Here is a 115,343-nt window from a genome sequence, read left to right on the forward strand (position 1 = left end):
CCCGATCCCGGCGTGCAGCGACCACCTCGGCATTCGGGTTAGAGGAGACATCGCTTTGCAGCTTCAAAATGGCTTGGTCTTGCTGTGCGTTTTTTTGCTCGACTTGCGAAAGACGGAGATCTTGCGTCTGATTTTTCGCTTCTACCGCACCGACCGTTGACGATAACGTATTCAGCCCCGTTTGAAAGGTAGAAACAGCACCTTTCACGGCATCAAGCTGACGATCCTGTTCATCGTCTTTATCTTTTAGCTCACGGAATTTATCCTGTAAGCTCGGTTTATTCTCTCTGGCATCATCCAGCTCCTGGAGGTAGGAGTCGATTTCGGCGTGGGTACGTTTTCCCTTGTTGGCCAACTGATTATGATCGAGGACGACTTCGGTGCCTGTTCGGGTGATTCTGACCGACATACGTTCAGCTCCTTTTCGATTTATTTGGTATAAACGGCGGACAAATTGAGCCCAAAATGGACATGCGTCGTTTTATCAACGAGTGCTGGATCGGTCTCACGGGAAATCCGCGTCCAGAAAACTTGTTCATTTCCTGCCGCAGTATCCGGCAGGGTGAAAGAATCGCCCCACGTACCAGGCACGCCGTTTTTGTCTGTAGCGACATCTACTAGCCGCTTGTACTGATCGGTACCTGCATAGGAGGTGAGGACCCCTTCGATACCCGTAAAAGTCCCATGATGCATCGTATTTCGGGCTATCATTTTCACTTCCCTATACTGGTCTTGGAGCATATGACCGAGAAACTCCTCCGTGTTGTCTTGCAGGTGGACCTCATTTCCTTCGCCATCGATAAAAAAGAGGGTGAGAGAGGGGGAAAAGTCGTATTCGTCTCCGCCCCACATTTCCATCTGGTCGCTGGAGCTAATCGTTGTTTTTCCGTCTGCTTCCGCAAAACGGAGGGAGCCAATGAATGGAATAGGATGCTGAGTCATATCAAATTGAATAGATGTTTGGCTTGTCCGACACGTTTTGGAGTCGACAACGGCTCCTGTGGAATCGAGCAGCTCTACACGGGTGCCGGGGGAGAGGTTTGAGACAGTGAGAGTGGGGAGGGAGAAAACGCGGACGTGTTCCATGTCCAGATAGTCGTCTGTAGCGCTGCTGTTGAGAAAGATACCGATTTTGGGAGCAAGGCGGTTGAATTCCTCCGAACCGATGATGTGCCAGATGGCTCCGTCCTCGGACCAATAAGCGGTGTAGGTATTGTAGTCGCGTATTAATCGAAGCCAGGGGAAGGTTTTCACAGTGCCTTGCGATGCATCGTAATATTCTTCGACGTGGAAAAAGTCATTGTGGTTAATGAAGACAGTCAATCCGCCTGTGCTTCCGGAAGCTTTCGGATTGTATGAATTTTTCATATCGAGGACGAATTGTTTCACGGGGGTAAGTGTGTCTAAAAAGAGTTGAAGCGGCTCGGCTCCGCCTTTTAAACGGAGCGAGCCTGGTGCGTCTGATAGCGACCACCTTGAAGAGTCATTTGGTGTCATGTTCCACTTGGAATCGAGGGTAAGAGAATCGAAAGAATCCTCGAAGAGAAACCCCGATTTACGCCGAGAAACTACACTCATAGAAGTACCTCCTTACGTAAATAGCCATATTCGTTTGCCAATCACACATGCCTCAGGGCGTTGTTTCCAGATGGCGAGCAAGCATTTGATCAGTGCTTCGACGCATTTGTCTCCGCTGCCGGGATCGCAGTAGGGGGTGACGAGGACCTTGTCGCAGATCCAGTTGGTTAGTTTGATGTAGTCGATATTGCAGTAATCCCAGACCTCTGTTGTACCTTTTGCTGTAAATACCCAGGTGAAAGTATGCCTTCCTCTATCTACTTGAAACACAGGGGCACCACCAGCATTTGTATAGCTACCTCGAAGAACGCCATCAATGAAAAAGTCCAATTGGCTATTAAAAGGAGAGGGGACAATTGTCCAGTTTTCCGTTGCTTTGAAATTTCGGAGCTTGAACGTAGTCAAATAGCTTTTGCCAGTCCACTCGCTTATTTCGCCTTTTTGTTCTGTAGTAATTTCGACACGTACTTTAGATACGGAAGGTTTGGATAGGTTTTCGAGGGTAAAGTCGTAGTTTCCGGAGAGATTAACGGTAGTGTTTTGAAGCTTGTTGCCTGTTTGATCATAGATGTTTACCTGAATATTGCTACCGTTACAACCGCCCATCCATATGGGGACGTTGGCAGTCGTTTTGAAGTTGTATACAAACGCTGATGATTTAGGGAGCGGGAGCTTGTCATGGAATGTATACTCTCCATTACTTAATCTCGCTTCGGCATCACAATCTGTATAGAACTTGATTCGGATAGAATAATTTTTACCTTCATCAGAATCATTGGTAATAGCAGCTTTGATTGTTTGTACATCATCAAAATCCGAGTATTTCTCTTCTGATATGATGGTCCCGTTGTCTTCGTCGTAAACTCTTACGCGGACATAGGCATCGCGGCATGGTTTTGATTTTTTACTTTGTCTGATTTCGATTGTATCGATCCAACACCAGGAGTCATCGGGTATGATTACTTGAGTGGGAGGGGGGAGATTGGGTTCATATGGCGAGTTGTCTTTTGGATAAATAGAGCCTAGTTTATCAATGCAATATCTTCCCCATTTTTCTTCAGCTTTTCCCTGGCTGAGAGTAAAGACTCCTCCATTGTCATCTAATCCCCCCCTATGACTTATTCCCTTTAGCAGTTTGTAATCAATACGATAATGTCTACCTTGAGGGACATCATACTTTATGAAATGTTCAGCCTGGCCTGTAGGACCTGCTGATAAGGGGTAAGAATCGATAATTGTTCGATTGGTTATATCCGTTACGGTAACTTCTACTTTTGTGTCGTCATAGTTATTGCTGAATTCACGGTGTTTATTGGATGTTAATTTAAGATTACGGATCGCGATGTAATAGGGGACTTCATCTTTTCCAAGCGTTGAGTCTTTAAAAAAAGTTCGTTTGACGTCAAAGACAATGCAATAGGGACCTGGCTTATTACAATAAAATTTTGGGGCGGCGTGGTGTTTAGCGGCGCTCCAATCTCTTATTTTATAGGGATTCTGCTTGTTTCCTACATTCATCCTCTTATTACCTGTGGTTGTGATTGTTGGGGTGTTCCAGCCAATACTTTTACGTGTTACAAGAAGATGAGAATTCGTTTTAGGATCGTATTCCGTCGCTATTGCGTAGCTATATAATCTTTTCGTAGAGACTTGTCGCCCATTTTTATTACCTTGTTGACTATCTAGTTCGTAACAATAGTACTGATAGTCAAACTCAACTTCTAAATGTTCATTCCCCACACTGTCAAAGATAACGTACCAAAAGGTGGAAGAATTATTTTTATTTGCAACCTGTTCAGACGTAATCACATAGGTGTTGTCATAGTGTATCGGTGTCTTTTTAGCAGCGTCAGGATGAGGGCGGAAAACCCATTTGACAGGGACATCGAATGCATTTGGAACATCATAGCCTTTACCAGCATAGATTTTTAATCGCTCGGAATATTTGGCTGATGTGACAGAAGAGTTATTAATAAATCGCCTGAGTGTGTAACCATCTCTTTCAGTTCCTTGCGCAATAGGTACGTTCCCATCGTAGTAAATCTTTACAGGACCTTGGGTATATTGCATCCATCGCACTCTAAATTTCCTTTTAGATTCATATACTTGTTGGTGATCAATAAAAGGGCTATAATCACCCAAATGAGTCTCTGATCCCGCCGGATAGCACTTCTCACCACCTGTAGAAGGATCGGGTTTCGTCGGCGGCTTATAATCGGGATCGGGGTCCTCAACCTCAATTTCATCACAATCTTCAAATACCCATTTTAACGTTTGCTTACCACGCCCCAGTGGAACCAATACGGTACGGCCAAGCGGATCACTTGTGCTTTTGTTTTCAGACCATATTAACCGATTGTTACTATATAAACTGAGATACTCGTAGTCTGAAAAGGAACCACCGTATTCAAACTTTACGAACCCCGGTTCATTCAAATCTATATTCTCGACATACAGGCGGTTCAGGGTACCGTCTTTATTCTCGACCTTAAGTACACCGTCTCCTCCGTGACCTTCCCCATGATAACGAGTAACGATATCTTCCCATTCCCAGTTGTCATCGACACGAATTTCACGTGCATAGTTATCCCGATCATTGAAGTCCTCAGAGAAAATTACTTCATAGTCATCTTCCTCTGAATCATCAACGAGACTTTTCAACTCCAGTTCTTCCGAAAAGTCAAAGGAGGAACCAGGATTCAGGAAGATGTTGTAAACATTTTCTGCACGATCCTTTTCTGTGTAACTGGAGTTTTTGTCTGTTCTCCATTCCCGGTCTACATCAATATAGCTGCCCATCGGTGTTTTATGTTTGCCACTTGAAGACCGATAAGAGAATTCACCAGGATAAGTTTCCTCAAGGGGCTCTTCTGTCAGGTCATCTTGAATCCGAAAAATAACGGTATTACGGCCTTTTACTAATGGGAGCTGTACATTTTTCTCCCATTCATCTCCCGTCGCTTCTAGTTGTTGTACGTCATTGATAATGACAAGGAGTCTTTCTGTATCACGTAAACCAGTAGTAAAACTGAACTCAATCCACCCATCGGCCTCAAGCTCAAGAGTATAGGTGGCATCTCCATTTCCGGAAACAATGGGGTCCTGCATATAAATTCCGCTACCAAGTCCAGGAATCGACTTCCATTCCCAGTGACTCACCCCGGTGAAGGAGAAGTTTAAAGGGTCAGAAACATTGGTGGTTCGTTCCTCGTAGTGATCAATCTCTAGTGGTGGACAAATCAGTTGGACATCTCCTGTTAAATCAACGGTACAGTTGTCACCAATTTCAATATCATAAGAAATGATAGCTGAATCTTCTTGAGTGGAGGAGGAACGTCCATCTAATGACCACTGCCACCCATGTTGTGAGACCGCGGTACTTCCTCGTACTCCTTCGCCGATTTGGGTACGGGAAGCAAATTCTTCATCGAAAAATAGAACAGATTCATTCGTATAGGGAGGGTTATCCACCCCCATTTCGTATTGAAAACTAAAATCTCCAGCGCACTCTGCATCGATGACTCTTTGAACTTTCCTTGAAAGCGTATCGTTAATTCCTGAAAAATAGGTGGTCATAATACTCTTATCTGAAAACGTAATCCATTCCCACCCAGGAATGTTATAAGCCGCATCCCCCAACGTATCCACATCCGGCGGTGTCTGCTCATCCAAGCTCTGCACCACCTCAACGCACTCCACATCTTTAACATAAACCGCATTTTTCCCAAACCGCCGATCACTCATCCGACGCACAAACCAATCAAACTTGTACGTCTGCCCTGGCTTGACGTGAAACTTCGCTTCCTGCCAGCTGTTGTTTTGATTCCATTCCCCGCCAACCTGATTGTTGTTAATAAAAAACAGCAACCCATCGCCAGGAGCAGTGCTAACCATGTACTTAAAACGAATAAAGCCTTGCTTTTTAAAGCGCCACTGAAAAGTCACTTTGCTGGAATTACCGTGCTTGAGAGTGGTCACATCCAGCTTCATGATGTTTTCACTTCCCGCCATCTCATTGGAGCCGACGGAGTGAACCATTTTCCATTCCTGATCTTCCGTCGAGGAGACGTAGCGGAACAAGCCGTGAAATTTATCCGACAACGGGAGAGTCCGCATATCAAAGGTCGGGACTTCTTTATCGATGGCATCGTAATGATTGAGATAGTAACCGCTAAAGTGATGATAGTAAGGAGCCGGACAAACTGGCAGCGAAACATTTTGATGGGTTCCATCCGGCTGCTCGGCGTTTTTCAGGATTTTGTAAATGCAATCGCGTACCATGAGCAAGGCTCGCTGGTAGTCGTTTTTTTGCGGATCGATTTGCTGGTTGACCCACCATTCCAGGCGACGGTACATGTTCCAAAGCGCTTCGCGGCAACGAACCTTGGCATACCAATTTTTGTCCCGGACAAATTGTTCAATCATCTGATCGATCATGCTTTCGAGAGAGTCGAGATTAACCGTCTGCCAACGACCAATCTGACCCTTGCCGGGATCGCCCAAAAGTGGATTCTGATACCCAGCGTAACGATCCTCTGCGCGAGGGCGATTGGGGCTGTCCGGATTGTCCGGATGATTCGGGTGGAATGCGCCCTCTACCAGCGAGGAGCGCATTTTTCCGAATGTGACGTTGCCCACTGATTTAGAAAAAATGCCAAACGTATGACCCAAAATGATCACCTCTAATCGGTAAAATCGTATTGCAGGTTATGATCTACCCAGACGCGGATGCGGTTTCCCGTAACCCAAACACGCAGCGTGTACCATTTCTCTTTTTCCCAGGCAAACGGGTTCATCGGGGTAGAGTACATGGTTGATCTGCCATTCTCTACCTTAAAAAGCTGCATGGGCCGCGGCATACCACTGGCGCTTCCGCCACTGACGACGAACATCCAGTAGTTCTGGTCGTTGTGATATTTGAACACGATGCCAGCGCTGTCTCCATCTGCGGGCTCATCTACTTTGAAATCGACCTCAAACTGATAGTCTGAATAAGTAAAGTCATTTCGAATGTAGCCGCTCATGCTACTGGAGCCTTTTGGATGGGTAAAAGTGCCTTGGTCGCGATTATGCTCCCAAGTGCCCGAGCCAAAACGGGTCCAGTTGTCTTGCCCCATCGCGAGTGCATTCATATCCGTCGTCCATGGATAGTACGCATTGAATGGATCGTGGGGATCGTATGCTTCTGGAACAGAAAAACCACCTGACCAATGCTCGGGATCATGTTCAGCTTCGAGAACATCGTTGGAGTAGTCGTAGACCAAACCTTGTCCTATTTCTTCTATACGATCTGCCCATGCTTTCTTGTAGTCGCGAACAGAAAGTAATGGTTTCTCGATATGACCTTTTCTATGATCCAATTGGCCAGCCAAGTATTCCAGGATGACGGCGTCTGCGAGTTCTTTTTTACCCATGATTTGGGTGAGGAGCGAGGTAGCACGCTCTTGGTTGGAGGCGACCCAATCTGCGTTGATAACAGCTTGATCTGGTTGTTTGTAACTGAGGATGGATTCGATCAGATGAGCTGCTGCTTCCGGCTGATAGGCAATCAGTTGCTCATGCAATACCGTTTGTTCCAGTGCGAGCTTGGCATACTTTCGCCATTCGTCGTCTTGCAGTTCTCCATCACGCGCGCCTTTTTCTGCCACATCGTATAAATCGACGAGGTAACTGGCTCGTTCATGCGGGGAGGTAGCGAAGAGATAGCCGCTGCACAATTCCGTGATTCTGCTGCGTAGTATTGCGGTGACCGGCAACTCGTCAAGGTCGCTGGCGTGAGCGGATTTGCGGGCTGTATGCTCGTCGAACAAAAAGGACCGATCGGGTTCCATGTAACCAAATGGATTCTCAATTTGCAGCTCGGCTGGACGGAATACATCTTCGCCGACCAGTGCTTCTGTAATGGTTGAAGGGGCTGCCTCCATTTGACTGGTGATTTCCACCTCCTCAACCGTGGAAGAGAGCAATACTTCCCGTTTTCCTGTAACCCCGTCCTCCTCCAGATACGAGAGAATCTCATTCTGGCGGGTGGACTCCCATGTCTCAAAGGAAAGAATGCCGGCTCTGTCTTGCAACGCTTTACTGAAAATGACTTCAGATTCGATCAATGCCTGAACCCGTGTCCGCACACCCTCTAAAAATTCTTCATCTACGTAAGCATCGAAAGTTTTGTTGGTCAGCGCCCATTCCATGAGTGCTTCTAAAATACTCTGACCGTCTGTAAGGCGCGAGGCAAAAATCATGTCGTCCATCAGGTGGGAAGGGAATTCTTTGGAAGCAAGGATGTCTTCCAAAAGATGAGCGGGCAGTAAGCGCAAGATGGTTGCGAAGATCATATCTTCTGCCAGGAGACTTGGGCGTACATTTTCCAGATTGGCGAAAATGTCATCCTCATCCTGGTAAAAGGATGGCTTAGGTGCTTTGCCCCCACTAAGATCGATGGCGCGTTCCTTTTCCCAAAGATGAGCAGCATGTACGAGCTGGCGATCTGCGCGAAGGTCATCTTTGATAATCGAAGTGGGACGAGAAAGATCTTTCTTTCCGAGTTCGAAGTGCTGGGGAATCCAGAGCGGATTGGTTTTCTCTCGAAGAGAATCATTGATGGGGTTGGGAACAAACAAGAGGTGACTGTTGTGTCGGGAGCTTTGTTCCAGATAGGTTATGAGCGAAGCATCTGTTTGAATTGTTCGGGTTCCCGTAATCTGTGATAGGAAAATAGCGAGCTCCGAAACTACGTCTCGATTACCAATAGCATATTCCGTGATGAGTGTACCTAGTGATTGATAGGGACGAGCAGCATGGAGTCGAGAGCGATTGATGAACAAGTCATTTCGGTATGGTCGGAAAGCTGTTGGTGAAAAGGAATCGAGGGAGAGAAGACGCGTGAAATCTCGATAGCCCCAGTAGCGATTCTGCAAAAGGGAACCACCTTGGAGCATGGTTCGAAAACCTGTAGAAGCCCGATGGATCGTTAAATCTTGCGTAGCGATCCTGCTTGCATGGTGAAGGAAGTGCAGCAAGGCGTCATACTGACGGGCTTTGAGGTAAGCCCAGTCCATGTCGCGAAGCACCTTCGTCGGTTTTGTTTTCATCCGGTGGAAGGTTTGCACGAAGTGACGGGTCATTTCAAAGACAAAATGACGCTCGCCAATGAAACGGGACCAATCCGTATACATGGCATGTCTGTTATCCCGGCTGGAAAGAGGCAGGTTGTTCTCAATAGATAGATTGTGAGTGATTGATCTGGTTGCGTATTCTCTTTCCATCTGCACAAAAAGAGAAGCCCAAAACTTTCGCCCAGCCAAGCTTCTATCGGTATTTACGAATAAATCGAAGGTAGAGAAACGCTCGCCCGTGAACCATTCATTCATCTTTTTTCCAGCGAAACGCTTAGTCCTTGTTGCGACAGGTTGTTCTTTCCCAATGATAGCTTCGGCAAAAATGGAACGACTCGCCGATCCTGGTGGCAAATCTATATGCAGCTCATCCTTATTCACGCGTACGGACATTTGGGCAGGGTTGAGCTTTGCCATTCCTGCTGCTTTAATCCGATCTGATAAATGTACACGACGAATAACTTGTAATGGCTGCTTGATAATTCGGTCAGCATCCAGGGCATCGTCCTGAAGCAAGCTCTCTTTAAGCGGCGAGCGATCGGATACCACGACCAGTTCCATGGGATTGGCCATGCTGGTATCATTCCGAATCATATCCTGCAAAGAGTCTTGTAGATCAGCAGCAAATGATTTCCGGTTCGCGAGCAAATAATCCAGCATGACCATACTGGCACTTTGTCCGTAGGGAATATAGACGAAGGAATACTTGCGGGAGGGCGAGGTCGTGAAAGTTACTTTTCCGATATAGTTGCGCATAGAAGCGTAGTGGTCTGCAAGTCTGAATTGATAGGCTGCTAGAGAAGAAATCCCGGTCAAATGGTTCACCTCCCAAAAAGAAGGGGGAACACCAGAGATGCGTTCTAGTTTTCCCCCTTTTGCTAGCTATACGGTTTTAGAGGGACTTCTTTTAGTAGCGAACTTCCTTCAGGAAAGCGACCCCCATTTTTACGTTGGCGGAGTAGTTCATGAAATTCTGTTCGGTATTATGGTCGAAATAGCGGTACACTTCCTGCTTGTGTTTCTTGGTCGTGTCGCTCGGATCGACATCAATGATCAATTCATCCAAGTGGAGAATGTTGTTTTTCGAAACGGCAATGCAGGCATCCAAGCTACCGCGGTATCCATCGTAGCCATGTACGACATAAATCGGGCTCAAATGGTAACGGCGTGTCCAAGCAGATGCGTTAAAGCCTTGTGGTTCCAGAAGAAGACCCGTGTCCCCGAGCTTGCTATCGGAATACGCCTTGCCCGGCTGTGGAGCTTGGGTAATGAAGGCAGGATAGTGCTTTTGGAAGCGAATGCCCGATTTTGTCGCAAGCATTTGCAAGGTGTTGTTGCCAAAAGAGGTGTATTGACCATAATCGTGTGGGGCGATCGGAGCAGCAGGCTCAGTAGCGACAGCTCCAGCCGTCAGCATGATGTTTCCAACCACATCATCCATGTTGTATTTGAACGGCTTGAGTGCGCCGACATAGAGGAAGCTCTTGCGATAATCTTCAAAGTGAACAGCAGGATCGCCAACGGCAACCAGAGAAAGGCGATTGTTCATCACATTCATGTACAGGTAGACTGGTTTATCAATCGTACGATCTGTCGGTTTGCCATTCACGACGAATTTCTCGTCGGCCCATTCGAAATTGACTGGATGACCTTCTGTTGCGAAGGTTTTGGCTGTGGCATTGTAGTCTGTCAATACTTGAACCGTCAAAGAGCTGTGTTCTTTCGGGTTGGTGAAGCCTGGATTGACGAATTTCACATAAAACTCTTTGGTCTCGGTGTTAATTTTGGAGATGCCCTTTAGGACAAGCTCGGAGGTTTTGCCAGAAGCGGAATCTTTTTTGGTGAGATCGGTCATGACCGTCCAGGTCGATTTCTCCTGCGTCTCTCCAGCGGTTGCGTTATGGGGATAGTTAGTAAGTTGTTCGATTTGAGATTTAATCGTATCTAGGAGCTCTTTAGAAGTGGTGATTTTTTCAATGTATTTAAAATTGGCCATGTGAAAATCCTCCTTTAATATACTTCTTTTAAAATGGCGATGGTGCAATCGGTAGGGTTGGGGGAGTACTTGAAGAAGTTTACAGGGGTATTGATTCGGAAGAACTTGTATACCTCTGTCCAAGTTCCGGCAGCAGGGTCCTTCGGATCTTTTGGTTCCTCTGTATCTACGACGAGCTCGTCCTTGTTGATCAGATTATGGTCCTCAATTGCTACGACACTGTCGAGGTAGCCACGATAGCCTTCGAACTGGTGTACCAGATAGATCGGCGATGCATGATATTTCTTCGTCCATTTCGAGCTTTGGAAGCCGTTTGCTTCGAGTACCATTTTGGACAGCTCAGGAGGGATTGTGCCCACTCCATCGTATTTGGGGAGCTGGGTAATAAAGGCAGGGTAGTACGCTTGGAAGTAAACGGAGCTACGGGTTTGCAGCATGGAGAAGGAGTACATGCCGTTGGAGGTATAGCGTCCCCAGCCCGAATAGTTAGGATTGGTGTCCTGCTTGATGTCGGCTGGAAGGAATCCTGATTTTTCCTTGGTTAAATCACCCATGCCGACTGTGATGCCAAAATTGCCTTTGTGATCATAGTCAGCAAAAGGAATCGTTTTTCCGATATAAGCAAAGCTGCTGTAGTAAGCATCCATATCAGGCGAAGGGTCGCCTTCAATTACGATTGCTACACGATCATTACTTACAGAGAGGTTGTATTCCACCCAATAGTCTGGGCGACGCTTCTTGTTTGGTACCCAAGAGACGACAGAGTCGGCGCCGTAGAAAAAGTGGGAGGAAGGGCTTTTAATTTCGACCTTGTCGTCGTAATCGAGTGCCCATGCTTCGTGAGGTGGGATGTATTTGTCGGTATCATCAGGATTGTTCCATTTGTTGTATTGAAGTTCAGCTTGTTTTTGATCGAGGACGAGCGGGACTTTGCCGGGAATAACTGTGCTAGTATCGCAGGCAAGCTGGTACGTATCGGCAGAGTTTCCAACGGGATTTTTGCCTGTGAAGCCTTTGCCGTAGGACACATCCAGGTAGTTGTACTGCTGGATGGGATGCTTCAACATGACGAAGTAGTCGTTAGGCGTTTGGCCTGAAGGTACGTCAGGAACGGATTTTAGGACGACAGTGTGGTCGTAGTGATGGACGGGGTTGGCAATGTATTTGACCATTCCGAATTTGTAGAGGGTAGGACGAACATAAGTCCATTCCCAAGAGTAGTAAAATACCGACCATTGACCTTTTGAAAGAAGATCGTTCCAATCAGAGGGCATTTGTGTAATGAGTTTATACTCATCCCACTCTTTTCCAGGGGTAAATGTTACCCCATCCAACTCATACTTGCCCTGTTGTACCACATAGCATTTCTTCTTGACAGTGTTGGCAGGGTCGGTATCATCGACATTCACCACCAGTAGACCAGGAACAGGAAGGGTGATGTCGTTTCCTTCAACATTTTTATAGACAAACTCTTTCACTTGGATTTTTTTGTTTGATTTAATATTTTCTGTATTGATCGTTTCGAAGATATAGCCATCTGCATCAACGAGAACAGTCCCTCCATTACCTCGTAACTCCCTCAAATCCGGCAAAACATAAACCGGATAAGTCTTCCCATCCGTATGCTTGTACGTCCCTTGCGTATTCGCAACAGTCGTCTTCTGATACGTAACCCACTTATCTTCATTAACCTCAAACACCTTTTCCCAGCGGTTCTTAGTATCCGGGATTTTGGCATTGACGATTTCATCAGCCAGCTTGTTGATGAGCAAATCGGCTGTGACCTCGCCCTCGATCCAAGCTACTTGTTTACTAGGCATCCATACGCCTCCTTTACAGTTTCTTGCGTAAAAATTTCACATTGTACCAAACTTTCTTTTCCGTACCTGAAATGTTGTGGAAGTCAAAGCGGACTTGCGCATTTGGCTTCAACGGATAGACGATCCCAAAGCTGTTTCCCATCGAGACGGACTCCGGGAGCTCTTTGGTATAAATCGTTTCACAGACCTTCACGCCGTCCAAACTCAGCTCCCAGTAATCGCCGACGCAGTAATTATTGGTAGCAAACGCCACGGATAAAAATTCTGTCGGGTAGGGAAGGGCATAGGTATCGGAAAAGACTTGCTTGGACGCAGTCACATCAATCATGCGTCCACGAATGAAGGGCTCGGTAAATTTGGAAAAGTGCGGGTAGGGGAGCTCACGTACTTTGTCGATCACGCCCCCGCCCGAATAAACAACGGAGAAGCCCACTTGTACTCACCTCTCTTTCTCTATACGAAGGACATCGGTGCCAGTTAAGAGGCCCCTCGTATCATAGAGTAGACGGATCAGATAAGATCCTACCGTTTTTCCGTCAGGTGCGAAGCCCGCAGCGGTAACCGAGGTCAAGCGCCAAAGAGAATAGTACTCCCAGTCTGGATGGAGCTGATCGACTTCAAGCGGGAAGGTGGTCGTGTCTGTAGAGCCAAACGTGAGGGAAATATCCAGCATGTAGCCAGACTCATAGAATAGCTTTGCACCCGTGACCTTTTCCGGATCGAGGGGATGCTCTCGGATTAGACGTACAGAGGGTTCCTCGACGAACGGGTCTGCTGTGACTGTCGTGGTACGGTGGACTTCATCACGGATCAGATCGAGGATCGGATAAATCAAATAATCATTCGCAATCCCAGCCATTACACAATCGCCCCCTCGTTGTTGCTCCAAAATAAATCGAGGATTTGCATATAGCCGTTCTGCGCATCGAACATCGATCGGATTCCTTTGATGGTATACGCTTCTCGGGTGGTTGTATTAGAGTCGATAATGTAAATACGATCGAGGACATCCAAGGCAGGGTTGCCAGGGATGGAAATTTGCAGCGTACGGCACAAGCGTTTTATATCAAAAAATGTTCGTCGCGCGGCCTGTCGCTTCAATTCGTCTGTCTTGGCAGAGGGAACGTGCCTCACGCCTGTGCGGACCTCGCCTTTTAACTCCATCAAAATCTCGGTATCTACGAAATGACCAGCCTTATTTTCTTCGTCCAAAATGACAAGATGGCTCCTGCCACGGGAAAAATCGATCGTCTTATGAATCGTGATCAAATTATCGTGCTCCGTAAAAGTAGCCACAATCGGCCGATTCATATCAATCTCTTCCAAGCGATACGTGCCATAACGGTCACAATAGGAACGGAATTCTGTATCTTTCATGATTTCCGCGATGGCTTCTCCGACTTTGTATTGATACGATTCGAATTTGCGTCCGGGTGGCTCAATAAAAGGATTTTTCCAACCCTTTGGGGTCAAAATGGATTCGGCATCGACTTCCACAAATTCGCCCTCTTTATCGGGCACAGCCTTGAAAACCTTGCCTGTTGCCTGCGTCACGTGGGTATAGCTTGTCTCTTGTACAATGGCATAGGGGTAGTAAATGTCTTGCGGATTGCTACGCCAGCCGTACATTCCTGCATGGGCAATCAAGTCTTGTACAATGGCGGATTTGAGGTAGGCGGCTTTGGCAGTTGGTTCAGTTGGGACAGGTGCGGTACCCTCCCATTCAGGGATCGAATCAAACTCCGTGCTGGAACGGAACTTTTGATAGATTTGCCACACGCTGTTATACCAATTCGTATCACTCGCCCATTGGTAAGCCCCCTTGTCTCCTCCTTGCCAAAAATATTTGACGTCGTCGACTGATTGGAAGCGCCAGCCTTTGCTTGCCATGGCCTCCCGATAGCGAACGGCTCCGCGGTAGAGCTGTCGCTCGATCCCTTGGTATTGCGGATCGCATTTTTCACCGGTATAGCATCCATACCCGAGAATGAAGTCTCCTGGAGGCAGACCTTTCCCCAGCGTCCCCATTTTGGTTTCGTGCTCCGCAATGGCTAACAGAAATTTATAATCGAGCTCTGGACCCTGCTGCTTGGCCTGCTTTTTGGCCATCGAGATAATTTTGTCCCGACGAGACATCGAGGAAAAAACATTGGTATCATGTGCGGCAGAATGTCCGATGTCTGGGGGATATTGCTTGTCCTCAGTAATTACCTTGTTCAAAATCTTCTTGTACATATCGCGGCAGTAAATGGTCATGGTCGATTCCTCGCCATTTAAATCGAGCTTGTCGATCAGCCCAGTAAACACGCGCATTAAATTCAGGCCATAGCCCATGTAGATCCGAACAGGAGTATTTTCGGAGAGGACACCGACATGGAATCCATTCACAAAATAAGACCAGGGGGTTTCCTTGTAGGTTTCGGGAAAGTAAAACGGATTATAGTCCGGGCTGTAGTAGCCGTTCGGGTTTGAAATCGTGATTCGTGCCTCACAGGAATCCATTTCAAACTGGTCGTCCATTTCGATGTGGGTAATATTGTCCAGAGTTAGGGTGTCAATATAGACGAACTTTCCGACCTGGAGCGATACTTTTCGCGGCTGTCCAGGCATGAAGGTGCTCGTAATTTCCCGTTCCTCAAAAAACTCCTGCTGCACCGTCGGATCGACTTTGTCTTTGTTCCCGTACAGGTCGGGGCGCCCTTGCAATTCCTTGATCTGAATGTACTGGAGGGAAAAACGATTGACTTGTTTTCCATTCCAAAACAGCTCGATACGAATTTCCATTTCGCCATTGGGAAAGGGGATATCACGAATCTCTACGTTTTCTGTCCCGGAGAATTTGTTGACCTTGATTTGCATTTTTCCATTGAAAAAAACGCGCAGCTCGCCGGCACCTTCACCGAAGTTGGTGGAGAACCCCATGCTAAAAATGCCGGGGTGAACAGAGGTCAGCTTGAGATTCATGCCAGTCGTTACGGTTGGGGAGGGGAAGACGGTCTTGTACCCTTTGGGATCAAAGGTAAAGGTGAGATTGCTATGCTCCGTCGAGCTTCTCTCGATCATGGATAGCTTTTTGGTTAGCTCGTCTACTTTGTAGACAGATTTTGAGTGCCACGTATTATTGGTAAACCGTTCCTCAAAAAGAGTTGCTCCTGGCGTTCCAACATAGGTGGCATCGGTTGTGACTCCTGCACCGTTATTGGAAGAGGCAGCAAACAGATACTTCGAACCATTCATATAAGGAAACGGATCGATAACGGCTTTTCCATTCCAGACCTCAAAGTGCAGATGAGCTCCTCTTCCTTTGGAGCGGGGGGAATTGGGATCGTCATAGGTGCCCATGTCCGTAACGCCGGCAGAGCGGACGTCTCCTGTATTGCCGCTTTTCCCGATAATAGTGCCTTGCGTGACATAATCCCCTGTTTTGACGTGGATTTCGCTCATATGGGCGTAACGGGTCCATATGCCATCCGCATGCTGAATTTCTACGCGAAAGCCAAAGCTCGTATATTTTTCAGACACAGTCACTTTTGTTACTTTGCCAGCCCAGGCAGCTTTGATAGGTGTACCGACTGGACAAGCGATATCAATCCCTTTGTGGTTGCGGTTGTCGCCCATATAGGCTGTAATATCTCGGATGCTTTTGCCCTCAACAGGAAAGACAAAGGGGATCTTGGAGAGAGCAGTTCCCCCGTCTCCTGAACCATCTTGAATGATGGTGCGGGTCAATGTTTTCTCTTCCCGCGGATCACTCATAATGAAATCGAGTTCTTCGGTACGGCCTGGCACGAAGACGAGTCGATCTACCTCGACGCGGCACGAGGGCTTCGATAATTCTCCGAGTTTGAGTCTCTCGGAGAGAATTCTACGCAGCTCATTGGACATCGTTTGCATGAAAGCACCTCCTATTTAAACCGTTCCAGGGACCATTTTCGAAAGCGATTCAAAAAAGAGACGGCCTGTGCCCGGGTAAGTAGCGAGTAAGGCATAAACCATTTTTCTTTGTCTTCCGCGTTCGATGACGATACCTCGTACATATGGTTGACGACAGCCGCTCCATCGACGAAATTGTTGATCGCAATGCCTTCGATCAAGTAATCTCCGTTGCCAAACCGCTCGTCTTCCATAGAAAGGACGGATGGTGCCCACCAAGAAGGCTTGCTGCCAGTCATCCCACCGTTTAGCGCAATTTTTTCCCCGGTGTTGCTGTTGTACATATACTTTTCGCGCCCGACATCTTCAAAGCGGGTACTCGTCTCTTTGACGTAAAAGAAATGAACGTTTTTACCTGCCTCAAGCGGCATGTTGAACAGTACCGTATGATCATCAAATTCTTGATAATCGGAACTGCTCACCACTTTTCCATCCACTTTGATGGCAAGTTGCTTCTTACCTGCAGGATAAGTACCGTTCAGGCGAAAAACACGTTGCCCCTCGTATGCCGTATAGGATTCATCCAACCGCTGTGTGGGAGGCTGTGAATCCGTAAAGCGTTGGTAAAAAGAACGCCGAAGCCGGTCAATGAGCAGAAAAGCCTCTGCCCGATTGATGTAGGCATTGGGAAAGAAGCGGTCGTTTCTCCATACGCCAGGACTTTTCACCGAAAAATATCCGCCTCGCATAAACAGAGCGCCGTTTTCGTAGCTGTTGTAGATGAAGCGCACCTGTACGCCGTTTAAATTGTAAGGAAGATAAATCGTTGCACCCGGAGCGGGACTGACCATGTAGACATCTTGCTTGAGTCCGATATATTTTTTGGCGAGTTCTTGGGCAGGCGTCGATTTCCATTCCTCTTCTGGCACATCCATTCGCTTCAAGGAGCGACCATATGCGTACAAATACTCGTTGAATTGACGACTGAACGGATTGTAGAAATACGTGTCTCCGTTATCGAGGCGTTTGTTCGGGTAAGCAAAGGAAGAGGAGTTGGGGGGGATCGGTTTGCCAAAACGGTCCAAGGCAGGCTTGCCGAAGCTGGAAAAGGCGACAACCGAGTTGGCAGATGGTGCGTAATACAGCTCGACGTCCGTTTTGTTCGGGTCAGTTTGATTTGGCCGAATTTCTTTGAAAAGGGTTTGCGTGCCGTCAATATAGACAAAGAGGGGGTTATCTGCACCCGGTGTCAATTTGGCTGCGAGCGTAAAAACTTTTTGTCCGGTGGAGCCCTTTTGCTCCTCATACAGGTAAGGAGCATTGCTTTCAAAGGAGCCATAAGCAATTCCTTGAATGAACGGTTCTCCGTCAGCCATCAAGTAATTGCTGGCCTCCATTACTTCATTAAAAAACCAGTCTTTTTCATTCACATCAGCCCAGCTGATCATTTTCATCACCTCCTATATAGAGTAGACAGAAACCCGGAACAGCCTCAGCTATTCCCGAATCATCCGCTCTACCAGCCGCCTTGTCCGATTCAAAAAAGCAATAAACTCGGCACGCGTCACGAAATCATTGGGGCGGAAATAAATGACGGGCTTCCCATCTCGGGTAATGACCGTGATTAGCCCGAGATCGGCCATTTCCTCGATGTTTTTTTGCGCCCAATGTCCTTCAATATCTTGAAATTGAAAACGTGATTCGCGTTCGATGGAGTCTTTTTTGATGAGGATCAGATCGACGGTGGCGCTGTAGCGGCGTCCCGCCTCAAGTACATGGGGGGTGATGGATTCCGCGCTTCCAAGGAAAATACTTCCCTTTTCATCGTAAAACTTGTGGGTCCAGCCTGCGTAGCTCAAGTAATCGTTATACGATTCCTTGTCTGGAAAAAGCAAGGTCAATGAACACTGGTAGCTGCTAAAACCGGAGTGGTGGATGTGAGAGGGAGCGTTGATGATTTTGATTTCGCGCAAGGAAGGCTGGGGACTTGGCGGAGAATACGGCTCGATAAGTCGGGCGTTTACTTCTATGAACTCGAACCCTGTATCGACGAACAGCTTTTTTTTGTAGCGCTGATTGGCGGTGCCAAAGGCGTATTGTTGGGTCATCATTGTACCTCCTTACAATCTTGTGTAGCTCGAGGCGATGCCAGAGCGGACTTGTTGGCTTAATTCGGTAGAAAGGCTTGCTTGTGTATTGCGAACGGCTTCGCTGACGGTTGAGCCGAGGCGTTGAAGGTCAGCTTCCGTCCCGCTCATATTGGCGATGGTAATGTTCACATTGCTGTCGCCGCCATAGGTAAGGTCGTAGGTGCTATGTGTTGCATTTGCGGTTTGCATGCCCCAGTAGGTCAGCGGCTGCAAGCCGTCGGGCATGTTGAAGGTTCCTTTGGTGGGCCGCTTGGACATGTGCAGAGATACGAGATTGTCGTATTTGGCTTTTTCGAGGCCTTTTTTTAAGTTCTCGATGTCTTTCTTGAATGTCTCATTCATTTGGTTCCCAGACAAAAGGCGATCCAATTCAGAACTCGTCGCATCGAAAGTCTCATTGATACTGCGTAAATATTCTTCATCAAGCTTCTTTACTACTTCAGAATTTGCGCTGTGACCTGCCAAGATTGCTTTGTTTCTGTCGATCGAGTATTGAAGTTCTTTACTTTCCAGCTCAGAGCTCAGCTTGTCCTTCACGGAATTAATTTTTGTGCCGGAGGTATGGTTGTTTTTATCGAGGTTATTTTGGGCGATAGAAGCCTTTATATCAGCGATTACTGAGTCTACTACGTCAGAGGCATCTGAACCCTTAGGAATTTTAGCGAATACCTCTTCGAAAAAGGCTAAGTGTTCATTCCGTTTCGTATTAATACCACTGTAGTAATCATCATAAGCTTTCAGCATTTCTGGAGAATCTTCGGATTTACCTTGATTTCTTAGAGTAGCCTGCGTTCTCTCTAATTCGGATCTTAATTTGCCTTCCTCTAGAGAGAGGCTTTCCAGATGATGACCAACCACTTCTTTGCCAAGGTCGAGTGTTTTGACCTCTTCCCATGAAGTAATTGGGGTATTGTCGAGCTTGGAGCCGCTGTCATCGATATCGATAAGCAATGAGTTCTTGTTTTTTTCTTCTTTGTTTTTGTACGCAGCGCTGTATTTATCGAATTCGAGTTGAGCTTCCTTCTCGTCCAGCTGGAGGGTATTACCTAACTCATTTTTGAGGTCTTTGCCATCATATTTGTAAGCAGCTTCGAAAGCGTTATAGTAATCGCTAAATGAAGGAGTAGTGCCACCCAGTAAGTTGATCAAACCATCTCCAAGACCTGTAAGAAATGTCGTTGCAAAAAAAGCATGTTTTAAACCAGGAGGCATTTTGTCAATACTCACGAAGTCATCCACGAGGCCTTTTTGATTTTCCAACACTCTGCTTTGTCTCTGGGAATCGGACATAAACATAGGTTGCAACCAATCTTTGTTAAGACTATCCACAAAATTTAGCGCCGTGATCCCAACGCCTACGAGACCTGCACCTTTTAACAATTTTCCGGCGTTTTTTAATCCTTTTCGCCATAGTGGTACTCTCTCGGGTGTATTATCGGGAGGCGTTGAATCTCGGTTTGCTCTCTCTCGCGTTTGGATTTCCCGTGTGGAGCCCGACTCATCCGTACCTTCCGCCGTTTCGTCTGATTCTTTCTTGTCGGCATTCTTTTTTCCTTTCAAGAACTTTTCTCGTATCTTCGTCTTGAAATCCCCCGAGAACTCCTCAAAAGCGAGAGCAGCAACAGGAGCGAGTCTGCTAGCAGTAGAGGATGAACTGCTTGCGGCTGGAGCTGAGGAAGCAGCCTGAGGACCTGCTGCGGCAGTCGGAGGTTTGGGTACAGCCGTCGACAGTGCTTCTGTCAAATCCTTCAAGGCTTCTCGTGTTTTCTGGAGCTGTTTTTCCTGCTGTTTTAAGTCACTGGTCATTTTCTTGATTTGCTCATCAGTAGCAACGGACGTATCAGAGAGGGCACGCAGTCTCTCATCCAGCGAAGAGACGGCAGGAATCAAGGTGGTAATCGTGTTCTGCAAACCACCAAGTGCGCGCTGGACCAAAAGGATTCGACTTGTGAGCAAATGTGCCTGACGTTCTACATCGCGCATCTTCAGCCAGAGCAGATGCAACTGTTTCAGCAGCTTTTTCTCTTCTGCAATCAGTGCTTTTAACAATCTGTCATTGTACGGATACAAATCTTGTACCTTTTTCTGTTCCAACCTGTTGCGAATCAATCGAGTGCGGGCTGCCTGATAAGAAGACAGATTTTGCAATTGCCAAGACTGGATTTCCATTGCTTCTTGTGTAAAGGGAGAAGAGGATTGACCAAACAGTGCGGTAACGCGTTCTTGTCTTCGCTGCTCACTTCCTTCATGAAGATTGCGCCGGGCTTTGACGTAGGCGGCTTTTCCGCCGTATTGATCCGCATCCGCAGCATTTTTCAACAGTCGTACAGCGAGCGATAATTGGCTCTGGCTTTCTCTCATGCGCTGAAGGAGGTGGACCAAAAGAGTGGGAAAGCTACCGGGCTGATTTTTAAACATATCGAATGCTTCAAGGGAGGTTGCCTGCCAGATGGTTTGCATCCGGGTTTGGGGAGCAAGAGGGTCATCTGGTAACAGAGCTGCTTTCTCCCGAATATCGGCTACCGTTGCATGCGGATCATTTGATTGGCGAGAGGACGTATAGTAGGCTCTGGTTACTTCTTCAAGGCTGACGGCATGTGTTAGTGCAATATCCCGCAGGTCTTGTTTGACTCCTGATCGCAAGTATTCGCGCAAAGCAAGTGCTACTTCTTCCACTTGTTTTTGATCCGTCGTTCGTCCTGAAACGCGTGCATGCGCCAAATCCATCATATTTGTATCTTTGAATAAAAAATTGCGCTCTGCCTTTTTTAACAGGCGGTTCAAAGATTTCGCTGACTCCCAATTTTCGATATCCATAGAGGTGATAAGCGTGTGAAGGCCGCTGCTCATCATGTTTTGCAACACATCTACGGCAGCCTCTTCCCATGCTTGTGGATGGAGGGTGCTTCTCGTGCCGTATGCTTTTTCCGTTCTTTTAACGGGAGCATCAGGAACAGTAGCAAAGCGGAACGGGGAAATGGCTCCTGTGCTTACGGACAGCCGGGAAGCAGAAGCAGCATGGAAAACTGGCTGAGACTCGTACTTACGGGAAAAGCTGAGCGGCTTCGACTCAATGTCGCGTATCATCTGGCGTAATTCATACAGTTGCTGATTGATTGCTTGAAAAAAGGGGGTTGCTTGCTCCGCTCGAAATGCGGATGCCGACGGCCCTACAGAACTCCGTGCAGCACTCGTTATGGAGCGGAGGGCATCGGTCAATCGTTGGGTTTCCATGAATATCACCTTCCTCAAAAGAAAAATCCCGTTCTGGTCTTAGAATAGACAGAAACGGGTTATAGACCACCTAACACTTTGCCAAGTACGGCAATATCGTCTTCGGAAATTTCCTGATAGTCTTGCGAACTAGATGCATGGGGAGAACTGGAAGTAGAATTCGTACCCTTTCTTCGCAAGAAAGGAAAACCCATGCGTGTTTCTACCTCAAATTGAATGTATTTGTTCACTCTCTTCATTAATTCTGCTACTTGGGGAAGGGTGTACTCCCAAATATCCCATTTCTTCAAACCACAGTCCTTATGGAGATGAAAAAATAGGTCGCCCCAATCAAGTGGCTCACCAGATTCCGTATCGCGAATGGTGGAACTGTCACCCTCGCCACTCTCTACTTTTTTAAGCCGTTTAGACCAATGAGAATGTTAATAAGCTTTTTGGCCGTCTCCAAATCACAATGTTCATCCAAGTACTCACGAGTAACCGTAGGGTAGTTGCGAAAGCCCAGAAGCAGGATATCGAATAAGTCTTCTTCCTTGTTTTCATACGGGAGAAAATTAAGGATAATCGCGTCGATATGAATGGTTCCTAGCTTTTTCATCAGGAGGCGGGCGTCTTTTAAGGTCACAGGCGGAATCCGGTAGGTTTTGCCGTCACGCAGCATGATTTCACTATCATCTTCAAAGAAAATAGCCTCTACCAGATCAGCCTCCTGCTGTTTTTTGATCCGCTCTACAGCTTCCTGGTTCATCATCTCTGCGTGTTTTTTTTCCAGATCTTCTTGGTGGTTTAGCACGGAAGAATCCCTCCTTGAACAATAGTAGATTGTATTTGTTAAATATATCTACTTGCTAAAATGCGTTGTCGTTCGCTATGATTCGTTGTAAGTTATTCCCTTTAAAAAAAGGAAGGCAAGAGCGAAGAGCCCGGAGCTCTCCACTCAGCCTGATTACCCTCGAAAGAGTTACACTTTTTTGGTCGATACGAAGCGTTTCACACTGCCTAGCTTGCCATCTGCTCGCTCTGGATCAATAACGGACAAGGAAATAGCGGAAGTACTGGCTGTGGAGCGGGCCGCATCGATCGAGAAGCTGCCTTTTGCCATGCAGGAGAACAGCTCTGTCTCAATGCCTGCATAGGTTCCATCCTTTTGCAGGAAGGAGCCGTGATGGACGACATGAACCGGGAATGGCACTTCATCCATCAAAATGTCGACGACGTCTACGGTTTCGGTTCGCTGATAGTTGAATACCACATCTTCATTGAGCAGGGCTGGGGAGAAGATAAGACGCGTTTTATTTTCACTGCCATCCTGGAATGTATCCACCATGAATTCGTCAGCTTTTGGAGCAGCAGACGTGCTCAAGTTTACTTGCTTCAACAGGCGATTGCTATTTTTCAGACGAACAGCAAATCCGCCACCGTTGAAGAGCTTGCCGCCAAACTCGACTTCACAAACACCAGCGTCACTACCAGCGGAAGTTGTACGATCCAGGCTGCCAGCAGTAACTGCTTTTTGCTCACCCAGTACATACACATAGTCGCTCTTTTGCTCTTGCAGCTTGGAGCCCATCATCAGTTCGAGAGCCGCCAGATCAAATTTGGCATCCGTTGCGGTAATCTCAATGCTTTTGGATTTGACGAGAGTGTCAATGGCGAATAGCCCATCGCCGCCAAAGATATCCTCCATTTCAACATTCATGTCAATTTTCAGGTCCTGCATATTACCAAGTGTAATGACTTCGACGCCATTTCCATCCTTGGAAGCGCGTTTGGCAAGAAATTGACCGACACCTTTGATAATCATTTTTTTAGACAATGAAAGTCACTCCTTCTAAATAGGGGATTTGGTTGCTGTTGCTGTATCGTGTGAAAAGGGAACCGCGATCAGCTTGTCATAGGATAGACGGGGTTTTGAAATGTCTAACAAACTTGCAAAGTAAACTTCGTGATCAGTGTGAAACAGTACGCAGAGGAATGATCCGTATCGGATTCCTGCTGGGAGACAACATAGGTGTCCAAACCTTCTATTCCATTCATCGATAAGCTTTTGCCGTCTAAGAGATGGAAAAGATGGTTCGCGATTTGATGCGCCAGCTCGATATCGCCAGCCGTGATCACATCTAATCGGAAAAAGCTGGTGAGAAGGAGGGGATTATCGGTGTCGCGCTTTCCAGAGGTTGCGTAGAAGGAAAGGAGAGGCTTCGCAACATCAGATAGCGGAGCGAGTTTTCTTCGCTTGATAATCTGCTTGGACAGGGAGTCCTTGTCTTCGGAAGCAATTCCGAGTAATGCGAGCAACTGGCTATCCGTAGAAAGTAATTCATAGAGATGATGATAGAGGTCGACAACCATGAATGATTCACCCCCTTTTGATGGGAATTTTTTGGAACAAAATGTGCTCCTTCTACGTTCATAGGTTAGACAGATGGGGAAGATGTCTCCCTTGGAATACATATTCGGTCGTAAATAGCCAGGAGGTCATAACATTGAGAAGTGATAGGATACAAATCGTCATTCAACAAACGAAGGAAAAACTTTCTGCGAAGGCACTGGAAGATCATGAAGCCGTTGTCGGGATTATGGCGATGGCCAAAAACTTCATGATAAATGAAGAAAGTGTGCGTCACATTATTCACGAGGTTTTTGATGGAGATAAGGAACGGATGGCAAAGGCATTGACAGTAGCCAGCCATTTGATAGATGAAAGTTTGATACAAAAAATCATCTCAGATGTAAAGTAAGCCCGTCCACAGCGGGCTTTTTCTTTTTATAGGGAGATAACTCATTCGAAACTGTCTATTCTATTTCAAACAAATAAGAATCGAGGGATAAGAATGAGAGATTCCAAAAAAGCCGTATTGTATGTCGTAATTATTGCTGCATTAGCTGAGTTTCTACTAGGAGAGGATATCGATCGCGAAGGCTGGGAGGAGCTCAGTGACGCACTTGGCATGTTGGGAATGGATCTGAATGAGGTTTTCTCAGAAAATGATTCCTTGCTGCTTGGACTTCAAAAAGTTTGTCAGGAATTTGGGAAGATGAATATCACAGAGGAAATGATAGAGGAATTATACGTAGAGGACCAGCTGGAATAAACGGCTGGTTTTTTTATTTCAAAATCCGCTTAATACATCGCTAATCGCTTCGTATAGATTCGACAACAGGCAAAAGGAGGGGAGAAACCATGTACTATCAGATTAGTTTTTCGGCAGATGGAGAGCAGGTGCAGGTCATGAAATATATGTCGACCCAAGACACACCTATAGCCGTTTTGGAAGAGTTCTTTCGCGAGCATGTTCAAATGAATCCTGAGTCCTTAAAAGGAATTGGGATCGTCAGGATCGGTGGGTAGTATGGCCTGCCAGGGATGTGATTATGAAAAAGCCTGCCAAAAGAAAATGACAGTCAATGACATCGTGTTGTCAGCAAAGGAACAGGATGTCGTGCCCATGACTTGTCGTTGTGTGGTTCATGACATTTGCCGCGATTGCCAATGGTACATCAAGCGCCAGTGTGCTTCATGGAAGATTTTGAATGGAAAAGTATTCACGGCTGGTACCTTGCAAACTTGTCCGAAAAAAGTTTTAAAAACGGGTTGCTAAAACCTTCCTCCCATTACCTAGTGTGATAGAGCAACTGTGAATAGGAGCATGAGGAGGGAAGTACATGACAGATCAACTTCACCAGATGGACGAGTTATTTTTTGCAGGGAAAGTCGATGATTTTTTACAGAAGGCAAAGGAAAACTGTGAAGCCAAACTGACCGGAATGACGTTTGCTGGAATGACCCACGATGATGTCGTTCAGGAGGTTCTCTTAAAGGTGTATCGCACGATGAAGGATTACGACCAGGAAAAAGCCAGAGTGACTACCTTTGTCGATCACGTGATTACGAATAAAATTCGCGACTGCTTGCGAAAAGCCGGCACGCAAAAAAACCTGACAAACAGTAATGCAGTTCTTGTTTCGGATGGAGATGAGAATGAAGAGGAAACGATGATCAGCCGTATTGCTGCTCCGATTGAGGAGTTTCGATATGAGGAAGTTGAGATGATGATCGACATCATGGAGTATATGAAGCTGTCCACGCGAGACAAGCTGATTCTCCAGATGAGAAGCGAAGGCTATTACCATGAGGAAATTGGCCAAAGATTCAATATCAGCAAGGAAAGAGTGTGTCAAATCATCAAGGCGATTTTAAAGCAGTACGGTGAGCTGTGAACATACACAAATAATCGATGAAAAGGAATGATCCAGCATGGCAGTTTTGTTGAAAAAGATGAATGAGGAATTGACCGAGGAGCTCTCCCATCAGGTCATTGGAAAATACGTACACGTTCCGACCAATATGCATACAACGCCTACAGTCGAAGGTGGAGAGGACGAGGTAAATATTTGGTTCGGCGGTTGCGTAGCGGGCATTGAAAAAGCAGTCATTGCCTTCGATTACGAAAAGCAGGAGTTTCGTGAGGAGCCGTTGACCTACACTAACTTTTTGCTGACAGACGGTATGGGATACACGGTGAATCGACTCCATTCCGAGATTTATGAGATTACAAAGGAAGAATTCGAGCAAATGCTAGCGGATCATCTGGCTACTCAGGCTGCTGAGCTTGAAGCAGAGAAAAAGCTTCGTGAAGCAGCAGAGGAAATCACGACAAATGAGGAGACGATGTAGTGCCATGAGACAACCCACGATTGTCGCTTTCGAAGGAATTGACGCCAACGCGAAGGAAGCCCAAGCGGCGTTACTGGAAGAAAATTTGAGATGCCTCGGATATAAGGTGAAAAGAGTATCGTTTCCGCGTTTAGATACCCCAATCGGAGCAGTCATTGGCATGTGGCTTCGCTGCGAAATTGAGCTGGATGAGAAAGCAGTAGGAAAGCTTTTTGAAGCGGATTTTTTGGACTATCAGCGAGAAATGGCGAGGATTTCGAAGGAAAACGTTGATTTTATCATCATTGATCATTACGAACTGTCCAATTATTACTACTTCTATATAAAGGATACTCCCCTTTCCTGGTACGCCACGATGAGTGATTTGACAAAGCGACCTGATGCAACCTTTTTTCTGCGAACCGAAGTAGATGCGAATCATGCCACGCTGCTAAAGGTGCAGGAAGCCTATCTTTCCCTGGCCCATGCTTCGCGCCGATCGGTTTATACGCTGGATACGGAATCGGAGTGGAGAGAATGCAGAAAAACATTCTCCAAGCAGTCCATCAGGTACATCTGAAAAAGCGAGTTACGTGCTAACAAAGTTATTCGGCATTGTTGCCGCAGTGTTCATTCCCGTCAATGCTGTACTGCCAGCCGTAGAAAAAGGACTGTCGGAAGTTCATCCTGTGATGAAACTGGCCATGGACACAAATAGGCAGTTGCATAGAAAAAAGGAGCTTTCAACCATAATCACACAGGTTGCACCGAGACTTGATAAAGCAACAGTCGAGCTTTATACAGAAACGATTTTGGGATTATCCAATCAATACGAAATAGATCCGGTTTTGATCATGGCGATGATCTGGCAGGAAAGCCGTTTTCAGTACGACGCGATCTCCAGCAAGGGAGCAAGAGGATTATTACAAGTCATGCCACGCACTGGAAGCTCGCTGGGAGTTCACCCTGATGACCTGTTTGATCCCGTGATCAATCTACAAACAGGTATCAAATATTTAGATCTCTTGCAAAAGAAATATGGAAATCTTCGTTTAAGTATCATCGCCTATAACCAAGGCCAGGGAAATGTCGACCGAAATCGTTATCACGACGGCTACTATACAAAAGTCATGACCCATTACAAAAAAATGAACGGCTTATTAAGAGAATCATAGCAGGTAGGCTGGGAGGAGGTATTATGAGTGAGCATGCTGTGTTCGTAAAACAGAGATTGGGCAAGAAAAAAGAACAATACTCCTTGTATAACATGGAGAATATTCGCCGCTGCAAGGAAGACAGTGAGTTTCTTGGTGACGTTATACTCGCAAATGAAGAGCTCATTTGGCATTCTGTGCACAAATATATCGGAAAGCCTGAGACATTAGTGAAGCAATATTGCTTGGAAAAAGCGGATATCTTGCAATTGGGGAGAATGGGAATTATCAAGGCAATCAAAGCCTTTGATATCGCAAGAGGCGTGAAGTTTTCGTCCTTTGCAGTCATAACGATTGTGAGGGAGATCAACTGCTTTTTGCGAGATAGCGGAAATATTGTACGGCCGACTAGAACGGCAACAACGATTCTCCAGCACATCAGTAAAATAGAAGCAGACCTGGGATATCTCCCTACCATAGAGGAATTGTCCGTACTGTTGGGTGAAAATGTGGAGCAGATCAAAAAAGCGCTGGATGTCGGGAGACCTGTCAAGTATTTACAAGAGCCATACTTGAAGTCATCCGCTTCGAGCCATGAAGCTGCCACCGCTATGGACGTCTTGAAGGACGAAGGAAGAGACGTGGAAGAGTACGTGCTGGACAAGCTATTTGTTACCGCTTTGCTTGCGCAACTGCAAAATCAAATCTCATCAAAAGAGTGGCAAGTCCTGCAACTAAGGATGGCAGGCTACAATCAGACGCAAACAGCAGATTTTTTAAATGTATCCCAAATGTGTGTATCAAGAACTATGAAAAAAATACAGAATATTTCGAAAAATAAACTTTCCTAATCTTATTTTTCAATCCCCACCCAAATAGGAGATAATGAAAGAGCACTCCTATTATGAAAAGAGGTCGATCACAATATGAAATACTACCGACTCGGTGACAGTGGATTGAAGGTATCGGCATTGGGATTAGGTACGAACTCATTCGGAGGGCGTGCGGATGAGCAAACGTCTGTAAGCATCATTCATACCGCAATCGAAAACGGGATTACCTTTATTGATACGGCAAATATTTACACACAAACAGAATCGGAGCGAGTCATCGGGCTTGCGTTAGAAGGGAAGCGGCACGAGGTCGTTTTGGCGACGAAGGCTGGTTTGGTAAAAGGCGAAGGACCGAATCAGAGAGGTTCATCACGCTATCACCTAATGCTGGAACTGGAGAACAGCTTGAAGCGTTTGCGCACCGATTATGTGGACTTATATCAAATTCATACGTTTGATCCAGAGACACCTTTGGAAGAAACACTCCGCGCACTAGATGACATGGTTCGATCAGGGAAAGTGCGTTACATCGGGGCCTCCAACTATGCAGCATGGGAATTGATGAAGGCAATTGGCATCAGTCAGCGGGAAGGGCTGAATCGATACGTATCAACGCAGGTCAGCTACTCGTTGGCAGATCGGACACCGGAGCGTGAACTCGTACCGCTTTGTCTTGACCAGGGGGTGGGGATCATTCCGTACTTCCCGCTTGCTGGCGGAATTTTGACAGGCAAATATACCTCGGCAGAACAGGCCCCCGCTGGTTCGCGGGCGGACAAGGAGCCGCGCTTCGTCCGGTTGTTAAGTGAGGACAAGCTGGAGTTTGGACGCAAAATCAGTCAGGTCGCGGCGGAGCTCGGTGTATCCTCCAGTGTGCTGTCTTTGGCTTGGCTCATGCACAAGCCGGCTGTCTCTTCGGTGATCGTGGGGGCGACCAATGCAGGGCAGCTTTCGGATAATTTGCAAAGTGCAGCGTTGACACTGGATGAAGCGACCTTGGCAGAGCTGGACCGATTGAGTGACACGTATCGATACGGGGAACCATTTGCCGTATATCGTTTGCCGTAACAATGGTGACAGTTAACGACTAACATGCCCAGTCCCAAAGCCTCCTTAAAATAGGGGGCTTTTTTGCGTTTCAGCATAGACCCCGGAGCCATGAGGGATAGTAAACATATCCCGAACTGGAAAAAGAGTGATTCGAAATGATTGATACAGAAAAAAATTCTGCGCTTTTTCATTGCTCGTTGGACGAAAATCTGGAAAAGGTGAAGAAAGAGCTGGGCAACAGCACGGATCTTGTGACGCGGCAAGTGCGTCTGAAAGCAATCGATCAGGTTGTGGTAGGGATTTTGTACACCGAGGGTCTGGTCGATAAAAATATGATTAGCAGCTTCATGGAATCTCTTATGCTCCATGCAAAAAAGATGGACATCCCTGCGGAAACCGAGTGCAAAGAAAGATCATTAATACTAATGAAGGATTTCCTGCTGACGATCGGTGGAGTGGAAGAGGTCTATGACTTTGACCACTTGTATGATGCGATATTGACGGGGGATACCGTTATTTTGGTAGATGGATATTCCTACGGCTTTATCGCAAATACGAAGCAGTGGGAAGACCGTGGTGTTCAGGAGACTTCCGTGCAAACGGTGGTTCGGGGTTCCAGAGAAGCGTTTTCGGAAAACCTCCGAACCAATACAGCTTTGGTGCGCAGGCGGATCAATAATCGCAATCTTTGGTTGGAGACCATGCAGATTGGGGACATGACACAGACCAAAGTCGCCATGATGTATATAAAAGGAGTCGTGCAGGACAGCGTAGTGGCAGAAGTGAAAGAGCGGTTGGGGAAGATCGAGATCGACGGTATTTTGGAGAGCGGGAACATTGAAGAAATGATTCAGGATCATACCTTTACTCCGTTCCCGACCATCTACAATACAGAGCGTCCAGACTCGGTGGCAGCCGGGCTGCTGGAAGGCCGCGTTGCCATTTTGGTGGACGGTACACCGATGGTTTTGTTGGTACCAGCTGTCTTTGTCCAATTCTTCCAGTCTCCAGAGGACTATTACATGCGTGCAGATTTTGGGATCCTGCGCATTTTGCGGTTTATTTCTTTCTTTATCGCTTTGCTTGGTCCATCCATTTATGTTGCGATTACCACCTTTCATCAGGAAATGCTGCAAACCAACCTGCTCATGAGTATAGCAGCCCAGCGTGAAGGCGTACCATTCCCTGCTGCAGTCGAGGCGCTGTTGATGGAGTTTACCTTTGAAATGTTGCGAGAGGCAGGAGTGCGCATGCCGAGGGCGGTTGGATCAGCAATATCCATCGTGGGAGCACTGGTGCTGGGGGAAGCGGCTGTGCAGGCAGGACTGGTTTCACCCGCTACGGTCATCGTCGTTTCCATTACGGCAATCACCAGCTTTGTCTTCCCTTCCTTTTCCATGTCCATTCCGATTCGACTGTTGCGGTTTGGTTTGATAGCACTTGCCGCCAGCTTTGGTTTTATCGGCATATTTGTGGGGATGATCGCCTTGTGCATTCACCTAAGCACTTTGCGCTCGTTTGGTGTCCCGTATATGGCTCCGCTGGCCCCCGTGAATCTGGCCGATCAAAAGGATACGCTGCTTCGGATTCCGATCTGGATGATGCATACGCGTCCTCATTTTTTGCGCCAGAAAAACAGCGTCAGAGAACGAAAAAGTAAAATATAGACGAGGGGGAGACGGCATGAAACGAAAAGGGGTGTTCCTCCTGGCTCTGACTCTTCTCGTTTTATTGACAGGCTGCTGGAACCGCAGAGAATTAAATGATTTGGCAATCGTCATGGGAACTGGTATCGACAAGATTGACGGAGAGTACGTGATTTCCGCTCAAATCGTCAATCCGGGAGGGGTAGCGTCAAAGGAGGGCGGGGGGATGAACCAATCATCTGTTGCGACTTACAGCATGCGGGCATCTAGCATTTTTGAGGGAATCCGGAAAATGACAACGGTAACCCCGAGAAGGCTTTACTTTTCCCATATCCAAGTGCTGGTTTTGGGGGAGCAGATAGCAAAAGAAGGGGCAAAGGAAGTGCTGGATTTGTTGTTTCGCGATCATGAGGTCCGGCCTGATTTTTATGTCATTTTGGCCAAGGACGCGACAGCCCTGCAAATTCTCAGCATGATCGATCCACTGGAAAAAATCCCGGCGACGAAGCTCTATAAAAGCTTGGAAACAGCAGAGAGTGCCTGGGGATCGATTGTCTCCATTCAATTGGATGAATTTATTGCGGATTTGCTACGGGACGGGATCGAGCCAGTGTTGGTAGGCGTTAATTTGAAAGGGAAGGTACATATGGGGACTTCTGGGGCCAATTCCCAAAAGGAAAGCCAGTCATCGCTGTTGAGGTATCACGAAATCGGTGTCTTCAAAGGAGACAAGCTGCGGGGTTGGTTTAACGAAGAGGAAAGCATCGGATTCAGCTACATCACAGACAGAGTGGACAGTACCGTAGAAGAAATTCCTTGTGATAAAAACAATAAAATTGTCATTGAGATCATCCGAAGCAAAACAACTGTCAGCGGCAAGGTGGAAAAAGGCAAACCACAGGTGGAAGTGAGTATTTCCGCAGAAGGCAATGTGGGCGAGGTAGCATGCAGCAACGATTTGTCCGATCCCAAAACCATCTACAAATTGGAAGCTGACGTAGAAAAGCAGATCAGAGACAAAACATTGCGCGCCATCCATAAAGCGCAAAAGCAATACAGATCAGATGTTTTTGGATTTGGGCAGTCGATCTACCAAAATGACCCCAAAGGGTGGGAAAAGGTGAAAGAGGATTGGGATTCTCAATTCGCCAACCTGAAAGTGAAGATCAAAACAGATGTGAAGATCAGGCGGTCAGGAAAAGTGGGCAATTCGTTTATTCCTTTCATGAAAAAGGAGTAGAGCATAACTTTTTCCATCCATGGAAATGGTAAAGGTAATCCTGCGAAAAAGTAGGTGCACGGCATAGCATGTGGACCGTTATATTGATTTTGCTGATCAGCCTGCTCATTGCCCTCTTTGAGGTGCCTTATTTGAGAAGGAACGCGATGAAAAAGGAAATGCTGGTTTTCTTCATTTTGCTTGTAATTGGAACGGGACTTGGGATAGCCGAATCGCTTAAGGCGAATATTCCGAACCCGTTGGACTGGATCACATTTGTCTATAAACCATTCAGCGACTTCATTTTGGGAACTGTCGAATGAAGCAGTAGCCAGCAGCGAGGCGGGGAGCGAGAGGAATTGATAGACAACGGTCATATTAGCGCAAGGCAATTCATGATACTCGTGGCGCTTTTCGGGATTGGTGATGCGATTTTGTACGTACCATCCCTTACTGCTACCGCTGCCAAACAAGATGCCTGGATCTCCGCCCTCATCGGGTGGGGGGAAGGCTTTCTTTTAACCTACTTGTATGTTTCGCTGAGTATGCGGTATCCGAACAAGTCGATCTATCAGTACAGCGAGGAAATATTGGGGAAGTGGATGGGGAAAGCGGTGGCTGTTTTGTTCATCACCTACTTCTTCATCGACGCTTCGCTCATGCTGATGGAGATTGGCGATTTTGTCACAACGCAGATTATGCAGGAGACCCCGATTGAAATTATTCTTGTCCTTTTTTTGGGGATCATCGTAATGGGAGTCCGCAGTGGGCCAGAAGCCTTTTCTAGGGTGGGTGAGCTGTTGTTTCCGTATTTTCTGTTGCTTTTTTTTGTCTTGATTGCATTTATCTCCCCCCAGATCAAAATTGAAAATGTGAAGCCTGTGCTTGCGCATGGAATCGCTCCTGTTATCGGGGGGAACTTCCGATACATGGGTTATTTGCTGGAAACGGTCATTCTGATTGTGATGTTTCCCTTGGTAAAACGGCCAGCGCGAGCGGCCAAAGCCTATATCTTAGGCATCCTTTTCGCAAATTTCTGCCTGACGATGATTACTTCTGTGGCAATCTTGGTTTTAGGCGCCGATATTACTGTGCTGCTCGCCTACCCAAGCTACACACTTGCGCAAAAAATCAGTATCGGTAATTTTTTGGAGCGAATAGAAGTGTTGATGGCCGTCATCTGGTTTATCACGCTCTTTGTCAAAATTACCGTTTGCTATTATGCGACAAGCTGTGGAATCGCGTATACAGTTGGGTTGCGAGATTACCGCCAATTGACACTGCCACTGGGGATGATCATGATTGTGGTAGCATTGGCGACGATGCCTAACCGCGCTTATTTTGATACTTTCGTTTCAGAAATTTGGATGCCGTATTCCTTGACGTACGGTTTGTTCTTGCCCGTTCTCTTGCTGAGTGTGGGGGCCCTAAGGAAAAAACCAGCCTGCTAGCACTGTGAGCTGCAGACTGGTTTTTGTGATTATGCGTCGATTATCTTACTCTGCAGCCATGCTGCTTTCTTTCAAGATTACGTCATGTGCGCCGCCTTCTACCAAGCTTGTAGCAGAGATGACGGTGATCCGAGCTTTTTGCTGAAGCTCTGAGATGGAGAGCGACCCGCAATTGCACATGGTCGATTTGATTTTGCTCAAGGTACGGTCCATGTTCTCGCGCAGGCTTCCCGCGTATGGCACGTAAGAGTCTACGCCTTCTTCAAAGACGAGACTGCTTTTGCCACCAGTGTCGTAGCGTTGCCAGTTGCGAGCGCGGTTGGAGCCTTCTCCCCAGTATTCTTTCACGAAGTTGTTGCCGATCTTCACTTTTTTGGTCGGGCTTTCGTCGAAGCGGGCGAAGTAACGGCCCAGCATGACAAAGTCTGCACCCATAGCCAAAGCCAGTGTCACGTGGTAGTCGTGTACGATTCCGCCATCGGAACAGAGTGGAACGTAAATGCCTGTTTCCTTGAAGTATTCGTCGCGAGCTGCTGCCACTTCAATCAGGGAAGAGGCTTGGCCACGTCCGATTCCCTTTTGTTCGCGGGTAATGCAGATGGAGCCGCCGCCAATCCCTACTTTAATGAAATCTGCGCCAGATTCCACGAGGTAGCGGAAGCCTTCCTTATCGACGACGTTCCCTGCACCGATCGGAACATTGAAGTTTTCTTTTACATATTGAACCGTCTCACGCTGCCATTCGCTGAAGCCGTCGGAGGAGTCGATGACCAGAATATCAACGCCTGCTTCCACCAACGCAGGGACGCGCTCTTTGTAGTCCTTTGTATTGATACCGGCACCTACGATATAGCTCTTGTTCGCGTCCAAGAGGGACAGTGGATTGTTTTTGCGGGAATCGTAGTCCTTGCGGAAAACAAGGAAGTCGAGATTTTGATTTTCGTCGACGATTGGCAAGCAGTTGAGCTTGTGCTCCCAGATCAGGTCGTTGGCTTCGGAAAGCGTGATGCCGGATTTGCCATAGATCAGCTTCGAGAATGGTGTCATGATGTCGCTGACGAGTTTGTCCTGAGAGTCACGGCTGATGCGATAGTCGCGACCCGTTACGATTCCGAGCAGCTTGCCTTTTGCCGTACCGTCTTCCGTAATGGCAACGGTGGAGTGGCCTGTCGCCTCTTTCAATTCCAAAATGTCTTTCAGCGTATGGCTTGGTGTCAGGTTGGAGCGGCTAACGACGAAACCAGCCTTGTAGCCCTTTGCTTTGCGAACCATGGTCGCTTGGCTCTCGATGGATTGGGAGCCAAAAATAAACGAAATACCGCCACATCTAGCCAATGCGACCGCCATATGATGGTCGGAAACTGCTTGCATGACTGCGGATGAGAACGGTATGTTTAGTGAGATGGCAGGCTTTTCACCTTTTTTATACTTAGTAATCGGAGTGGATAAGTCTACATTATTCGGTGTGCATTCTTTTGTGGTGAGATTTGGCAACAGCAAAAACTCATTAAACGTCCGAGATGGTTCTGTGTAATAAAAAGCCACGATTCTCTCCTCCTAGGTGAAGTTAGTCTCCATTTTTTGAACTGCCTCTTTATTAGAGAAATTTTTACCATGGTAACCGCGAAGTTCGACAACGTCAATAGGGAATCGTTAGCAGGAGTAATTTCTTTACTAAAATTGTGAACACAGGCTTTCATGTCTTTGACGAAGCCTATGTAGAAATCGGGAACGATGAGATGCTCAGATTTGTCACGGTATCTTCCTGCGCTTTTATCGAATGTCTCCTTTAGAATAGAAAAGAGAGGACAAAGCCCCCTCTTATCAATTCAATCTGCCTTTAAACTCAACAGGTACGATCATCGTAAAGCAAGGCCCATCTGGATCGTTGCGGGCATCAATCGTCCCTTTATGTGCTTCCAATACCGCACGGGCAATCGCGAGTCCAAGCCCATGCTTGCCCGACTTTCCTTTGCGGAAACGCTGGAACAAATTCGGCAGCAGCGCCTCCTCAATGGGGGGGCCATCATTGGAAATCGTGACGACGACGCTTTTTCCTGCATGTCTCCCTGTGATGGTTAGTCGACTTTTGGCGTAGCGCAGTTGATTTTCCATGATATTGACTAACGCAGTGCTCAATTGCTCGCCGTCTCCCTCCACGATCAAGTCGTCTGCCAGATTTAACTCCCACTCGATTTGTGGATTGAGCACAGAGAGCCGTTGCTTCAACAGGTGCATCATCTCTGACAGGTCGACCCGGTCGACTTGCATCATTTGAGAGACAGACTCGATCTTCGTGATATACAAGAGCTGACCGACAACCTTTTCGAGGCGCTTGCTCTCCTCCATGATGATGGAAAGCCCTTTTTCAGCCTGCGGGCCTTGAAAGACGCCTTCGATGAGTCCTTGCGTGTATCCTTGAATCGCCATGATCGGTGTTTTGAGCTCATGGGAAATATTTTGGACAAAATGCTGCTGCGACTCGTCGTATTCCTTCAGTTGGTTTTTCATCATATCGAATGAGCGGGCGAGCTGTCCGATCTCGTCCCCGCGATCCATCGCAAGCGGGATATCAAACTGCCGACGAGCAATCTTTTTGCACAGCTCCTCCAGTGTGCGGAGCGGTCTGCTCAAATACCCGCTAAACCACACGGCCAAAAGCCAGCTTACGAGCAGCAGCAGACCAAACACCAGCAAAAACTGACGAGTCAAAATCGAATTTATCTGGTTGAGCTCCTGCTCCTTGGAGAAGAGCACCATGTAGTAGGGGAAGCCGTGGTAATCCATTTTTTTGCTGACAAACAAATAGTTCTCGGCTCCACGGTCCAGCGAACCATGCTGGAGCTTGTTGCTTGGGTACGAGGCGGCTTGCTGGAACAACTCCCTAGCATCCTCATACGGAATGCGGCCATTGCTTCGGCTGCCCAGCTCTCGTCCGTTCTCAGCATAGACGATCATATCAAAGGAGTACTCATAGCGCTGGAGCAAGAGCTGTAAAAAGTAAGGGGCCGCAGCCGGAACAGGCAGCAGCTCATTATGTTCATTGAAGGAGATATGCTGCGATAAGGTGTAAAACTCTTCTTCCAGGAGCGAGTAAGTGTTGGACACCAGATACTGTTTGACAGCCATCGGATACCCGATGCCAAGGCCAACCCCGAGGACGCTTGTCAGGATCATGAACAAAATAAGGATTTGCCTGGAAATCGGCAGGTTTTTTAGCCGGAATTTGCTCATATACGCGTCATTCGGTAGCCGAAGCCATAGACCGTCTCCAATGGAAACTTGGGCATTTTCTTGCGGATGCGCTTCACCAAGTCATCGACAGCCCTGTCTGAGCCGATGTAGTCTTCCCCCCAGATGGAGGTTAGAATCTGCTCACGATTCAAGGCCAGACCTTGATTGTGCAATAGGTAGATGATGAGCTCGAATTCTTTGGTGGTTAAATCAATGAGCTCGTCGCCTTCTTTTACTTGTCTGCCTTTTTCTGAGATGATATAAGGATCGACGGTTACCCAATCTTGGAAAGTTTGGGTAGAGGAAGCAGCGGCACCAGGCTTCTCATAGGTACGCTGGAGCAGCTTTTTCGCGCGGATGACCAGTTCGCGAGGGAGAAATGGCTTCGCCAAGTAGTCGTCGCTGCCTAGTTCCAGTCCGATGATTTTATCGACATCCTGATCGCGAGCGGAGATGAAGATGATGGGTACATTCGACTTTTCGCGGATAAGACGCAAGAGCTCATAGCCGTCGATGTCGGGCATCATGATGTCCAATATCCACAAATGTGGCTGTGTTTCTTGATCAAGTAACGGCAAGACGTCCTTGCCGCTAGAAAACGCTTTCACCTGCAATCCGGCACTTTGCAAATACGACTGCAAGAGCTCCAACAGGTTCGTTTCATCGTCCACCAGATAGACGAGGTAGGGGGTATTCATAGCTTTCGGCCTCGCTTTGCATCTGTTTTATATCAGTATTGTAGCATAGCCCGAAAAGAGATGTGTGGCATGGACGTATGAGAATCGTGGAAAACGTGTGGAAGCAGGATTCCCCTGTATCCTTCTGGAAAAAGAAACAGGGAAAAAAAGACAACGAGAGATGGAAAGGAGCGATTCATATGAAACGAACAGTCAAATCGTCTCTCATGGTACTAGCCTTCATGCTCTTAACGACGGCTTGCGGTCAAAAGCCAGTGGACACCCAGCCTAGTCCACAGATACCTGATCCGATTGTGCAAACGCCACCGGAAACGAATCAGCCCATCGAATATGCGTATAAGGCACCGATGACAGGACTTGGCAGTCACGAAAACCTGGGGAGCAAACGCCCGATCATGGTGATGATCAACAACGCTCCACCCGCACGTCCACAAACAGGCATCAACAAAGCAGACATGATTTATGAGGTATTGTCAGAAGGGGAAATGACCCGCTTTCTTGCGATATTCCAAAGCCAAAAACCGGAAATAATCGGACCTGTCCGTAGTATCCGCCCTTATTTTATCCAGATCGGGACTGGTTTTGATGCGGTCCTCGTTCACGCGGGAGGCAGTCCGGATGCGCTGGAAACCTTGGCGCGAAAAGACCTCAGTCATCTGGATGAAATCCCGAACGGTCAATACTTTTGGCGAGAAAAATTCCGGAAAGCGCCACATAACCTGTACACCAAGCCAGAGCTCCTGGAAAAAGCGATGCAGGATAAAGGGATGCGTCAAACGGCAGAGGTACCTCACTTCACGTTCTTGCCGGAGAATGCCGAGATCAAGGAAGGCGAGCCTGCTACACAGGTGGATCTGACCTTCCACTCATTGAATAAAGCTGCTTTTACATATGATGCCGAGCAAAAGAAATACATGCGCTTCACGGCAGGCAAGCCGCATTTGGACTTGAGCGACAAGAAACAGTTGTCCACGACCAATCTGTTGGTCATCTCAGCCAACCACCGCGTGCTGGATAAAGAAGGGCGTCTTTCAGTCGATGTAATCGGTCCGGGGGACGGTTATTTGTTCCAGCAAGGAAAAGCGCGCAAGATCAAATGGAAGCGAAGCAATGGAGTCATCCGTGCCTATGAGGATGCGGCTTTGACGCAAGAAGTACCGCTTTTGCCCGGGAATACTTGGGTGTCCATATTGTCGAACTCACCGGGTCTGTCGAAGTCCCTCAAGTTCCAGTAAGGATTAGGGGTTGCGGATGAAGGCGGTTTCTTCTAAGATAATTGTTGAAGCTTTAGTGCTTAAAAATTGTACAGTGAGAAACCGCTCGAAAAGACGGACTATATAACAGAGGTGACAGACATGCAATTGGAAAAATTAAAAGGAAAAGGGCTCGAGCAATTGTTTGAAGCTGTTCTTTCCCTGGAAACAATGGAAGAGTGCTATCAATTTTTTGACGATCTGTGCACAGTGAACGAAATGCAGTCGCTCGCACAGCGCCTGGAAGTGGCGAGAATGCTCCGTAAAGGCTTTACTTACAATCAAATTGAAGCAGAGACCGGCGCAAGTACGGCGACTATTTCCCGCGTCAAACGCTGTTTGAACTATGGAAATGACGGATACCAGATGGCGCTTGAGCGGATCGGAAAATAGCTAGGAGGCAGGCAACGTTGATTGACTATCGTGGCTGGCGCCATACATTTAAACTAGACCCGGATAAAACAATCGATGACGAGGCCTTGGAGGCAATATGCGAGTCCGGAACAGATGCGATCATTGTGGGCGGCACGTACGGTGTGACCTATGACAATACGCTCGAATTGATGTCACGATTGCGTCGTTACGCAGTACCGGCTGTCCTGGAGATTTCCTCGCTGGATGCAGTTGTGCCGGGATTTGATTCGTACTTGATCCCGCTCGTATTGAACGCTGGCGATCCAGACTGGATTTTTGCTCCACATGTATCGGGGCTTCAAGCGTTTGGCGCTTATATTCATTGGGATGAGATCATTACAGAAGGATATATCATTGCTAATCCAGACGCGGGCGTAGCACAGCTGACGAAAGCACGTCCGATTGTGGATGCCTCGCAGGCCAAAGCGTACGCGCAGGTAGCGACGAACATTTGTCGTTTGCCGATTGTCTACATGGAGTACAGCGGTACATACGGCGATCCGGCAATCGTAAAGGCAGCCAAGGCAGGCGCGGGCGAAGCCCACCTCTTTTATGGCGGCGGGATTCGTAACCCGGAGCAAGCGGCTGAAATGGCTGCGATTGCTAATACGGTTGTTGTAGGGAATGTCGTTTATGATGATCTCGCTGCTGCGCTTTCTACTGTGAAGGCTGTAAAAGGAACCCAAAACTAAAAAAGACCACCACTCCCATGAGCTGTTACAGTTTCATTGGGAGTGGTGGTCTTATTTTTGCGTTAGTTCTTCAGTGGAAGTGCTACGCTCCAATCCATATCTTTTGCTCCGTTCACTTGTTCCTCAATCGTAAGCGTCAGCTCTTTTGGGATGACGTCCATCTCATCTACGAGTGTACCTTTCATGATAAAATTCCCTTTTTTGTCTTTTGTTGTAGAGCCTATGAAATTAAAATCGTATTCTTTGCCCTTGTCATCAGCACCCTCCCAGGAGTCTAAAAAGATCACACCCGGTGCCAAAGTTGCCTCTAGCTGTATGGTACTACGCAGCTTTTTGTGTTTTTCAGAAGTGATTGGGTTTGTTTTCGTTATCTCTTCTGAAGCAAAGTTTGAGAAGGTTAGTGTGCTTCCTTCATGCTTTATCGTTACAGGAGTGGTTTTTAGTGTCTCAATGGACAGCTTTTGCTTAAAATTCGAAGGCAGCTGATCGTAATTATCACCGACTCTAAAGGTTAGATTTTTATCCGTTGGCAAGGAATGAAAGGTGATGAAGTAAATATTTTTGTCATCGGTTGCACGAACGAAATATTCCCTGCTTACATTTTTGAAAAATGGATTCGGCTCTTCCCCAAATTCACTCACTAGGTCCAGAGTGCTCCAAGATGCGAGTACAGCCCCCTTATCGTCCACCACTTCATAAGTTAAGGATGGGGAACTACCGCTTCCTTCCATATTCTCGATAACGAATTCAGTTTGGCCAGGTGTCACCATCACTTGCTTCAGATTAATCACATCGCCATTGGGAGCGGTAAAATGCTCGTTAATCGTAACAATTCTCGTTTCCTTTTTAGCTTTGGAAATATCAACAGGGATGGTCACGCTCCAATTTCCGTCAACTTTGTCCAGCTTCTTGATGCGAAGCTCGATGTTTAGTTTGTCAGGAATCTTGCTGACATCTGTAAAGTATCGGCTAATCGGTCGGCTGACCATCAAGTACTCATCTTTTTCCCCGATGCTTTCCTTCTTGTTATATTTAAGATGGTACTTATCAATTGTCTCAAGAACGTTTCCCTCTTCGTCTGTGATTTTTATTTCATAGGTTTCGTTCAGTTTATCTTCATCCCCCACTGGCAAATTCCGGAACAACTTTTCAAGCTGCTTGCCATTCTTATCCTTGAAGCCGAAAATAATTCGGACATCCCTCGTATCTGCCATAACTTCTTTTACTTCCAGCGTCATTCCGTTGTCGACGGCTTTCAAATCAAGCTTCTTGTTATATCCTCTTTCAAGTCCACGCTGGATGAGGGCGTCCTCGGACGCTTCTGCTGAAAACAAGCTACTCTCTGTCTGCTGCGGATCTGATTTTATGGTAGAGGCATACAAGTTATTTACATAAGTCGCAAAGGATGGTGAAGTCAGTGTTCCAAAATAGACGACTGCTGCCATTCCTGCGACGGCGATGGTTGCTTTTTTCACGATATCCAGACTCCTTTTCTTCCAATCAATTTTCTTCTGTATGTTTTGTCTCTCTGAGCGTTTCAGAACGTGTATAGGGTAAGGGGGCAGATTCGCCATAATGGCATGGATGACAGCATGGGATGGCTCATCTGTTGCTAGCGATTCCTCTGGATCTTCCAGCTCGTTCAGCTCATACTTCAACTTCAATTGACAATGAGGGCACTCTTCCAAATGGGCTGCTATGACCTCGGTTTCCTCTGGTTCAAGAAGATCGTATAGATACAAAGCAATTTGTCCTTTATCTAAGCATTTCATAGATGAAAGTCCCCCCCTTGCCCTGCATGCCCGATAGCTTCCCTTAGCTTGTCCTTTCCACGAGACAGGCGCGTCCGCACAGTACTCGACGGAATCGACAGTCGATGACTGATTTCTTCACAACTCAATGATTCGAAGTAGCGCATTTCGAGGACGATCCGATACTTTTCTTCGACGGACATCATCCTTTGACGCAACAAGCGCTGCCCCTCCTTATTCAAAAAGGCAACCTCCGGCGTGTGGCTATCCACTGGCTCTATCTCTTCATTCGAGCTGAGTGTAAGCTTGCGTTTACGTTTACGCAGCTCGTCCAGACAGTGGTTGGCCGCAATCCGGTACAACCATGCAGAAAAATCGTAGTTTGTCCTATATTCTGGTAAATGGTAGTACGTCTTGATGAAAATTTCCTGCACGATATCTTGTGCATCTGGTGTATGGCCCAACATCTTGCGAAGAATGGAACTTACTTTTCCGTGGTATCTGGAAATGATCTCGGAGTAGGCGTCTTTATTGCCTTGCAAGACCCGCCCGATGATCACTCGATCTTCCTCCATTTGTGCTCCCCCTAAGCAAAAAAGGCTCGCTGCGCAGCTTTTCCTTTTTTGATCAAACAAAAGTGATCTTGGTTAAATTTTCTTATTACATCCTAGTACTACGAATCCCAAAATGAAAGTGTCCCAAAATAAGGGGTATTTTCCAAAAAAGAATAGAGAATTCTTTCCTGAAAGAAGGAATTTTAGGATTTTTAATAGAAAATGGAAGGAAAATACTATTGCTTACGAAATAAATAGTCGAATATTACCAAAATATATAATTTTTTGCTAATATTTGTAGATTTCTGTAAATTCATGAAATATAATGAAGTTGTCTTAATTTTCAATCATAGAGAGGAGGAACTATCCATGAAAATCCAAGCGAAAAAAGTTGAAAGCGTTCGCACTACTGCAGTAGCAGCTTAATTCTCTTAAGAAGAGGGGGAATAGCACACGAGCTATTCCCTTTTTTCATCTAAAATGAGCCGGGTTAGCGAACCCCACTATTATGAGGTGTTTTGTATGGAACGTCGTCCTTTATTTAAACCAGTGCATCCCGTTTATGAAGTAACAGAGCAGATGATCCGCTTGGGAGAGGCTCCTGGCTATACATTCGAATTGGAAGACGAGAATGGGTCCATCCGCAAGATGATCAAACTGATGGATGGCACTCGTACTATCGGTGAAATACATACATTATTGGTTGTGGATTACCCCGAAATTACGTATGAAGAAATAGTGGAAGCAGTGGAATCACTGAGTGGTTTGGGTTTCATAATGGATCAGGCGAAGGAAGAGGCTTCTGTTTTGACTTCGGAACAAAAGGAAAGATATAAAGCGAATATCCGTTATTTCTCCTTGTTTACCGATCTCAATCAAAGTCCAAGTGAGCTACAGGAACAGGTAAGTAGAAAAAAAGTGACGATCTTAGGGATGGGTGCCTTTGGCTCTACGCTACTGGTCAATCTGGTAGGCGCGGGAATCCAGCATATCAAGCTCGTGGATTTTGATAGAGTAGAGCTTAGCAATTTGAACAGGCAGATGGTCTTTAACGAAAATGATCTTGGTCGCTTGAAGGTAGAAGCGGCACGTGATTTCATCGGAAGGCTTCATTCTGAGGTAACGATTGAAACGGAGACGATGCAAATCACGTCCAGCGAAGACGTAGAGCGGGTTATTGCCTGTAGTGACCTCGTGATGCTCGCAGCCGATCAGCCCTTTTTCTTTTTGCAGAGATGGGTGAATCATGCCTGCACCAAGCTGCAAATCCCGTTTATTGCCGGGGGATTCAACCTCATCGAAGGTCAGTTCTTCATGGTAGAACCGGGCAAGACAGGCTGTATCGACTGCATGCATTTGCATCGTTCTGCGCAGATCGAGGACTATCCGCAGTTGATTCAAAGGCTGCTCGATACCAACTTTATTTTGCCTACCGCTACCATTGCACCCAACACCATGATGATTACAGGAATGATGGCTTCCGATGCAATCAGGTATTTGACAGGAATCGCTCCGGTACAATCAGCGGGCAAATTTATCATTTTCGACTTCAACACGTTGGAGAAGAGCGTGTTTTTTGAGTGGGAGCGAAATGAAGCCGATTGTCCGACTTGTGGAAGCGGCAGCGGAATGGAGCCGATTTTTCACATCAAGAGAAATGAAGTGCTCGCAAAGTAAGGAATCGTTCCTGTAAGAGAGGAAGGTGTCTGTCAATTGAATATCTCCGGAGATAGCATTCTCAAGATGCACCCGCTTGCGCGTCGGGCGGAAAACGAGGAAGAGATCCTCATTGGACGAACGGATATCAGCAATTTTATTGTGCTTCCGGCCATTGGTGTCGAGATTATCGATATGCTGGATGAAGGGAAGAGCATCAATGAAGTCGCGACGATCATGGAAGAACAGTTGGGCGAACCGGTGGATGTGCTTGACTTTGCGCAGGATTTAATCGCTTCCTATCAATTTGTCTACATGGCAGATGGAGAGGTTGTCAACGAGCCAGTACCGGTAGTGGATCATTTCTCCTGGATCAAGCAAGGGACGGGTCAGTTTTTCTTTAATCGTGTTGCCTTTGGATTATACGGTATCTTATTTTTCACGGGTCTTTTCATTTGTTTGTTTACGGGCAAGTATATCCCCGTCTATTCCGATATTTTTGTTTCTTCTTCCGTGACGGTTTCGGTAGTGGTTTCTTTCGTGGCCACATGGGTTTTTCTGTTTTTCCATGAGATGGCCCACTTGATGGCGGCCCGATCATTGGGGATCGGCAGTCGTATCGGTCTGGGGCATCGACTTGTTTTTGCTGTAGCAGAGACGAATATGTCCAATATTGTTCTCGTTGAGCCACAGCGCAGATACAGGGCGTTTTTGGCGGGGATGTCCTGGGATGCGATGTTTATGGGTATCGGTGTGATTTTGTTGTTTGCCAATGATCAAGGCTGGCTGACGCTTGTGCCCTTCATGGAAGCATTCATTCGCATGCTGAATGTCATTCTTCTCATGGCTTTGGCCTTTCAGTTTATGGTTTTCATGCAGACCGACTTGTACTACGTGTTGGCAACCAAGTTCCAATGCTCCAATTTGATGGTGAATACACGTATGTTTTTGAAAGGGAAATTCCGTTCCTTGACGCAGGATGAGCAGGAGGAATGGGAGTACGTAGCTGACCATGAGAAAAGGGTCATCCGTTGGTATAGCTGGGTCTACTTGATTGGATCGGTGTGGGGCATCTGGTTTTTTGTCCAGTATCAGCTGCGCATGGCGGTTGATTTCATTTGGATCATCGCCGACGACATGAAAAACGCTCCGCTTCACTCGTGGGAGTTTTGGGACGGCATCCTGTTGATCCTGTTGGTTCTGGTTCCGTTTCTCATTTTGGTCTGGTCATGGATGAGAGCGTACCGACAACGGAGAAGCGAAAGAGAGCGGACAAAATCCTTGCAGGGCGCATAACTAATTTGTGTCTTCACCTTGCCAAGCTGCCCTGTTACGCTAAGGGGGAAGAGAGATACCCAGGCAAAGGAAGTGCTCACATGAACCCGATGATCCAAACTATCATTCATCTGCGAAAGGAAGGGCATCTGGACGAAGCGATCCAGCTTGTCCTTCAGCTCGTTAGTCAATCCCCGACTGATCCTGTCGCTCATTATCAGTGTGCGTGGTGCCACGATGCAGCCGGATTGGAGAAGGAAGCCGTTCCCTTTTACGAAAAAGCGATTGAGCTCGGACTGTCTGTCGAAGACGACCTGCAAGGGGCATTACTGGGTCTGGGCAGTACGTATCGCACACTGGGACAATACGAGCAGGCAGCAGCTACGCTTGAAAAGGGGATGCAACAGTTCCCCTGCGACCGTTCCTTTCCGATTTTTCTTTCCATGGCGTATTACAATCTCGGGAAGCATCACGAAGCCATAAATCTCCTCCTGAAAAACCTCGCAGAAACCTCAAGCGATCCTACGATTTTGGCCTATCAAAAAGCGATTCTGTTCTATGCAGATGATCTGAATAAGACGTGGTAGAACCACACCATTCCCATTGGCAGGAAAACAATCGCCTCCCGTTGTACAAGTACAACAGCGGGAGGTGCCTATGTATAAGCTGATATTGGTAGATGACGAAGAAGATGTAAGGGAAGGGGTTAGCCAAGAAATTGACTGGCATAGCCACGGATACGAGGTGGTTGCCAAAGCAGAAAACGGCAGAGAGGCATTGGAACTGGTAGAGAGGCTGCGACCGGACGTCGTCGTAACCGACATCAAGATGCCCTTTATGAACGGACTTCAGCTGGCGGAGTCCATCGGGCGCGATTACCCTGCCATTCGCATCATTATCTTGACTGGGTTTGATGAGTTCGAGTACGCGCAAAAGGCCGTGAAGCTGCAAATTGATGAATATGTGCTCAAGCCGTTTTCAGCGAGCGAGCTGATGGAAGCGCTGGACAAGGTCAAGCGACGGATGGACGAAGAGGCGGCCCATCGGGAAAACGTTCAGTTGCTGCGCGATAGCTATCGAAAAAGCTTGCCGGTGTTGCGGGAAGTTTTTTTATCATCTTTGCTGAGTCGTCAACTCGTACAGCACGATGTTTTTTCAAAAGCATGCGAATACGGGATAGAGCTCAGGAGTCCCGAATACCTCGTGACGGTCATTTGTATAGACCAGCCCAAGCGGGAGGAGCAGCAGCTGTTTCTTCTCGCTGTGAAAAATATTGCGGAAGAGCAGCTGAACGCAGGCAAACAGGCGGGCATCGTTTTTCTCCATGAAGATCAGGTAGTGCTGCTCATGCGAACAAAAGCAGACGACACGCAGCGAATGGAAGTGCGAACACAAAATATCGCAGAAGAAATCAGGCGAACGATTGAAAAATATATGAGCATCACGGTAACAATCGGAATCGGCAACGTCGTGACTGATGCAGCGGCACTCCCTTACTCGTATGAGAACGCTATGCAGGCACTCGATTACAAAAGCATCCTCGGCTGCAACAGGATGATAGTGATCAATGACGTGGAAAAGCAAGCGAGTGAGCAGATACGCCTCGATGAGAGAAGGGAGCATGAATTGGTTCGGTGCATCAAAATGGGGACGAGTACGGAGCTTCGGACCGTGATTGATGAATTGTTTGCTCAAGTGGCGGGTGTACCCGTATCCATTGAGGACTACCGAATTTATTTGTTGGAGATTATGACGACCATTTTGAAGACTGCCCATCGTGCCGAAGTCGACATGGATCAACTGTTTGGAGGCCAACGTTATCTGTTGCAGGTTATGACGACCTTTACCGGTATGGAGGATGCCCGAGAACAGATCACAGATATTTGTGAGCGCCTCATGGCGAATATCGCAAGCGGACGGCAAACGACATACAGGCGATTGATCACGCAGGCATTGGATTACACCCACGCACATTACCATTCTCCCGACATATCCATCCATAAGGTGTGCGAGCATCTGCACATTAGCCTCGGTTATTTTAGCGGTATTTTCAAGAAAGAGACGAAAACCACCTTTGTGTCCTATCTCTTGTCGTTGCGCATGGAAAAGGCCAAGGAGCTTTTGCGGACGACCGATTTGAAGTCCTTTGAAATCGCGGAGAAAGTAGGATATACCGATCCCAATTATTTTAGTTTCAGTTTTCGCAAGTATACAGGTATGTCTGCTAAAGAGTACCGAAGTCAGAGCGAGCAGGAAGGTTAACCCATGAAAAGATTGCTCGCGGTGATCAAGGTCAAAGGCATTCAATTTATCATTACCACTTCCTTTACACTCGTGACGGTACTCGTCATGCTGTTTGTCGGGGTGATGCTGTACGGAAAATTTGCGCAGACGGCAGAACAAAACGCCTATTTGCACACGCAGCAAATCCTGGAGCAGGTGAAATACAATCTGGACAGCTATTTGAACGGGATGACGCAAATTTTCGAACTCGTCGATGACAAGATCAGAAGAAGCAAGGGGCTCACGGCATACAAGCTGAGCGAACAGCTTGAGACCATAGTAGAAACGAGAAAGGACATCGTCTCTATCGCGGTTTTTACACGAGACGGAACGCTATTGGCCACAACTCCTTCCAAGGTACTGAGGAAAAACACGCGTTTGACCGAACAAAGCTGGTTCCAGAAGGCGATCGAGGACCCGACGAACCTGAACTTTTCGCTCCCGCATATCCAGAACTTGTTTAAAGGGGAGTATACCTGGGTTGTCTCAATGAGTCGGGAAATTCTTCTCCACGGACCTGATGGAGAAATACCTGCCGTACTTTTGGTCGATGTGAATTTCAAGGAGATCGATGACCTGTGCCAGAGGGTGGGCTTGGGGAAAAAGGGGTATGCCTACATCATCGATTTGGTCGGGAACATCGTCTACCATCCGCAGCAGCAGTTGATTTACGCCGGATTGAAAAATGAAAACCGTTCCTTGCCGCTGAAGCATTCCTACGGCAGCTATGTAGAAGAGACACCGGACGAAACGCGCTTGATCACCATCAAGACGATCGATCAGCTAGGCTGGAAAATCATTGGGGTCTCCTACATGGACGAGATTGTCACGACCAAAAAAGAAATCAGCCGCTTCATTTTTTGGCTGCTCATCTTTGTGATTGTCATTGTGTTGCTCGTGCTGCACTATCTCTCTGCGAAAATATCACGACCGATCAAGCTGCTGGAGCAATCCATGGAAAAGGTGGAGCAGGGAGACTTTTCAGAGAGTGAACCGATCCGGGGAAGCCATGAGGTCGAACAGCTTTCCTTGCGTTTTCATCTGATGGTCGCGAAGGTCAGGGAATTGATGCACCAGATCATTCGGGAACAGGAAGCCAAACGAAAAAGCGAGCTGGAGGTGCTACAGGCACAGATCAATCCGCATTTTCTGTACAACACGTTGAACTCTGTGGTCAGAATGGTCGGCAACGGAAAAAACGAGGATGTCATCACCACGATCACTTCGTTGTCAAAGCTGTTTCGGATTAGCCTGAGCAGAGGCAAGAACATTATCACGGTGCGCGAAGAGCTTGAGCATGTGCGTCATTATCTCATTATTCAAAAAATGAGGTACAAGCAAAAGTTTGAGTACGAGATCGTGGTCGAGGATGAGGATGAGGTACTCAACTGTCTGACCCTGAAATTACTGCTCCAGCCGATTGTGGAAAACGCTATCTACCACGGGATTGAGCATTTGGCTGATCCGGGCCGGATTCGCATATTTGCAGCTCTCATCGACGGTAAGGTGTTACTTCAGGTAAGCGACGATGGTTTGGGTATGTCCCCTGATGTCCTTGCCCAAGTAAAAGCTGGCTTTTACAAAAGCGAAGAAGGCTCGGGGGTTGGAATTCAAAACGTGCAAGAGCGCATACGCTTGACCTTCGGTGAACAGTACGGTTTGGAAATCGAGAGCGAACAGGAAGAGGGGACCGTTGTGTCTGTATGGATTCCGCGTCAGGTTGCAGAGGGGCGAGATCGTTTATGAGGACAGCAGTGGTGAAACGATTGAGCGTATACGGACTGGTCGTTTTGGCAGCGGTGACGCTTTTTTACTCGTGTAGTGCCCCGCTAACGAATGGGGAAGTAGACAAGAAAAAGACAGTGGCGTTGATCGTCCGTATGAAGCATGGCGATTATTGGCGAACGGTCAAGCTCGGGGCGGAGATGGCTGCCAAGGAATATGAGCGCAACCTGAATTTCTACGCGCCGGACTACGAGGAGGATGCCCAGAGGCAATTGGAGCTGGTGCAGCAGGCAATCGCAGATGGCTCCGAGACAATCGTGGTGGCACCTAGCGACGAGCAAGTTTTGCGTAAAGCCATCAAGCTGACAAGGGAGCGGGCCATCCCGATCCTTGTGCTCGACACAGTTGGAAAAGATTCAGCAGTGAAAAGCTACATTGGGACGGATAATTACGACATGGGCATGAAGGCATTCGAAAAAATGGTGTTCTTGATTGAAAAGAAAGGACAAATCGCATTGCTCGGCACAGATAGATCAAAGGCAAATGCCAAGCAAAGAGAACAGGGCGTCCTCGACTTGCTCCCACGGGAAATAGAGATTGAATTGGTTGCCAACGAAACTGTTCCCTCGGATAAAAAGCAGATTGGTGAGTGGACGCGCGAACTGTTCCGCAAACATCCGCAGTTGAAAGGAGTGATTGCACTCGATTCCAGTACAGCGATCGGTGTGGCCGAGGAAATGGAAAGCAGTGGACTAGGGGACAAAGTCAAAATAGTCGCTATCGACAGTCCGCCGGAAGTGCTGGAGTATTTGCAGGAAGGAATCATTTCCGCGACAATCATCCAGAAGCCGCTATCGATGGGATATCTCGGGGTCAAGTACGCGGTCGAAGCGAGCAACGGAGAAGCAGTACCCAGTCTGGTCGACACCGGAACAAAAGTAATCGATCGGGAGAATATGTTCTGGTCGGAGAATCAAAAGCTCCTCTTCCCCTTCGTTAAATAGACCACCGAAAAACAGATGAGAATTTTGATAAAAATGCGCAGGATTTTCGATGGAACACATTCAGGAAAACGCTTACATTTGGTATATATCAGATGTAAACATAGGGGATAAAGGGGGATTATCGAATGAGAAAGCTGATTGCCACTACAATGGTAGCCGTTGTTACACTTTCAGTGGTTGGATGCTCACAATCGGGCGGTTCGCAGCCGGCAGCGTCGGGGGGAGGGACGGCTCCTGCGGGGAATCCCAAAGTCGGAGTCGCGATCTATAAGTTCGATGATACGTTCATGACAGGAGTGCGCAATGCGATTTCGAAAGCCGCAGAGGGCAAAGCGGAAGTAGACATTGTAGACAGCCAAAATGCCCAGCCTACGCAAAATGACAAAGTGGATTTGTTCATTAACAAAAAGGTAAATGCCCTCGCCATCAATCCGGTGGATCGCACAGCTGCTGGCGTCCTTATCGACAAAGCGAAGCAAGCCAATATTCCTGTCGTCTTCTTCAACCGTGAGCCGATGCCAGAGGATATGCAGAAGTGGGATAAGGTCTACTACGTGGGAGCGAAAGCGGAGGAATCCGGCACGATCTCTGGGCAGCTGATCGTCGATTACTGGAAGGCCAATCCTGAAGCAGATAAAAACAAGGATGGTGTCCTCCAATACGTCATGTTAAAAGGCGAGCCGGGGCATCAGGATGCTGAGCTGCGGACGAAGTTTTCGGTGAAGGCAATTGAAGATGCAGGGATTAAAGTAGAGAAGGTCGCGGAAGATACGGCCATGTGGGATCGTGTAAAAGGACAGGAAAAGATGGCAGCCTTCCTCGCAGCTTCCGGTGACAAGATCGAAGCTGTTCTTGCCAACAACGACGATATGGCACTGGGGGCAATCGAAGCGCTGAAGGCATCCGGCTATTTTGCGAATGGCAAGTACATGCCCGTTGTTGGCGTGGATGCCACAGCGCCCGCTCTAAAGGAGCTCGAGGCGGGTACCTTGCTCGGAACGGTCCTCAACGATGCGAATAACCAAGGAAGAGCCACTCTTAGCATCGCAGCGTCTTTGGCGAAGGGTGAAACGCCTACGAAAGACTCCACAGGCTTCGACATTACGGACGGCAAGTACGTGTGGGTGCCCTACAAAAAAATCACCAAGGAGAACATGAACGAGGCGAAATAAAAAGCAGGAGAGTCGGTGAAGAGACGAATCCGACTCTCCTGTTTCGGTGATGGGGATGATTTTGCAAGAAGGAGGGCATTCACATGGGCCAGCAGGGGTTTTTGTTGGAAATGAACCACATTCATAAAGAATTTCCAGGGGTCAAGGCACTCGATGATGTCACGCTAAAAGTCCGTCCCGGAACAGTCCATGCACTGATGGGAGAGAATGGAGCGGGCAAATCGACCCTGATGAAGTGTCTCTTCGGAATTTATCGGCCAGATGCGGGAGAAATCGTCTTAAACCAGGAGCAGGTGACGATGAGCAGCTCAAAGGACGCGCTGGCACATGGCATCTCCATGATTCATCAAGAGCTGCATCCGGTGCCCTTTCGCAATGTCATGGAAAACATATGGCTGGGACGTTTTCCGGTCAAAAGAATCGGTCCTTTTCCGTTCGTGGATGAGAAAAAAATGCTTTCAGATACGGAGAAGCTGTTTGCTGATTTGGGAATGGACCTAAATCCGCACGCTGTTGTCCGTGACTTGTCTGTATCCAAGGTACAGTCGCTTGAAATTGCCAAAGCTGTCTCCTACCAATCCAAAGTGATTATTATGGACGAGCCGACGTCTTCACTGACAGGAAACGAGGTGGAGCAGCTATTTGCGATCATCCGCGAACTGAAGAGCAGAGGCGTCGCCATCATCTATATTTCACACAAGATGGAAGAAATTTTACGGATCGCGGATGACGTGACGATTATGCGTGATGGCAAGCTCATTGGAACATGGCGGGCAGTTGAGCTGACGACAGACCTGATCATCTCCAAGATGGTCGGACGGGACCTGACTCAGCGTTTCCCAAGTCGATCCAATACACCAGGGGAACCCATTTTGAAGGTAGAGGGACTGACCTCCCCATTTTCGCAGTCCTTTCAGCATGTGTCGTTTGAATTGCGCAAAGGCGAAATTTTGGGCATAGGCGGACTCGTGGGTGCACAACGAACAGAGCTGATTGAGGCATTGTTTGGACTGCGGGCAGTGTCAGCAGGAAAAGTGTCGATCAACGATCAGGAGGTACGGATCAAATCACCGATGGATGCGAAAAAGTACAAAATGGCGCTCTTGACGGAGGAGCGGAGAGTCACCGGCATCATTCCTGTCTTATCGATTCTGGAAAATACGGTCATTGCGAATTTGGCCAGTTATCAAACACCTTTTCTGCTCCTCAATGAGCGCAAGCGAAGAGCAGATGTCAGCCGAAGCATCGAGATGCTCCGCGTCAAGACTCCTTCGATGAAAGCACTGATCAAAAACCTGTCAGGAGGCAATCAGCAAAAGGTTCTCTTGGCGCGGTGGCTTTTGACTGATCCGGATATTTTATTGCTGGACGAACCTACGCGTGGGGTCGATGTCGGCGCCAAATACGAAATCTACACCATCATCGCGGAGCTGGCGAGCCAGGGAAAAGGCATCATCATGATTTCCTCGGAAATGCCGGAGTTGCTTGGCATGTCAGATCGGATCATGGTTATGTGCGAGGGTAAGCTCTCCGGTTTTTTGTCAGGTACAGCGGCAACGGAAGAAGAAATCATGCGGCTGGCTACCAAGCATCTTGCATGAGAAAGGAGGGGAACGAATATGTCTCAGTTGTCTGCTAAACAGGTGCATGGCTTTGTTACGCAAAACGCCATCTATATCGTTCTGGTTTTGTTAATAGCGGGAATAGCGATTTACGATCCCAATTTTCTTTCCATTACAACGCTTCGGGATATTTTGATCCAATCCTCAACTCGCGCCATTATTGCTTTGGGTGCTGCGTTTGTTCTTATTACGGGCGGAACGGATCTTTCCGCGGGGCGAGTGGTCGGATTGACGGCTGTCATCTCCGCCTCGATGCTGCAAACTCAAGACTATCCGCGGAGATTTTTCCCCGATTTACCCGATTTGCCGTTGCTTATCCCTATTATCATTGCAATTGCTTCGGGTTTGCTGGTTGGCCTGATCAACGGCATCATTGTGTCCCGCTTTAGTGTGCCCCCTTTTATCGCCACGCTGGGCATGATGGTCATTGTATACGGGTTCAACTCTATCTATTTTGATATGGAGCCCAATCAATCGCAGCCAATAGCCGGACTGCGGAGTGACTTCAATCAGCTTGGGACAGGGTACATCGGCCCGAGTGGCCCGTATTCGATTCCGTATATCGTCATCATTGCGATCATGGTTGCGTTCATCGTCTGGGTGATCTTCAACAAAACACGGCTTGGTAAAAACATGTACGCCATCGGGGGCAACATGCAGGCCGCAACTGTTTCCGGGATCAACGTTGCTTTCAACCTCATGATCATTTATGCCATTGCTGGTGCCCTGTATGGACTCGGTGGTGTTCTGGAGGCAGCCCGGACAGGTGGCGCGACGAACAATTACGGCAACATGTATGAGCTGGATGCTATTGCAGCCTGTGTGGTAGGGGGAGTATCGACGTCTGGCGGAATTGGTACCGTTCCAGGTGTGCTTGCGGGTGTCCTTATTTTTGGTGTCATCAACTATGGTCTTACGTTTATCGGAGTCAGCCCGTATTGGCAGCTCATCATCAAAGGACTCATCATTGTGGCAGCCGTTGCTTTTGACATTCGTAAATACTTGGCGAAAAAATAATAGAGACCCCAGTCGGCTGTCAACCAAGGCAGCTTTTCTGGGGTCTTTGCTTGTTTATTTTCGCAACGGTGTGATTTTCATATACGTAAATAATCGCCATACCCACTCCAGTGGCCCCATGCGGAAGGCAGATAGCCAGAGTACGCTTGATACCATTTGCACCACGTAGATACCAAGGCAGATCAATGTCGTTTGCAGGTAGCCGAGATTGCCAAACCAATCGAACAAATAGCCTCCCACAAGGATCAATACGGTTTGTCCGACGTAGTTTGTCAAAGCCATGCGACCGTAGCTGGTCAACGGAGAGAGGACGGTCTGGACGGTTTTATTTTGCAGCAGCCGAATCAAGGTCGTCGTGTAAAAGGCAGCCATGACAAGACCAGTAGAGGTCAAGGCAATCGTGTAGTTCATCAACTGCTGGAGGGCTTCTTCTGACACGGTATCGTCTACAACCAGATTAGCCCCACTCATTGCTAGATCAGTCGGAGTCAGTCGGTATTGGATAAACAAGCCGATTAACGAAAGGACGAGGGTCACGCCCTGCACTTTTTTAATCACAGGCATAAATCTCGGAATGTCCTGAAAGACTCCGTACTGCCCGACAGCAAGTCCCAAAATAAACAAGGGAAGCACCAAAAGCGCTTTGAAGCCAATAGCGCAGACAGCGATAGACAGAATAAGGCTGATGATCAGATTGGTTCGCGCCTTCAATCGATAAAAGGGCAGTAAGATGAAGCCGAAGATAGCGTAGATGAAAAGTGCTTCACCAGGGTGAAACATTTTATGCACAAAGCCAAGAGCGAGGAGCGCAATCAGACGCCGAATGAACAAAACAGTGCTATTGGCCCCTTTTTCTTTTGCCCGACTGATGAAAATATAGAAGCCTACGCCAAACAAGAAGGAAAAGATCACGAAGAAGCGAGATTCCACAAAGAAATTGAAAAACTGGAACAGCCAGTGGTCCACACTTCCGATCTCAGGTGTTTGCGCATACAGCAATGCCACAATGTTGACGAGGAGAATGCCCATTAAGGCAAAGCCCCGTACGGTATCTAATGTATCAATTCGTTGGTTCATGGTAGGTGCGTTTTCGCTCAATCCCATCACTTCCTTCTCTCGTTGTTCGCCGTCCGATCGCGCACTTTTCCTATCCTAGCTCATCCGGGGATGGAGGAGAAATGGCATTTGCTTACGTCTCGCTTACAAAAGTGTAAGAAGTGAGCGGATCTCCCGTATTCGACCGCAACTTCATCCTGAATTCCTGCGTCTATTGTAATAATCAGGAAGTCGGGGTGCACAATGAAACCGATCGCACGGGGGAAGTGGCGTCTGGCAGCAGGCATGACCTTTTTTCGTTGGAAAAGATATGTACAATGGACATTTGGTCGAACGAGGTTCGCTCATGAGAAAAGAAGCGAATGGTTCCGTTATGTCCATTATTCTCATCAAACGATTTTGTTACGCCCATTGCAGAACGTGGAAATGTGGATGCAGCACAACAAAGTGATCAATTTGCGGCTGGCAATTGAACGATTGAACGGATTGATCATCCATCCCGGGGAAACCTTTTCGTATTGGAAGCAGATTGGCAAGCCGACCCGTAGCAAAGGCTATGTAGAGGGTATGCTGCTATCGCAGGGACGAGTCACGGCCGGAGTTGGCGGAGGGCTTTGTCAGATCTCGAATCTACTGTACTGGATGGCCTTGCATACGCCCTTGACAGTCACGGAACGGCATCGTCATAGCTACGATGTTTTTCCCGATTCGAATCGGACACAGCCTTTTGGAAGTGGAGCCACTTGTTTCTATAATTATCTGGATTTGCAAATCGCCAACCGGACGCAACAGCCCTTTCAACTGCATGTCTACCTGACCGATACACATTTGGCAGGCGAATGGCGTTCAGACATGCCACCGACACGGACGTATGTCATTTTCGAGAAAGAACATGAGATCTATCCTTCGATTTGGGGAGGGTATGAACGGAAAAATGAATTGTATCGGGATGTTTACACGCTGGAAGGAGAATGGTTGGAACAGGAATGGCTGACGGAGAATCGGGCTTATTTGATGTATGAGCCATTGCTGCCCAAAGGATGATGTTTCCTGTTCGGGATACGAACTGGAACTCCACTGCGATCTGTGCGAAAATAGGAACATATGCTTTCGTCTAGGGAACGTGGAAAGGTGGATTTATACATATGTCTTATGCAGATCGTATCACAGCAGGCCTGAACCCTGAGCAGCGGGAAGCAGTCCTTACAACAGAAGGCCCCGTCTTGATTTTGGCCGGTGCGGGTAGTGGCAAGACCAAGGTATTGACTCAGCGTATTGCATACCTGATCAGTGCCAAACAGGTAGCGCCTTGGAGCATTTTGGCGATCACCTTCACCAACAAAGCAGCGCGGGAGATGCAAAACCGTGTGGCGGCAATTATTGGCGGAGCGGCAGCGCAGGATGCATGGCTGTCAACGTTTCACTCCTTGTGTGTGCGGATTTTGCGCAGGGATATCGACCGACTGGGGATCAATCGCAGCTTTTCCATTTTAGATGCGGGTGACCAGTTGTCTGTCGTCAAGCAATGTTTAAAAGAATTGAACATCGATCCGAAGCAGTATGAGCCGCGTTCGATTTTAGCTGCGATCAGCGGAGCGAAAAACGAACTGACCGATCCAGAAACCTATACGCGTCTAGCGGGCGATCCATTTGCACAAGTGGCAGCAAAGGTTTACACGGCTTATCAGAAAAAGCTGAGAAATAACCAGTCGCTGGACTTCGATGATCTGATCATGACGACAGTTCGTCTGTTTAAAGAAGTGCCGGAAGTATTGGAGTTTTATCAAAAGAAATTCCGTTATATACACGTTGACGAGTATCAGGATACAAACCGCGCGCAATACCTTTTGATTTCCATGCTGGCTGACAAGTATCGAAATGTATGCTGCGTGGGGGATGCTGACCAAAGTATTTATAAATGGCGCGGTGCAGATATCTCGATCATTTTAAACTTTGAAAAAGACTATCCCGAAGCCAAGCTCATCAAGCTCGAGCAAAACTATCGCTCCACCAAAACGATTTTGCAGGCGGCAAACCAGGTCATTGCCAACAACAAGCTGCGCAAGGAGAAGAAGCTCTGGACAGAGAATCCAGGCGGCGACAAGATCATGTGCTTCCAGGGTGATTCCGAGCACGACGAGGCGTATTTTATTGTCGATACGATTCGCAAGCAGATGGCACAGTATAAGCGCTACGACAAGTTCGCAGTCTTGTATCGGACGAATGCACAGTCTCGTGTGGTCGAGGAAGTTTTCATCAAGTCGAATATGCCGTACACCATCGTCGGCGGAACCAAGTTCTACGATCGCAAAGAGATCAAGGACATCTTGGCTTATTTGCGTCTCATCTCCAATCCGGATGACGATATCAGCTTGCAGCGCATTATCAACGTACCGAAGCGTAATATCGGGGATACGACGGTAGACAAGCTACAAGCGTATGCGAACGCAAATGGTCAGTCCCTTTTCCAAGCGATTCAGGAGACGGCTTACATGGGGCTGCCTTCACGCACCACGAATGCAATTCTTTCCTTTAATGATCTCATCTCGAATCTGATGCAAATGACCGATTACTTGAGTGTGACTGAGCTGGTGGAAGAAGTGCTGAAGCGCTCTGGATACCGCGATTCATTAAAAGAAGAAAAGACGCTGGAAGCACAGGCTCGTCTGGAGAATATCGAGGAGTTCCTGTCTGTAACCCAGGAGTTCGAGCGCAAAAATGAAGACAAGAGCTTGCTTGCGTTCCTGACCGACCTCGCGCTGGTAGCAGACATCGATTCCTTGGGAGATGATGGTGCCCAGGAGGAAGTATCGGCAGAGGGACAGGTTGTATTAATGACCTTGCACAGCGCCAAAGGGCTGGAGTTCCCTGTGGTGTTCCTGGTAGGTTGCGAGGAAGGTGTCTTCCCGCATAGCCGCTCTTTGTTTGACGATGCCGAAATGGAGGAAGAGCGCCGTCTGGCTTACGTGGGAATTACACGGGCGGAGGAACGCCTGTACATGACATGTGCCCGTATGCGGACGCTGTTTGGACGGACCAATGTGAATGCGCCGTCTCGCTTCCTGCAAGAAATTCCGGCTGAGCTGTTGGAAGGAAATCCAGCGACAGCGGACAGAGGCTTCGGTGGTGGACGCAGCAGTGCATTTGGACAGCGTGATGGCAGTGCATTCGGACGTGATGCGGGAGCGAGACCGTTTGGAGCGTCCTCCTCACAAGCAGGCTCTGCTCCGAAATTTGGCATGGGTCAGCGAACCGCAAGCAGTACACCTGCTACATTTACTCGTCCGGCGGGTGAAAAACTGCCTGGACACGGTCAAGGAGCAGGCGTTGATTGGAAGGTTGGCGACAGAGTGGCGCATGGCAAATGGGGCAACGGTACGGTCGTCAAAGTAAAAGGAACGGGCGACGACATGGAGCTCGACATTGCTTTCCCAAGCCCGACTGGCATTAAAAAGCTGTTAGCGAAGTTCGCTCCTATTCAAAAAGGATAATATGCAAATGCAAATACAGGCCAATCGCAAAAGTAAAGGATGAACGAAATGGATCGATTGACGGCGGAAACAAAAATTAAAGAATTAGCGAAACGAATTGAGCGGCATAATCGTCTTTACCATGAAGAGGATCGACCTGAGATTTCTGACCAGGAATACGATCAATTGATGCGGGAGCTAAAGGAGCTTGAAACCAGCTTCCCTGATTTGCAGTCACCTGATTCCCCTTCCTTGCGTGTAGGGGGAGAGCCGCTGCCCTTCTTTGAAAAGGTCGTTCATAAGACACCAATGCTCAGTCTCGGCAACGCCTTTAATGAGGAGGACATCAGGGACTTTGACCGCCGGGTTCGTCAGGCCGTTGGCAGTCAGGCTGTCCGATATGTAGCTGAACTGAAAATTGATGGTCTGGCCGTGTCGCTTCATTATGAAAATGGGCTGTTCGTCCGCGGGGCTACACGTGGAGACGGAACAACAGGCGAAGACATCACACAAAACCTGAAAACGATTCGTTCCATTCCTTTGCGATTGACGAAGCCGTTAACCCTTGAGGTTCGCGGTGAGGCTTACATGTCCAAGGGAGCATTTGAAAAGCTGAATAAAGAGCGCGAGGAGCGAGGAGAAGCGTTATTTGCCAATCCGCGCAATTCCGCAGCAGGCTCGCTCCGACAGCTCGATCCGAAAATTGCCGCATCCCGTCAACTGGATACGTTTATTTACGGCATTGGCGATTTGCAAGGGGAGACAGTGGAATCGCACAGTGAAGGGCTTGATTTGCTGGAGACGCTAGGTTTCATGGTGAATCAGGAGCGACGTGTATTTGACGACGTCGATGAACTGCTCGCTTTTATTGCCAGTTGGACAGAGAAGCGTCCTCATTTGCCTTATGAAATCGACGGCATGGTGATCAAGGTCGACAGTTACGCTCAGCAGGAGGAGCTTGGTTTTACTGCGAAAAGTCCACGTTGGGCCATCGCATACAAGTTCCCTGCCGAAGAAGCGGTTACGATTCTCGAAGGTATTGAAGTATCTGTGGGGCGTACAGGGAATGTCACCCCGACTGCTTTATTGAAGCCAGTCAGTTTGGCAGGTACAACCGTGAAGCGCGCTTCCTTGCACAACGAAGACATCATTCGGGAAAAAGGCCTCCTTATCGGCGATCATGTTGTCGTCAAAAAAGCGGGGGACATTATCCCGGAGATTATCGCAGTCTTGCCAGAGCGTCGTACTGGAAATGAAGTACCGTTTGCCATGCCAACGCATTGTCCAGAATGCGGGAGCGAGCTGGTACGCTTGGAGGAAGAAGTGGCTCTGCGCTGCATCAATCCAATGTGTCCGGCACTGATCCGTGAAGGCATGATTCATTTCGTGTCCCGGACGGCCATGAACATTGACGGCTTGGGAGAAAAGGTCGTGGCCCAGCTGTATCGCGACGGTATTATCCACAGTGTCGCTGACCTGTATTATTTGCATCAGCAGCGCGATGCTTTGCTGGGCATGGAGCGCATGGGTGAAAAGTCCGTAGATAATTTGCTTGCGGCGATTGAAGCAAGCAAGGAGAACTCGCTGGAGCGCGTATTGTTCGGTCTGGGCATTCGCTTGGTTGGAGCCAAGGCGGCACGTGTTCTCGCGGAGCATTTTGGCAATATCGATGCCATTATGCAGGCATCCGAAGAAGAGATTACGCAAATCGATGAGATCGGGCCGAAAATGGCTGCGAGTCTCGTGAACTACTTCGCACAGCCGCAGGCGCAGGCAGTTATTGAGAGACTGCGAGCGGCCGGAGTAAACATGGAGTACAAAGGAATCCGCATTGAGAGTGGCGAAGACCTCCCATTCTCAGGCAAAACAATCGTTTTGACCGGCACCTTGACGCAAATGTCGCGGCAGGAGGCAGAGGAAGCGATTGCGCGCTTGGGTGGCAAGGTAACAGGCAGCGTCAGCAAAAAGACAGACCTGGTGATTGCAGGTGAAAAAGCCGGCTCCAAGCTGGAGAAGGCAGAAAAACTAGGCGTGGCTGTAATGGACGAAGCAGGCTTCCTGCAAGTATTGGAGAGCAACGCCTAAAAAAACGGTGGCGACAACGGATGAGTAAGGGAAGGGACGTGAAGAGCATGAATAGCTTCCTGAAATGGGGAATCGGTGTAATAGCCATGCTGCAATTGGTTGGCTGTGGAAGTAACAGCAGTACTGGCAGTGGTAAACAAATCAATACGACTCCTCCAACAGTCACAGCTGCTGCTCTACAAGGGAACTTGACCTATCAGGACGTATTGGAATTGGGAGCAACCATTCACAATCTGATGATGACCGATGATGCTCGTCAAATATGGGTTGGTACGAATGCTGGGTTGTATAGCTCAGCTGGCGGTGGAACGTGGGGATCTCTCTCGACAGATTTAGAGCAGTATGCGATCGAAGGTTGGTTTGTGGACCCGGATGATCCGAAGCAAATATTTGTCGGCGGGATTGATGGGGTTCTTCATTCAACAGATGGTGGTAAAAAGTGGACTTCTGTCAACAAGGGGTTGCCAGAGCCAGCGAATATCAGCAGCTTTGTAGGGAATCGCCAAGGAGACGAAGTGCGTCTGTTTGCCTTTGTCTCGGGTGAAGGCATCTATCAGTCGAGGGACGGGGCCCAATCATGGAGTTTGTGGCAGCCGATGGATCAGGAAGTATTTGCCATGGACTTTGATCCCGAACAAGACCGACTCTATGTAGCGGCCCAATTCAGCTTGCTCTATAATGAAGAGGGGCAGTGGAAGACAGAGGAGATTCCCGGAGCACAGCAGATCTATTCGCTAGCCATTAACAGACGAACTGGCACTCTGGCTGTCGCAACCGAAAAAGGTATCTACGAGAAAATCAAGGGCGAATGGCGTTTGCTTGATGCTCGCTCACCGGAAAAGCTGATTGTCATTGCTTCAGGTGGCGAGGATACAAAATGGGTGGGAATTGGCGAATCGGCATTGATCTACAAGCTCGAAGACAATCGATGGGTCAAGTGGAACGAATGATTTGTACATCGCCCACCTTTGGATACGAAAAGGAGTAATCTATGAAAGTGAAGTTTTTGACAGGATGCAGGTTCTTGACAGCTGTACTTCTTGTGATGGCATTGACTGGCTGCTCGTTGATACCTGGGGGCAAGGACAAAGCTCCTGAGCCTACTACACCGTCCTTGTCGGAGGTAGTGGAAGTATCCGAGGATTACTACGGCAGCATTACCCCGTACCAGCCAAACCAGACACGAGGAATGCTTGCTGATACGAAATATCGCGTCGATTTCAGTCACCTTGAATTAGGCTTGATGGAGTTTGCTCGGGAGACATACCCGACGTCCGATTATTATTTCCAAGAAGGTCAAGTGGTCAAAAAAGAGCAAGTTACCCAGTGGATCGCACAGGAAAAGACGGCTGGGGCCAACGGGAAAAAGAAAAACGGAATTCTCGTGCACGTATTGGAGCATGATTACCTGAGCAAGAAGGATAAGAGCCTGGCTGGCATGGTGTTAGGCTTGTCGCTTTCGCCAAACTATCAGGATGCAACCGGTCAGGACAAGGTGTACACGACACAAGAACTGCAAGCAAAAGGTCAACAGCTTGCAGCTCGTATCGTGCAGTCTGTACGTGCAACTAGTCCGGAAGTTCCGATCCTGGTTTTGATGTATCAAGTACCGGAGGCGAATTCTACTCTGGTGCCGGGGCACTTCATCATGTCAGGAACAGTAGGGGCGAATGAAGCAACGATATCCAAGTGGCTGCCGATCGATGAGGAATATTTCCTGTTCCCGAGTCCAGAGGTCGAGCAGAAATACCCAGAGCAGTCGTTGCAGTACGACAAGCTGATGCGCCAATCCAAGGGTTATTTCCCTGAATATATCGGGATGACTGGTCTGGGACGTTTCATGGACGGCAAGCTCACGGAAATTACGATTACAGCCACGGCAGAGTATGACTCCAGAACAGAGGTTTTGCAGTTTACGCAATTTGCAGCAGGAAGCATTAATCAGCTCTTCGACAAAAGCGTTCACGTCAACCTGTACGTCCAGTCGATGAATAAACCATTGTCGCTCTACATTCGGCCGACAAGTGGAGAGCCGTATATGCATATTTACAGACAATAAGGAAAAGCATAAAACACCCGAATGATCACCTAAGAAGGTGAGGAGATCGGGTGTTTTTTTGTACACAAAAGAAAGTGAATTGAACAAATGTGTGAAATGTTGAACGGTGTGTGTACAAAAGTGTTCGGGATACTTCTTGAATCTTGTCGGTGATTTTTCTGCAAAAATGCAAACACTAATAGAGTCGAGCCTTTAATGGTTTTGTTGGTATGATCCTTGCATATGTTTTATGAGTGATCCGAACATGGAAGATATCGATAAGGAGGCGTCACAGATGCAAGTGGAATTCAAAAACGAGGCGTTTACCAATTTTAGTCTGCCAGAAAATAAAAAGGCATTTGAAGAAGCGCTCGCTAAGGTAGAAAGTGAGCTTGGCCGTGAGTATCCGCTTATCATCGGCGGAGAACGCATCACAACTGAGAAGAAATCCAACTCCTTCAACCCTTCTAATAAAGAACAAGTAGTGGGCGTTGTTTCCCAGGCTGACCAAGCACTGGCTGAAAAAGCGATCCAAACAGCTGCTAGCACATTCGAAACATGGAAAAAGGTTCCTGCACAAGCACGTTCCCGCTATCTGTATAAAGCAGCAGCAATCCTGCGTCGCCGTAAGCATGAGTTCTCTGCTTGGCTTGTAAAAGAAGCAGGAAAAAGCTGGGCAGAAGCTGACGCTGACACAGCAGAAGCAATCGACTTCATGGAATACTATGGCCGTCAAATGGATAAGCTGTCCCAGCGCCATGATCTGCCTCGTATCCCTGATGAGGACAACGAATTGTACTACGTTCCACTTGGTGTAGGTATCGTTATCCCACCTTGGAACTTCCCTCTTGCGATCATGGTTGGTATGACGACAGCAGCTCTTGTAGCGGGTAACACCGTTGTGTTGAAGCCTGCTTCTACCACTCCAGTAATCGCTGCGAAATTCATGGAGATTCTCGAAGACGCTGGCGTACCAGCTGGTGTTGTAAACTTCGTACCAGGTTCCGGTAGCCAAATCGGGGATTACCTCGTAGAGCACAACCTGACTCGTTTCATCAGCTTCACAGGTTCCCGTGACGTAGGTCTGCGCATCAACGAACTGGCTGCGAAACATCGTCCAGGTCAAAAATGGATGAAGCGTCTGGTTGCTGAAATGGGCGGTAAAGACTCCATCGTTGTAGACAACGACTGCGATATCGAGTTGGCTGCACAGTCCATCGTGGCTTCTGCTTTTGGCTTCTCCGGTCAAAAATGTTCTGCTTGCTCCCGTGCAATCGTTCACCAAGACGTGTACGACCAAGTACTGGGCCGCGTAGTAGAACTGACAAAACAACTGACTGTGGGCGACATCAGAACCAACGATTTCTACACAGGTCCTGTGGTTGACGAGAAAGCATACAACAAAATCCTCGAGTACATCGAGATTGGTAAAACAGAAGGCAAACTGGTTGCAGGTGGCGAAAAAGGTCCAGAATCCGGCTACTTCATCATGCCAACTGTATTTGCAGATGTAGATCCACAAGCTCGCATCATGCAAGAAGAGATCTTTGGCCCAGTGGTAGCGTTCTGCAAAGCCAACGATTTTGATCATGCAATGGAAATCGCGAACAACACTGAGTACGGCTTGACTGGCGCTGTCATCAGCCGCAACCGTGAGAACCTGGAGCGCGCTCGCGAAGAGTTCCACGTAGGTAACCTGTACTTCAACCGCAAGTGCACAGGCGCTTTGGTGGGTGTACATCCATTCGGAGGCTTCAACATGTCCGGTACAGACTCCAAAGCGGGTGGACCAGACTACCTCCTGCTCTTCACACAAGCAAAAATGGTATCCGAAAAACTGTAAGCTACGCAATAAAAAAGGCTGCCTCTTTTACAGAGGCGGCTTTTTTGTTTCTATTTTGTCCACACTAAAGACAAAATGAAGGGCAAAGCAGGTGAGGGTAGCTGTTTACTTATATCGTGTCAGGACTCTCCTCGTTTTTTGTTGTGTATTTGTTGATGCCAGTAGCAAATTGGCTGGCTTGGAAAACAAAGCTGCTGGATATGCCAAAGGGGAGAAAGGGACATAGCAGGCCGATCCCATTATCTGGTGGTTTGGCGATGTTCGTCGGTCTCTTGTTAGTGTCAACTTTTTTTGCAGGGGCGCAAAAATCCGTTGCAGTTTTGGCAGTTGGAGGGGCCGTGTTAGTGGCCATTGGATGGGTAGACGATACGTTTAAGTCGCAAAAAAAAGAATTTCCGGCACTGCCGAAGCTGATGGTGCAGTTACTGGTCGCGATGATGACCTTTCTCATGGATATTCGCTTTCGGGGAATCAATTTGATGTGGCTGGGGGGAGAGGATGGGACGTATATGTCATTTCCAATCCTTGTTTCCCTGCTGATGACCGTGCTGTGGATCGTCGGTTTGATCAATATGGTGAATTTTTTGGATGGAGTCGACGGGCTTGCTGCCGGTGCTACCGCAATCTCAGCAGTGACCTTGTTCTTTTTGTCGATGCTCAAAGGTCAAGAATTAACGGCATTATTGGCAGTTGCACTGGCAGGTGCTGCACTCGCTTTTCTACGCTTTAATTTTTATCCGGCGAAAATTTTTATGGGTGATGCAGGTTCGATGTTTTTGGGATTCGCTCTCGGCGTGATCTCATTGGAAGGAACGATGAAAGGGGCTACAATCATTTCATTAGTCGTGACGGTACTGGCAGTAGGCTTGCCCGTCATAGACACTGTACAGGTCATCATCAGTCGGCTTTTGGCGGGTTCCCCCATGTACCAAGCGGATCGCCGACATGTTCATCATCGGCTCATGTCCCGGGGGTTGTCTACGAAGCAGACGGTTATCATTCTGTATGTGGTGAGCTTGCTGTTTTCCGTCTTGGCCGTGTTTTTGTTTTACAGCCAATAATCAAATAGGGTTAAAGAAAGAGAAACGATTCCGCCCTGTCTTTTTGGCCTGATAAAGTGCTTTGTCTGCATTGCTCAGCAGTTGTTCGGCTTCGCTTGCAGATGCCGGATAGAGGGCAATGCCTATGCTTGTCGAAAACGGTATGGTCCGGTCCTCGATCATCCATGGCTCTTGCGTTGCAAGCAGGATACGGCTCGCAATTTTTTCAACCTGACGTTCGGAGTGAATGCCGGTCAGGACGATGACAAACTCATCTCCACCCAGACGTGCGACGATATCTCCATCCCGAACAGATGACTTGAGGCGAGTAGCCAGCATTTGCAAAAACAGATCGCCTGTGTCATGACCCCATGTGTCGTTGATTTCTTTAAAGCGGTCACAGTCCAGATAGAGGGCAGCGACTATTTCCTCTTTTGATTGGGCAGCACGTAGAGCTTGCTGGAGTTTTTCGGAGAGGAGCCGCCTGTTTGGCAATCCCGTGAGCACATCATGATACGCCATGTAGGCTAGCTGTGACTCCAGGTTTGTTCGTTCGGTAACATCGCGGGTAATGGAAAAGACATGCGTGCATACGCCATGGCTATCGTAGACAGGAGATAGAATGGATTCGCCAATGATGTCACCATTCGCAGTAAAATGGATCGGACTCCCGCTTTTTACTGCTTGTGTGTACATGTGCTGTAATAAGCTGGCTTTTTCATGAGGATAGACGTCCTCAAACTTTTTTCCGTATGCTTCCTCGCTCAATTGGGCGACGTGCATCGCCGATGGATTCATCAATACATAGCGAAACTGATACTCCCCGTCCACATCTTGTTCGACAGCCATGAGAAAGAACATGTCCGACATATGATCGAATAGACTGGTTAGGATATCACCATGCTGACTGATAAGTGTAGTAATATCGAGTTTCTTCACCATAACCGATATCTCCTGATAAGTGGCTTCTTAGAATGATTATAGTATAGCAAGACTGTCGAAGAAAATGATGAACCTCTGGTAATAGTGCGGGGTTTACTGGCTGTTAGCAGAAGTGGTAAAGTAAGGGTATTGTTGTTTTACGAAGGAGCATTTCTTATGGGCAAAAAGCTGCTCCCAGGTCTCATCCATCGCTTGCCACAAAACGCGATGTCCCGGACTATGGGCAAAATTACCGCTACTCCCTTTAGTCGATTAGCCATTCAACGATACATAAAGCACTATCAAATTGATACGTCGATCATAGAAAAGCCAGCGTCAGAATACCGCACGCTGAAGGAGTTCTTTTCCCGACGCCTGAAGCCCGCAGCGAGACCGATTGCACCTGGGCCAGACACTATCGTGAGCCCGGTGGATGGAACTGTTTCGCAGTTGGGTGATATTTGCGAGGGCACCTTGATTCAAGCAAAGGGAAAAGATTTCAGTGTAAGTGAGTTGTTGGGCGGTTCGGAGGAAGAGGCCAAGCGTTATTATGGTGGTAAATTTATCACCATTTATTTGAGTCCAAGGGACTACCACCGGATTCATATGCCAGTAACAGGCGATTTGAGCAGTTACTGCTATATGCCAGGCAGACTCTATCCCGTCAACAAGCTCGGGATTGAAAATGTAGACCGTTTGTTTGCTCGGAATGAACGCTTGGTAACTCACATCAAAACAGATAGCCTGGGCGATATGGCTTTGGTTAAAGTAGGAGCCTTGTTTGTAGGCAGCGTGAAGGTCTGCTACAACACAGCGACGACGAATATCAAGCACGGTCGACAAACCCACGAGAAGATTGCTGGGACACCTCGTTATGAAAAAGGCTCGGAGCTGGGCTGGTTCGAATTTGGTTCGACCGTCATTTTGCTGTTGGAGTCCAACGAGCTCGAATGGGCAACAGGCGTTGAAAAAGGGAAGTCTCTCTTGATGGGGCAGGCGCTCGCGACAAAGAAGGCGGAATAACGAACGACTGAAGAGATCACGGTCCAGGGCAAATGCCTTGGACTTGTTTTTTCTTAGTCTTCTAATGGATGTGGTTGCGGTGGGGAGAAGAATATTTCCAGTCTAGGCTCCAGGCTCCGTCCCGTTGAGGGTTGAGACTGTCCGCTCCGAAGGGCTTAGCGGGGAAACGCAAAAGTGGTAGCCGCTTCGTAGCTCGGGCACGTTGCGTTTCTACTTCCCGCTAATCCCTTCTGCGCTGGGTAGGACTCCACAAGTCGCTACGTCTGGAAATATTCTTCTCTGTCGTAACTGATTACTTTCTTCCATCTATTACGGCATTAAAAAGTCGAATCAAACTGATAGCTCGTAGAGGAAACAGGAGAAATAAGCGAAGATCTTAGGGACACCGACCGAGGCGCAATGAAAAAAAGAGAAACAAGCCCTTAGCGTCCACCCCTGAGACACCCCCTGAAAGGACGACTTTGGACGCGGGTTTCGCTTTTTTTCATGGAGCCGGGCAGTCAATCTCACAGCGGGTGGACCTAGAAGCTGAGCGTATTCTCCTGTTTCCTCCCCACCACAACAGCCGGACAGAGTGTTTTTACTGGTTAATAATCGATCAATATTTTTTTACCGAAAACATTATTTGTTTTCCCCGTCGAAATCCTTGTGAAAATTGACTGAACCTGCTCTTTTCAAGTAAGATCAAAGTTATGTGATACGATTCGGAGGTGGAAAGAATGAGTGCCATTACTCGCAAAGAAGTGGAACATGTAGCTAATTTGGCCCGTTTGCAGCTCACTGAGGAAGAAGCGGAGCGGTACACAAAAGACCTGAATGCGATTCTTGATTTTGCAGCCAAACTCAATGAGCTCGATACATCCAATATTGAGCCAACCAGTCATGCTACAGACGTGAAAAACGTCATGCGCGAAGACGTAAACAGACCGTCCCTGCCACGTGAAGACGTGCTGAAAAACGCACCAGATCACGAAGACGGGCAGTTTAAAGTACCGGCTGTATTCGAATAACCTATTGGATAACGAGAAGGGAGGAACCCACTGTGTCGCTGTTTGACAAGCGATTGTCTGAGATACATAGCGCGCTGCGCGCAAAAGAGATTTCGGTAACGGATCTGGTGCAGGCTTCCATCGCTAGCATCAAGGAGCATGACGAAGAAATCAAATCCGTCCTGCATGTAGATGAAGAGGGAGCCTTGGCTCATGCCCGCCAATTGGACGAGCGTCTGGTCAAGGGAAATGAGGAGCTGGGTCTTCTCTACGGCTTGCCTGCCGGATTAAAGGACAACCTGGTTACAAAAGACGTTCGCACGACTTGCGCGAGCAAATTTTTGGCGAACTACGATCCTGTCCATGACGGGACTGTTTCCAAAAAGGTGAAGGAAGCCGATGCAGTCATCGTCGCGAAGCTGAACATGGACGAGTTTGCGATGGGCGGCTCCAACGAAAATTCCGGCTTTTTCCCAGCGAAAAACCCATGGAACACCGACTACGTTCCGGGCGGCTCCTCCGGTGGCTCAGCGGCGGCAATGGCTGCGCGTCATTTTTATTTCACCCTTGGTTCTGATACAGGCGGTTCCATCCGTCAGCCTGCTGCTTTTTGTGGCGTTGTTGGCTTGAAGCCTACGTATGGACGCGTATCCCGTTTCGGGCTGGTTGCCTTCGCGTCCTCGCTGGATCAAATCGGGCCTGTGACGAAAAACGTTGAGGATTCCGCCTATGTGCTGCAAGCGATTGCGGGACATGATGAATACGACTCTACCTCTGCCAATGTGGACGTACCGGATTACTTGTCTGCATTGACTGGAGATGTAAAAGGACTGCGTATCGGGGTACCGAAAGAGTTGATCGGAGACGGGATTGACCCTGAGGTTCGCGATGCGGTTCTGGCAGCATTGAAGCAGTTGGAGAGCATGGGTGCTACATGGAGCGAGGTTTCCATGCCGCACACAGAATATGCAGTGCCAGCTTACTACCTCTTGTCTTCGTCTGAAGCTTCGTCCAACCTGGCTCGTTTTGACGGCGTTCGCTATGGTGTGCGTGCAGATAATGCGGCAAACCTGATCGAGCTGTACAAGGAATCTCGCAGCCAAGGCTTTGGCCCAGAAGTGAAGCGCCGCATCATGCTCGGAACCTACGCGCTCTCGTCTGGTTATTACGATGCTTACTACAAAAAGGCGCAGCAGGTGCGTACCTTGATCATCCAGGACTTCAACAACATTTTTGCTGACTACGATGTCATCCTGCATCCAACCACGCCTTCTACGGCTTTCAAAGTAGGCGAAAACGTAGATGATCCGGTGAAAATGTATCTGGAGGATATTTGTACCGTTCCTGTAAACCTGGCTGGTCTGCCAGCAATCAGTGTGCCGTGCGGATTCTCCAAAAACGGTCTGCCGATCGGTTTGCAGATCGTAGGTCGTGCATTTGACGAATCCACCGTATTGCGCGTAGCCCATGCGTATGAGCAAACAGCAGGCTTCTACGGTCGCAAACCGGAATGGGTGAGGGGGTAAGAGCATGAGCAAGTACGAAACCGTCATCGGCTTGGAGGTTCACGCCGAGCTATCGACCAACAGTAAAATCTTTTGCGGCTGCCCGACTGAATTTGGTGCACCGCCGAATACACATACATGCCCGATCTGCTTGGGACATCCAGGTGTACTGCCTGTAACGAACAAGCAAGCGGTAGAGTTCGCGATGAAAGCAGCGCTCGCCCTCAACTGCGAGATTTCCCGCGAGACCAAGTTCGACCGCAAGAACTACTTTTATCCAGACTCGCCAAAAGCGTACCAAATCTCGCAGTTTGACCAACCGATCGGCTACAATGGCTGGATCGACATCGAAGTAAACGGTGAGACGAAGCGCATTGGGATCACTCGTCTGCATTTGGAAGAGGATGCGGGCAAGCTGACGCACAGCGATTTTGGCGGAGAGTCTCTGGTAGACTTCAACCGTGTCGGGGTACCGCTCGTCGAGATTGTTTCCGAGCCGGACATCCGCACACCGGAGGAAGCACGTGCGTATCTGGAAAAGCTGAAAGCGATCATCCAGTACACCGAAGTATCTGACGTTCGCATGGAACAAGGCTCCCTGCGTTGCGATGCCAACGTTTCCATCCGCCCGTATGGTCAAGAAGAATTCGGAACCAAGGCTGAGTTGAAAAACATGAACTCCTTCCGCAACGTGCAAATGGGCTTGGAGTACGAGGTGCAGCGTCAAACGGAGGTAGTTTCTTCCGGTGGCAAGGTCGTTCAGGAAACGCGCCGTTGGGATGAAGCAAACAAGAAGACGTTGACGATGCGTTCCAAAGAGGAAGCGCACGACTATCGTTACTTCCCAGACCCGGATCTGGTTCGCATGCAGATTTCCGAGGAGTGGATTGAAGCGGTTCGCGCAACCATTCCAGAGCTGCCAGATGCTCGTCAGGCTCGCTATGTGAACGAGTTTGGCTTGTCTAAGGATGATGCCGGAGTCATTACGATCTCCAAAGAGACGGCTGATTTCTTTGATGAGACTGTGAAAACAGGAGCAGAGCCGAAGTCAGTAGCAAACTGGCTGATGGTTGACCTGTTGGCACACCTCAACGCCAACAACCTGGTGTTTGCTGATGTAAAAATGACACCAAAAGGCTTGGGTGAGATGATCAAGCTGATCGAGGACGGAACCATTTCCTCCAAAATCGCCAAAACCGTCTTCAAAGAGATGGTCGAGACCGGCAAAGAGCCGAAGCAGATCGTCGAAGAAAAAGGACTCGTCCAAATCAGTGATGAAGGCGCTCTGCGTCAAATCGTCGTTGATGCGGTCAATTCCAACCCGCAAGCCGTGGCAGACTTCAAGTCCGGAAACGAAAAAGCAGCTGCTTTCTTTGTAGGCCAAGTCATGAAGCAAACCAAAGGTAAGGCAAACCCTGGAATGGTAAACAAGTTGATTCAGGAAGTATTGAACAGCTTGTAGGGCAAAACATATGACAGCACTTTCTCTGTAAAGGGAAAGTGCTGTTTTTTTGTGCGGGGATCTATGCTAAATAGTGGGAAAAAAGTAAGATAGAATGCATAGCTATCATCATAATTGATTAGGAGAAATGTTCATGACACCAAATTGGAAAAGTGCGACGGCTGCTTTTGCAGTGACAACCATGCTGCTGGGAACGGGTGCCCAAGCATTTGCTGCAAGTCCGGAATTGATTTTGAAAAATGCTGAAAACCCATCCAAAGAACAAGTCAAGCTGCCTGCTCGTGCACTAGAGATTGTCGCTGCGCTGGAGAAGCTGGAGCCTGCCTTAAAAGCTCTGACGTTCCGAGAGGTCGTTATTTCTGATTACGATGAAAATCAAGTGGATTTGTATATGAGCCATCCTGACGATACTGAAATGAGTGCATATCTGCTTTTTGATCGCCATAGCGGTGAATTACTTGGTTACGAGGCTTCCCCATTCATTTGGGAAGAGAATGAAAAAGTAACAGACGAAGCCATCGTGCAAAAGGCTGAGAAAGCTGTGAAAGAGTTGTTCGGAGAAAAGAAGCGAAAAATGACAGATGCGCCTCAATTGTCGAAAACGGTATACGGTGAAGAAGAGTTGTTTATATACCCGAATGTGTACTTTCCGATTCTGCTAAATGGTCTGGAAATAGACGAAACGCGCTTTGGTATCGATGTGGAAATGGATTCAGGCGGGCATTTGTTAAGCCTATCTTTTCAACCGCTCGATTTGACGGGGATACAGGTTGCTGATCCGAAAAAAGCTGTGGCAAAAGAAGAGATCCAGAAGCAAATATTTACGCCCGAACGCCTTCGTTATGGCTATGTATGGGAAGGAATGGATGGGAAACCCGGTATTGAATACACCATGAGGATGTCACCAATATTTGATGCATTGACGGGAAAGCAGATCGAAATGGAATGGGGAGCAGACGAAGGGGATGGAAATCTCCATGCATCTGATATCAAGGACATCTCTTTGAAACCCCAAGGAAAGCCATTCATTGCAAAAGGCGCAACGGATCAGCAAATTTTAGAGAACTTGTTCGGGGTTGATACCAAGAAGCTGTATACAACCTATCGAAAAGACGAACAGCAGGGTGAAATCACTTATGACTGGTCGAACACTATCGATTATAATCGGGCATCTATTGTGGTGAACGAAGTGACTGGCGATATCGGCGGATACGTAAATTGGGCACATATCGAAAATCTCTCAGTGCCCCTAACAAAGGAGCAATCCTTGCAAAAGGCGATTACGTTCCTGGAGCCTTATGCTAAAAAAGCCGAGTGGCAAGTCGAGATGTATGAGGAAATCAAACAAGAGGACAAGAAATCCGTTGAGCAGTATGGCTTTTTATTTCTCGAAAAACAAAATGGGATACCACTCATGGAGTATTCCTACGGAGTAGCAATTGATCCAAATAAGGGAAAAGTTGTTGAATTCGTGGCATCAGTTCCAGCAGAGGATCGTAAATATCCTGTGTTCAAACCATCTGTAACGGCCCAACAGGCAGCAGATATTGTTTCCAAACAGGTACCGGTCAAGTTGACCTATATCTGGCCGAGGTCAGGAGAGAAGAATGCACCCATTCTCGTTTACAAGCTCGATACCAGCAAAGGCTGGCCAACCGTCGATGCCGTAAACGGATCGTTTAAATGGGGAGAGTACGAGGATTAAGAAAGAAGGAGGAGATTTAATGAAACGAAATGGAAAACGCACAGCAATTGCATTGACAATAGCAATGATGTTGCCAGCAACAAGTGGAACAGCCTTGGCTGCAAGTCCTGAAATCCATCCTAGCCACATTGCATCTGTTACAAAAAGTGAGGAAAAGCTCCCGGAGCGGTCCACTCAGATCGTAGCTGCTTTAGAAAAGCTGGAGCCTGCATTGAAAACGTTGACGAAACGAACGATTGTGAAAAGTGAGATGGATGAAAATCTGTTAAACCTCAATCTGGAAAGTCCCGAATCCAATGACATGAGTGCCATTGTTGTCTTTGACAGAAAAACAGGTGAGTTGATCATGTACAGCGCCAGTTTGCATATTTGGAAACAAGGGGAAATTGCGACAGACGAGATTATTTTGCAACGGGCAGAAAAAGCAGTGCTTGAGTTATTAGGTGCAGACAAAAGAAAACAAGTAGGCTCGCCTACATTATCCAAAGCTGTTAACAAGGAAGACTCCGAAGATTTGACTGATAACTCAACAATATACCGCTCCGTTTATTATCCAGTTGAACTAAATGGGCTGGAGATATTGGGGAATAGGATGGGCATATATGTGTCGACGGATTATGCTGGTCATATCTTGGGTGTATCCAGTGAGCTACTTGATTTGAAAGAGACCAAGGTCCCCGATCCGAAAACGGCACTGACACCTGAAGCTGTCAAAAAGCAGTTTTTCACACCTGATCGTCTTGAGTTGGGCTATATGCTGGAAGGGAAAGATGCCAAGCCGGGCATGCAATACTTATGGATGAATAACGCTTACATCGATGCCGTGACAGGAAAGCAGATTGACTTCACTCATGGAACTGAATTAGCCGGGAATGGAAAAAGAAATCCTGGCAACCTGAAGAATATTACGCTATCGCCAAAAGGAGAGCCGCTTATTGTCAAAAGCAGGGCAGATGGAGAAAAAGTCGTCGCGGGCTTGTTTGACGTGGATACGAAGGTGATGTTCACAGAATACTACACAGGAGAAGTTGATGGTGAGATCATACATTCCTGGAGCGATGAGTTTGGGTATGAAGACGTGTCCATTTCGGTGGATGCTTCTACGGGAGCGGTCACTAGTGCGGATATTTTTATGGAAACAAAAAGCTTGCCTGTTCCCTTATCGAAAGAAGAAGCCTTGAAAAAAGCAATTTCCTTCATCGAGCCATATGCTGCTAAATCCTCTACTGAATGGCAGGTTGAGATATTTGATCCATATAAACAGCCGAAATTGGCTGATTGGATGATCGAGTTGAATGAAGGAGAGGGTGAAGAGGAGGAGTACACAGGAACAGGAACGTATACCTTCATTTTTTATGAATTGCACGATGGGTTGCCTGTGTTCGACCGTTACTATTGGATGAAGGTTGATATAGAGAGTGGACAAGTATTTACTTTCATTGTGAATTTGCCGGAAAAAGAGGGTACTCTTCCCATCTTGAAGCCATCCGTAACGGAGCAGCAAGCTGCTGAAATCGTAGCCAAAAATCTCCCTGTAAAGCTGTCCTACTTCTGGCCAACCTACAAAGGCAAACAAGCTCCTTTTCTCACCCTTGTCTATACGGTTGACAAGAGCAAGAGCTGGCCTTACGTAGATGCTGTAAAAGGCACACTTGAATGGGGCGAATACGAGGAATAATTCGAACGAAAAAGAACGCAGCTTTTCTGACTGCGTTCTTTTTTCTATCCCTTTTATGTGGATGCCTGATTTGCAGTGAGTTCCGCCTGTATTTGTTCCAGTACCGATACGGCAGCACGCTCATTTCGCTCAATCGCCTGCAACAACGCAACTGCCTGCTTGCCCTGCTCCGCATCGTTCGGCTCGCCTCCAGCCGGGAACGGAAAGAGCTTGCTTAACGTGTCAAAGTCATCGGCAATCGCCCCGTACAAGCTAGCCGCTTCTTTCATCAGCGGACGAACCTCATCAAACACAGAATCTGTCCACGTATCAACGATTTCGCTCCAGAAAAGAGAGGCGTAGCGACGGGCATCCCCGTTCACCACGGTCGTATATGCGTTGCCATTCGGCTCAACCGTTCCCTTTTCATAAGCTTCCTGCCAAGCAGCATAGGCGGCTAGACCATTGACGGAGCTCGCGTCCTGCGGTTCTTCTCCACGATAATGAAGGAGTGCAGAGTGGAGAGCATTTGCGAGCATCGTGCGTTGGTCGATCGGAAACGCACGGTCGATGGCAAGGACAAACAACTCCTCGATGATACCCCGCCCCAAGTTTTCATAAGGAATGGTACTGTCGTTTCGGCAGTTGTCTCCTGCGTAAAACATTCTTTTTTCATCATCATAGCCGTAGATTAATCCGAACTCTGGCATGAACAGGTCCCAAGCAAGCACAGGATGCCCTTTGTCGATGGAGCGGTGAACCAGTTCCAACGCTTCCGGCAAGAGGACAGACAGCTGGCGTTTTTCGCGGGCCTCTTGGCTCAATAGTGAGGGAGCAACTTGATTGGCATTCATGCTTGGTTCGCAGGAAAGATGATACGAGGTGACGGCACGAGATTCAAAGCCCATGTTTTTCAAACCCTGCTGTAAGACCCGTTGAAAGTGAAACATCGTCGGGCCCGCAATGTGGATATTTTCAGGCACGATTGTCAGGCGAAAGGCATGGCCGCTCAGGCCAAGTATCATCGGCAAAGACATTTTGCGTTCGGTCGATTCTACCAATCCGTATAGTGCCGCTGCGCAAGTAATCCAAGTAGGCATCGTGAATGCTTCTGGTTTTTTCAATACGGCTTGTTTCATATTCCCCGCAACCTTTCTCGTCTTCATGTATTGATCAACAACGACACGAGTTTTTTCTTGAATCAGTTTTTTGCGAGAACGCGATAGCACTTGGTAGACATTCGCCTGGGACATCTGGAACATGTGGGCAATCTCCTGAGGGGCCAAATGATCAAAAAAATGAGATTCCACAATGCGTCTCTCCCGAGGATTGAGGCAGTACAGCAGGCTCCTGATCGTCTCAAACAGTTCACGCCGCACCATGACCTCTTCGGGATTGGTGTTCTGCGCAGAGTGTGACCAAGACCGTCCCAGTCTGTGCAGAATACTATCGAGGTCCTCCCAGTCAGTCGGTTCCTGCTCATGTGTTTGTTTGCCCATACTCGAGAAGAGGGTTTCTCTTTTTTGCGAACCCTTCGAAAGCCGTGTGTACGCCTGATTGCGTACAATCCGATGCAGCCAAGGAAGGAAACGTCGGCTGTCCACCAATGTTCCCAGGTGCAAAAAGGCGCGAATGAGAGCATCCTGAACGATGTCTTCGGCAAGAAAGGCTTCTTGTGTGTACGACCGAGCATAGCCGTATACTTTGGAGCGATGACGCCTGACCAGCTCGCTAAACGCCTCCTGATCTCCGGCTTTTGCCTGTTCAACCAAAGTTTCGTCTTCTATCTGGGTGTGTTCCTCATGAGTCTTGGGGCTGATTATCAAGTGATCCATCGCAATAACTCCTCGTGATTTGTTGATATACTGTGTAGACTTCGGGTTCACGGATTTTCTGACACGGGATGCGAAAAAAATTTTGGAGTTTTTTAACCGTTCTATTTAGTGTATCAGACAAGTAAACGAAGGGATTCTCCAACGGCAGATGACAAAGCAATTTGTAACAATTTCCACTCTCCCCTATAATGAACGTACAGGAAGAAAAAGGAGGATGGAAGTACATGAAGCTCATTTCTGTTGCAGGAGAAAGTGTGGCACCTGGAAAAGGTGGTTCACCGTCTGATACATTTGATCGTTCCATTGCTACGTGGCAAGAAAACGGTCAAGAAAAAACAATAACCGTCACCTACGTGCGTTATTTTGGCAAAGTACTTGCTGAGCGGGGCATTTACGATCAAGAGGCAGAAGGTGTTCCTGTCAGCCATTTAGTAGCGACTCTGTTTCTTGAAAAGCATCCAGAGGTAAAAGAAACCCGTCATTATATTAACGATACGGAAGCTTTCGTCGCGCTGTTTGAAGGCTTTTCCCTGACCAAATGGAAAGAGCGGTATCCGCTGTAGGATACGAGAGTCACCGTTCTTGAAGTCAAAAGATTCTGATTCGCCAAAGGCACATACGGGTAACTTTTATGAGGGCATGCTAAGAGCAACCAATTATTGGAGGGAATTAGCATGTTTTCTATTTGGTTGCCACTGGTGATGACGTCTTCTTCGCTTGTGTTTGGTACAATGTCTTCGCATGTCCCTACGACTACGACATCCTCGACGGCGTGGATGGTTGCTGTACAGGAGTTTGATGCGTTTTTGCAGGACTGGAAAAAAGGACAGACGCTTGCGAATCTGCGTCACCCGCTTTTTGACCTCACGGGAGTGTCAGCGGTGTCAGGAATGATGGAGATCATCCGGTTTTCGGGAGAAGCCCACGGGCAAGCGGGGGAAATCACCCTTTCGTTTTACACACTGGAGGGCGACAAGGTCTTTTCGCCCCCAGGCTCCGTGTCTGTCGCCCGAGTCGATGAGAAGCGGCGGGAATTCCAAGTCACGGGCGTTATACCGCGAGTTTTGCGCGGGCGGACGGGTGTCGTACAGGTGACGTTTATGGGAGAAAAGCGGGCGTCGTACTTGCTGAAGGTACGATTCTAGGAAAATACAGGAGAGGAGGGGCTGCTGTTGATTGAGGTCAAGGATGTCAGCAAGCGATTCAAGGAAATCGCAGCGGTCCAGCATGTATCGTTTCGGGTCGAGGCAGGCGAGGTATACGGACTTCTCGGCGAAAACGGTGCGGGTAAGACAACGACGATGCGCATGATGGCGACGGTTTTGACCCCGACCGAGGGAGACATCGAGATTAGTGGGTTTTCCGTTCGACAGCAACCGCTTGAAGTGCGCCGCAGAATCGGCATTTTGTTCGGGGGCGATGTGGGTCTTTACAGCCGTTTGACAGCGCGGGAAAATATCGCGTATTTCGGTCGTCTATACGGTTTGGAGCAAGCGAGGCTTGATGAGCGGATTGACAGTCTGAGTCGGCTGCTTGAGATGGACGTTTTTTTAGACAGGCGAGTGGATGCCTTTTCCCGGGGAATGAAGCAAAAGGTAGCGATTGCCCGGACGCTCGTACATGATCCCGATGTCATTTTGTTGGATGAACCGACGACAGGATTGGATGTAACGGCTGCCACAATCTTTCGAAGAATGGTCAGAAAGTTGCAGGAAGAGGGGAAGACGATTCTGTTTTCCAGTCACAACATGGGCGAGATTAACAAGCTGTGCAAAAGAGTTGCGCTCATGCACAAGGGTAAGCTGCGGTTCGCCGGGGGATTGGATGCGCTGCGCGAGCAGTTTGGGACTGAGGATCTGGACGACATTTTCATGGCTGTCGTGGAAGGGAGCGAGGGCTGATGGGCTCACATGTCGTGTGGACCGTATTCAAAAAAGAGCTAATGGACTTGTTTCGCGACCGCAAGGCGTGGATAGGAACGCTCCTGGTGCCATTGCTCGTCATTCCGTTCGTCTTCTTTTTGCTCGGGACGTCGTATAGTAATGTGGAAAAAGAGGCGAGGGAGTACATCCCGTTAGCTGTTCAAGGATCATCTTCATTGATTGCTGTTTTGCAAAAAAATCCTGCTGTTCAAATCCTGGAGCCGTCCGATCCGAAACTGGCACTGCAAGCAGGTCAGCTACGCGCTATTTTGACAATTCCTGCTGGCTTCGATGAGGAGATCACGGCGGGAAAAACAGCGCAGTTATCGGTTGACTATGACTCGACCAATCAAAAATCTGTCTATGCCCGTACGTTGATCGAGCAGACAGTTGAGGCTTACAGCAAAGACGTCGTAGCGAAAAGGTTGCACCAAGCGGGTTTGTCCGAGCAAACGATTCAACCGATTGTCTCCACCTTTCAAAATACAGCCTCTGAGGAAAGGAAATCGGGAGGGATGCTGGCTGGCATCATTCCGTTGATGTTGGTCGTCTCGCTCGCATCCGCGGGAATGGCCGCAGCGAATGATCTCGTCGCTGGTGAGAAAGAGCGGGGAACGCTCGAATCGTTGTTGACGGCACCGATTGCAGCCCAGCACATCCTCACGGCAAAGCTGTTGGCTGTGATGATCATGAGTGCCATGGGGGCAGTAGCGTCACTAATTTCTGTTACACTGGCCATGCGTCTGGGACCAATGGGGACGGAAGGAGATCATTTTACACTCGCCTTTTTCTCGCCTGTCACTTTGTTGGTGCTTATCGTGACCATTTTGTTGTTGGCGGCGCTCTTTGCAGGGTTGGAACTTCTTTTGAGTACGATTGCCAAGTCTTTTAAAGAGGGGCAGACGTACATGAGTGCGGTCATATTTTTGGCGATGGTCCCGTCGTACATGTTGATGCCAATCAGTCCGGTCGACATCCCCACGCATTACTACGTGATGCCTGTTTTCAACGGTGTCGCATTGTCCAAGGAAGTGTTTTATGGCAAGGTCGACCCGATGCATGCGCTTCTGGGGATTGGTTCCTTGCTTGTCTATGTGGTTTTCACTATTTTTCTCGCGTCGCGCATATTCCGCAGAGAAGGAGCGGGGTTAAAGCACTGATCGTAAAATTTTTCCCAGACCTGTCGCGTCACTCGTCGCTGTCATTTCGAGAAAGCTGGTGAAATGTTGTGAATCCGCTGTATGTCGGAGTCTTATATATTTTCGGATCGGCTGCTGGCTTTGGCGTCATGTCTATTTTTGCTGTGTACGCCTACGAAGCGGGTGTGTCTGTTTCGACGCTTTTGTTTTTGCGATTTTTATTGGCGACTGCCCTGTTTTTTGGTTTGTTGCTCTGGCGCAAGGAGTCGCTTCGCTTGGAGAAAAGACAGGTGCGCGCGATGTTTTGTCTCGGCGGGATTTTGTACACGCTGCAATCCCTTAGCTTTTTCTCTGCGGTACAGTACATCCCGACCTCCATGGCGGCCTTGCTTCTGTACACATTTCCTGTGTTTGTTGCTATACTGAGCTACTTCGTCGAGAAGGAGCGGTTGAGGAAAAAGACCGTCATCGCCATGCTGATTACACTCGTCGGTCTTGGACTGGTGCTTGGTTTGTCATTTGGCGGGATTCAGCCGATTGGCGTATTGTTGGCTCTTGCTGCGGCGTTGTTTTATTCCGTTTATATTGTGGTGGGGAATCGGGTGGTAAAAGGCGTTTCGTCCTATGTAACATCCGCGTACATCGCCCTGTTTGCCACCATTTCCACCTTTTTCATTGCGCTAAAAGACGGAGGTGTTGACCTGTCTTTTGCGGCACAAGGGTGGTGGGCGTTGTTGGGGATCGTCGTTTTTTCTACGGTGGTCGCCATCAGTTTTTTCTTCCGCGGCTTGCAACTGATCGGGTCAACCAAAGCGTCGGTACTAAGCACACTGGAGCCGGTTGTCACGTTTGGGTTTTCGGCGTTGTTGTTTGGCGAAGCGTTTAGCTTGCTTCAGCTGTTGGGAGGATGTGCAGTGCTCGTCGGTGCTGCGCTGATTGTTTCGGGGAAAGGCGGAGAACCAGAGCTGGCGTCTCGGCAGGCTTCTTCATAAGGATATTCCAAAAAGACGCTCTTGCTGTGAGGCTTCATGTGCAGGAGCGTCCATTCTTTTTTATGGCTCGATCAGGTTTCGTGCATCTGTGAGCGGATTAACCAGCCCGCACCGTACACACCGGCATCATTGCCGAGTTTGGCCGGAACGATCTCTGTGGACTCGACGACGTAGGTGAATGGAACAAAGCGTTTGAATGATTCGCGGATTCGGGAAAAGAGGAAGTCACCTGCTGCGGCCACGCCTCCACCAATCATAAACTTCGCAGGATTGAGCACATTCGCCAAATGAGAAAGGGCGAGGCCGAGATAGAGCGCCACTTGATCGATAATCGCGAGAGCAGCTGCGTCTCCTGCTACGGCTGCCTCGAGGACATCCTTCGCTGCAATGTTTCCTTTGGTGGCGAGTACTGCGGCAAGCGCCGGGCTTGATCCATTTGTAGCGGCAAAACGCCCTTCACGAATGATGGCAGTCGCAGACGTGTATGTTTCGAGACAACCTGTTTTGCCGCAATTGCAAGGGGCACCACTATCCGGAGTCATGGTGATGTGACCGATTTCGCCGCCAACACCGTTAATGCCATGGATGACCTTTCCATTCAAAATGACGCCTCCACCTACACCTGTGCCGAGTGTAATGAGAACAAGGTCTTGTGCACCTTGGCCTGCACCTTGCCACATTTCCCCGAGGGCTGCGACATTGGCATCGTTGTCGACTGCGACCGGCAACCCTGTAAGGGCTTCCAATTTTTCTTTTAGTAAAACGGGCTGGCGCCAGTGAAGATTTACCGCTTGGAAGACGATCCCCTTTCCACCATCGACGGGGCCGGGTACTCCCACACCGATTCCGCAGACTTGTGAAAGAGAATAATCATGCTGCGCAAGAAGATCATGAGACATGTCTACGATTTTTTGCAAAATGCCATCCTCGCCGTCCGCAACAGGCGTAGGTTCTTGCATTTTTGTAACCAGCTCGCCGTCTGGCGTAATCAAAGCCATCTTGATTGCAGTGCCACCCACATCTACTCCCACGATGATCTTCTTCACAAGCGTCTCCCCTATCTCCTTGTTTTCCATCTTTTTCTATCTTATCACGCTATATGGAGCATAGCGATTCCCAAAAATGGCTATACAGGATATGATGGAAGAGAGTACCCCCGTGAGCGAGGGAAGGAAGAAGGGATCTGCCTTGAAACGAGCCAGATTAATCTACAATCCAAGCTCCGGCCGGGAGATCGTGCGTCGGCGGTTGCCGGAAATCCTCGATTTAATGGAGTCGGCCGGATATGAAACTTCATGCTATGCGACCAGAGGGGAAGATGATGCGACAGAAGAAGCTGCTCGTGCAGTAGCTCGCGGTTTTGACGTCATCCTGGCCGCTGGCGGAGATGGAACCATATACGAAGTAGTCAATGGGATGGCAGAGCATAAAGCGCGTCCATCTCTTGGAATAATCCCCTGCGGAACGAGCAATGATTTTGCCCGGGCGGTCGGTATACCAAAATCGATCACGCGTGCAACGGAGATTGTCGCCAAGGGCAAGAAGAAACGCATTGACCTGGGGCGCATCAACAACCGCTATTTTATGAATATCGCGGGTGGCGGCTCGCTGACGAATTTGACCTACGAGGTCCCGAGCAAGCTGAAAACACTAATCGGACAAATGGCGTATTACGTCAAAGGCTTGGAGAAGCTGCCGTCGCTGCACCCGATCCGTGTTCGTCTGGAGAGCCGCAAAGAGGTGCTGTTGGATGAAGAAATCATGGTGTTCCTCATCGCCAATAGCCGATCCGTAGGTGGGTTCGACTGGCTTGCCCCAGATGCGGACTTGTCAGACGGCAAGCTGGACGTCATCGTCGTGAAAAAGACGAATATCGCAGAGTTTATTCGCTTGGCGACACAGGCGGTTCGCGGCGAGCACCTAAAGGACCCGAACATCCTGTATTTCCAGGCAGATTATATCAAAGCCACTTCGCCGGGCGGAGAGAAGGTTCAGCTCAATCTGGACGGTGAGCTGGGCGGACAGCTGCCTTGCGTGGTGGAAGCATTGCCGGGGCATATCGAGTTGTTCGTCCCGTAAGAAGATAGTAAAATGAATAGCAATAGCCGTGGGGATGCCGCTTTTCGCAGTGCATCCCTGCATGTTTCCTGGAGCGAAAACGAAAACCCATAGAGCAAGATAAAAGGAGCAATAGATAGTGGCGAAGACAACAAAGAAGCGGCGCGGTCCGCACCCGACAGCCAAAGTGGAGCTGGACGTCCCTGTACGTGTCGGACAAACCGTGGAAGTGGAGATAACCGGACTGAATCACGAAGGAGCAGGAGTCGGCCGGATTGAAGGATATACGCTGTTCGTGGATGGTGCACTTGCAGGAGAGCGGGTTCATGCACGCGTCGATCATGTGAAGAAAAACTTCGGCTTTGCCAAGCTGACGGAAGTAGTAGAAGCGAGTACCCATCGTTTCCAGCCACCCTGTCCGCTGTACGACCGTTGCGGAGGCTGTTCGTTGCAGCATCTCGCATACGAGGAGCAGCTGCGACACAAGCAGCAAATCGTGCGGGACAACCTGCGTCGCATTGGCGGTTTCCAAGTCGAAGGGGAAGGCGCGATTACCGTACATCCGACACTCGGCATGAGCGATCCATGGCGCTACCGCAACAAAGCACAGGTACCGATCGGCGAGGAAAACGGGGCGTTGGTCGGCGGCTTTTACGCGGAGAAATCCCACTCGATCATCGACATGAACGAATGCCTCATCCAGCATCAGGTGAATGATGAAGCGGTGGCAGTCGTGAAGCAGGCGGCGACCAAGCTGAATATCACGGCATATGACGAGGTTCGCCATTCAGGCTTGCTGCGTCATGTGGTTGTAAAGGTTGGCGTCAAGACGGGGGAAGTCATGGTCGTGCTCGTGACGACGGAGGAGCAGATTCCACAGCGCGATAAGCTGGTGGAAGCGATTCGTGCACAGGTCGCTGGCGTGACGAGTATCGTGCAGAACGTCAACCCGGACAAGACCAATGTTATTTTTGGCAAAAAGACTGTGACGCTATGGGGCAGTGACGTGATTTACGATTATATCGGTCCGATCAAGTTTGCCATTTCGGCGCGTTCGTTTTATCAGGTCAATCCTGCTCAGACAGAGGTGCTGTACAACAAGACGCTGGAGTACGCGGGGGCGACTGGTACGGAGACGGTGATTGATGCGTACTGCGGTATCGGGACGATTTCGCTGTTTTTGGCGCAGAAGTCCAAGCATGTGTACGGTGTGGAGATAGTGCCGGAAGCGATTGCGGATGCGAATCGAAATGCGCAGTTGAATGGCGTGGAGAATGCGACGTTTGAGGCAGGGCCTGCGGAGGTTGTCATTCCTGCTTGGAAAGAGAAAGGCATACGGGCGGATGTGATTGTGGTTGACCCGCCGCGCAAAGGCTGTGATGAGGCGTTGTTGACGACGATTTTGGAGATGCAGCCGGAGAGAGTGGTTTATGTGTCTTGTAATCCTTCTACGTTGGCGAGGGATTTGAAGGTGCTGGCTGACAGTTACACAGTGAAGGAAGTGCAGCCGGTGGATATGTTTCCACATACGGGGCATGTAGAATCAGTTGCATTGTTAGTTAAGAATGAAACAAGGAAATAGAAGCTTTGTTATATAAGGATTTATTCATTGTTACAGCAATCCTGATTTATATGTAACAGTTCAATTTATTGCCTGTTGATGTGAATTTGATGTGAAAACATAGCATAAGAGACAGAAAAGCATTCGACCACAGAATAAACAAACAAAAAGAAGGCGCTGGGGGTAAGTTCGTCCCTAGTGCTTTTTCATGCTCTGTTTTTTGTGTTAAAGGAGAGGATATTCTCAAACTTGACTGCTACTGTTTGGTCAGCAGATCGCAAAGCATGGCCGTCGCGGTACAAATTTAAAGACAGGGTACGCCGCATTGCTCGGTCATTGAGGGCGCGGGGAATTAAGTTTGAGGAACTGCCACGAACAAATAAGGAACGAAAAATAAACTTCAGCGTGAACAAACTTAAATAGTCACGAACATGCCAATTAGCTGACGACTAAACACCCACAATTGTCACCGGAAAAAACCATTTACGGAGCTGGTTTTCAGTGTTTAGTGACAAAGGTGACAGTACTCTTCTTCTTTACTCTAAAAAGTAGATAGTGAGGGGGGGGGGAGGGGATGAGGGTAGTACCCCTAAATAAGGGGGAGTATTGTCACTGTCACCACAGACTAGATGAATGTAGTAACGGCACGGGTTTTAGTGGTGACAGGAGAATTTTTCAGATTGTCATATTGGTTGACAAGCCTGTGGACTTAATTGAAAGGTGGGAAGGTGAGTGGGGGTAGGCGGATTGCTTTTAGGAAGGGTGTCCTTATTTGAAGACTGGATATATCTTGATCTTGAAAAATATAAAACGGATACTGATCTATGTGCCTAGAACGGGATAACATTAGGTTTTCTGCAGGAAATAATATAATGGACAGGTAAATAAAATGAGGGGTTAAAAACATATTCTAGTGGAGGTGCAGAGTTTGATTATTCTTGATCCAATTAATGTATGGTCGAAAGTTTATTTCATTCAAGAAAAAGATAAAAGAATAATAAAAATTGGGCATGCTGACGATGTTTATAGTCGCATTAAAGAATTACAAACTGGCAATTCTGATGAGTTAGAACTCCTACATTGGACTACTGGGGGGCGAGCGCTCGAATCATATCTTCACGAAAAATTCGAGGGATTAAAGAAACGCGGGGAATGGTTTTATCCTGACAATAAGCTGCTAGATTTGATTGAGGAGTATAAATATGAGGATAACAGGTTTGGAAGAGTAGCATCTATTGTTCAGTTTGTTGAATCGAAAGGCATGCTGTTAGATGAAAATGAGCGGGAAATTCTCGTTCTATTAACTAGAGGCGGATATTTACAGGTCGAAGACGAAGAAGATAAAGCAAGGTATTGGAGCATTCTACAATCGTACCGTCAATATCTTGAAACATTTCCTTTGAAAATGTGTCGAAACCGAAGGATGGAATGCAGAATAAGTAGTTTAAATCGACCAGTTGAAAAATTTCATGCATCAGAGTAATGAATCTTCTTCTGTGGTACGTTTACTGTTTACGAGACGAACACGGTAAATAAAAGGTGGGGTGATGCATGGACGGTAGAGACGTTCGAGGAAGATTCGTTCCAGGGAATCAGATCGCCAAGGGGAACAAGGGTAATCACAATTCGAAGTGGGGAAACAAAAACGCGTGGAAACATTGTTTCTATGCTGGTATTGATCTGCTGGAGGTCTGCACCGATGGATGGCTCCACATTAGGGTCATCAACAGCAAGCCCGTATGTATCCGAATCCATCCAGAGGCATTTATAAGAGATGACAAAGGTATACAATACAATTGAGGATTGATGTGATTAATGTCTTGGAGCTTAAAGTATCGTCTACAGGCGTTCACAAAGATGAGGACGATAAAGCATGTTCACGGACCTATTGAATGTTTACGTATCTATTGGAACGGTTTACGCTGGAAAGAGATTATGCACCAGATGAGAGGGACTTCCGATTTTTAGGAGAATGTGTAGATGAAGAAAATAAGAAGGGGTGTTTAGATGACGAAACAAAAAGAACTAATTTTTAAAAGATCCCAAAAAGGCAATCACAACAAATTGCAAGAGGCATTAAAAATCTTAGAATACAGCTTGATAATGGTAGAATTTTTTGATATTAAGGAATTTAATAATGTTTTAGCTATTCAACTGAGGATCATTTTATGTGATTGGAGCGATGGAAGAGATAATTCATTATTAAAGAAGGTACAATCTGATCCAACTCTATATCCGGTAAGTAACGCATTTATTAAATTAGATAATAAAGGCAGTTCATTTATACCTGGTGATTTATTGTTTGATGTCACTAAACCTAGGGTTGGATTAGATCAATGGCTTAATCAGGTAATCTATAAAATCCAGCTAGGTGAAAACCACCATAAGATAACTATAAAGAATTTCATAAAACTTACTGCAAATAAAAGCGGTGGTGCTCATGTGGATTCCGAACTACCTGAAAAAGCATTTATAGTTGATGTCCATCACGAAAGAGTTCTGAACTATATTGCCAGAGGAGTCTTCATGTCGTTAGGAAGAGATATTGAGAAGGCAAGTTCGGAAAATCTAAAACACATATATGGTAAGATTACTAAGGCATTAGAGTCATAAAAGTGATCGTCACATTAAAAGCACACAAGGGATTCTATTTCAATTTAGAGACCCTTAATCTTATCGTACAAGAACTTGGGACTACGGGTAAGAATTGCACCGATAGCTAGGGAGATCGCCAAATGGTAGAATTAAAGAGTTATCCATAAAACCAACAGAGATATACTGTCTTTTGTGGGATTTTTTTACTGGAATAATCAACGGTTTTTGTGATAAAATAAACGACACACGCCCAGTATCTACCTGTAGAAAGTAGATAAAATGGTCGTGTTTTGCATGTTAGCTACTTGATTCTTGGGAGGGGTGGACTTAGGTGAAAACTAGAGATATCGATATTCGCACATCTCTCCACTTCGTTTTAAAAAATGAGCATAAAGAAGAACCGGATACATTAATTCTTGATGAGCTTGGTCTCTGCCAAGGTGATGCAAGAATTGATGTTGCAGTTGTAAATGGTGCTATTAATGGGTATGAAATAAAAAGTGAAAGTGACACATTGGAGAGACTGCCAAGACAATGTGAGGTATATAATAAGGTTTTTGATACTGTTACAATCTTAACCGCTTCTCGTTTTATAGAGGGTATAATTGACATTATTCCTGAATGGTGGGGAGTAACTCGTGTGGAGATGGAAGAGGATGGGGTAGTGTATTTTTACCCATTTCGAGAACCTCAAAGGAATACTCAAATTGATCCTTTTGCTGTAGCTCAGTTATTGTGGAGAGACGAGGCTTTAGGCATCTTAAAAGAACGGGGTTTGCAAAAAGGATTGATGAGCAAACCCCGAAATATATTATGGGATGCATTGGCAAAACAATTGCCGCTTAAAGAGTTACAAGACGAAGTACGAAGATGTCTTAAGGCAAGGCCACGGTGGAGAGCTCATTAACTACTAATGTTAAGTGATGATTCGTACCTGCTCTCCGCCATGTCGCTGGATTACCTGGAGTGGTTGATTGATTTGCAACTTCTTGAATGTAATGATCACCAGCAGAGAATCCAGCACCTTTATACTCTTGATGAGCGACCGCTTGTGCGGCAAGTTGATAGTATTGATTATGACCGTATTTTCTTAAGTCACGACCTTTGAAGATGATGAACTTATCATCTCCAGTATAGCGAATATTTGCACTCATTCTAATTAAACGGGGATCAGCTTCAAACGGCTCTGGATTCGCAATAGCATAATCACCAAATGTAAGAGTTCTATTAACCCTATTTGTTTGAATGAGTCTTTTCCAAATAATCCATTCTGATCTCTCGATTTGATCAATGGTGTTACTCCCTACATCCGAAAGGTCTTTCGGAAATGCTGTTCCGCAAAGAATAAGATTTCTCCAACTATTCAGATAAGGTAATCCATTTATAAGACCTGAAATAAACAGTGCAGTTCTTGTTCTGTCATTGGGGTTGACGTATTTATAGTCAATAACTAAGTCTATTTCGGTAGTGTCTACACCCAATGTAGTCAACAATGAATCAATATTTACTTGTAGGTCGTCAAAATCTTCTTCTGTTAATCGAATGCATATACCTAATTGATCCCGTTGATGCACTGAGATAACTTCTATTTGATAAGCAGAATCTCGATTAGTTCCTGTAACTGGAATGGCATTAATTCCATCAGTTCGTAATTGGTTAAATATATAACCTAATGGATGCTGACCAGATGCCATGCGCTCATTTGATTCTATAAAGTTTAAATCAAGATATAATGGGCGATCTAATCCCCAAGAACGTGAAAGGGTTTCACTTACGTTTGCAAGATGTTCGTCGATTGTTTTCTTCGGAGCTTCGTTTTCAAAATCCCAATCAATTGGTGGAATTTCTAATAGAGGCGTTAGGCCTTGTTTTACGGTAAGGGGAAGTAACTCTATTGCTTTCTGCTCACCTTGCTTCCATTTTAGAATAGGTACATAGTGCCTTTTGTCAAACATCCAAACTCCTCCTCCATAGTATAATGGTCTCGACAAAATTCATTGTATTTCTATTTGGAAAAATAAACAAGTGTACCCAAATGTAAGTTATTTTGTAGAAGAATGTTGCTAGAATGATGAAATAGCTTAAAAAATTTTTGCAGTATGGTGGGGTATAATATTTGGGGAAATTTTTTCTCTGACTGATGTGAATTTGATGTGAAATGCTAACATCACACAGTAGATTGACGTATAGAAGAACATGAGGGTAATAGAAGAATCTTTGACTTTAAAGGATTAGATTAGATTGTAACAGTAGGTGGGTAAACGAGGTGTGACCCCGCATACAGGGCATGTGGAGTGCGTAATATTGATGAAATTAAGGGGCTAGCCGATTAAGGCTAAGCCCCCTTCTTAGTGGGTTTTGGAAGTTGTAACTGATTTCAGTAGAACCATTAACTATTCGCCCGTCCTGAAGACACACTATAAATGGCGTCCTTTTTTCTTACTCTTCCTCCTCAATGGTTCGATCCCAAAACTCAATTCCGTCATGCTCAATAAGTTGTTCCAGCAACTCTGTGAACGTCAGGTCTATGTCGATAGTATCGTCTGGTAGTATCGATCCAACCCATGTGAGGTAACCTTTGCCACTATGTATTCTGTCTTGATCCACACATATACAACTATTTGAGTTATCGCTCCAAACGATAGGATAGTAAGGATGGTCGATGCTGTAGGCTTTCCAGTACCCAATGACGAGCTCGGTACTTAGCACATCATAACCCCCAGAGTTATGCTTGGCGCCCTTGAATAGTTTTGCACTTTCGTAGTGGCTTAAAAAACTGACGTAATCCTCTGGTAACTCAAACGATTTTAATTTCTCCTTTATATCTGTGATAGACTCGTTCGAGATGTAGAATGTAAATTGATATTCCTCGTTTTTGATATGCACGTTCCCGTCTACACTTGTCTTACTTCCCCTGATCTTACTAATGAGGGCTTCAAAAGGATTACTCACAGGATCACATCCTTCAATGACAGTCCAATTTTATACTAGTTTCTTCGATAACTTCTCCACCAATCAGTGACATCAAATATATAAAGTCCTCCTAGCTCCCAATGCTCTCGGTCATATGGAGATATTTTATCAATCTCTTCGACAAATTTTTCTACCTTGATATTAAAAACATCCAACCCTTTAAACGAGGTAACTTCCTATAAAATTTGCTTTCCCGTTGGCATTGTACTCTATGTGAAAGTAGGGGGCAGATTCAATTTGTTTAGAGTAAGCTTAAATGAATGCTTCCACATCTTCCTTACAACTAGAGAAGTCCCTCTGAAACGTTGATGTATCAAGAGTTTCGATATTAAAAAATGGGGTGTCTCTCAGTCGAAAAAATCGACTTTTGAAACACCCCCTTCTTTATTTCCACTTACCAAGTCCAAAACTCTGTTCCTTGAGCAATGATTAATCTTTCCAACCAAGTTTCAAAATTCATATTTAAGTAATAACCTTCTGAGACTGAAACATCATCATGATTAAAACAAACTAAATAGTTGTTTTGACCATCCTTGACTCGGTTAGAATCAATAAAGATGTAATCACCATTGTTAATCGAGATAGGATACCAATGCACAGGCATATAATCGAGATGATTGTCCTTAATTTCATCTAGACTCAGTAACTCATATCCCCCGCCATATCTTACACTCTTGAACAGCCATGCTCCATTATGGATTAGGAGAAAATCCTTATAGTCAGTTGGTAAGTGCCAGTGAGTGCTCCTTAAAAACTCCTCAATTTCTTCCGCATTAGCAGGAGGGTTAAATGTAAAATGGGCTGTATCAACTTTTCCATTTCTATTTTGCACTAATAATCGATTACTATTATCGAGTCTTTTTTTAAACCCTTCCAATACCAATTCAGATAAATTGTTCTTCAAGGAGAATCACCTACTATTCTTTAATAGTCATCACCAGAGGGTACATACTTACCATAACTAGCCCACCAAGGAGTAACCTCTTTTCGGTGGAAGTCTTTTGGTAACGGAATTAAATTATCATAGCTGTTATCCCCACCGTATGCAAGGGGAATAATGTGATGAATATCTACGTCATCCCAACTGAAATCGGGGGTGCCATATTTATTCTCATACCAATCAATATATAAGCCTCTCTTGCCAGATTCTCTAGGCTCTCTTTGATTATTAGGAACCCAAGCGAGATCGGCTTCATCAGGCTCAAACATCTTTATTCTGCTATGCGAGTCTCTATACTTAGGATATTCGATACCCTTTTTGTTAAGCAAAAATTCTTTTCCTACCTTATGGTCTGCATCGGTTTTCCCATTGGGCCATGTTGCTAATGATGTGCTTACAGTCCGCCAAAAATTTGTATCTACAATGCTGACTGGATCGCTTACTTTCATTGCTGTTTCTTTTATTTCGGGAGCTGTAAAGGTGTAGTGAAAAACATCTTCATCACGGTATGATCGTTTCCGATTAGTTGAAGACTCCAATGTTACTTTCCCGGTAATCAGTGCCACCCTGGCAACATTGATATCCTCAATTTCTACATACGAAACGATTTCTTTGTTTCGTTCATCTATTATCAGACCCGCTACAAGTTTAACACCTGAACCTCCTGTTTTTGAACGAAGGGAGACTTCCTCACCTGTATTTTCTTCCAGATGTAACTCCTGAACTTCATACTCTGATATTTCGAAATTCTTGTCTAGTTTTTCTCCGGTTTCATCTTCAAGTTCTTCAATTGCCGCTAGATGAATTGAAGAAAGTTCCTCTGTGTTTAAAAGTTCACCTGTACCAGAATCAATAGTAAGTTCAATTTCCGTTGAAGGAAGTTTTTTTAGTTCACCTCTTTCTATTCTTTCTTGGATGTTGTCCTTAGAATTTTCCGCATACGAACCAGATGGACTTATTAAAAGCACAGAGAAAGCGAGTAAAGTTAGAAAGTATTTCTTCACTTAATAATCCTCCTAACATTTAATTTGGTGCGTTCTTTTAGATGTTTTTTTCTATGAATCTACCTGTTCTAAGGGGATGACGCTAGATTTTTCCCTTACTACACTTGCTCACATGCTTTCTTCATCAGTTTTGATTTAATTACCAGAACGAGCAAATGCTCCGCTATGTTTTTTAGGTCTATTTCGTAAAAATCTCCTACTTTCTAATCTGAATATCTCATGATAGAGTTAATCATAGGAGTTTCAAGTGCTCCTATAGGGCGTTCCTGTTGCCGGGAAGCAAAGGGGGAACGTCCTATCTTGTTGATTTGCCTTCTCAAAACAAGTCCATTCACTTTTAAAATTTACCTCCTTTCTGATTAGTAAGATTTCTTCGTTGGCACTCTAAGATGTACTCATCCAGTTCTTGACTTATCTTCAACACATCGGAGTCTGTCAGTTTGCCCTGTTGTTTGAAGACTTCTTTAAGCTGATATTGTAGAGTCTTGATGATTTGTGTAAGGTCTTCGTTGCTTACTTCTTGCCATTCAACCATCGTTATCAGTCCCCCATAGTCTCACCTCCTCTTTTTTCACTATAGCACCTATATCAAAAAAACCATGGGAAAATTTTCCTTGATACATTTGACATTATTCGATGATTTTCGCAAATTTCAGTCGAAATATGTCTGTTTGTTTTTGTTGAATTAGCAAACATCAACTTGCTATAATCCTACTCGATTGCATTGTAAAAAAAAGGAAGTTTGTGTTGTGGAGGGATATAGTGCAAAAGAAAACAATTGGGGACATGTTGTCTGAGAGCCGAAGAAATAATGGCTTGTCTTTTGCTGAGTTAGAAGATAGAACTGGTGTAAGTAGGGGCGTACTACAAAAGATTGAGAGCGGAGAGACAAAACGCCCTGAATTTAAAACAGTGAAGTCGATAGCCGCTCTATTTCCGTACTCGTATGAAGAAATTATTGAAGGATACCTTGAGGATGAGACTAGGATTGAGACGTTATTTGAAATTCTTCAAGAGGTCATTCAGTGTGAATATTCTTCATTAGTGGAAAGAGTATCATTGAAAATTCTCCAATCGCCGAATGAAAAGATAGAGAAGGCATTAGAGCGACTGTATAACTTTTCTGATTCGACTGCTGTAATAGCAATAAATAACGAAATACGCTTAGCTCTCTTTAAGGTCATCGCAAATTATGCACGACAGTGCGGAGAGCCGAAATACATTGCAAAAGCTTTATTTAAGAGATATCTAATTGAACGAAATGATCTCAAAAAACTAAAGGAAACCTTTTGCAATGGGGAGGAAATTTTACACTATGTTGACTTCCTATCCCATGACGAAAAGATTACATTTTATTATCGAATGGCGCTTCATGCTCATAACATTGAGGACTATAACAAATGTATTGAACTGGGGAAAACAGGTCATCTCGAAGATAAGACAAGTAATACATTAAAAGAACAGGTTGCATTAGCTATATGCAACTCATACCTATTCTTAGGAAAATATAGTAACTTGGAAGAACACCTGAATATTTATGAAGAATTGAAGTACACGCAGATTATTAAACGGTTGAAGTTTTACCGCGCCATTATTCTATCTCGGACAGGGAAATATAGCGTTGCTATTCCTATGTTGTATCAGTGTGTAGAAGAAGTAACTGATAGTAATCGTTTACATCGAGTAAATATGCTTTTGGAAGCTTTATTTAAAGTCAATGATCTTGATTCAATTAGCAGTATTCTAGGGTCAGAAGAGAGTAAATTATTACTTCAGTACACCGATCCATATCAATATTCCGAACTAGGAAGGTACTACAAATACAAAGGCAGATTTTTGGTTAAGAGGGGTTGTTTTGATGAAGGAATGGAGGCTTATCTAAATAGTATATTGTATTACGCTAAGATAAGTGATTATAAAAGTATTTTGCAATGTTACAATGAGATACATTCTCATCATTACACACATGAAGAAATGATGAAATTGGAACTTATAGGAAATCTGAAAGAAGTATATAATGAAGTATATAAGGAAAGCGAAGCGAGGGATGAATGATGAAAAAGTTAGTAATGAATATTGTAACCTGTTCTGTTATAATCTCGTTCTCTGTCTTGACAGTAACTACTCCTAATGTTAGGAATGAAATTGAACATGGAACTAACGTTTCTCCAATAAAAACTATAAAGTTATATTCGGATAATCCCGGACATTAATAAACGAAATCCAAAGGGGAAAGTGATGAACAGGCTTCTCATGCATATATTTATGACGGTGTTCTTAGTTGCTGTGCCTCTAACTATTCAAGCAAATGAGGTGCAAAACATTCCAAACCATTCTCAAGTAGTTTCCTATGGTACTGACCCAGGGTGGTAAAATCGGATGCTTTGTTCTTGTGTAACAAAAGCACTTTGACAACTATTGCCAAGGTGCTTTTATTCATCTTCTCGGCACAAATTATCAACAATACCTACTGAGACGAAAAGGATGCATCTGTCGAGAGCTAATCTAGGATATGCGCCATTACCGGTAAATAGTAAAGATAATAGTTAAGGAGATAATTTATGAAAGGTAAGATACTCTTATTACTTTTTATTACGATAATGTGTTCATCTTGTCAAAATAGTAGTCAATCGACTACTTTGAACGGCGAAACTAAATCAATAATGAATTCTGAACGGCCTCCTGATGTAGTGAGTACAGGTAATGGAACAGAATCGAAAGAAATAACTGAAGGTCGATCAGATCCTTCTAACAATGAAGTGTTATCTATGAACATTGGGAACTATGATTTGACTGGAGAATTTTATGATGAAATGCTTCGGAATCCTATCGATCATGATTATGAAGTGGAATTTAATGAATTTCAAAATTCCAAAGAGATTATTACAACATTGGGATGGGGGGCTTTGGAAAGCAAATATACAGAGATTTGGGATAAAGAGTTGAATCAAATATATAAAAAGCTTCTTTCTAAGTTGGATAGAGAACCAAGAGAAGCACTAATTGAATCGCAGAAAGAATGGTTACAGTATCACTTAAGGGAAACAAAATTTGTAGAGAAGACATTTATTGATAATCGTTACCTTGGATCACAAGGATCGGTAAGCCTGGGCAGGGCTATACGGGAGAGAATTAGGGAAAGAACAATGCAATTATTTGAATATCGATATTTGCTAGATCGTGAAGTTGAGTTTTTATACCAAAGTAAAAAATAGTGTTGGAATCTTGATCAAAGGTTTTTAGGTGATGCTTCGAAGACAGTAACGGCGCATAACACTGTATTCACGCTGCGGGGCTACCACCCCTACTGTCTACTCGTCACATGTGGAGTGCTGTACACTGTTAGTACGGAAAAATGAAAGCAAGAAGCATTGGTGTCTAGACCCTTCCTAAATGAGGAAGGGTTATTTGTAATAAATTTAATTCATAATGGAAGCGATAAGACTCTTAAGATATAAAGGGTGGAGTAATGTGGGAGATTGGAAAAGCATTCCCCTACGCTCGCCTCGTAACAAAGGCTAAACATCCCTAGTTAGCGTAATTTTTAATCCTCATTTACCAACCTTCGTTTTCTTTTGTTTTTCCGAATATATTTTATTTTCAAAAAAATCAAAAGATTGTTGACAGTCAGAAAAATACAAGCTATCATTACCAGTATATACCATACATTCGCGAATATGGTATAAATAACAATTTATCGGAGGCATTATTATGAAAAAAATTACTGTGCAAAAAACCGAGCCTGTAAAATTGACTTCAGTAGCTAACACAATGTACGACTGCACATGTATGGAAGCATAAGATTTGTCAGTAACACGGAAAAGTGGGGCATTTGCCCCTCTTTTTCAATTATGAAGATAGCATGACAACATCCGGGAGGAAAGTCATGAACGAAAATCGCATGATCCAATTACACCCGTTAACATTTCTGGAGGATAAGCAAGGAGTCCTGATTGGGCGGTTTGGAACGGATACGTTTGCTGTTTTTCCTGAGGATGGAGCAGCACTTGTACGAAAACTGCAAGAGGGCATGGGGGTTGCCGAAGCGCATTCCTGGTATCAAGATACCTACCACGATGAAGTGGACATGGATGATTTTTTGCAGACATTGCGTGACCTGACATTTATTTGTGATGTTGAGGAAAAGGAAACGAAAGCGCAGAAAGTATCGGGGCAATGGTTGGGTAAGCTAGCTTTTTCTCCACTTGGTTGGCTGATTCATGGTGCCATCATAGCCTGTGCCTTGTGGTTGTTATACCAATATCCACAGATTCGTCCGGGTCGACAAAGCATCTTATTTTCTGAATACGCCATGGTGATTTTTCTTGGCATGACGATCGGTCAGATTCCAGGGATCTTGTTTCATGAAATGATGCACATGCTTGCCGGACGAAGACTGGGTATCCCGTCAGAACTAAGTATAGGCAGAAGAATGTACTTTTTGGTCTTCACTTCTTCCATGCCAGGTATTTGGGGATTCCCAAAACGAAAGCGTATTCTTCCATTTTTAATTGGAATGTTCGGTGATATTTTGTGGTATTCCTTATTGGTGATCGTTGCTGGTGCAATTTGGATAAATACAGGTGAGAAGACAATCATAGCTGCATATTGTATGGGACTAGCATTTACAACACTGTTGCGTTTCTTCTGGCAATTTTATTTTCATCTTCAAACAGATATCTATTATTTAATGATTACGATGTTGGGGTGTGTAAATCTTCAGGAGGCTACACGTTCCTATTTGAAAAATATATGGTATGGACTAATTGGAAAAAAGAACAAGATGGTCGATATGTCCAAGTATACGGAACGGGATCATCAGGTAGCAAGATGGTACAGCTTTTTTTACGCAACTGGCTGGATGATGATGGCAGGAATGATACTCTATATGATTCCGGTCGCTATTCAACTTTTAACGAATATTTTTCTCTCCATATTTACAGGAGAAAATATGAAATTCTGGGATTCCGTTGTTTTCTTGTCTATAACGGGAATCCAGTATGGAATTGTATTTTATCTATACCTAAAAGAGCGTAGAAACAAAAGGGAAATTCGGAATTTATCAATGGAGCAGAGGGGATGAGTCGAAATGAAACAATCGATTACACACCAATGGCTGATTGGATCTCGACGCAGCGACCGAGAAAAGAAGTACTTCGAAGAGCAATACTCCACATGTTATGTCAGCAATTGTCATTGCAATCTTAGAGGACCCTATACAGGTACTGGTGACCTTCTGCGCCAGATTATTCCAGAAGCTTATTCGAAATGGCCAGACCTGATTTTATCACACTGCATCGAGATCTTATCCATAGCACCAGAACTGAAAGCAGTCATTCCTGTTAGTGTAGAAACACTTACCTCTCTTGCTATTCCGAAAGAGAGAACACGTTATTATTCGAAATTGCGTACACTTCGCATGTCGAATGGTTTGATCGATCTTTTATTGGCATTAGCAAATCGGGAACGAATGGGAAAATTGACCCTGGTTTTTGAAAATGTGCAGGCCTGTGATCAACTTGATGCAGAATTTATAAGTACACTTCTGCGTCGTGTGAAGTCTGACCTGATTCAGGTGATCGTAAGTTCAAGTGAAATAGTGGAAAAGGAAGCCCTGAAAAAGGCGTTACAAACGTATACGGAGCCTACTACTATTCTTTCTGACATCGAACAAGATAGGGGGATAGTAAATCTATCTGACGAACAGCGACTTGAGCTAACGAAACGATACATATTTTCTGACTGCACATCAGATTGTGAGCAGGAATTGCTCGCCTATGAAGCAACTCCTATTGAAATTCGTCAGAGCCTTCACGAAGAGCGGGCAGAATCTCTTAGAAAAGAAGAGCAGTGGTCACTGCACTTAGGCGCCATTCCGTTTCACCTGGAGCGCGGTACTTCTGAGAAATTGGCAAGCGAAGCGTTGTTTAAAGCAGTTAGTTATAGCATTAACATGGGTTTTTACGATGCGACTATCGATATGAGCCTACGTGGCCGGAAACTGACGAATTGGAGCAGCGAATTTGATAATAGCCGGTATTTTACAATGAAAATGGCTACGTCTCTGGCTGCATTGGGTGAAACTGATGATATACCGACGCTTTTAGGAGAAGTGTACGCAAACACTGATGATTTTAGAGTTCATATGCAAATTTCATATGGATTTTCGATGTACTATACGAGGCATCACCGAGAACGAGAACACGAGAAGGCGAGAGAATGGATACAAAAAGCCATTGATTTGGCAGAATGGATTGAAGATGAAAAAGAACGTGCATTTCAACAAGTATTTAACCAAAATGGATTGGCTTTAGTAGAGTTACATATGGATAATCCTGAAGAAGCGCTTCGATTGGTTACGGAAGGATGGCAAAGGTTAAATCAGACTCTTGCTCCTGATGAACATCTGTTGCATCGCTCGGTGTTGCTTCATAATAAAGGGCTGATTTACGTAGCTTTAAAAAGGTTTGAAGAAGCAGCTGAAACATTTAGCCAAGTGATACAGATTGATTCCAATTATCCAGAATATTACTTTGATCGTGGAAACCTTTATAGCCGAATGGGGAGACTGGATGAAGCCATTAAAGATTATAACCAAGCGGTAAAGCTTAGTCCTCCGTTTCCAGAGGTTTATTTCAATCGAGCTACTGCCTTCAATCGTCTTGGAGATGTGGTGAAAGCAATGGCGGACTATGACTACTTGCTTGAAATAGACCCCGAAAATCTTGATGGATTACTTAACAGAGCTACATTATTGTATCAAATGGAGAAATTAGAAATGGCCCGAAAAGATGCTGAATTCGGTTTGGAAATAGAGCCTGATCATGCGCGGCTCCTGTGTACACTAGGTTTAATTGAAATGTCGGATGGCAATAATGATCAAGCACTAAAAACGTTTACCGCTGCCCTAAACAAGGATAGGGAAATGATGGCCGCTTGGACAAATAGGGCTGTCCTGTACTGTGAGATGGGGGAGTATGACAGGGCCATAGCTGATCTAACTGAAGCTATTGCACTAGAGAAAAATGCAACCGTCCTTTACAACCGTGCATGGGTGTATGAAGCACAGAAGGAGTGGCAATTATCCATTTCCGATTATACAGAGGCCTTAGCGTTTTCTGATGCAGACGAACAAGATATTTACTATCGGAGAGGCTTGTGTTTTATCAAAATGGGTGATAGGGAACTTGGCACGGAAGATTGGAACAAGCATCTCATGTTTGGAGAATCACCGCATGTGAATGAAATGATGCAACTGTTACCCTCCCTGTTCGTTTCGAAATAATGAAATATTTTGTGAGATGATATGTGACTTACTTATAGATTGGGTGGGAAATACATCATATTTATTCTCACTGGATACTCGACACATGTGGAGTGTTGCTCACTGTTGGTCAGGAAAACTAATAATGGAGAGGTATTGGCTTAACAGAGAGGTGAAACCCTCTCTGTTTTTTATAACGCAAATAATCGAAGCGAATTCATATAACCAAAAAGAGGGGGAAAAGGGCAGTAGCGCATATTGGCCTTTTCCCCCTCTCAAATTTTACTTCTTCTTGGCGGGTGACCATTTGAAGCCGCAATTCATACAGCCGTTTACGATTTCATTTCTACCGACAAAGCCAACTAGGATGCTGACAGGTATAGATAAACCGATTGAAATTTGACAAATTATTACAATAATAGCGAGAATAATTTCAGTCAAATCATATGGTGATTGATTCATGAGTAATACCCATCCTATTAATCCTACTATTACAAGCAATAAGGTAGGGAGCAATACCATCCATCCAAGAGTTTTAAACAGGTTAACGAAGCTGTAGCCTTTCTTGTTGGCTACAATTTGCGGTGACTTACATTTGCGGCACAAAACGGTGTTAGGACTGTTTGTTCCGTTGTTTTGACTCCCTGCCCCTCCTTGGTTTGTTGCCCTATTTACCTGTGAGACAGCCGGCCTTGTTTGACCACCTACCGTCCTATTCGCTTGGTTGGTGGCTGACTTGTTGGGTTGATTAAGTGTTGTCCTAGAGGTACGTTGTTGCATTCTACGAACTCCTTTCTGACTGCAAATGCATGCAGGAATAAAGAACTATGACTAATTTCGACAAAGTTTTCCAATTACCCTGTTTTTAGCCCCATTTTGCGTTGTACCTTTTCCTCCTGCATAGGAATAAGAAAAAGAAAAACGACTGAAGTCCTAATAAAAAGGATTTCAGCCGTTTCTTTTCATAACTATTTAAATGTAATACCACCTGTTGGGTTTAATGTCGTTCCGCCAATTTCAACTTTAATTTCATTCGATAATGGAATGTTGTACTCATCAATAACGGTTCTCCACCACTCCCAAGCAAGGCCGGTACATTCTTTCGCAAAAATCCTTATGTTCTTTGCATTAGGTGGCAGAGGAATGACTGTCGTGAAAGGAGCGGTTCTGTCTTGGTTGCTTCCTTCCCACGTTTTATGTGTGAGTACTTCTTCCCCATTTTTATCATAGGAAACTTCATCCCAGGATACATCAAATTGAGCGACATACCAGCCATAATGACCAAGCGATATTTTACCTTTTGAATATTCTGTAGCGGTAGTCTCAATATAATCTGTATTGTTATGAACGGCAGCAATGGCATTATCTTTTAAGAAAACACTTGTATAGGAGATTGGATATGCTGGGTTCTTCAGGCTAAATTCCGCATTATCCTTGATGATATTCCGGATTTCACTAAAGTCTTTTGTAACGACCTTGTTATGCTCTTGTGAATCTCCGCCTAATACTACAGCTGTAAAGGAACTGTCTTCAAAAATATCCTTGTACTCGGCATTCGTTTCTACATTGGCCGTATTCTGAAGCAAGGCTTTAAAGGCTGCTTTTACATCTTTGCTCTTAGAGGTTGTTTCTAATTTTACATAAATGGTTCTACCATAAGCTACATTGGATACCATAACAGGCGGGGATTCGTCACTGACCCCTTTACGTTTTAAATCTTTAAAAGTAACACTATCATCAAAAAGATCGGATGGATCGTTAGGCAGTTCTGCACTTACCGTATAAAATATTTGTTTATATGCCGCAACCATCACTTTTTTCTCTCCACTAGCAATCGCATGAAAGTCAATTCCTAAGGTAGAATCAAGATATTTCGCGTTAACATTCAGAGCGCTACCAATTTGAGATTTGCTATAAACCATTGATTCTGCATACTGCAATCGGGCAGGTAAAGTATGTGTTGACGAATAATTATCGCTCCATTTTGATACAAGCTCATCTACTGCTCCAGAAACATTCCCGTATGTTGGATTATCCACAGTAATGGAATTTTCCTTTTTCAATCCTGGTAAATCAATACTAATCGTTAAAGGTTTTCTTGGTACCAGTAATAAACTCGGTTTATTTTCTGCAAAAGCTCGATTTGCAAGTTGTAGTGCTCCTGGGTAAGTGCGATTAGCCATAGAATCAATAATGGAAATATCTACTGGAGAAGTGGAAAGTGACTTCTTTTTACGTTCGACGACGATAAACTTACCATGTGGATTGAGTGCTTCTTTTGGAACAAAACTATCTATCTCATCACCACTTACTGCTAAAATTTCGTCATTATCATAGTCCAAGTCTGCTATACCGGTATTAATGTCATCTGCATTGCTTGTTTCACTGACTTCACTAGAATCAACTGTTTCGGCAAAGGAGATAACTGGATAATTAACAGTCGCGAAAATAACAGATAAACTGGCGATTACTTTTAAAATTCTAGTATGATTTCGAATCCTCATAAGATATACCCCTTTGAGATGTGAGCATAACGTCAATTATTATACTCCCATTAAATATATTTTTTGGAATACTAACTATATCGGTAGTTTCCGAAAGAATCTTTAGACTGAACCAGGAAGTATTGGGTGGGGCATATCCTACGTCCGCATTAGATATATTGAAAAATCCGAGGAAATTCAGGAATGGACACCTGGGTTTCGCTCGGCTCTTGTGGGCAAACATTTTGAGCTAACGATAGATGTTAGCTAAGTAAAAATGGAGTGTTAAAACAATGAATTTGTGATTCCAGCGAAAGGACAGCCCCAGCAAGGCCTGTGGAATTGGTGAGGGAAATGGGATACAAGAATCATTACGAGTGATAACGTTTCACGACAGATCAGATGAGAATTTTACATGTAGAAAGCAAAAGATTTAGAGAAGCTGCTTGTACCACGTTTCTAAGCAGCTCTCTAAATCTTATAACAAATCTAGTTCCACCAAGGACGCTCACTCAAGGAAATGATGTATTTCACGTTTGGGTCAACTCTTATTGCATCTTGAGCACCAACTTTTATTCTAAGATCACCGTTAGCAGGCAAATAGACAAACCAGGTTTCCCGTCCGGTATCTTTAAATACTTGATAGGCTTGACCGTTATGGTCTATTTCAAAAATCTGATAGTCTAGGCTACGATTTTGATAGGTGTCGAAATTAATGTAAAATGATTTTCCTTGCCCAGTGTTGTTCGTCCATCTAAAGTAGTCTTGATCCATTCCATATTCCTGTTTTGCAATGGTACCCTCAAAACTATCGACGATCCCTTGAAAATAATTTGGTGTGTCCCGACTATCGGGTTCTCTGGCATCGCCCATAGCGAATGCAGAAGCTGACATGGAAAGTAGGCAAGCTGTAAGTCCAAGAGCTGACATCAGTTTCTTTAACTTCATTAGTTTGACCTCCTAAAAAGTAGTTGAAATCATATGTATTTTACAATTTATTACAATAGATGTAAGTATTTTCCTTGTCACAAGCTACAGAAGAATATGTGAGTGAATAGGTAGAGTAGGCGTATGAATGGTGGACCAGTCTTAGAGTGAAACTGTGGAAAAGAGGCTGATGTAGCATCAGCCTCTAAGCAAAGATTTAGCAGAACTTAATTCTTCCAGCTTATAGAGTGACTTGTGGACATTGAGGAACACCGATCAGCTTAAGCAGGTTATAAACCTCGCTCGAAATAGGGACAGTAACTTCTATCCCATTGAGCTTAACAACAGAGAAGAAACTTCCTTCAGATTCAAATATGCAGACAACTAATGTTACCATTTATCCTCTTCCTTTCTCCATAAAGCAGGGAGATATTTTGTTTTGTCCTCCCTGCTATTAAGTTATGGAGTTGGGAAGTTAAGTGACAGTGCTTGTATCACGTTATGGTAATTTTTGGGTATTTAACAGAAAAATCTGAGGAAGTATTCCAGTAATATGAAAACGATAAGGGGCTGTCCTATCCTAAGAAAATAGGATGGGACAGCGAGCATGGAAGATATCAGTTACTCCGATACGTAAAGATATAATCGATATATTCTTTTCACTATGATTGATTTCCTCATCGCTAGCTTGAAATGAAGCTTTGTCCCCATTTGATCCATAAGCCCATCCGTAAGCAAAAACATCGTCAAACCACTTTTTCAATAAAGGCGGATAACTGTACCAATACAACGGGAATTGAAAGATGACATGGTCATATGCCTCTAATAGCTAATGGAGTTACAGCGAATAAGATCGTTGATGTTATGTGTTCCTGGGGGAAAGAAAATATTAAAAGAAGACAACAGCAAGGAGAAGATATCATCTTGCTAGAGAATAAGTCACTGGAGAACGTTGGAGATTTCGAAAAGAGAGATTAATTGAATGAAGTTGGAATAGAATACAAGGGGCTAACGTTTAAGCCCCTTGTAGTAACTCACCCGTATAGTAATGTCTGGGCCGTTTCGTCTGCAAAATTAAAAGGTATTATAGACATTTTCACATTCTTTTGCGGTCGGCTCATAAAAACAATGAAGCTTGTATCGTCCTACATTTGGCTGATTATACCAGGTCGGCGGACAAGGCAGGGGATTTTGTGCTGTTCCCGGACGAAAATACCAGAGGGAGAATTTGCCCGGCCAATGCCGCTCCCCATTCACAGCCCGTCGTGCCAGACGGCGTTCTTTATCTCTAGCCCTTTGGTAGTACATACCATGTTGCAGAGCTTCAAACGCATGCGGCTGGTTGATCATTTGAGGAATTGTCCGTATTCCCTTAAAATCGGAGCAGTTTGCTCTTATTCGGTTGATTCCGACGTTTCCCACAAGGAGCATACCCATTTCGCCTTCACCTACAGCTTCGGCTCGAAGCAACCTTGCCAACATGTCAATGTCACTGTTCCTGGCTTTTACGACTGCCATCGGCTCACCTCTTTAGATTGTTCTAGGCACATCATATTGTAGATGGAGCAGATATGTTACGCTTCAAATCGCTCTGAAGAGCAAAAACAAATCCGTGGACATTTTCTTTGTTGTTTTCACAGTCGACCCAACACATGTGGAAGGCATTGCATTTGACATTCTGCCGATAGCAGATCGTACTGATACCAAAACGTGAAAGTAAGAGGACTGTCTTAAGTAGAAATTGATCTTCTACCTAAGACAGTCCTCCTTATTTGCTTCAAAGTCATCCGTCCTTATTTCCAAATGAGCTATACGGCGTCAAGCGCAGTAGATCTTCCTGTTTTTTTGCCAATTTCGATAGCGGGATCCGGTATGCCATTTCGATAATTTTGCTTGCGACCTCAGCCCCGTTAGTTGGGATAAGGCTAAATCTTTTTTGAATTCCCTCTTTATTGGCTAACGCATGCTCTATCTTTGGTACAATCTCATCCGGCTCCTGGATCGATACCTTATCACTATTAGCTATTTCTCTTAGCATATTTAATTTTTGCTCACGTTCCGCATCATCCGGCGGGAGGAAAAGCAATGGTGTTCCTGTAGAGATGCAATCTCCTAAAATGCCCATGCCCGGTTTGCTAATGACCAGACTGGCCGCCTGGACAAGATTTTTGCCATTTGGGATGAGAGGGGCTTTGATGATTCTTTCATCGAATGGGTAATCTTCATCTGCCAATTGACCTGCCACAACAAATCGATAGCGGCCGGCAAGCGAGTTTATTTCATCATACCACTTCACGATCTGTTCATAACGGTTAGCGAGTCCGCCGCCCATGTGAACCAGAATAAACGACTCGTTCTGCTGAAGGCCGAGTATGCGTCGCACTTCTTTCGGGGACTGGCTGATTTCCCTGGTGATTAAAGGAATAGGGATATAGATGCAGTTCATTTGCGGATGGGTCTCTTTAGGCGGTATAAGATTCATGTGGAGAAAGATATCGGACTGATTGGCGATTTCTACAATGCGATTTTTGTATTCCTGCATCGGAGCTGAATCATTATGACCGATGATAAAGTCACTGTGGTAGAGGGTCACGAGCTTTGTGTTTCCACCGACTTTCCCCTCACTGCGAAAGCGAGGCACATCAGAGCGCCAATCATTTATTAATAGTGTGGTTTGTTTACCATCCTCGAATTTTTTGGATTTAAAGGCTTTTAATTGGACGTCATTGTGCAGGTTTTTCGATAAATAGGCATGTGTTTCCCGAAAGGCAAACACGTGAATAGGAAGATGGTGTTGCTGCAATTTTTCCGTTATGCTAATGCATCTACCGAGATGGCCCATACCTCTGCCAACCACAAAGGAGATCATATTTCATCACCCTTTTAAATAGGTACTTTCTTGTGCCCTGTCTGGAGCTTGGACAAATTACCCCCATACCGCAACTTATGGGATAAGGTCAGTGCCGAATTCGAGTCGTTCTCACAGCTTATATATTTTATGGGGATGGATGGAACATGCTCTAGTCGTATAACGGTTTTCTGATCGATCACAGAAAAAAGCGGCATCAGCGGAGGTTTGCAGCTGTGAATTGTGCTCCCATCTAGAAATAATTAGGTATTTCCATCACACAAACCAACGTTGTCCATGAATAGTGTGTATATATAGCTCAATTAGGATATGGGGTGGGAGAATAGTGGGCACGATTCATATTGTAACAGCCGTTAATGATGGTTTTGCTATACATCTCGCAGTTATGTTATATTCCCTTTTTGAAAATAAGGTTTCGAAAAACCCAGTCATCGTTCACGTTATCGACAGTCAAGTCTCTGGGAAAAATAAATCCATCTTAACGAAAACTGTGAAACGATTCCATGCTCAAATTAAATACGTCACTATTGATCCGACCCTATATGATGGATTCCTCGTCCGTGATCATCTTACGCAGGAAACCTATCATCGAATTTCGATTCCAGACCTGCTGGACAAAGAAGTAGAAAAAGTGATTTATTTGGACAGTGATATCGTTATCAAAAAAGACATCACTCCATTATGGAACACAAAAGTTGATCAATATTACCTTGCAGCGGTGATGGATTCTTGGCAAGGTTTAAACAAGTTAAGACATGCCGACCTTGCTATTCCGGATGACTGTGATTACTTTAATGCGGGAGTATTAGTCATGAATTTAAAAAAATGGAGAGAGCATAACATCACAAGCAAGATTATGGATTACATGAAAAAGAACCAAGGTATTATTCGTTATCCCAGTCAAGATCCGATGAATGCGATTCTTCATGATAATTGGCTTCAGCTTGACACAAAGTGGAATTACCAGTCCAAACATCTTTATAAAAGCAACCTGCGAATAGACCCGGCCATTATTCACTACACAGGGGAAGATAGCAAACCGTGGTTGAGTAAAAAGCACCCGCTTCGAGAGGAATATTTTAAATATCTCAAAAAGGTAAAGAAGCTAAACTCCTTGTAGGCATCGAGCTTTTGAAGCTTTCCTAATTAAATAATATGGTTGGAAATCCCTTCACATGGAGAAATGTTGGCTGGAGGGATTTTTTTGTGTTGGAACTTTTTGGAATATAAGGGTTTATGCACAATACTAAACATCTTCATATAAAATATTGAACAAATTATGAAATATTTGGAATTTAACCATTTTCACCACCGATCTAGCCTATAATGAAATGGAAACATTTTCTAGTCAGGTATTCTTTTGGAGGTGGAGTGAGTGGCACGCGTATTGTATGTTACGATTCCAGCAGATGGTCACGTGAATCCTACATTGGGATTAGTGAAGCAGCTAGTCGACAACGGAGAAGAAGTCGTCTATATGTGTTCAGAAGAATATCGGGATAGGCTTGCCCAGACTGGAGCGCAATTCCGAGCTTATCAAATGGATGAACTAGTATCTCGTGATTTAGGCTTTAACCCGACAGAATTCAAACACCCTCTTCATTTCACCGATTTTATGCTGCGTGGCATTATTGAACCCCACATTCCCGAGATTCTCAGGCAGATAGAAAACGAATCATTTGATTACCTGATTTTTGACTCTTTGTTTGGATGGGGAGGGGCGATTTTAGGCGAGAAATTAGGAATTCCGACGATCTGCTCCGTAACCAACCTGGCCTTTGCTGAACCGCTCAGCCAGATTGTGGAAGTGTTTGATGCAAGTGATGTAGATGTAGATGCACTAAACGAACGAGTGACGCAGACTGCACAGAGCATTGCTCGTATATGCAACGTTACCGTTCCTGCGCTTGAAGATATTACCCGTCAGTATGGGGACATGAAAATTGTCTTTACCAGCCGTGAATTCCAACCGGATGCTGACAAGCTGGACGATAGCTACCTTTTTACAGGGCCGTCGATTACATCGCGTCCGGATGCCCCTTCTTTTCCGTTTGAAAAGCTTCGTGCTCCATACGATCAGGTTGTATACATTTCCATGGGCAGTATTTTGACCAAAGATGTGGAATTTTACAAACTGTGCTTTGCAGCCTTTCAAGATGTTCCGGCACAATTCGTACTTTCTTGCGGAAGAGAAACGGAACGGGAGTCGCTCGGAGACCATATTCCATCCAACTTTATTGTTGAACCGTACGTTCCTCAACTGGAAGTGCTCCAGCAAGCCGACGCCTTTATTACACATGCTGGCATGAACAGTACGAGTGAGGCTCTCTATTTTCATGTGCCCCTCGTCATGATTCCATTAAGCTCCGATCAGCCGATTGTGGCGAAGCGGGTGGAGGAGCTGGGAGCGGGTATCATGTTAGATAGAGGGAAGCTCACACCGACAGCTTTGAAGGATGCCTTGCTGAAAGTGTTGAATGAATCCACTTATAAAGAGCGTGCGATACAGGTGGGGGACTCTTTGCGAAACGCTGGCGGATACCAAGAAGCTGCAAGACGTATCATGTCTTTGTATTCCGTGCCGAATTAAAAGTGAAAAGCTTCTTGCCTCCTAATCATGAGCGGCAAGAAGCTTTTTTACTATACAATCTTTGTTCCCCACACTCTCACCTCTTTTAACTCGTCCTTGTGTGGGGGTCAATCCGTTCGCGGCTTTTACATTGGCTTTGGACTCTGTTCCGACGCTAGTAGAAGTACCTGAATCATCTCCTGTACGGAACCATCTACGGTTACGCCCACGAAGCTACTGTCACAAAGATACGGATACATAGGTGATCGAGCCGGGAGCAGATCTAGTTTTTCGAGCAATTTATATGTAAGCAGGGGGTGTTATTCATGTGACGTAATGCCATAATAGAAGGATGATAGTCAGAAGGAGATAGATTCGATTGAATAAACCTGTAATGAAGAACGAGCTTCCTCTAAACTTTGAGGAATTAAAGAAGGCTGCCAATCGTACATCGAATTGGAGAGAGCGCTTGGAGGCTGTTGAAGAATTGGGTCAGTGGAAGCATGAAGAAACAATGAAATTACTGACGCGAATCATGGAAAACGATACGGTGTACAAAGTGCAAGAGACTGCTTTTCAAAAACTGAAAGCATTTGGGGAAGGTGTTCGATTACCTGCTCAGAAAAAAGGCGACTTGATCAAAGGAGCAACGAAAGCCTTGGTAAGAATTAAGAAAAGCTTGCCAAAAGGTCATACCTTCGAGGAATTCAAAGAGAAACTGCAAAAAATGAGAAGCGATATCTATGATACGTACGAGGGAGAAAAAGGTGCTGATTTTGATCAGTGGCTTGGGGTCTGTCAAGATTTTTGTGTAAACTCAATCAACCGATATATGAAAAGGTTTCATCCCCCTAATTAGGACATCTTTTTCGAAGCCAACAGGGTCAAGGGCGTAAGGCAAAGCGAACCCTTGACACGTGGGTGTAGAAAAAGACAATCCCTTCGGGGATGAAGCCTTTCTTTTACTTGTTAACGGATGTGTGGCCGTACGCGATCCTCAAAGAAAACAGATAGCTGCATGAGAATCTGTCCCCAATTGTGGACCCTTCCCGTCCATTTTCGTAAGACATCCATGGTTACGAGATATAACATCTTTAGAAGGGCATCGTCTGTCGGAAATATAGCTTTTCCCTTCGTTACTTTTCGAAGTTGACGATGGTAACTTTCAATAACATTAGTTGTATAGATCAGCTTTCGAATCTCTGGAGGATATTTAAAGAAGGTCGCAATCTCCTCCCAGTTGGAACGCCAGGAGCGTACCATTAAGGGATATTTACTCCCCCAAGTTTGCTCAAACTGATCGAATTCTTCCAGTGCAGCTTGCTCCGTTGGAGCCTTGTAAATAGGCTTTAGTTCAGCTGTCACTCTCTTTAAATCCTTATAGGAAACATATTTAATAGAGTTACGTATTTGATGGATGACACACTTCTGAATCTCTGTCTTTGGATAACATGCTGAAATAGCCTCCGTAAAGCCTCGGAGGTTATCGACGCTAGTAATGAGAATATCCTGGACTCCACGGTTTTTCAGTTCATTGAGTACATGTAGCCAGAATTTAGCCGATTCATTCTCGCCAACCCAGATACCAAGGACATCTTTATGACCGTCAAGGTCAATGCCAATGACCATATAGGCAGCCTTGTTGACGATAGCCCCGTCCTGTTTTACTTTAAAGTGAATAGCGTCTAAGAAAACAACGGCATATACCGATTGCAAGGGGCGATTTTGCCACTCTTTAATCAGTGGAACGATTTTGTTCGTGACATTAGAAATGAGTGTTGGTGAGACTTCGATGCCATAGAGCTGCTGTAGATGATCTTGAATATCACGTGTGGATACGCCTTTTGCATACAGCGCGAGGATTTGATCTTCGATCCCTGTTACATTGGACTGGTGCTTCCTTACGATGGCAGGCTCAAATTCTCCCTCACGATCACGAGGAATTTGAATATCGACTTCGCCATACTCGGAGCGAACCGTTTTTTTGCTATAACCGTTGCGGCTATTGGTTGTTCGCTTGTTTTTCATGTCATGCTTGGCATATCCAAGTGAGGACTCCATCTCAGCTTCGAGCATTTCTTGGATCGTTTCAGCAAACAAATCCTTCAAGGCTGACTGAACATCGTCCACAGACTTCATGTTTTTCTCCTTGATCCACTGCTTGATCTGCTCTTTTGACATCATAAAAATCTCCCAACCTTTCTAAGACTAATTGTAGTTTAGAGGTTGAGAGTTTACACAGAATATTTTACAGACTCGTGGCTTGAAAATACCTGGGCGTCGTTATAGTTATTTGGAACGAAGAAGCCCTGCCACTTTCTGAAAGTGCAGGACTTCTTCTTTTCCTTCTTATTTCAAATCCTTACCCACTTTAATCACATACATCTGCGTAGGATTGCTATTAATTTTAATCTTACCCTTCTCGTCATAGCCCTCAACGCCGAAGTCATTGTCATTCACAATGGCGATCGTATTTTTATCCACAATCGCTAGTCCTTCCAGCTTTTCATGCGGATAGTTCAGCTTGGCTACATCCACAAGCAATTCCTTGGAAACAGGTACAATTCCTTTTTCTTTCACTTGGGAAACGGTGAGTTTTTCGAAGTCATGCTCACTTGTTGGCGTACCGAGTAAATTGGTTGCTTTCGCAAAATCTGCTCTGTAAATTCGCTTAAGCTGTGCGTCTGCACCGGCGTTTTTGTCTCGCTCGTCAATCAGTAACACATCCTGGCTGAGTGCTGCCAAGTCGCTGATAACGACGTCTTTCTGTTTCACTTTCACGAAATCTTTTGCGTTCTCTGCAATGTACATGTACTCGCCTACGACTTTTTTGGTGGCGAGATCCATCTTTAAAATGCGCAGATTACGGGAAGCTTCGCCTGTCTTTTTATCAGGGAGTGCCATCGGACTTTGGATCGAAGTATACAAGAACTTGCCGTCTGGCGAGATGGTGATACCTTCGAAGCCACGGTTTGCAATGCGTTTGGAATAGACGGCTGGCAGTGTATCAAAAATCTCCATTTTTGCACCTGCGGCAACCAAGGCTTCTTTCGTGCCCTTTGGTACATAGCGGCCCAGGATTGTGCCGTCACGCTTTACTTGAATAATAGATGGGCGGTATTCGTCGGATAACCAAAAAGTATCGTCGACCGGGCTGTAAGCGATGCCTTCCAAATCCAAACCGTCTGGATCGTAACTAATCTTTTTTGTCCCCGTTACATCGTAGGGAACTTCATCAGGGCCAGCGAGGTTTGGCAATCCACTGATATAGGCAGTTTTTGAAAAAGCGTTAATCTTGCCCTGTGGCAAATGCAGTTTGATTGTTTCCAAAACATGAATGTTTCCGTTCTCTACTTTGATTTTGTACATGCGTGGTGTGTAGTTTTGGTCAGGGAACGTACGCAGCTCGTCCTTGCCATATTGACCATTTGGTCCACGGTCAGCCAATGTATAAAAGATAGAAGGAGGATCGTTAGGGAGATGCACCAAACCGGAGAAACCACCTTCTTTAATCCCTTCAGCGAGCGCAGGAGGATTTTTCCATTCGTGAATTTCGGCTACAACAGGTGCTTCCGTTACATTTTGCGTTGCACCTGCTCCTTGTGTTCCGATCAAGGAGATAGCCGTGATTGTTGCGATCAGCAAGCTTTTCTTTTGAAAGTGAATCTTCATCATATCCCTCCGAATGAAAAAACGACGTTATGAACCACTTGTGTTAGACTACCCGATCTATATTGGGAAAATATGAAGCTAAAATGATGGTTTTGTAAAAATTAACAACAGAAGAATGAATTCTGAATAATCGTAAAACTAAATTGACACACGCTCTTTGGATCTTATAAAATGCAAGGAAGGATTGAGGACTAGTTATAGCTGAGGAGAGATGAGCATGTCGTTGACAGAACAGACAAAAAAGGGATATTTCGGTGAGTTTGGAGGAAGCTTTGTCCCTCCACAATTGCAGGAAGTATTGGACTATTTAGCTGAGCAATTTGAAAAGTATAAAGATGATGAGGAATTCGTCGAAGAGTACAAGTATTATCTGAAAGAATATATAGGGCGTGAGAATCCGCTGACGTTTGCTCGTCATTTAACGGCAAAACTCGGCGGTGCCAAAATTTATCTAAAACGAGAAGATTTAAACCATACTGGGGCGCACAAGATCAATAATGTCATCGGTCAAATCCTTCTGGCAAAGCGAATGGGTGCACAGCGTATTATTGCCGAGACGGGTGCAGGTCAGCATGGAGTTGCTACCGCGACTGTTTGCGCGATGTTTGGCATGGAATGCGTGATCTATATGGGCGAGGAGGATACGAAAAGACAGGCCCTGAATGTATTTCGAATGGAGCTTTTAGGGGCAAAAGTGGTAGCGGTGTCCAAAGGGCAAGGAAGATTGAAGGATGCAGTTGATGAAGCGCTGAATGATTTGGTACAAAACTATCAGAACACGTTCTATCTATTGGGATCTGCGGTTGGTCCGCATCCGTTCCCTACGATGGTAAAGTATTTCCAATCGATTATCAGTGAAGAATCAAAACGACAAATTTTGGAAAAAGAAGGTCGTTTGCCGGATGCGGTTATCGCCGCTGTTGGCGGTGGCAGTAACGCGATTGGAGCTTTTGCCCATTATATAGAGGAACCATCTGTTCGTCTGATTGGTGTGGAGCCTGATCAGGCACCTACCTTGACCAAAGGGGTTCCAGCCGTCCTTCATGGTTTTAAATGTTTGGTGCTACTAGATGAAAATGGGGAACCTCAAAAAACGTATTCGATTGCTGCTGGTTTGGATTATCCTGGCATTGGCCCAGAGCATAGCCAGCTAAAAGTCAGTGGACGAGCGGAATACTATACGGTGACGAATGAAGAAGTGTTGGCGGCTTTTCAAGAACTATCGAGAACAGAAGGAATCATTCCCGCCTTGGAAAGCGCTCATGCCATTGCCTATGCTTTGCAGTTGGCACCCACTCTTTCACCGGAGCAGATCCTGATTGTTAACCTTTCAGGACGAGGTGATAAAGACGTTGAGCAAGTTTTCCATCTGTTAAACAAATAATAGATGCAGAGGCCGTCCTGAAGGATAGCCTCTTTTTTCGTCTAGTGATTGCGTTTTTCATTGTGATTATATATTTTTAGTGAAACTTTAGTATTATTTTTTGAAGGGTTCCAAATAATAGTGGTTTCAGTGTACTTTCTTACAAGTTCATGTATGAGATTGGAGATCATAATGATGAAGAAAAACATTTACTTTAACCATGATGGCGGCGTTGATGATTTAATTTCTTTATTTTTGCTGCTCCAAATGGACAATGTGAATCTGACAGGGGTATCCGTCATTCCAGCGGATTGCTATTTGGAACCAGCGATGTTTGCCAGCCGGAAAATCATTGATCGTTTCGGTAACGGCGGTTTGGATGTAGCAGAGTCCAATTCCCGCGGGAAAAATCCTTTTCCCAAAGACTGGCGCATGCATGCATTTTATGTAGATGCATTGCCCTTGCTCAATGAATCGGGACAAGTGATCACGCCAGTAGCTGACAAGCCTGCACATCTTCACATGATTGAAACGCTACGTGCAACGGAAGGAAAAACGACCTTGCTGTTTACCGGTCCTTTGACTGACCTTGCGCGTGCATTGGATGTCGATCCAACCATCGAAGAAAAAGTAGAACGCCTGGTGTGGATGGGCGGAACATTCCGTGAAGAAGGCAACGTGCACGAGCCTGAGCACGATGGAACCGCAGAGTGGAACGTATTCTGGGACCCGGAAGCGGCTGCTCGTGTATGGGAAAGTGGAATCGAGATTGATTTGGTCGCACTGGAGAGCACGAACCAAGTCCCACTGACGCTGGATGTTCGTGATCGCTGGGCAAAGGATCGCAAGCATATCGGTATCGATTTCTTGGGTCAATGCTACGCAATGGTGCCGCCGCTTGTACACTTCTCGACCAACTCGACTTACTACCTGTGGGATGTATTAACCACAGCATTTGTTGGCAATAGTGATCTTGTAAAGGTGCAAACGGTTAACAGCATCGTCATTACAGATGGTGCTAGCCAAGGTCGAACCGTTGAGACGACTGAAGGACGCCCGGTACATGTGGTTTACGACGTAGACCGTGATGCATTCTTTGATTACATGACAGAATTAGCGAAAAAAGCGATTTAAAACAAAGCAAGTCATCTTAGAAATCGACACAGCTGGCGATACAGAAAGGGTATGTTCATGCAATATATTTGGGGAGTTCTCGGCATCCTGGGAATTTTTATTATAGCCATTGCGTTTTCGAAAAATCGCAGAGCGATTCAACCGAGAACGGTCATTGGCGCGTTTGCCATTCAGTTTATTTTTGCTTTGGTCGTACTGAAATGGGATTTTGGGAAAAAGCTTCTGGAGTACTTGGCGTCGATTGTTCAAAGCATCATTGATTCGACGAATGCGGGAATTCAGTTTTTGTTTGGCGGGATACTTGGTGCACAGAACGCAGGCTTTACGTTTGCGCTGCAAGTATTGCCGATTATTATCTTTTTCTCTTCCTTGATTTCGGTCCTGTATTATCTCGGAATTATGCAGTGGGCTACGAAAATTATTGGTGGATTTTTGTCTCGGGTGCTCAAAACGAGCGAAACCGAATCCATGTCAGCCTCTGCAAATATTTTCTTGGGTCCGATTGAGGCGCCACTTGTCGTAAAGCCTTATATTGAGAAAATGACCAAGTCCGAACTGTTCGCTGTAATGACAGGTGGACTGGCGTGCGTTTCGGGTTCGGTGATCGGTGGGTATGCGATGCTTGGTGTGCCGATTGAATATTTGCTGGCGGCAGCATTCATGGGAGCGCCGGGTGGTCTGTTGCTCGCGAAAATTATCATGCCAGAAACAGAACAGCAACAGAAGGTAGCACACGTAGAAGTGATGAAGGATACGGAATCCAGAAACGTCATTGACGCGGCTGCTCGAGGAGCTTCGGACGGGCTAAAGGTAGCTGCTGGTGTCGGGGCGCTGTTGCTCGCGTTTATCTCGTTGATTTTCTTGCTGAACTCGATTATTGGCTGGCTTGGCGGGTTAGTGGGAATACAAGCGTTGACGCTCGAGCACATTTTAGGCTACCTGTTCGCGCCGATTGCTTTTATGATCGGGGTTCCATGGGAGGAAGCGCTAAAAGCCGGTTCTTTCATCGGGCAAAAAATTATTCTCAACGAATTTGTGGCATACACGGCTTTTGCCCCTGAGATTGCGCATTTGTCGCAAAAAAGTGTTGTGATCATCAGCTTCGCCCTTTGCGGCTTTGCCA

Annotated in this window: 95 protein-coding genes and 1 pseudogene (2 of these 96 running past the window's edge); 58 read left to right on the forward strand and 38 right to left on the reverse strand. The window is 46.2% G+C overall.

All coding sequences use genetic code 11. The annotated features are described in order from the left end of the window. The 16 genes from FO446_RS03615 to FO446_RS03690 all read right to left on the reverse strand — a co-directional run. On the reverse strand, positions 1 to 409 hold the beginning of the coding sequence (locus FO446_RS03615) for a discoidin domain-containing protein (protein WP_221866796.1). Its footprint begins 2,414 nt before the window's first position; the window shows 409 of its 2,823 coding nt (coding positions 1-409); it begins with the start codon at positions 407 to 409; its stop codon lies off the left edge, out of view. Positions 410 to 429: 20 nt separating this feature from the next. Continuing rightward, positions 430 to 1,578: a beta-xylosidase family glycoside hydrolase gene (locus FO446_RS03620; RefSeq protein WP_173610655.1), complete on the reverse strand. Its 1,149-nt coding sequence runs from the start codon at positions 1,576 to 1,578 to the stop codon at positions 430 to 432. Between the two features lie 12 nt (positions 1,579 to 1,590). Continuing rightward, positions 1,591 to 6,249: a hypothetical protein gene (locus FO446_RS03625; RefSeq protein WP_237899915.1), complete on the reverse strand. Its 4,659-nt coding sequence runs from the start codon at positions 6,247 to 6,249 to the stop codon at positions 1,591 to 1,593. 11 nt (positions 6,250 to 6,260) lie between these two features. Further along, complete coding sequence (locus FO446_RS03630; protein ID WP_237899917.1) at positions 6,261 to 9,518, reverse strand: 3-keto-alpha-glucoside-1,2-lyase-like domain-containing protein; 3,258 nt, start codon at positions 9,516 to 9,518, stop codon at positions 6,261 to 6,263. A gap of 82 nt (positions 9,519 to 9,600) precedes the next feature. Further along, on the reverse strand, positions 9,601 to 10,689 hold the full coding sequence (locus FO446_RS03635) for a hypothetical protein (RefSeq protein ID WP_173610653.1): 1,089 nt from the start codon (positions 10,687 to 10,689) through the stop codon (positions 9,601 to 9,603). A gap of 14 nt (positions 10,690 to 10,703) precedes the next feature. Beyond that, the gene (locus tag FO446_RS03640) at positions 10,704 to 12,509 is read right to left on the reverse strand and encodes a hypothetical protein (protein WP_237899919.1); all 1,806 of its coding nucleotides are present in this window, start codon (positions 12,507 to 12,509) and stop codon (positions 10,704 to 10,706) included. A gap of 13 nt (positions 12,510 to 12,522) precedes the next feature. Beyond that, positions 12,523 to 12,942, reverse strand: coding sequence for a hypothetical protein (locus FO446_RS03645; RefSeq protein WP_047072281.1), 420 nt, complete (start codon positions 12,940 to 12,942; stop codon positions 12,523 to 12,525). A 6-nt stretch (positions 12,943 to 12,948) separates the two neighbouring features. Next, positions 12,949 to 13,368 (reverse strand): hypothetical protein, encoded by a 420-nt coding sequence (locus FO446_RS03650; RefSeq protein WP_173610651.1) that lies wholly within the window; start codon positions 13,366 to 13,368, stop codon positions 12,949 to 12,951. Continuing rightward, on the reverse strand, positions 13,368 to 16,403 hold the full coding sequence (locus tag FO446_RS03655; protein ID WP_237899920.1) for a M23 family metallopeptidase: 3,036 nt from the start codon (positions 16,401 to 16,403) through the stop codon (positions 13,368 to 13,370). The genes FO446_RS03650 and FO446_RS03655 overlap by 1 nt, the downstream gene beginning before the upstream one ends. An 11-nt stretch (positions 16,404 to 16,414) precedes the next feature. Beyond that, the gene (locus FO446_RS03660; RefSeq protein ID WP_173610649.1) at positions 16,415 to 17,830 is read right to left on the reverse strand and encodes a hypothetical protein; all 1,416 of its coding nucleotides are present in this window, start codon (positions 17,828 to 17,830) and stop codon (positions 16,415 to 16,417) included. 48 nt (positions 17,831 to 17,878) lie between these two features. Continuing rightward, the gene (locus FO446_RS03665; protein WP_237899921.1) at positions 17,879 to 18,493 is read right to left on the reverse strand and encodes an S-layer homology domain-containing protein; all 615 of its coding nucleotides are present in this window, start codon (positions 18,491 to 18,493) and stop codon (positions 17,879 to 17,881) included. A gap of 9 nt (positions 18,494 to 18,502) precedes the next feature. Further along, positions 18,503 to 21,766, reverse strand: a complete 3,264-nt coding sequence (locus FO446_RS03670; protein WP_237899922.1) for a hypothetical protein — start codon at positions 21,764 to 21,766, stop codon at positions 18,503 to 18,505. Between the two features lie 59 nt (positions 21,767 to 21,825). Next, positions 21,826 to 22,056, reverse strand: coding sequence for a hypothetical protein (locus tag FO446_RS03675; protein WP_229087933.1), 231 nt, complete (start codon positions 22,054 to 22,056; stop codon positions 21,826 to 21,828). Positions 22,057 to 22,154: 98 nt separating this feature from the next. Further along, positions 22,155 to 22,559 carry a hypothetical protein gene (locus FO446_RS03680; protein ID WP_221866803.1) on the reverse strand — a complete coding sequence of 135 codons (405 nt, stop codon included), beginning with the start codon at positions 22,557 to 22,559 and terminating at the stop codon, positions 22,155 to 22,157. A 168-nt stretch (positions 22,560 to 22,727) separates the two neighbouring features. Continuing rightward, positions 22,728 to 23,582, reverse strand: coding sequence for a hypothetical protein (locus FO446_RS03685; RefSeq protein WP_221866804.1), 855 nt, complete (start codon positions 23,580 to 23,582; stop codon positions 22,728 to 22,730). Positions 23,583 to 23,686: 104 nt separating this feature from the next. Then, positions 23,687 to 24,118, reverse strand: coding sequence for a hypothetical protein (locus FO446_RS03690; RefSeq protein WP_173610645.1), 432 nt, complete (start codon positions 24,116 to 24,118; stop codon positions 23,687 to 23,689). A 134-nt stretch (positions 24,119 to 24,252) separates the two neighbouring features. Here FO446_RS03690 and FO446_RS03695 point away from each other — a divergent pair, with 134 nt between their 5' ends. The 13 genes from FO446_RS03695 to FO446_RS03755 all read left to right on the forward strand — a co-directional run bounded on the left by FO446_RS03695 (position 24,253) and on the right by FO446_RS03755 (position 33,776). Further along, entirely contained in the window at positions 24,253 to 24,507 is a 255-nt protein-coding gene (locus FO446_RS03695) for a hypothetical protein (RefSeq protein WP_173610644.1), read from the forward strand. A gap of 93 nt (positions 24,508 to 24,600) precedes the next feature. Next, positions 24,601 to 24,861, forward strand: a complete 261-nt coding sequence (locus tag FO446_RS03700; RefSeq protein ID WP_221866807.1) for a hypothetical protein — start codon at positions 24,601 to 24,603, stop codon at positions 24,859 to 24,861. 89 nt (positions 24,862 to 24,950) lie between these two features. Next, entirely contained in the window at positions 24,951 to 25,118 is a 168-nt protein-coding gene (locus FO446_RS03705; RefSeq protein ID WP_173610642.1) for a hypothetical protein, read from the forward strand. A 314-nt stretch (positions 25,119 to 25,432) separates the two neighbouring features. Beyond that, complete coding sequence (locus tag FO446_RS03710) at positions 25,433 to 25,987, forward strand: RNA polymerase sigma factor (protein WP_047072266.1); 555 nt, start codon at positions 25,433 to 25,435, stop codon at positions 25,985 to 25,987. A gap of 37 nt (positions 25,988 to 26,024) precedes the next feature. Continuing rightward, entirely contained in the window at positions 26,025 to 26,444 is a 420-nt protein-coding gene (locus tag FO446_RS03715) for a hypothetical protein (protein WP_173610641.1), read from the forward strand. Between the two features lie 4 nt (positions 26,445 to 26,448). Beyond that, positions 26,449 to 27,003, forward strand: a complete 555-nt coding sequence (locus tag FO446_RS03720; protein ID WP_237899923.1) for a nucleoside/nucleotide kinase family protein — start codon at positions 26,449 to 26,451, stop codon at positions 27,001 to 27,003. 13 nt (positions 27,004 to 27,016) lie between these two features. After that, complete coding sequence (locus FO446_RS03725) at positions 27,017 to 27,598, forward strand: lytic transglycosylase domain-containing protein (RefSeq protein ID WP_237899924.1); 582 nt, start codon at positions 27,017 to 27,019, stop codon at positions 27,596 to 27,598. A 23-nt stretch (positions 27,599 to 27,621) separates the two neighbouring features. Next, a complete protein-coding gene (locus FO446_RS03730) occupies positions 27,622 to 28,428 on the forward strand; it encodes a sigma-70 family RNA polymerase sigma factor (protein ID WP_173610638.1) in 807 nt (268 codons plus the stop codon). A 75-nt stretch (positions 28,429 to 28,503) separates the two neighbouring features. Further along, positions 28,504 to 29,478: an aldo/keto reductase gene (locus tag FO446_RS03735; RefSeq protein ID WP_237899925.1), complete on the forward strand. Its 975-nt coding sequence runs from the start codon at positions 28,504 to 28,506 to the stop codon at positions 29,476 to 29,478. 137 nt (positions 29,479 to 29,615) lie between these two features. Continuing rightward, entirely contained in the window at positions 29,616 to 31,127 is a 1,512-nt protein-coding gene (locus tag FO446_RS03740) for a spore germination protein (RefSeq protein ID WP_237899927.1), read from the forward strand. Between the two features lie 16 nt (positions 31,128 to 31,143). Further along, positions 31,144 to 32,346, forward strand: a complete 1,203-nt coding sequence (locus FO446_RS03745) for a Ger(x)C family spore germination protein (RefSeq protein WP_237899929.1) — start codon at positions 31,144 to 31,146, stop codon at positions 32,344 to 32,346. A gap of 68 nt (positions 32,347 to 32,414) precedes the next feature. Beyond that, the gene (locus FO446_RS03750) at positions 32,415 to 32,648 is read left to right on the forward strand and encodes a hypothetical protein (protein ID WP_237899931.1); all 234 of its coding nucleotides are present in this window, start codon (positions 32,415 to 32,417) and stop codon (positions 32,646 to 32,648) included. 36 nt (positions 32,649 to 32,684) lie between these two features. Then, positions 32,685 to 33,776 (forward strand): GerAB/ArcD/ProY family transporter, encoded by a 1,092-nt coding sequence (locus FO446_RS03755; RefSeq protein ID WP_221866812.1) that lies wholly within the window; start codon positions 32,685 to 32,687, stop codon positions 33,774 to 33,776. A 45-nt stretch (positions 33,777 to 33,821) separates the two neighbouring features. Here FO446_RS03755 and FO446_RS03760 read toward each other — a convergent pair whose 3' ends face one another. The 3 genes from FO446_RS03760 to FO446_RS03770 form a co-directional block, all read right to left on the reverse strand. Further along, the gene (locus FO446_RS03760; RefSeq protein WP_173610632.1) at positions 33,822 to 35,321 is read right to left on the reverse strand and encodes an IMP dehydrogenase; all 1,500 of its coding nucleotides are present in this window, start codon (positions 35,319 to 35,321) and stop codon (positions 33,822 to 33,824) included. Between the two features lie 279 nt (positions 35,322 to 35,600). Continuing rightward, positions 35,601 to 37,010, reverse strand: a complete 1,410-nt coding sequence (locus tag FO446_RS03765) for a sensor histidine kinase (protein WP_173610631.1) — start codon at positions 37,008 to 37,010, stop codon at positions 35,601 to 35,603. Next, complete coding sequence (locus FO446_RS03770) at positions 37,007 to 37,708, reverse strand: response regulator transcription factor (RefSeq protein ID WP_173610630.1); 702 nt, start codon at positions 37,706 to 37,708, stop codon at positions 37,007 to 37,009. The genes FO446_RS03765 and FO446_RS03770 overlap by 4 nt, the downstream gene beginning before the upstream one ends. A gap of 179 nt (positions 37,709 to 37,887) precedes the next feature. Here FO446_RS03770 and FO446_RS03775 point away from each other — a divergent pair, with 179 nt between their 5' ends. The 3 genes from FO446_RS03775 to FO446_RS03785 all read left to right on the forward strand — a co-directional run bounded on the left by FO446_RS03775 (position 37,888) and on the right by FO446_RS03785 (position 40,067). Further along, positions 37,888 to 38,943 (forward strand): DUF3048 domain-containing protein, encoded by a 1,056-nt coding sequence (locus tag FO446_RS03775; protein WP_237899933.1) that lies wholly within the window; start codon positions 37,888 to 37,890, stop codon positions 38,941 to 38,943. A 120-nt stretch (positions 38,944 to 39,063) separates the two neighbouring features. After that, positions 39,064 to 39,354: a YerC/YecD family TrpR-related protein gene (locus tag FO446_RS03780; RefSeq protein WP_007717484.1), complete on the forward strand. Its 291-nt coding sequence runs from the start codon at positions 39,064 to 39,066 to the stop codon at positions 39,352 to 39,354. Between the two features lie 17 nt (positions 39,355 to 39,371). Then, positions 39,372 to 40,067, forward strand: coding sequence for a heptaprenylglyceryl phosphate synthase (locus tag FO446_RS03785; protein ID WP_221866814.1), 696 nt, complete (start codon positions 39,372 to 39,374; stop codon positions 40,065 to 40,067). Positions 40,068 to 40,129: 62 nt separating this feature from the next. On the opposite strand, the gene FO446_RS03790 is transcribed toward FO446_RS03785, so the two are convergent. Continuing rightward, complete coding sequence (locus FO446_RS03790; protein WP_237899935.1) at positions 40,130 to 41,839, reverse strand: DUF4179 domain-containing protein; 1,710 nt, start codon at positions 41,837 to 41,839, stop codon at positions 40,130 to 40,132. Beyond that, positions 41,836 to 42,393, reverse strand: a complete 558-nt coding sequence (locus FO446_RS03795) for an RNA polymerase sigma factor (protein WP_221866816.1) — start codon at positions 42,391 to 42,393, stop codon at positions 41,836 to 41,838. Before FO446_RS03795 ends, FO446_RS03790 begins: the two co-directional genes overlap by 4 nt. Positions 42,394 to 42,894: 501 nt before the next feature. Between FO446_RS03795 and FO446_RS03800 the strand changes: the two genes are divergently transcribed. The 9 genes from FO446_RS03800 (at position 42,895) to mglC (ending at position 54,126) form a co-directional block, all read left to right on the forward strand. Then, complete coding sequence (locus FO446_RS03800; protein ID WP_237899936.1) at positions 42,895 to 44,049, forward strand: HesA/MoeB/ThiF family protein; 1,155 nt, start codon at positions 42,895 to 42,897, stop codon at positions 44,047 to 44,049. 36 nt (positions 44,050 to 44,085) lie between these two features. Beyond that, positions 44,086 to 45,324 carry a PqqD family protein gene (locus FO446_RS03805; protein WP_173610625.1) on the forward strand — a complete coding sequence of 413 codons (1,239 nt, stop codon included), beginning with the start codon at positions 44,086 to 44,088 and terminating at the stop codon, positions 45,322 to 45,324. A gap of 80 nt (positions 45,325 to 45,404) precedes the next feature. Continuing rightward, on the forward strand, positions 45,405 to 45,890 hold the full coding sequence (locus FO446_RS03810) for a tetratricopeptide repeat protein (protein ID WP_237899937.1): 486 nt from the start codon (positions 45,405 to 45,407) through the stop codon (positions 45,888 to 45,890). 70 nt (positions 45,891 to 45,960) lie between these two features. Beyond that, on the forward strand, positions 45,961 to 47,565 hold the full coding sequence (locus tag FO446_RS03815; protein WP_237899938.1) for a response regulator: 1,605 nt from the start codon (positions 45,961 to 45,963) through the stop codon (positions 47,563 to 47,565). Positions 47,566 to 47,568: 3 nt separating this feature from the next. After that, entirely contained in the window at positions 47,569 to 49,332 is a 1,764-nt protein-coding gene (locus FO446_RS03820; protein WP_237899939.1) for a cache domain-containing sensor histidine kinase, read from the forward strand. Between the two features lie 11 nt (positions 49,333 to 49,343). Continuing rightward, positions 49,344 to 50,315, forward strand: coding sequence for a substrate-binding domain-containing protein (locus FO446_RS03825; protein WP_237899940.1), 972 nt, complete (start codon positions 49,344 to 49,346; stop codon positions 50,313 to 50,315). A gap of 125 nt (positions 50,316 to 50,440) precedes the next feature. Further along, entirely contained in the window at positions 50,441 to 51,487 is a 1,047-nt protein-coding gene (locus FO446_RS03830; protein ID WP_221866821.1) for a galactose ABC transporter substrate-binding protein, read from the forward strand. An 83-nt stretch (positions 51,488 to 51,570) separates the two neighbouring features. After that, entirely contained in the window at positions 51,571 to 53,088 is a 1,518-nt protein-coding gene (locus FO446_RS03835) for a sugar ABC transporter ATP-binding protein (protein WP_237899941.1), read from the forward strand. Positions 53,089 to 53,106: 18 nt separating this feature from the next. After that, on the forward strand, positions 53,107 to 54,126 hold the full coding sequence (gene mglC, locus FO446_RS03840) for a galactose/methyl galactoside ABC transporter permease MglC (protein WP_232773979.1): 1,020 nt from the start codon (positions 53,107 to 53,109) through the stop codon (positions 54,124 to 54,126). 54 nt (positions 54,127 to 54,180) lie between these two features. Here mglC and FO446_RS03845 read toward each other — a convergent pair whose 3' ends face one another. Continuing rightward, positions 54,181 to 55,230: a DUF418 domain-containing protein gene (locus tag FO446_RS03845; protein WP_237899942.1), complete on the reverse strand. Its 1,050-nt coding sequence runs from the start codon at positions 55,228 to 55,230 to the stop codon at positions 54,181 to 54,183. 195 nt (positions 55,231 to 55,425) lie between these two features. On the opposite strand from FO446_RS03845, the gene FO446_RS03850 reads away from it, so the two are divergent. The 7 genes from FO446_RS03850 (at position 55,426) to FO446_RS03880 (ending at position 65,679) form a co-directional block, all read left to right on the forward strand. After that, positions 55,426 to 56,226 carry a VanW family protein gene (locus FO446_RS03850; RefSeq protein WP_173610618.1) on the forward strand — a complete coding sequence of 267 codons (801 nt, stop codon included), beginning with the start codon at positions 55,426 to 55,428 and terminating at the stop codon, positions 56,224 to 56,226. Positions 56,227 to 56,327: 101 nt separating this feature from the next. Beyond that, positions 56,328 to 58,673, forward strand: coding sequence for a DNA helicase PcrA (pcrA, locus tag FO446_RS03855; RefSeq protein WP_221866825.1), 2,346 nt, complete (start codon positions 56,328 to 56,330; stop codon positions 58,671 to 58,673). A 48-nt stretch (positions 58,674 to 58,721) separates the two neighbouring features. Then, entirely contained in the window at positions 58,722 to 60,737 is a 2,016-nt protein-coding gene (gene ligA / locus FO446_RS03860) for an NAD-dependent DNA ligase LigA (protein WP_237899944.1), read from the forward strand. Positions 60,738 to 60,757: 20 nt separating this feature from the next. After that, positions 60,758 to 61,687, forward strand: a complete 930-nt coding sequence (locus FO446_RS03865) for a WD40/YVTN/BNR-like repeat-containing protein (RefSeq protein ID WP_237899947.1) — start codon at positions 60,758 to 60,760, stop codon at positions 61,685 to 61,687. 41 nt (positions 61,688 to 61,728) lie between these two features. Beyond that, entirely contained in the window at positions 61,729 to 62,796 is a 1,068-nt protein-coding gene (locus FO446_RS03870) for a CamS family sex pheromone protein (protein WP_237899949.1), read from the forward strand. Positions 62,797 to 63,070: 274 nt separating this feature from the next. Next, a complete protein-coding gene (gene pruA, locus FO446_RS03875; RefSeq protein ID WP_047072228.1) occupies positions 63,071 to 64,618 on the forward strand; it encodes an L-glutamate gamma-semialdehyde dehydrogenase in 1,548 nt (515 codons plus the stop codon). A gap of 155 nt (positions 64,619 to 64,773) precedes the next feature. Continuing rightward, a complete protein-coding gene (locus tag FO446_RS03880; protein WP_237899950.1) occupies positions 64,774 to 65,679 on the forward strand; it encodes an MraY family glycosyltransferase in 906 nt (301 codons plus the stop codon). Here the strand turns inward: FO446_RS03880 and FO446_RS03885 are convergent, their stop codons facing one another. After that, positions 65,680 to 66,600 carry a diguanylate cyclase domain-containing protein gene (locus FO446_RS03885; RefSeq protein ID WP_237899952.1) on the reverse strand — a complete coding sequence of 307 codons (921 nt, stop codon included), beginning with the start codon at positions 66,598 to 66,600 and terminating at the stop codon, positions 65,680 to 65,682. It lies immediately after the preceding gene. A gap of 156 nt (positions 66,601 to 66,756) precedes the next feature. On the opposite strand from FO446_RS03885, the gene asd reads away from it, so the two are divergent. The 6 genes from asd (at position 66,757) to FO446_RS03915 (ending at position 74,941) form a co-directional block, all read left to right on the forward strand. Further along, positions 66,757 to 67,602, forward strand: coding sequence for an archaetidylserine decarboxylase (gene asd, locus FO446_RS03890; protein ID WP_173610612.1), 846 nt, complete (start codon positions 66,757 to 66,759; stop codon positions 67,600 to 67,602). A 719-nt stretch (positions 67,603 to 68,321) separates the two neighbouring features. Further along, the gene (gatC, locus tag FO446_RS03895) at positions 68,322 to 68,612 is read left to right on the forward strand and encodes an Asp-tRNA(Asn)/Glu-tRNA(Gln) amidotransferase subunit GatC (RefSeq protein ID WP_007717539.1); all 291 of its coding nucleotides are present in this window, start codon (positions 68,322 to 68,324) and stop codon (positions 68,610 to 68,612) included. Between the two features lie 32 nt (positions 68,613 to 68,644). Beyond that, positions 68,645 to 70,117: an Asp-tRNA(Asn)/Glu-tRNA(Gln) amidotransferase subunit GatA gene (gene gatA, locus FO446_RS03900; protein ID WP_237899954.1), complete on the forward strand. Its 1,473-nt coding sequence runs from the start codon at positions 68,645 to 68,647 to the stop codon at positions 70,115 to 70,117. Between the two features lie 4 nt (positions 70,118 to 70,121). Continuing rightward, entirely contained in the window at positions 70,122 to 71,558 is a 1,437-nt protein-coding gene (gatB, locus tag FO446_RS03905; protein WP_016741203.1) for an Asp-tRNA(Asn)/Glu-tRNA(Gln) amidotransferase subunit GatB, read from the forward strand. Between the two features lie 133 nt (positions 71,559 to 71,691). Continuing rightward, positions 71,692 to 73,263, forward strand: a complete 1,572-nt coding sequence (locus tag FO446_RS03910) for a YcdB/YcdC domain-containing protein (RefSeq protein WP_237899956.1) — start codon at positions 71,692 to 71,694, stop codon at positions 73,261 to 73,263. A 19-nt stretch (positions 73,264 to 73,282) separates the two neighbouring features. Beyond that, positions 73,283 to 74,941: a YcdB/YcdC domain-containing protein gene (locus FO446_RS03915; RefSeq protein ID WP_232773975.1), complete on the forward strand. Its 1,659-nt coding sequence runs from the start codon at positions 73,283 to 73,285 to the stop codon at positions 74,939 to 74,941. A 53-nt stretch (positions 74,942 to 74,994) separates the two neighbouring features. Here FO446_RS03915 and FO446_RS03920 read toward each other — a convergent pair whose 3' ends face one another. Further along, the gene (locus FO446_RS03920) at positions 74,995 to 76,755 is read right to left on the reverse strand and encodes an RNA polymerase sigma factor (protein ID WP_237899958.1); all 1,761 of its coding nucleotides are present in this window, start codon (positions 76,753 to 76,755) and stop codon (positions 74,995 to 74,997) included. Between the two features lie 224 nt (positions 76,756 to 76,979). On the opposite strand from FO446_RS03920, the gene FO446_RS03925 reads away from it, so the two are divergent. The 5 genes from FO446_RS03925 to FO446_RS03945 all read left to right on the forward strand — a co-directional run bounded on the left by FO446_RS03925 (position 76,980) and on the right by FO446_RS03945 (position 80,808). Then, positions 76,980 to 77,318 (forward strand): hypothetical protein, encoded by a 339-nt coding sequence (locus FO446_RS03925; protein WP_221866830.1) that lies wholly within the window; start codon positions 76,980 to 76,982, stop codon positions 77,316 to 77,318. A gap of 111 nt (positions 77,319 to 77,429) precedes the next feature. Then, positions 77,430 to 77,900, forward strand: coding sequence for a hypothetical protein (locus FO446_RS03930; protein ID WP_237899959.1), 471 nt, complete (start codon positions 77,430 to 77,432; stop codon positions 77,898 to 77,900). A 27-nt stretch (positions 77,901 to 77,927) separates the two neighbouring features. Further along, a complete protein-coding gene (locus FO446_RS03935; RefSeq protein ID WP_221866832.1) occupies positions 77,928 to 78,656 on the forward strand; it encodes an ABC transporter ATP-binding protein in 729 nt (242 codons plus the stop codon). Then, on the forward strand, positions 78,656 to 79,837 hold the full coding sequence (locus tag FO446_RS03940; RefSeq protein WP_237899960.1) for an ABC transporter permease: 1,182 nt from the start codon (positions 78,656 to 78,658) through the stop codon (positions 79,835 to 79,837). The genes FO446_RS03935 and FO446_RS03940 overlap by 1 nt, the downstream gene beginning before the upstream one ends. Positions 79,838 to 79,905: 68 nt before the next feature. Further along, positions 79,906 to 80,808: a DMT family transporter gene (locus FO446_RS03945; RefSeq protein ID WP_237899961.1), complete on the forward strand. Its 903-nt coding sequence runs from the start codon at positions 79,906 to 79,908 to the stop codon at positions 80,806 to 80,808. A 71-nt stretch (positions 80,809 to 80,879) separates the two neighbouring features. Here the strand turns inward: FO446_RS03945 and FO446_RS03950 are convergent, their stop codons facing one another. Beyond that, positions 80,880 to 81,854, reverse strand: a complete 975-nt coding sequence (locus FO446_RS03950; protein WP_229087937.1) for an ROK family glucokinase — start codon at positions 81,852 to 81,854, stop codon at positions 80,880 to 80,882. A gap of 142 nt (positions 81,855 to 81,996) precedes the next feature. On the opposite strand from FO446_RS03950, the gene FO446_RS03955 reads away from it, so the two are divergent. The 5 genes from FO446_RS03955 (at position 81,997) to FO446_RS03975 (ending at position 87,929) form a co-directional block, all read left to right on the forward strand. Continuing rightward, positions 81,997 to 82,887, forward strand: coding sequence for a diacylglycerol kinase (locus FO446_RS03955; RefSeq protein ID WP_221866834.1), 891 nt, complete (start codon positions 81,997 to 81,999; stop codon positions 82,885 to 82,887). Positions 82,888 to 83,005: 118 nt separating this feature from the next. Further along, the gene (rlmD, locus tag FO446_RS03960) at positions 83,006 to 84,448 is read left to right on the forward strand and encodes a 23S rRNA (uracil(1939)-C(5))-methyltransferase RlmD (protein ID WP_237899962.1); all 1,443 of its coding nucleotides are present in this window, start codon (positions 83,006 to 83,008) and stop codon (positions 84,446 to 84,448) included. Between the two features lie 907 nt (positions 84,449 to 85,355). Beyond that, positions 85,356 to 85,910: a GIY-YIG nuclease family protein gene (locus tag FO446_RS03965; RefSeq protein ID WP_173605882.1), complete on the forward strand. Its 555-nt coding sequence runs from the start codon at positions 85,356 to 85,358 to the stop codon at positions 85,908 to 85,910. Positions 85,911 to 86,434: 524 nt separating this feature from the next. Further along, entirely contained in the window at positions 86,435 to 87,040 is a 606-nt protein-coding gene (locus FO446_RS03970) for a hypothetical protein (RefSeq protein ID WP_173610598.1), read from the forward strand. A gap of 313 nt (positions 87,041 to 87,353) precedes the next feature. Next, complete coding sequence (locus FO446_RS03975) at positions 87,354 to 87,929, forward strand: sce7726 family protein (RefSeq protein ID WP_173610597.1); 576 nt, start codon at positions 87,354 to 87,356, stop codon at positions 87,927 to 87,929. Here the strand turns inward: FO446_RS03975 and FO446_RS03980 are convergent. The 5 genes from FO446_RS03980 to FO446_RS04000 form a co-directional block, all read right to left on the reverse strand. Beyond that, the gene (locus FO446_RS03980; RefSeq protein WP_173610596.1) at positions 87,898 to 88,977 is read right to left on the reverse strand and encodes a beta family protein; all 1,080 of its coding nucleotides are present in this window, start codon (positions 88,975 to 88,977) and stop codon (positions 87,898 to 87,900) included. The genes FO446_RS03975 and FO446_RS03980 overlap by 32 nt on opposite strands. A 484-nt stretch (positions 88,978 to 89,461) precedes the next feature. After that, the gene (locus tag FO446_RS03985; RefSeq protein WP_237899963.1) at positions 89,462 to 89,974 is read right to left on the reverse strand and encodes an SMI1/KNR4 family protein; all 513 of its coding nucleotides are present in this window, start codon (positions 89,972 to 89,974) and stop codon (positions 89,462 to 89,464) included. A 415-nt stretch (positions 89,975 to 90,389) separates the two neighbouring features. Beyond that, on the reverse strand, positions 90,390 to 90,899 hold the full coding sequence (locus tag FO446_RS03990) for an SMI1/KNR4 family protein (RefSeq protein WP_047072196.1): 510 nt from the start codon (positions 90,897 to 90,899) through the stop codon (positions 90,390 to 90,392). A gap of 20 nt (positions 90,900 to 90,919) precedes the next feature. Further along, the gene (locus FO446_RS03995; RefSeq protein WP_221866839.1) at positions 90,920 to 91,939 is read right to left on the reverse strand and encodes an HNH endonuclease signature motif containing protein; all 1,020 of its coding nucleotides are present in this window, start codon (positions 91,937 to 91,939) and stop codon (positions 90,920 to 90,922) included. Positions 91,940 to 92,276: 337 nt separating this feature from the next. Then, positions 92,277 to 92,474 carry an aspartyl-phosphate phosphatase Spo0E family protein gene (locus tag FO446_RS04000; protein ID WP_221866840.1) on the reverse strand — a complete coding sequence of 66 codons (198 nt, stop codon included), beginning with the start codon at positions 92,472 to 92,474 and terminating at the stop codon, positions 92,277 to 92,279. A 227-nt stretch (positions 92,475 to 92,701) separates the two neighbouring features. Here FO446_RS04000 and FO446_RS04005 point away from each other — a divergent pair, with 227 nt between their 5' ends. From FO446_RS04005 to FO446_RS04020, 4 genes are all read left to right on the forward strand, one after another. Then, positions 92,702 to 93,994, forward strand: coding sequence for a helix-turn-helix domain-containing protein (locus FO446_RS04005; RefSeq protein WP_237899965.1), 1,293 nt, complete (start codon positions 92,702 to 92,704; stop codon positions 93,992 to 93,994). 506 nt (positions 93,995 to 94,500) lie between these two features. After that, positions 94,501 to 95,154 carry a lysozyme inhibitor LprI family protein gene (locus tag FO446_RS04010; protein ID WP_221866841.1) on the forward strand — a complete coding sequence of 218 codons (654 nt, stop codon included), beginning with the start codon at positions 94,501 to 94,503 and terminating at the stop codon, positions 95,152 to 95,154. Between the two features lie 671 nt (positions 95,155 to 95,825). Continuing rightward, positions 95,826 to 97,022, forward strand: a complete 1,197-nt coding sequence (locus FO446_RS04015) for a hypothetical protein (RefSeq protein WP_237899967.1) — start codon at positions 95,826 to 95,828, stop codon at positions 97,020 to 97,022. Between the two features lie 6 nt (positions 97,023 to 97,028). Beyond that, positions 97,029 to 99,224, forward strand: coding sequence for a tetratricopeptide repeat protein (locus FO446_RS04020; RefSeq protein ID WP_237899969.1), 2,196 nt, complete (start codon positions 97,029 to 97,031; stop codon positions 99,222 to 99,224). A 261-nt stretch (positions 99,225 to 99,485) separates the two neighbouring features. On the opposite strand, the gene FO446_RS04025 is transcribed toward FO446_RS04020, so the two are convergent. The 6 genes and pseudogenes from FO446_RS04025 to FO446_RS04050 all read right to left on the reverse strand — a co-directional run bounded on the left by FO446_RS04025 (position 99,486) and on the right by FO446_RS04050 (position 105,482). After that, positions 99,486 to 99,983: a hypothetical protein gene (locus tag FO446_RS04025; protein ID WP_229087942.1), complete on the reverse strand. Its 498-nt coding sequence runs from the start codon at positions 99,981 to 99,983 to the stop codon at positions 99,486 to 99,488. Positions 99,984 to 100,171: 188 nt separating this feature from the next. Further along, the gene (locus FO446_RS04030) at positions 100,172 to 101,707 is read right to left on the reverse strand and encodes a thiol-activated cytolysin family protein (RefSeq protein ID WP_173610586.1); all 1,536 of its coding nucleotides are present in this window, start codon (positions 101,705 to 101,707) and stop codon (positions 100,172 to 100,174) included. A 468-nt stretch (positions 101,708 to 102,175) separates the two neighbouring features. After that, on the reverse strand, positions 102,176 to 102,634 hold the full coding sequence (locus tag FO446_RS04035; protein ID WP_173610585.1) for a hypothetical protein: 459 nt from the start codon (positions 102,632 to 102,634) through the stop codon (positions 102,176 to 102,178). A 679-nt stretch (positions 102,635 to 103,313) separates the two neighbouring features. Continuing rightward, positions 103,314 to 103,442 (reverse strand): annotated as a pseudogene (locus tag FO446_RS28990) (NAD(P)H-dependent oxidoreductase); the annotation flags it as partial. A gap of 245 nt (positions 103,443 to 103,687) precedes the next feature. Continuing rightward, positions 103,688 to 104,131 carry a cell wall hydrolase gene (locus tag FO446_RS04045; RefSeq protein WP_173610584.1) on the reverse strand — a complete coding sequence of 148 codons (444 nt, stop codon included), beginning with the start codon at positions 104,129 to 104,131 and terminating at the stop codon, positions 103,688 to 103,690. Between the two features lie 265 nt (positions 104,132 to 104,396). Next, positions 104,397 to 105,482: a glycosyltransferase family 28 protein gene (locus FO446_RS04050; RefSeq protein ID WP_221866845.1), complete on the reverse strand. Its 1,086-nt coding sequence runs from the start codon at positions 105,480 to 105,482 to the stop codon at positions 104,397 to 104,399. Between the two features lie 325 nt (positions 105,483 to 105,807). Between FO446_RS04050 and FO446_RS04055 the strand changes: the two genes are divergently transcribed. The 3 genes from FO446_RS04055 (at position 105,808) to FO446_RS04065 (ending at position 108,910) form a co-directional block, all read left to right on the forward strand. Next, complete coding sequence (locus FO446_RS04055; RefSeq protein WP_173610582.1) at positions 105,808 to 106,602, forward strand: glycosyltransferase family 8 protein; 795 nt, start codon at positions 105,808 to 105,810, stop codon at positions 106,600 to 106,602. A gap of 255 nt (positions 106,603 to 106,857) precedes the next feature. Continuing rightward, positions 106,858 to 108,072, forward strand: a complete 1,215-nt coding sequence (locus FO446_RS04060; RefSeq protein WP_237899971.1) for a macrolide family glycosyltransferase — start codon at positions 106,858 to 106,860, stop codon at positions 108,070 to 108,072. A gap of 373 nt (positions 108,073 to 108,445) precedes the next feature. Then, positions 108,446 to 108,910: a HEAT repeat domain-containing protein gene (locus FO446_RS04065; RefSeq protein WP_419466147.1), complete on the forward strand. Its 465-nt coding sequence runs from the start codon at positions 108,446 to 108,448 to the stop codon at positions 108,908 to 108,910. Positions 108,911 to 109,020: 110 nt separating this feature from the next. On the opposite strand, the gene FO446_RS04070 is transcribed toward FO446_RS04065, so the two are convergent. Beyond that, the gene (locus tag FO446_RS04070) at positions 109,021 to 110,235 is read right to left on the reverse strand and encodes an IS256 family transposase (protein WP_221869331.1); all 1,215 of its coding nucleotides are present in this window, start codon (positions 110,233 to 110,235) and stop codon (positions 109,021 to 109,023) included. 165 nt (positions 110,236 to 110,400) lie between these two features. Beyond that, the gene (locus FO446_RS04075; protein ID WP_237899973.1) at positions 110,401 to 111,726 is read right to left on the reverse strand and encodes an esterase-like activity of phytase family protein; all 1,326 of its coding nucleotides are present in this window, start codon (positions 111,724 to 111,726) and stop codon (positions 110,401 to 110,403) included. 214 nt (positions 111,727 to 111,940) lie between these two features. Here FO446_RS04075 and trpB point away from each other — a divergent pair, with 214 nt between their 5' ends. The 3 genes from trpB to FO446_RS04090 form a co-directional block, all read left to right on the forward strand. Beyond that, positions 111,941 to 113,107 (forward strand): tryptophan synthase subunit beta, encoded by a 1,167-nt coding sequence (trpB, locus tag FO446_RS04080; protein ID WP_232773960.1) that lies wholly within the window; start codon positions 111,941 to 111,943, stop codon positions 113,105 to 113,107. A gap of 174 nt (positions 113,108 to 113,281) precedes the next feature. Continuing rightward, a complete protein-coding gene (locus FO446_RS04085) occupies positions 113,282 to 114,220 on the forward strand; it encodes a nucleoside hydrolase (protein ID WP_237901042.1) in 939 nt (312 codons plus the stop codon). 57 nt (positions 114,221 to 114,277) lie between these two features. Next, positions 114,278 to 115,343 carry the 5' portion of a NupC/NupG family nucleoside CNT transporter gene (locus tag FO446_RS04090; protein ID WP_173610578.1) on the forward strand. Its footprint extends 149 nt past the window's final position, so the window shows 1,066 of its 1,215 coding nt (coding positions 1-1,066); its start codon is at positions 114,278 to 114,280; its stop codon lies off the right edge, out of view.

The sequence above is a fragment of the Brevibacillus brevis genome, from assembly GCF_022026395.1.
Classification (GTDB): domain Bacteria; phylum Bacillota; class Bacilli; order Brevibacillales; family Brevibacillaceae; genus Brevibacillus.

What these genes read in the sequence shown, in the direction of transcription:
- FO446_RS03620 (WP_173610655.1), bottom strand. Translation starts at nt 1,578, where the DNA reads ATGAGTGTAGTTTCTCGGCGTAAATCGGGGTTTCTCTTCGAGGATTCT.
- FO446_RS03635 (WP_173610653.1), bottom strand. Translation starts at nt 10,689, where the DNA reads ATGGCCAATTTTAAATACATTGAAAAAATCACCACTTCTAAAGAGCTC.
- FO446_RS03640 (WP_237899919.1), bottom strand. Translation starts at nt 12,509, where the DNA reads ATGCCTAGTAAACAAGTAGCTTGGATCGAGGGCGAGGTCACAGCCGAT.
- FO446_RS03650 (WP_173610651.1), bottom strand. Translation starts at nt 13,368, where the DNA reads ATGGCTGGGATTGCGAATGATTATTTGATTTATCCGATCCTCGATCTG.
- FO446_RS03655 (WP_237899920.1), bottom strand. Translation starts at nt 16,403, where the DNA reads ATGCAAACGATGTCCAATGAGCTGCGTAGAATTCTCTCCGAGAGACTC.
- FO446_RS03660 (WP_173610649.1), bottom strand. Translation starts at nt 17,830, where the DNA reads ATGATCAGCTGGGCTGATGTGAATGAAAAAGACTGGTTTTTTAATGAA.
- FO446_RS03665 (WP_237899921.1), bottom strand. Translation starts at nt 18,493, where the DNA reads ATGATGACCCAACAATACGCCTTTGGCACCGCCAATCAGCGCTACAAA.
- FO446_RS03670 (WP_237899922.1), bottom strand. Translation starts at nt 21,766, where the DNA reads ATGGAAACCCAACGATTGACCGATGCCCTCCGCTCCATAACGAGTGCT.
- FO446_RS03690 (WP_173610645.1), bottom strand. Translation starts at nt 24,118, where the DNA reads ATGGTTGTCGACCTCTATCATCATCTCTATGAATTACTTTCTACGGAT.
- FO446_RS03700 (WP_221866807.1), top strand. Translation starts at nt 24,601, where the DNA reads ATGAGAGATTCCAAAAAAGCCGTATTGTATGTCGTAATTATTGCTGCA.
- FO446_RS03705 (WP_173610642.1), top strand. Translation starts at nt 24,951, where the DNA reads ATGTACTATCAGATTAGTTTTTCGGCAGATGGAGAGCAGGTGCAGGTC.
- FO446_RS03710 (WP_047072266.1), top strand. Translation starts at nt 25,433, where the DNA reads ATGACAGATCAACTTCACCAGATGGACGAGTTATTTTTTGCAGGGAAA.
- FO446_RS03715 (WP_173610641.1), top strand. Translation starts at nt 26,025, where the DNA reads ATGGCAGTTTTGTTGAAAAAGATGAATGAGGAATTGACCGAGGAGCTC.
- FO446_RS03720 (WP_237899923.1), top strand. Translation starts at nt 26,449, where the DNA reads ATGAGACAACCCACGATTGTCGCTTTCGAAGGAATTGACGCCAACGCG.
- FO446_RS03730 (WP_173610638.1), top strand. Translation starts at nt 27,622, where the DNA reads ATGAGTGAGCATGCTGTGTTCGTAAAACAGAGATTGGGCAAGAAAAAA.
- FO446_RS03735 (WP_237899925.1), top strand. Translation starts at nt 28,504, where the DNA reads ATGAAATACTACCGACTCGGTGACAGTGGATTGAAGGTATCGGCATTG.
- FO446_RS03740 (WP_237899927.1), top strand. Translation starts at nt 29,616, where the DNA reads ATGATTGATACAGAAAAAAATTCTGCGCTTTTTCATTGCTCGTTGGAC.
- FO446_RS03745 (WP_237899929.1), top strand. Translation starts at nt 31,144, where the DNA reads ATGAAACGAAAAGGGGTGTTCCTCCTGGCTCTGACTCTTCTCGTTTTA.
- FO446_RS03750 (WP_237899931.1), top strand. Translation starts at nt 32,415, where the DNA reads ATGTGGACCGTTATATTGATTTTGCTGATCAGCCTGCTCATTGCCCTC.
- FO446_RS03765 (WP_173610631.1), bottom strand. Translation starts at nt 37,010, where the DNA reads ATGAGCAAATTCCGGCTAAAAAACCTGCCGATTTCCAGGCAAATCCTT.
- FO446_RS03770 (WP_173610630.1), bottom strand. Translation starts at nt 37,708, where the DNA reads ATGAATACCCCCTACCTCGTCTATCTGGTGGACGATGAAACGAACCTG.
- FO446_RS03775 (WP_237899933.1), top strand. Translation starts at nt 37,888, where the DNA reads ATGAAACGAACAGTCAAATCGTCTCTCATGGTACTAGCCTTCATGCTC.
- FO446_RS03780 (WP_007717484.1), top strand. Translation starts at nt 39,064, where the DNA reads ATGCAATTGGAAAAATTAAAAGGAAAAGGGCTCGAGCAATTGTTTGAA.
- FO446_RS03790 (WP_237899935.1), bottom strand. Translation starts at nt 41,839, where the DNA reads ATGAAATGCTTAGATAAAGGACAAATTGCTTTGTATCTATACGATCTT.
- FO446_RS03795 (WP_221866816.1), bottom strand. Translation starts at nt 42,393, where the DNA reads ATGGAGGAAGATCGAGTGATCATCGGGCGGGTCTTGCAAGGCAATAAA.
- FO446_RS03800 (WP_237899936.1), top strand. Translation starts at nt 42,895, where the DNA reads ATGGAACGTCGTCCTTTATTTAAACCAGTGCATCCCGTTTATGAAGTA.
- FO446_RS03810 (WP_237899937.1), top strand. Translation starts at nt 45,405, where the DNA reads ATGAACCCGATGATCCAAACTATCATTCATCTGCGAAAGGAAGGGCAT.
- FO446_RS03815 (WP_237899938.1), top strand. Translation starts at nt 45,961, where the DNA reads ATGTATAAGCTGATATTGGTAGATGACGAAGAAGATGTAAGGGAAGGG.
- FO446_RS03820 (WP_237899939.1), top strand. Translation starts at nt 47,569, where the DNA reads ATGAAAAGATTGCTCGCGGTGATCAAGGTCAAAGGCATTCAATTTATC.
- FO446_RS03830 (WP_221866821.1), top strand. Translation starts at nt 50,441, where the DNA reads ATGAGAAAGCTGATTGCCACTACAATGGTAGCCGTTGTTACACTTTCA.
- FO446_RS03835 (WP_237899941.1), top strand. Translation starts at nt 51,571, where the DNA reads ATGGGCCAGCAGGGGTTTTTGTTGGAAATGAACCACATTCATAAAGAA.
- mglC (WP_232773979.1), top strand. Translation starts at nt 53,107, where the DNA reads ATGTCTCAGTTGTCTGCTAAACAGGTGCATGGCTTTGTTACGCAAAAC.
- FO446_RS03845 (WP_237899942.1), bottom strand. Translation starts at nt 55,230, where the DNA reads ATGGGATTGAGCGAAAACGCACCTACCATGAACCAACGAATTGATACA.
- FO446_RS03850 (WP_173610618.1), top strand. Translation starts at nt 55,426, where the DNA reads ATGAAACCGATCGCACGGGGGAAGTGGCGTCTGGCAGCAGGCATGACC.
- pcrA (WP_221866825.1), top strand. Translation starts at nt 56,328, where the DNA reads ATGTCTTATGCAGATCGTATCACAGCAGGCCTGAACCCTGAGCAGCGG.
- ligA (WP_237899944.1), top strand. Translation starts at nt 58,722, where the DNA reads ATGGATCGATTGACGGCGGAAACAAAAATTAAAGAATTAGCGAAACGA.
- FO446_RS03865 (WP_237899947.1), top strand. Translation starts at nt 60,758, where the DNA reads ATGAGTAAGGGAAGGGACGTGAAGAGCATGAATAGCTTCCTGAAATGG.
- FO446_RS03870 (WP_237899949.1), top strand. Translation starts at nt 61,729, where the DNA reads ATGAAAGTGAAGTTTTTGACAGGATGCAGGTTCTTGACAGCTGTACTT.
- pruA (WP_047072228.1), top strand. Translation starts at nt 63,071, where the DNA reads ATGCAAGTGGAATTCAAAAACGAGGCGTTTACCAATTTTAGTCTGCCA.
- FO446_RS03880 (WP_237899950.1), top strand. Translation starts at nt 64,774, where the DNA reads ATGCCAGTAGCAAATTGGCTGGCTTGGAAAACAAAGCTGCTGGATATG.
- FO446_RS03885 (WP_237899952.1), bottom strand. Translation starts at nt 66,600, where the DNA reads ATGGTGAAGAAACTCGATATTACTACACTTATCAGTCAGCATGGTGAT.
- asd (WP_173610612.1), top strand. Translation starts at nt 66,757, where the DNA reads ATGGGCAAAAAGCTGCTCCCAGGTCTCATCCATCGCTTGCCACAAAAC.
- gatC (WP_007717539.1), top strand. Translation starts at nt 68,322, where the DNA reads ATGAGTGCCATTACTCGCAAAGAAGTGGAACATGTAGCTAATTTGGCC.
- gatB (WP_016741203.1), top strand. Translation starts at nt 70,122, where the DNA reads ATGAGCAAGTACGAAACCGTCATCGGCTTGGAGGTTCACGCCGAGCTA.
- FO446_RS03910 (WP_237899956.1), top strand. Translation starts at nt 71,692, where the DNA reads ATGACACCAAATTGGAAAAGTGCGACGGCTGCTTTTGCAGTGACAACC.
- FO446_RS03915 (WP_232773975.1), top strand. Translation starts at nt 73,283, where the DNA reads ATGAAACGAAATGGAAAACGCACAGCAATTGCATTGACAATAGCAATG.
- FO446_RS03920 (WP_237899958.1), bottom strand. Translation starts at nt 76,755, where the DNA reads ATGGATCACTTGATAATCAGCCCCAAGACTCATGAGGAACACACCCAG.
- FO446_RS03925 (WP_221866830.1), top strand. Translation starts at nt 76,980, where the DNA reads ATGAAGCTCATTTCTGTTGCAGGAGAAAGTGTGGCACCTGGAAAAGGT.
- FO446_RS03930 (WP_237899959.1), top strand. Translation starts at nt 77,430, where the DNA reads ATGTTTTCTATTTGGTTGCCACTGGTGATGACGTCTTCTTCGCTTGTG.
- FO446_RS03940 (WP_237899960.1), top strand. Translation starts at nt 78,656, where the DNA reads ATGGGCTCACATGTCGTGTGGACCGTATTCAAAAAAGAGCTAATGGAC.
- FO446_RS03970 (WP_173610598.1), top strand. Translation starts at nt 86,435, where the DNA reads ATGACGAAACAAAAAGAACTAATTTTTAAAAGATCCCAAAAAGGCAAT.
- FO446_RS03980 (WP_173610596.1), bottom strand. Translation starts at nt 88,977, where the DNA reads ATGTTTGACAAAAGGCACTATGTACCTATTCTAAAATGGAAGCAAGGT.
- FO446_RS04000 (WP_221866840.1), bottom strand. Translation starts at nt 92,474, where the DNA reads ATGGTTGAATGGCAAGAAGTAAGCAACGAAGACCTTACACAAATCATC.
- FO446_RS04010 (WP_221866841.1), top strand. Translation starts at nt 94,501, where the DNA reads ATGAAAGGTAAGATACTCTTATTACTTTTTATTACGATAATGTGTTCA.
- FO446_RS04015 (WP_237899967.1), top strand. Translation starts at nt 95,826, where the DNA reads ATGAACGAAAATCGCATGATCCAATTACACCCGTTAACATTTCTGGAG.
- FO446_RS04020 (WP_237899969.1), top strand. Translation starts at nt 97,029, where the DNA reads ATGAAACAATCGATTACACACCAATGGCTGATTGGATCTCGACGCAGC.
- FO446_RS04025 (WP_229087942.1), bottom strand. Translation starts at nt 99,983, where the DNA reads ATGCAACAACGTACCTCTAGGACAACACTTAATCAACCCAACAAGTCA.
- FO446_RS04030 (WP_173610586.1), bottom strand. Translation starts at nt 101,707, where the DNA reads ATGAGGATTCGAAATCATACTAGAATTTTAAAAGTAATCGCCAGTTTA.
- FO446_RS04035 (WP_173610585.1), bottom strand. Translation starts at nt 102,634, where the DNA reads ATGAAGTTAAAGAAACTGATGTCAGCTCTTGGACTTACAGCTTGCCTA.
- FO446_RS04045 (WP_173610584.1), bottom strand. Translation starts at nt 104,131, where the DNA reads ATGGCAGTCGTAAAAGCCAGGAACAGTGACATTGACATGTTGGCAAGG.
- FO446_RS04050 (WP_221866845.1), bottom strand. Translation starts at nt 105,482, where the DNA reads ATGATCTCCTTTGTGGTTGGCAGAGGTATGGGCCATCTCGGTAGATGC.
- FO446_RS04065 (WP_419466147.1), top strand. Translation starts at nt 108,446, where the DNA reads ATGAAGAACGAGCTTCCTCTAAACTTTGAGGAATTAAAGAAGGCTGCC.
- FO446_RS04070 (WP_221869331.1), bottom strand. Translation starts at nt 110,235, where the DNA reads ATGATGTCAAAAGAGCAGATCAAGCAGTGGATCAAGGAGAAAAACATG.
- FO446_RS04075 (WP_237899973.1), bottom strand. Translation starts at nt 111,726, where the DNA reads ATGATGAAGATTCACTTTCAAAAGAAAAGCTTGCTGATCGCAACAATC.
- trpB (WP_232773960.1), top strand. Translation starts at nt 111,941, where the DNA reads ATGTCGTTGACAGAACAGACAAAAAAGGGATATTTCGGTGAGTTTGGA.
- FO446_RS04085 (WP_237901042.1), top strand. Translation starts at nt 113,282, where the DNA reads ATGAAGAAAAACATTTACTTTAACCATGATGGCGGCGTTGATGATTTA.